General features: G+C 70.9%; 63 protein-coding genes and 1 tRNA gene. 32 read left to right on the top strand and 32 right to left on the bottom strand.

What is annotated here, in order from left to right:
* Positions 1–67: 67 nt before the first annotated feature.
* Entirely contained in the window at positions 68–1177 is a 1110-nt protein-coding gene (locus tag KUA19_RS10470; protein WP_217395988.1) for a globin domain-containing protein, read from the bottom strand.
* Between the two features lie 157 nt (positions 1178–1334).
* On the opposite strand from KUA19_RS10470, the gene KUA19_RS10465 reads away from it, so the two are divergent.
* Positions 1335–1946 (top strand): pyridoxamine 5'-phosphate oxidase family protein, encoded by a 612-nt coding sequence (locus KUA19_RS10465; RefSeq protein ID WP_217395987.1) that lies wholly within the window; start codon positions 1335–1337, stop codon positions 1944–1946.
* Positions 1947–1985: 39 nt separating this feature from the next.
* Here the strand turns inward: KUA19_RS10465 and KUA19_RS10460 are convergent, their stop codons facing one another.
* From KUA19_RS10460 to KUA19_RS10450, 3 genes are all read right to left on the bottom strand, one after another.
* Positions 1986–2483, bottom strand: coding sequence for an EXPERA domain-containing protein (locus KUA19_RS10460; RefSeq protein ID WP_217395986.1), 498 nt, complete (start codon positions 2481–2483; stop codon positions 1986–1988).
* Positions 2484–2577: 94 nt separating this feature from the next.
* Positions 2578–2650: transfer RNA gene (locus KUA19_RS10455), tRNA-Asp, on the bottom strand.
* The gene (locus KUA19_RS10450; protein ID WP_217396327.1) at positions 2609–3439 is read right to left on the bottom strand and encodes an RICIN domain-containing protein; all 831 of its coding nucleotides are present in this window, start codon (positions 3437–3439) and stop codon (positions 2609–2611) included. The genes KUA19_RS10455 and KUA19_RS10450 overlap by 42 nt, the downstream gene beginning before the upstream one ends.
* Before the next feature lie 551 nt (positions 3440–3990).
* Here KUA19_RS10450 and KUA19_RS10445 point away from each other — a divergent pair.
* Positions 3991–5145 (top strand): DUF2254 family protein, encoded by a 1155-nt coding sequence (locus KUA19_RS10445; RefSeq protein ID WP_217395985.1) that lies wholly within the window; start codon positions 3991–3993, stop codon positions 5143–5145.
* A gap of 339 nt (positions 5146–5484) precedes the next feature.
* Here KUA19_RS10445 and KUA19_RS10440 read toward each other — a convergent pair whose 3' ends face one another.
* Complete coding sequence (locus KUA19_RS10440; protein ID WP_217395984.1) at positions 5485–5775, bottom strand: hypothetical protein; 291 nt, start codon at positions 5773–5775, stop codon at positions 5485–5487.
* Positions 5776–5965: 190 nt separating this feature from the next.
* On the opposite strand from KUA19_RS10440, the gene KUA19_RS10435 reads away from it, so the two are divergent.
* Positions 5966–8332, top strand: coding sequence for an arylsulfatase (locus tag KUA19_RS10435; protein WP_308167411.1), 2367 nt, complete (start codon positions 5966–5968; stop codon positions 8330–8332).
* Between the two features lie 69 nt (positions 8333–8401).
* Here the strand turns inward: KUA19_RS10435 and KUA19_RS10430 are convergent, their stop codons facing one another.
* On the bottom strand, positions 8402–8776 hold the full coding sequence (locus KUA19_RS10430) for a DUF6069 family protein (protein ID WP_217395983.1): 375 nt from the start codon (positions 8774–8776) through the stop codon (positions 8402–8404).
* A gap of 156 nt (positions 8777–8932) precedes the next feature.
* Here KUA19_RS10430 and KUA19_RS10425 point away from each other — a divergent pair, with 156 nt between their 5' ends.
* Together KUA19_RS10425 and KUA19_RS10420 are read left to right on the top strand one after the other, a co-directional pair.
* Complete coding sequence (locus KUA19_RS10425; RefSeq protein ID WP_308167410.1) at positions 8933–10519, top strand: GDSL-type esterase/lipase family protein; 1587 nt, start codon at positions 8933–8935, stop codon at positions 10517–10519.
* Positions 10520–10797: 278 nt separating this feature from the next.
* Complete coding sequence (locus KUA19_RS10420) at positions 10798–11970, top strand: cytochrome P450 (RefSeq protein WP_217395981.1); 1173 nt, start codon at positions 10798–10800, stop codon at positions 11968–11970.
* 30 nt (positions 11971–12000) lie between these two features.
* Here KUA19_RS10420 and KUA19_RS10415 read toward each other — a convergent pair whose 3' ends face one another.
* A complete protein-coding gene (locus KUA19_RS10415) occupies positions 12001–12462 on the bottom strand; it encodes a hypothetical protein (RefSeq protein WP_217395980.1) in 462 nt (153 codons plus the stop codon).
* Between the two features lie 64 nt (positions 12463–12526).
* Here KUA19_RS10415 and KUA19_RS10410 point away from each other — a divergent pair, with 64 nt between their 5' ends.
* The 4 genes from KUA19_RS10410 (at position 12527) to KUA19_RS10395 (ending at position 17767) form a co-directional block, all read left to right on the top strand.
* Positions 12527–13486 (top strand): helix-turn-helix transcriptional regulator, encoded by a 960-nt coding sequence (locus KUA19_RS10410; RefSeq protein WP_217395979.1) that lies wholly within the window; start codon positions 12527–12529, stop codon positions 13484–13486.
* Positions 13483–14370, top strand: a complete 888-nt coding sequence (locus KUA19_RS10405; protein WP_217395978.1) for a phosphotransferase family protein — start codon at positions 13483–13485, stop codon at positions 14368–14370. Before KUA19_RS10410 ends, KUA19_RS10405 begins: the two co-directional genes overlap by 4 nt.
* 110 nt (positions 14371–14480) lie before the next feature.
* A complete protein-coding gene (locus KUA19_RS10400) occupies positions 14481–16025 on the top strand; it encodes a M4 family metallopeptidase (protein ID WP_308167409.1) in 1545 nt (514 codons plus the stop codon).
* Positions 16026–16297: 272 nt separating this feature from the next.
* Entirely contained in the window at positions 16298–17767 is a 1470-nt protein-coding gene (locus KUA19_RS10395; RefSeq protein ID WP_254549177.1) for a glycoside hydrolase family 6 protein, read from the top strand.
* A 115-nt stretch (positions 17768–17882) separates the two neighbouring features.
* On the opposite strand, the gene KUA19_RS10390 is transcribed toward KUA19_RS10395, so the two are convergent.
* Complete coding sequence (locus KUA19_RS10390) at positions 17883–18359, bottom strand: VOC family protein (protein WP_254549176.1); 477 nt, start codon at positions 18357–18359, stop codon at positions 17883–17885.
* Positions 18360–18691: 332 nt separating this feature from the next.
* On the opposite strand from KUA19_RS10390, the gene KUA19_RS10385 reads away from it, so the two are divergent.
* Positions 18692–19468: a class I SAM-dependent methyltransferase gene (locus KUA19_RS10385; protein WP_217395977.1), complete on the top strand. Its 777-nt coding sequence runs from the start codon at positions 18692–18694 to the stop codon at positions 19466–19468.
* 115 nt (positions 19469–19583) lie between these two features.
* On the opposite strand, the gene KUA19_RS10380 is transcribed toward KUA19_RS10385, so the two are convergent.
* Positions 19584–20345 (bottom strand): CYTH domain-containing protein, encoded by a 762-nt coding sequence (locus KUA19_RS10380; protein WP_217395976.1) that lies wholly within the window; start codon positions 20343–20345, stop codon positions 19584–19586.
* Positions 20346–20566: 221 nt separating this feature from the next.
* On the opposite strand from KUA19_RS10380, the gene KUA19_RS10375 reads away from it, so the two are divergent.
* The gene (locus KUA19_RS10375) at positions 20567–20938 is read left to right on the top strand and encodes a hypothetical protein (RefSeq protein ID WP_217395975.1); all 372 of its coding nucleotides are present in this window, start codon (positions 20567–20569) and stop codon (positions 20936–20938) included.
* 91 nt (positions 20939–21029) lie between these two features.
* Here the strand turns inward: KUA19_RS10375 and KUA19_RS10370 are convergent, their stop codons facing one another.
* From KUA19_RS10370 to KUA19_RS10310, 13 genes are all read right to left on the bottom strand, one after another.
* Positions 21030–22031, bottom strand: coding sequence for a HEAT repeat domain-containing protein (locus KUA19_RS10370; protein WP_217395974.1), 1002 nt, complete (start codon positions 22029–22031; stop codon positions 21030–21032).
* 5 nt (positions 22032–22036) lie between these two features.
* Complete coding sequence (locus KUA19_RS10365; RefSeq protein ID WP_217395973.1) at positions 22037–22711, bottom strand: HEAT repeat domain-containing protein; 675 nt, start codon at positions 22709–22711, stop codon at positions 22037–22039.
* Between the two features lie 134 nt (positions 22712–22845).
* Positions 22846–24348: a 4-alpha-glucanotransferase gene (malQ, locus tag KUA19_RS10360; RefSeq protein ID WP_217395972.1), complete on the bottom strand. Its 1503-nt coding sequence runs from the start codon at positions 24346–24348 to the stop codon at positions 22846–22848.
* Positions 24345–25712: a glycogen synthase gene (locus KUA19_RS10355; protein ID WP_217395971.1), complete on the bottom strand. Its 1368-nt coding sequence runs from the start codon at positions 25710–25712 to the stop codon at positions 24345–24347. Before KUA19_RS10355 ends, malQ begins: the two co-directional genes overlap by 4 nt.
* 25 nt (positions 25713–25737) lie before the next feature.
* Positions 25738–26988 carry a winged helix-turn-helix domain-containing protein gene (locus KUA19_RS10350; RefSeq protein ID WP_217395970.1) on the bottom strand — a complete coding sequence of 417 codons (1251 nt, stop codon included), beginning with the start codon at positions 26986–26988 and terminating at the stop codon, positions 25738–25740.
* Positions 26985–27761 (bottom strand): thioesterase II family protein, encoded by a 777-nt coding sequence (locus tag KUA19_RS10345; RefSeq protein ID WP_217395969.1) that lies wholly within the window; start codon positions 27759–27761, stop codon positions 26985–26987. The genes KUA19_RS10350 and KUA19_RS10345 overlap by 4 nt, the downstream gene beginning before the upstream one ends.
* Complete coding sequence (locus KUA19_RS10340; RefSeq protein ID WP_217395968.1) at positions 27758–29050, bottom strand: cytochrome P450; 1293 nt, start codon at positions 29048–29050, stop codon at positions 27758–27760. Before KUA19_RS10340 ends, KUA19_RS10345 begins: the two co-directional genes overlap by 4 nt.
* A complete protein-coding gene (locus KUA19_RS10335; RefSeq protein ID WP_217395967.1) occupies positions 29047–29832 on the bottom strand; it encodes a thioesterase II family protein in 786 nt (261 codons plus the stop codon). The genes KUA19_RS10340 and KUA19_RS10335 overlap by 4 nt, the downstream gene beginning before the upstream one ends.
* A gap of 24 nt (positions 29833–29856) precedes the next feature.
* Entirely contained in the window at positions 29857–31107 is a 1251-nt protein-coding gene (locus tag KUA19_RS10330) for a cytochrome P450 (RefSeq protein WP_217395966.1), read from the bottom strand.
* Positions 31108–31139: 32 nt separating this feature from the next.
* Positions 31140–33413 (bottom strand): non-ribosomal peptide synthetase, encoded by a 2274-nt coding sequence (locus KUA19_RS10325; protein WP_217395965.1) that lies wholly within the window; start codon positions 33411–33413, stop codon positions 31140–31142.
* Positions 33410–34657 (bottom strand): pyridoxal-phosphate-dependent aminotransferase family protein, encoded by a 1248-nt coding sequence (locus tag KUA19_RS10320; protein WP_217395964.1) that lies wholly within the window; start codon positions 34655–34657, stop codon positions 33410–33412. Before KUA19_RS10320 ends, KUA19_RS10325 begins: the two co-directional genes overlap by 4 nt.
* A gap of 17 nt (positions 34658–34674) precedes the next feature.
* Complete coding sequence (gene gntD / locus KUA19_RS10315) at positions 34675–35703, bottom strand: guanitoxin biosynthesis L-enduracididine beta-hydroxylase GntD (protein WP_217395963.1); 1029 nt, start codon at positions 35701–35703, stop codon at positions 34675–34677.
* A gap of 59 nt (positions 35704–35762) precedes the next feature.
* Complete coding sequence (locus KUA19_RS10310; RefSeq protein ID WP_217395962.1) at positions 35763–39188, bottom strand: non-ribosomal peptide synthetase; 3426 nt, start codon at positions 39186–39188, stop codon at positions 35763–35765.
* 488 nt (positions 39189–39676) lie between these two features.
* Here KUA19_RS10310 and KUA19_RS10305 point away from each other — a divergent pair, with 488 nt between their 5' ends.
* The 11 genes from KUA19_RS10305 to KUA19_RS10255 all read left to right on the top strand — a co-directional run bounded on the left by KUA19_RS10305 (position 39677) and on the right by KUA19_RS10255 (position 50197).
* Entirely contained in the window at positions 39677–41536 is a 1860-nt protein-coding gene (locus KUA19_RS10305) for a carbamoyltransferase C-terminal domain-containing protein (protein ID WP_217395961.1), read from the top strand.
* A 34-nt stretch (positions 41537–41570) separates the two neighbouring features.
* Entirely contained in the window at positions 41571–41780 is a 210-nt protein-coding gene (locus KUA19_RS10300; protein WP_217395960.1) for an MbtH family protein, read from the top strand.
* A complete protein-coding gene (locus KUA19_RS42570) occupies positions 41777–42724 on the top strand; it encodes a D-2-hydroxyacid dehydrogenase (protein WP_217395959.1) in 948 nt (315 codons plus the stop codon). The genes KUA19_RS10300 and KUA19_RS42570 overlap by 4 nt, the downstream gene beginning before the upstream one ends.
* A gap of 25 nt (positions 42725–42749) precedes the next feature.
* On the top strand, positions 42750–43718 hold the full coding sequence (locus KUA19_RS10290; protein ID WP_217395958.1) for a TauD/TfdA family dioxygenase: 969 nt from the start codon (positions 42750–42752) through the stop codon (positions 43716–43718).
* Between the two features lie 82 nt (positions 43719–43800).
* On the top strand, positions 43801–44805 hold the full coding sequence (locus KUA19_RS10285) for a hypothetical protein (RefSeq protein ID WP_217395957.1): 1005 nt from the start codon (positions 43801–43803) through the stop codon (positions 44803–44805).
* Between the two features lie 310 nt (positions 44806–45115).
* Positions 45116–46090, top strand: a complete 975-nt coding sequence (locus KUA19_RS10280; RefSeq protein ID WP_217395956.1) for an ABC transporter ATP-binding protein — start codon at positions 45116–45118, stop codon at positions 46088–46090.
* A complete protein-coding gene (locus KUA19_RS10275) occupies positions 46087–46899 on the top strand; it encodes an ABC transporter permease (protein ID WP_217395955.1) in 813 nt (270 codons plus the stop codon). Before KUA19_RS10280 ends, KUA19_RS10275 begins: the two co-directional genes overlap by 4 nt.
* Positions 46896–47693: an ABC transporter permease gene (locus tag KUA19_RS10270; RefSeq protein ID WP_217395954.1), complete on the top strand. Its 798-nt coding sequence runs from the start codon at positions 46896–46898 to the stop codon at positions 47691–47693. The genes KUA19_RS10275 and KUA19_RS10270 overlap by 4 nt, the downstream gene beginning before the upstream one ends.
* A gap of 46 nt (positions 47694–47739) precedes the next feature.
* Positions 47740–48894 (top strand): capreomycidine synthase, encoded by a 1155-nt coding sequence (vioD, locus tag KUA19_RS10265; RefSeq protein ID WP_217395953.1) that lies wholly within the window; start codon positions 47740–47742, stop codon positions 48892–48894.
* A 155-nt stretch (positions 48895–49049) separates the two neighbouring features.
* Entirely contained in the window at positions 49050–49712 is a 663-nt protein-coding gene (locus KUA19_RS10260; protein ID WP_217395952.1) for a LuxR C-terminal-related transcriptional regulator, read from the top strand.
* A gap of 14 nt (positions 49713–49726) precedes the next feature.
* Entirely contained in the window at positions 49727–50197 is a 471-nt protein-coding gene (locus KUA19_RS10255; RefSeq protein ID WP_217395951.1) for a hypothetical protein, read from the top strand.
* Between the two features lie 45 nt (positions 50198–50242).
* On the opposite strand, the gene KUA19_RS10250 is transcribed toward KUA19_RS10255, so the two are convergent.
* Both KUA19_RS10250 and KUA19_RS10245 read right to left on the bottom strand, forming a co-directional pair.
* On the bottom strand, positions 50243–50473 hold the full coding sequence (locus tag KUA19_RS10250; RefSeq protein WP_217395950.1) for a hypothetical protein: 231 nt from the start codon (positions 50471–50473) through the stop codon (positions 50243–50245).
* A gap of 27 nt (positions 50474–50500) precedes the next feature.
* On the bottom strand, positions 50501–50920 hold the full coding sequence (locus tag KUA19_RS10245) for a glycosyltransferase (RefSeq protein WP_217395949.1): 420 nt from the start codon (positions 50918–50920) through the stop codon (positions 50501–50503).
* Positions 50921–51058: 138 nt separating this feature from the next.
* Here KUA19_RS10245 and KUA19_RS10240 point away from each other — a divergent pair, with 138 nt between their 5' ends.
* Together KUA19_RS10240 and KUA19_RS10235 are read left to right on the top strand one after the other, a co-directional pair.
* Entirely contained in the window at positions 51059–53260 is a 2202-nt protein-coding gene (locus tag KUA19_RS10240; protein ID WP_217395948.1) for an MMPL family transporter, read from the top strand.
* Positions 53261–53347: 87 nt separating this feature from the next.
* Complete coding sequence (locus KUA19_RS10235; RefSeq protein ID WP_217395947.1) at positions 53348–54433, top strand: NYN domain-containing protein; 1086 nt, start codon at positions 53348–53350, stop codon at positions 54431–54433.
* A gap of 102 nt (positions 54434–54535) precedes the next feature.
* Here the strand turns inward: KUA19_RS10235 and KUA19_RS10230 are convergent, their stop codons facing one another.
* A complete protein-coding gene (locus KUA19_RS10230; protein WP_217395946.1) occupies positions 54536–54754 on the bottom strand; it encodes a hypothetical protein in 219 nt (72 codons plus the stop codon).
* A 35-nt stretch (positions 54755–54789) separates the two neighbouring features.
* Here KUA19_RS10230 and KUA19_RS10225 point away from each other — a divergent pair, with 35 nt between their 5' ends.
* From KUA19_RS10225 to KUA19_RS10210, 4 genes are all read left to right on the top strand, one after another.
* On the top strand, positions 54790–55539 hold the full coding sequence (locus tag KUA19_RS10225; protein WP_217395945.1) for a TOPRIM nucleotidyl transferase/hydrolase domain-containing protein: 750 nt from the start codon (positions 54790–54792) through the stop codon (positions 55537–55539).
* Positions 55540–55699: 160 nt separating this feature from the next.
* Positions 55700–56896 carry a sensor histidine kinase gene (locus KUA19_RS10220; RefSeq protein WP_217395944.1) on the top strand — a complete coding sequence of 399 codons (1197 nt, stop codon included), beginning with the start codon at positions 55700–55702 and terminating at the stop codon, positions 56894–56896.
* 8 nt (positions 56897–56904) lie between these two features.
* Complete coding sequence (locus tag KUA19_RS10215; RefSeq protein ID WP_217395943.1) at positions 56905–57552, top strand: LuxR C-terminal-related transcriptional regulator; 648 nt, start codon at positions 56905–56907, stop codon at positions 57550–57552.
* 13 nt (positions 57553–57565) lie between these two features.
* Positions 57566–58183, top strand: a complete 618-nt coding sequence (locus tag KUA19_RS10210) for a carbohydrate-binding protein (RefSeq protein ID WP_217395942.1) — start codon at positions 57566–57568, stop codon at positions 58181–58183.
* 69 nt (positions 58184–58252) lie between these two features.
* Here the strand turns inward: KUA19_RS10210 and KUA19_RS10205 are convergent, their stop codons facing one another.
* Positions 58253–59638, bottom strand: a complete 1386-nt coding sequence (locus KUA19_RS10205) for a DUF1996 domain-containing protein (protein ID WP_254549175.1) — start codon at positions 59636–59638, stop codon at positions 58253–58255.
* A gap of 315 nt (positions 59639–59953) precedes the next feature.
* Between KUA19_RS10205 and KUA19_RS10200 the strand changes: the two genes are divergently transcribed.
* From KUA19_RS10200 to KUA19_RS10190, 3 genes are all read left to right on the top strand, one after another.
* The gene (locus tag KUA19_RS10200; protein ID WP_217395941.1) at positions 59954–60175 is read left to right on the top strand and encodes a hypothetical protein; all 222 of its coding nucleotides are present in this window, start codon (positions 59954–59956) and stop codon (positions 60173–60175) included.
* A gap of 204 nt (positions 60176–60379) precedes the next feature.
* Positions 60380–60787, top strand: a complete 408-nt coding sequence (locus tag KUA19_RS10195; protein ID WP_217395940.1) for a (R)-mandelonitrile lyase — start codon at positions 60380–60382, stop codon at positions 60785–60787.
* A 38-nt stretch (positions 60788–60825) separates the two neighbouring features.
* On the top strand, positions 60826–61794 hold the full coding sequence (locus tag KUA19_RS10190; RefSeq protein ID WP_217395939.1) for an aldo/keto reductase: 969 nt from the start codon (positions 60826–60828) through the stop codon (positions 61792–61794).
* 111 nt (positions 61795–61905) lie between these two features.
* Here KUA19_RS10190 and KUA19_RS42565 read toward each other — a convergent pair whose 3' ends face one another.
* The 3 genes from KUA19_RS42565 to KUA19_RS43840 form a co-directional block, all read right to left on the bottom strand.
* Positions 61906–63189, bottom strand: coding sequence for an MFS transporter (locus KUA19_RS42565; protein WP_302498979.1), 1284 nt, complete (start codon positions 63187–63189; stop codon positions 61906–61908).
* Between the two features lie 269 nt (positions 63190–63458).
* Positions 63459–67304: a non-ribosomal peptide synthetase gene (locus KUA19_RS10185; protein WP_217395938.1), complete on the bottom strand. Its 3846-nt coding sequence runs from the start codon at positions 67302–67304 to the stop codon at positions 63459–63461.
* Positions 67301–69076, bottom strand: a complete 1776-nt coding sequence (locus KUA19_RS43840; RefSeq protein ID WP_217395937.1) for a non-ribosomal peptide synthetase — start codon at positions 69074–69076, stop codon at positions 67301–67303. Before KUA19_RS43840 ends, KUA19_RS10185 begins: the two co-directional genes overlap by 4 nt.
* Before the next feature lie 173 nt (positions 69077–69249).
* Here KUA19_RS43840 and KUA19_RS10175 point away from each other — a divergent pair, with 173 nt between their 5' ends.
* A complete protein-coding gene (locus tag KUA19_RS10175; RefSeq protein ID WP_217395936.1) occupies positions 69250–72300 on the top strand; it encodes a BTAD domain-containing putative transcriptional regulator in 3051 nt (1016 codons plus the stop codon).
* 73 nt (positions 72301–72373) lie between these two features.
* Here the strand turns inward: KUA19_RS10175 and KUA19_RS10170 are convergent, their stop codons facing one another.
* The 3 genes from KUA19_RS10170 to KUA19_RS10160 form a co-directional block, all read right to left on the bottom strand.
* On the bottom strand, positions 72374–78721 hold the full coding sequence (locus KUA19_RS10170; RefSeq protein ID WP_217395935.1) for an RHS repeat domain-containing protein: 6348 nt from the start codon (positions 78719–78721) through the stop codon (positions 72374–72376).
* Between the two features lie 21 nt (positions 78722–78742).
* Positions 78743–81901, bottom strand: coding sequence for an FG-GAP repeat domain-containing protein (locus KUA19_RS10165; RefSeq protein ID WP_217395934.1), 3159 nt, complete (start codon positions 81899–81901; stop codon positions 78743–78745).
* Positions 81902–82372: 471 nt separating this feature from the next.
* A complete protein-coding gene (locus KUA19_RS10160; protein WP_217395933.1) occupies positions 82373–82780 on the bottom strand; it encodes a hypothetical protein in 408 nt (135 codons plus the stop codon).
* Positions 82781–83554 lie beyond the last annotated feature (774 nt).

Below are 83554 nucleotides of genomic sequence, written 5' to 3'. Positions count from 1 at the left end.
CCCCCACCCCCCCCCCCCGCCGCGCCCCCCGGGCGGCGCGGGGGCCCCCCCCCCCCCGCCCGGCTCGTCAGTCGCGTCCGAACGCGTCGTGCCTGATGCGGGATGACGGCACCTGGAGCCGGGTGAGGGCATGTCGCGTCGCGGAGACCATGGCCGGTGAGCCGGAGATGTAGAAGTCGTGGTTCTGCCACGGCCCGTGTCGGTCGAGAGCGTCGCTGAGCAGCCCGGTCTCACCCGGGTACGCGGGATCATGGCTGACGGTCGGGATGAGCGTCAGCCACGGGTGGTGTTCGGCGAGTCGGGCCAGGGCCGGTAGGTCGTAGAGGTCGTCGCGGGTGCGGGCACCGTAGAACAGCTGGACCCAGCGGGTGCGGTTGGTGGTGGCGAGGTCGTCGATGATGGCCTTGAGCGGGGCGAGACCGGTGCCACCGGCGACCAGGACGATGTCGCGGTCGGAGCCGCGGTCCAGGGTCATCGAGCCCATCGGTGCCGCCAGGCGGATCATGTCACCCGGCCGCAGTCGCCGGACCAGCGCACCGGACACCCACCCCGCGCCCAGCGCCTTGACATGGAACTCCATGGTCTGGTCGTCGCGTGGGGCGTTGGCCATGGAGTAGGCCCGCCAGGCCTTGGGCCGGTAGCCGCATTCGATGCTGACGTACTGTCCGGCCCGGTACGGCAGAGGTTCGATCGGGCGGCAGGTGAACACCGCCGTGTCCAGGCCGCGACGCTCATGGGTGAGGACTTGTGCGTACCAGTACGCCGGCCCGCGGTCCTCGGCCGCACCGGTGATCATCACGCGGGCGATGACGTCGTAGGCGTCGCGCCAGGCCTGGTCGTACTCCAGACTCCACTGATCGGCGCCGTACGCGCGCAGCGCGTCGATCAGCGAGCGGCCCACCGTCTCGTAGTGCTCGGGTTGGACGGAGAACTTGCGGTGGTCCCGGCCGAGCGAGCCCAGGTATTCGGCGAACCGCTCCGGATCCTCCAGGGTCTGTATGGCGGTGACGATAGCCCCGAGCAGCCGGGAGCGTTGCACGTCCATCGCGACCGGAAACATGTCACGCAGTTTCGGGTCGATGGTGAACATGCGGGCGTAGAAGTAGGCGGCCATCCTGTCCTGCTGCTCGTCGACGAGGCTCCAGCTCTCCTTCAGCAACCTGGCGAGCTCAGCCATGCGGATACCGCCTTCCCCGTACACAGGTCGTGGCCGCATCCGAATCTGTTACACGTTCCCCGGTCCATGTCGCACAAGCTGTGCGATCGGCTCACGCCAACCTCGGTGAACCTCGATGCCTCACCTGGGTTGAAGTGCGTCGAAGCGGGAGGTGTTCATGGGCGAGGGCGTCGGCACCGCACGTGGCTCGGTCGGCGAACACCGCCTCCAGGATCGGTACGGCACGACCGAGCGGGCCGAACGGTTCTACGACCAGCAGGTGCTCGACCACCTCAACGAGCGCATGCGGGAGTTCGTCGGACGTCAGGAGATGATGTTCGTGGCCACCGCCGATGCCGACGGCGCGTGCGATTCGACGTTCCGGGCGGGGCCGCCCGGGTTCGTGCACGTGGCCGGGCCGAGGCAGGTGCTGTGGCCGGAGTATCGCGGCAACGGGGTGATGGCCAGCCTGGGCAACATCGGTGAGAACGGCAATGTCGGGCTGCTGTTCGTCGACTTCGTCCGGGACGTGATCGGCCTGCACGTCAACGGCCGCGCCGGGATCGTCGAGGACGCATTGGCCCGGTCGGAGTACCCGGGCCTGCCCCTGGACACGGTGCCGGGCAGGCGCGCCGAACGTTGGGTCGTGGTCGACGTCGAAGAGGCCTACATCCACTGCTCCAAGCACATTCCCCGGTTGCGCAAGGTGCCCGGCGGGCGCGCCTGGGGCACCGACGACACCCGCCGCAAGGGCGGCGACTTCTTCGGCGCGGCGGCGGCGGCCGCGTGACCCTGGCCTCGGCACCGGTCACACGGCCCACAGCATGTTTCAGAACCGGCGGGTGAACGGCTCCGGCTTGCGCATACGCGCCAGGAGAAGCACCGGGAGCAGCACGTACGGCAGATTGAAGGCGAGGAACTTGGCCGGGTTGGGGGTCTGCCACTGCGGCTCGCCGAAGAACTCGACGCCGAACACGATGATCCCGGTGATCGTGGAGATCATGGTCGCGTAGATCACCGCCGGGAGCTGGATCCAGTTCCGGCCGCGGATCAGCGCGTACACCAGCACGAGGTAGAACGGCATGTAGACCAGCGCGGACAGGCCGGTCACGATCCGCATCCACACCGGCGGGCTCATGAACAGCGGATCGGTGTCATGGGCGTACCAGAAGTTCGAGTTCAGGATGAAGTTGTCCGACGGGGCGCTGAAGTCGAAACCGAGCGTCGGCATGAGGTCGGCGATGAGGGAGGTGATGGTGAACGCGCTGAACACGACCGCGAAGAAGATGTCGATCCGACGTGCGCGCAGAGGCAGGTTGGCTGGCATGAGGGTGCGGTCCTCACTCGATGCGGGTTGATCGAATGCCGTGCAATGTACTGCCCGACGCCTCGCCCCGACACCCCTGCCGGTCTGTGGGGAGCGGGACCGGCCGGATTCGCACCGGCGTGATCCTAATTGATCGTTAGGCGCGACGACTTCTGCGCTACGGCCCCGCTCACGCGCAGTCTACGAGGGGAAGGCCCACGGCTGCGGACTGGACGCCCCGCCGTCGGCTTCTCACCTGCGGCGCTGCGCCGGAATCCGGCCGAGGGCGTCCTTGGCGGCGGCTTCTTCACCACCGACGGATCGTGGGTGCCCACGTCTCCGGCCACCGGGCCGGGAGCGGAGTACTGCGCGGGTGGGGTGCCGGCGCTGCTTGTCGGTGACGGCGTGGTGCCGCCGACGCGTACCAGGCGGAACTGCTGGTTGGTGGCGTTGGTGTCGTCGTACTGGGAGATCCGCGCGCCCTCGGCGGTGGACCATTCCCACAGGTCGAGGGCCTTGCCGCTGTTGCGGTTGATCAGCTGGAGGTAGGTGGCGTCGATGTCCTGGATCGAGAACTGCTGGTTGGGGCCGTAGAGATCGGCCCATTGCACGATGTTGGCGCCGTTGGCGGTCGAGCGCTCGTACACGTCGAGGACCTTGCCGCTGTGGCGGGCCCGCAGGCGGTAGTAGCCGCCGCCGGAGTCGACGAACTGGAACTGCTGGTTGGTCGCTGCAGTGTTCGGGGTGCGCTGCACCAGTGCTCCACCGTCGGCCGTCGAAGCGTTGTCGATCTCCAGAGCCTTGCCGCTGTGTCTGTTGACGAGCTGGTAGTACGCCGACGTGTCGATCGTCGCCGCGTCCGCGGTGGCCACCACCGCGAGGGCGGCCGCGCCAGCCACGGCCAAGACGGCTGCGATCGTCAGCACCGTCCGAACTCCACGCCTTGGCGGAGTACCGGACGCGAGCACATCGCTCATGGAAGACCCGCCTCTGACTTGCGGCGGCAGCGCCGCCGAGCGAACGGAGCGGGCCGCTCCTTCTGGGCTCGTGGCCGTTGAGGACTCGACGAGGGCAAGTCGACGACATGTCTCGTCGCCGTTCGACCGCCGTGATTGTTAGCGCTAACATCGATAACTGTCAAGTAATCGACTCGGACACGCCAACCCCCGCGCGAGGTTGCCTCGGCGGAGGTTTGCACTGCTCGGCGCTGGTGAGGATGGGTCGGCGAAGGGAGCCCGACGAAGTCGTTGTCCGAGGAAGCGGCCGCCGCGCCGATCCAGCGGTAGCTGCCGCGCACGCACGGCTCCAACGCGCCGAGGATTGCCTGGTCGGCGTCGGTGAAGTCGGCCTGCCGCCGAACGGCACGTGCTCGCACATCCGCTACTGCTGCTCGGCGGTGACCTCTGATGTGGCGTCACCCGTCACAGCGTCCCCGTGCATGATCCGCATGACGGCCCCGAAATGGAGGTAAGCCCTGTATCGCATCATTACCCGGTCAAAACGGTTTTGGTCGTCGTAGGCTCGCGTCGTGAAGCTCGCCCCGCCCGAACGGCGGCTTCCCGCAGGTGTGACCGCGACGGCGTTCATCGTCGCCGGCGCTGCCGCCGGCCTGTGCGTGGCCAGGTTCACGGGCGGCCGGACGTTCCCCACCCCGCGGGTCGTCGACGCCCTCATCGCCATCGCGCTCGGCGTCGGGGCGACCACCACCGTCGTCTTCTCGCTGCTGCTGCTCGTCGTGCAGTGGGCCGGCAACGCGCTGACCCCCCGGCTGCCGCTGTTCCGCCACGACCCCGCGGTCTGGCGCACCTTCGCCTACCTGATGGCCGTGTTCGTCTTCTGCCTCACCGCCATGCTCAACGTCGGCAACCGGGGCACCACCTCCGCCGCCGTGCCCGCGTTCGCCCTGCTGCTGGCCATCGGCGCGGCCCTCGCGCTACGCAATCTGCAGATCAAGGCGTTCAACTCCATGCAACTCGCCCCGGTTCTGCACACGGTCACGGAGAACGGCCGCAAGGCGCTCGAGACACTGCGCCCCGACCCCCACGCCGCAACCGCAGCCGGCCCCGACGGCCAGGGTGTGGACGTGCGGTGGCCGCATCCGCCCGCCGCCTTCCACGCCGTCGACGCCGACCGCATGATTCGTATGGCCACCGCCGCCGACGCCGTGATCGAGATGCGCACCGCCGTGGGCTCGCGACTGGAGACAGACTCCGTCATCGCGCGGGTGCACGGCGGCCCAATACCCGCCGACGCGGTGGTCGGCGCGCTGACGACCGGACCGGAACGCATCTTCCGCCAGGACCCGCTGTTCGCCCTGCGGCTACTGGCCGACATCAGCCTGCGCGGCCTGTCCGGCCTCAACGCCCCGGCCACCGCTGTGCAGGCCCTCAACCACATCGACGACCTGCTCCGCCTTGCTGCCCAGGTCACCCACGACCAGGGGCAGCTCACCGATGGCACCGGCCGAATCCGCCTCACCGTGCCTCTGCCGAGCTGGGACGACTACCTGCGCACCGCCCTCGACGACGTCATCAACGCCGCAGAACACTCCCCCATGACCCTGCGCCGGCTGCGGGAACTGCTGGACCGGCTCGCCGCCGAGACGACCGGGCCCGACCACGACACCGTCGGTTCTCGCCTGCACCGTGTGCAGACCGCGCTCGCCGCGCTCGAAGACAGATGAACAAGACCAGGGATCCGCCCGGCGGCGGGAGGCGCCTTCCGAAGTCGAACACGGCTGCCCAGCGCTGAACTGCGGCCACCTTGACGGATACGCAGCGATCACATCGATCGGCGCATGAGCGGAGTGGAGCCCGGCATGGCTGGCAACGAGCAGTTCGACGAGGCCGCTGGAGATCACCAAACAGGCCCGACGGCATTACCGGTGCAGTCAGCGAAGCTGGCGGCCGCCGCTGTTGCGGCTCTTGTCATGCGAAGACCCGTGGCGAACCGCCCTGGATCTGTGCGCCGGGCCGGGTGCGCTCAGCTCGCCGCTCCTGCGGATGCCAGTCCTTGCGGCCGGTCAGGCGCGCGGATCGCCGAACACCCGGGCGCGAATGTCGGCTCCGCGGGCCGTGAGCTCGCCGATCTCCCAGAGGAACCCCGCCACTCGGGGATCGCCGCCCGCCTCGGAGCTGGGCCGGTAGGCGCCGTGACGCATTCCTACGGCGAGGTCGTGCAGCCTGACCAGCAGGTCGTTGCTCGCCTGTTGGAGGCTTTCGCCGTTGCCGTAGGTGACGCCTGCGAGAGTCAGCCGGCAGCGGCCGGCCCGGCTGTCCAGGCTCAGTTCAGGGGTCCATGACGTGGGGGCCATGCGGGCATTGTGGCCGATGACCTGCGCATATGCAACGCCGAAGGCGCTCGGTGGCCAAGGAGCGGCTGCGGCATCCCGGACCGACAAATCGTCGACGAGGCGCTCCCCCGTGTATGTGATTCATGATGTTTTGCCCCGGTGTTTCCCGTCATGAGGAGAGACTGAGGGTCCGGCGCTGAGGAGGCATGTGGTGACTGACATCGAGATGGCACGGCGGGCGGTACTGCCCATGACCGAACCGGAGCAGACGGCAACCGTCACCTACGACGCCAAGGACCCCGCGACGGCATTCCCCCCGATCAAGCCGATACGCCCGCCGCAGGGCGCGCCGAACATGCTGATCGTGCTACTCGACGACGTCGGGTTCGGGGCGTCCTCCACCTTCGGTGGACCCGTCGCGACTCCCACATTCGACCGGCTCGCCGAGGCCGGGCTGCGCTACAGCCGCTTCCACACCACCGCGCTGTGCTCGCCGACCCGGCAAGCGCTGCTGACCGGCCGCAACCACCACTCGGTCGGCATGGGCGGCATCACCGAGATCGCCACGTCGGCGCCGGGGTACAGCTCGATTCGGCCGAAGAGCAAGGCACCGGTCGCGGAGGTCCTCAAGCTCAACGGGTACGCCACCGCGCAGTTCGGCAAGTGCCACGAGGTGCCCGTGTGGGAGACCAGCCCGATGGGCCCGTTCGACGCCTGGCCCACCGGCAGCGGGTTCGAGCACTTCTACGGCTTCATCGGCGGAGAGACCAACCAGTACGCCCCGGCGATCTACCGCGACACCGTCCCGGTCGAGCCCGACCGCACCGCGCAGGAGGGCTACCACTTCACCGCGGACATGACCGACCAGGCGGTCAACTGGGTGCGCCAGCAGAAGGCGCTCATGCCCGACAAGCCGTTCTTCATGTACTTCGCGCCCGGCGCGACCCACGCCCCGCACCACGTGCCGCCGCAGTGGTCCGACCGCTACCGGGGCGCGTTCGACCAGGGCTGGGACGCGCTCCGTGAGGCGACCCTGGCCAGGCAGAAGGAACTCGGCGTCGTGCCTGCTGACGCCGAGCTGACCGCCCGCCCGGCGGAGATCCCGGCCTGGGACGACATGCCCGACGACCTGAAGCCGGTGCTGGCCCGCCAGATGGAGGTGTACGCCGGATTCCTGGAGCACACCGACCACCACGTCGGACGGCTGGTCGACGCCCTGGCCGAGATGGGCGCGCTCGAGGACACCCTGATCTACGTCATCATCGGTGACAACGGCGCGTCGGGAGAGGGCACCCTGCAGGGCTGCTTCAACGAGCTCATCGTGCTCAATGGCGAGGCCGGCCTCGAGACGACCGAGTTCATGACCTCGCGCATCGACGACTTCGGCACGCCGCGGGCGTACAACCACTACGCGGTCGGGTGGGCGCACGCGATGGACACCCCGTACCAGTGGACCAAGCAGGTCGCCTCGCACTGGGGCGGCGTTCGCAACGGCACCGTCGTGCACTGGCCGAACGGGATCCAGGCCCGCGGCGAGATCCGCAACCAGTTCCACCACGTCATCGACGTGGCACCGACACTGCTGGAGGCCGCCGGACTGCCGCACCCCACGCTCGTGAACGGAGTCCAGCAGGCGCCGATCGAGGGCGTCAGCATGGCATACACCTTCGACGACCCGCAGGCAGCCGGACGGCACGAGACGCAGTACTTCGAGATGTTCGTCAACCGCGGCATATACCACCAGGGCTGGACCGCCTGCACCCGCCACTCCCTGCCCTGGATCAACACCCCGCCCCCGCCGCTGGACGACGACGTGTGGGAGCTGTACGGCCCCGATGACTGGACCCAGGCCCGCGACATCGCCGCGAACAACCCGGACAAACTCGCCGAACTGCAACGGCTGTTCCTCACCGAGGCAGTCCGCTACCAGGTCCTGCCCCTGGACGACCGCCGCTACGAACGGTTCAACGCCGATCTCGCCGGCCGGCCCCAGCTGATCCGCGGCAGCACCCAGATGCTCTACGCCGGCATGGGACGGCTGTCGGAGAACTCCGTCCTGGTCCTGAAGAACAAGTCCCACGCGATCACCGCGCAGCTCACCATCCCCGACGGCGGCGCCGACGGCGTCATCGTCGCCCAGGGCGGAGCGTTCGGCGGCTGGACGCTGTACCTGCACGAAGGCCGACCCGCATATTGCTACAACCAGTTCGGCCTGCAGCGGTACAAAGTCTACGGCGGCGAGCAGTCCCTACCCCCCGGCGAGCACCAACTGCGGATGGAGTTCGCCTACGACGGGGGCGGCCTGGGCAAGGGCGGCACGGCGACCCTGTACGTCGACGGCCGCCAGGTCGGCCAGGGCCGAGTGGACGCCACCGTGCCGATGGTGTTCTCGGCCGACGAGACCACCGACGTCGGCAACGACAGCGGGACCGCGGTCAGCGACGACTACCAGCCCCACGACAGCACCTTCACCGGCCGCATCGACTGGATCCAGATCGACATCGACCAGGCCGCCGCCGATGCCGACCACCTGCTCGCGCCCGAGGAGCGCTACCGCATCGCCATGGCCCGCGAGTAAGGAGCACGAGGGGTCGACACGTGCGTCGACCCCTCATCGGGGCCGACGCCGGAGAACGTCAGCGCGTCGTCACCAGCGGTCGGTCCCGTGCCGCGGTGCTGTCCACACCCGCGATGACGACCGCCGCGACGACCGAGTGCGGGCCGGCCGGTGAGCCTGCGCCGCCGGGGTCGCGCCGCTCGCGGCAGCGAGCAGCGAGACGACGAACACCGCGACGGAGATGGCGATCCAGGTACGCCGGGGACGCCTGACCCGCCGCTCCAGCAGGGCCAGCGGCCCCCAGCCGGCCAGCGCGGTCAGCGCGGCGGTCACCGCCACGGCGCTGACCCCGATGTCGCGTACAGCATCGCCGCTGCGAACGGACAGGTCGATGTCGGCGAGTTCGCGCAGCAGACACCAGCTTGACTTCGGTGCGATGTGGACGCATGGTGGGAGCGCTTCCATCGAAGCGCGTAAACAACATTCAGCGGAGGCACGCCCATGTCTCGACACCACCACCCGCTACGGACCGCACGCCACGGACGGCACCCCTCAACCACTCTCACCGGCGCAGAGCGCGGCCGGCGCGGCCGCTCCGCGCTGGCCACGCTCTGCGCGCTCGTGATCGCGCTGGTGATCACGATCACCGGCCCGACGATCGCACACGCCGCCGCGCCGGTACGCATCATGCCGCTGGGCGACTCCATCACCGGCGGGCCCGGATGCTGGCGCGCCGTGCTCTGGGACCGCCTGCAACGCAACGGCTTCACCGGCGTCGACTTCGTCGGCACGCTGCCCGGCGGAGGCTGCGGCCTCAACGGCTGGGACGGCGACAACGAAGGACACGGCGGCTTCCAGGCGACCGGCATCGCCAACCAGAACCAGCTGCCGGGCTGGCTGGCCGCCACCCACCCGGACATCGTCCTGATGCACCTGGGCACCAACGACATCTGGAGCAACCTGCCCACCTCGACGATCCTCGCCGCGTACGGCAAGCTCGTCGACCAGATGCGGGCCGACAACCCGAACATGAAGATCCTCGTGGCGCAGATCATCCCCATGACACCCAGCGGGTGCTCCTGGTGCCCCACCGGCGTATCGGCGCTCGACGCCGCCATCCCCGCCTGGGCCGCCGGCAAGTCGACCGCGCAGTCACCCATCACGGTGGTGGACCAGTTCTCCGGCTTCGACACCACGGCCGACACCACCGACGGCGTACACCCCGACGACTCGGGCTTCCAGAAGATGTCCGACCGCTGGTATCCCGCGCTGACCCCGCTGCTCGGCGGCACCCCGCCCGCCGACAGCACCGCGCCGAGCGTCCCGGCCGGACTCCGGGCAACCGTGAGCTGCGCTCTCGTCGTCACCCTGAACTGGTCCGCGTCCACCGACAACGTAGGCGTCACCGGCTACGACGTGTTCCGCTCGACCAACAACTCACCGTTCACCGTCATCGGCACCACCACCGCGACCACGTTCACCGACACGCTGAGCGGCCTGGCCCAGTACGAGATCCGCGCTCGCGACGCGGCGGGCAACACCTCGGCCCTCACCGCGCCCGTCAGCGCGGCCCCGCCACCGTGCCCGCCGCCGGACACCCAGCCACCCACCACCCCAGGCACGCCCACCGCCTCGGCGACGAGTTCCACCGCCACCACGCTGACCTGGACCGCCGCCACGGACAACATCGGCGTCGCCGGATATGACGTCTACCGCGCTCCCGGCGCCTCCGGCGGCACCTTCGCCCAGGTGGGCAGGCCGACCACCGCGACCTTCACCGACACCGGGCTCACTCCGGCGACCACCTACCGCTACCAGGTCCGGGCCCGGGACGCGGCTGCCAACACCTCGGCCTTCTCCCCCACGCTCACCGTCACGACCGCCGGCGGCGGTAGCGGCTGCACGGCCGCACTGACCCTCCAGACAGGATGGGGCGGTGGCTACGTCATGCAGCCCAACACGGTGACCAACCCGGGCACCGCCACCCTCAACGGATGGACGGTCACCTTCACGCTGCCCGCCGGGCACGTGGTCACCGGTTCGTGGAACGCCACCGTGAGCGTCAGCGGCCAGACCGTCACCGTGCGCGGCATAGCGGGCCAGAACGCCGCCATCCCGGCCGGTGGCAGCGCCACCTGGGGCTTCCAGGCGTCGAGACCGAACGGCGACACGACGGTACCCACCACCGCCACCTGCGCCACCCCCTGAACCCACCGTGGGGGGGGGGGGGGGGGGGGGCGCCCCCCCCCCCCCCCCCCCCCCCCCCCCCCCCCCCCCCGGGGGGGGGGGGGCCCCCCCCCCCCCCCCCCCCCACCGCGACGGATACAACGGCCGGACCGTCCCTCCGGTCAGCATGCCGCGAACGGTGATAGAGCGCCGTCGTCGTGGGTATGACGCGTTCGGCATGACCCACCCGAGGGGGAATTCACTGTCGGACATCCGGCAGCGCCGCCCCCGCCCACCCTGGCATCGGCTGTACTCGATTGATGATTGCAGCTGCCGACAGCGCGTTCGCCCGACGATCCGGCTCGCCCGCCACACTCGGGCGCACCCTGGCCGCTCTCGGGCGGCAGCAGCCGGTGGTGTTCGACGAACTGATGAACGCTCCCCTGGTGCTACGCCATCGCGACGTGGCCGCGGCGCTGCGGAACACCGCGACGTTCAGCACCCGGTTCTACGGCATGGGCCCGATGAGCCAGGCGTTGATCGCACTCGGCGGCACCGACCACCAACAGCTGCGGCGCGTACACAATCGGTTCTTCAGCGCCTCGGCCAGCGCCGCCTACGCCGCCGTCGTCGCCCCGATCGCCACCCGGACCTTCGGCGCGCTGGCCGGCAGGTCCGGGGCCGAACTGGTCGAGGAGACCATCGCCCGATACCCGATGGAGGTCTTCCTCGCCCTGCTCGGCGTACCCGACGACCTCGGCGAGCAGGGACTGATCTGGGTACGCGCGATCATAATGTGGCTCGGTTCCCCGATGGAACCGACGCTGGCCGGTCCGGGCATGCAGGCCTACGAACAACTCAGCGACTACACCTCCAGGCTGGTCCAACGGGAACGGCACGGCGAGCGCGACAACCTGCTCGGCGAGATCGTCCGGGCGTTCGAGGCCGAAGGGGCCTACACACCCGAGGCCGTCACGGCCTCGGTGCTGGGCCTGCTGCTCGGAGGCTTCGAGACCACGATCCAGATGATGTCGGCGACGCTGTCTTCCCTGCTGCTACACCCCGACGCGTTGGCGCGGGTGCGGGCCGACCCCGGGCTGGTCGAGGCGGCCATCGACGAGGCGTTCCGGTGGGCGAACCCGACGGCCGGGCTGTACCGCCTGGCGGTGCGCGACACCGAAGTCGCCGGGACCGCCGTGCCGGCCGGGAGCATGGTCTACCTGTGCATCGCCGCCGCGCACTTCGACGAACAGGCCTACCCCGACCCGGAGACATTCCGGCTGGAACGGCGCGGCACCCACCTGGGCTTCGGTGTCGGGCCGCACTACTGCGTCGGCGCTCCCCTGGCCCGGATCGAGGTCGCCGCGGCCGTGACCGCGCTGCTCGACGCCTGCCCGCACCTGCGGCTGAACCCTGAGGAGCGGCTCAGCTTCTACTACGGGGCGCGCGGTTTCGTTCAGCACGGCACGGACGCACTACCCGTCCTGACCTGAGGACCGGCGGCGAATGGCCAGGGCGTCCGGTCAGGACGCCCGGCTGAACTCGGCCGTCCAGTTGACCTCCCAGGTCTGCCCGTCGTCGGTGGAGAACGCCTGCTCCCACCGGGGATGCTCGGTGCGGGTGCGGGACCAGACGTAGCGGACCCGGATCGGCGTGCCCTCCCACACGTCGTCGCACTCGAACGTGCCCGTGTCGTCGGTGAACCGGCCGACCACCGGCACGTCCAGTCGGCCGCCGCTGGTCTTCGACGCCCACCAGATGCGCCAGACCTGCTCCTGCGGGCTGAACAGGCGCAGCGCCACCCCCTCGAGGTCGCGCTCGGGGGCGCGCAGCACGTCGAAGACGCCGCCGCCGTCGAGCATCACCTGGCAGTCCAGGGTCGCGTCGAACTCATACCACTCGTCGCTGCCGACGAGGGCCTTGACCAGTCGCCGCTGGCGGCTGGTCCAGCGACCGGCCAGGAAATCGAAATCAGTGTTCGTCATGCCGGCCACGCTATGGCCAGGGCCCTGACATCTTCTGTCAGTGCCGGGCGGCACAATTTCGGCCATGCGCGCCGACCGTCTACTCAGCCTCGTCCTGCTGCTGCAGAGCCGCGGCAGGCAGACCGCCGGCCAACTCGCCGCCGAGGCGGGCGTGTCGCTGCGCACGATCTACCGGGACGTGCGGGCGCTGGGCGCCGCCGGTATCCCGATCTACGCCGACGCGGCAGGGTACGCCCTGGTCGACGGCTACCGTACGCAGCTGACCGGGCTCACCGCGGCCGAGGCGCGCGGCCTGGTGCTGACCGGGCTGCCCGGCGCCGCCGCCGACCTGGGTCTGGCCGAGGCTGTCGCGGCCGCGCAGTTGAAGCTGTCCGCCGCGCTGCCGCAGGCGCTGCGCGAGCGAGCGGAGCGGATGCGGCAGCGCTTCCACCTCGACGCCCCCGGCTGGTACGAGGACGGCGACAGCTGCGACCATCTCGCCGCCGTCGCCGAAGCGGTATGGCACCAGCAGGTTCTCACGGTCCGCTACGACGGCTGGACCGCGCTGGCCGAGCACCGGCTGGAGCCGTACGGGCTGGTCCTCAAGGCGGGCAAGTGGTATCTGGTCGCGCGCGGTGACCGTGGCGTGCGCACGTTCCGGGTCGGCCAGATCCGGCAGCTGACCGTCACGCCGGAGACGTTCGCCTGGCCCGACGCGTTCGACCTGGTGGCACACTGGCACGCGCACATCGCCGACTTCCGCGCGCGGCTGCGCCGCGGTGAGGCCCTGGTCCGCCTGGCGCCGCAGGCTCTGGAGCGACTGCCGCACCTGATGGGGCAGGCGGTCGCCGACGCGGCGGCAAAGGGCGAGGTGCAGGAGGACGGCTGGATCGTGGCGCTGGTGCCGATCGAGACCGACAGCCATGCCGAGACGCAGTTCCTGCGCCTGGGCGCGCAGGTGGAGATACTGGCCCCGGCTTCGCTGCGCGAACGCGTCACCGCCACGGTGACCGCGCTGTCCGAGCTGTACCCGACCTCGCGATGAGCCGGACGCCGCGCCGTCTCGCCGACGTCCGCGCCGTCGTGGCCGCCCACCTGCCCGGCTACCCGACCGAGGCGGTACGGCTGCTCGGCGAGGGCTTGGACAACGTGGCGTACGAGGTCGGCGGCGAGCTGATCGTGCGTTTCGGCAAGGAGCCCGACCCGGTCCGGCGGGCGGCGCTGGCCGATCGCGAGGCACGCCTGCTCACGGCCGTCGCCGAGGTCAGCCCGCTGCCGGTGCCCATACCGGCGTTCGCCGCGCCCGAACAGGGCTGCCTGGCCTACGTGAAGCTCCCCGGCGTGCCGCTGTCCGGCATGTCCACGCACTGGCGACAAGCCCACGGCACGGCGATCGCCGCCGTACTCGGTGGACTGCTCGACGTGCTGCACGCGTCTCCGCTCGACCGGTGGGCAGGCCTGGTCGACACCGACGACCAGCCACCGGCGCAGTGGCTGCTCGAGGCCGCCGAGACCTACCGGACGGTCGCCGGGTGGATTCCGGCGGCGCACCGCCGGGCTGCCGAGGCGTTCCTGGGCACCGCGCCGCCAAGCGGCGGGCACCGGCTCGTGTTCTCCCACAACGATTTGGGCATCGAGCACGTTCTCGTCGATCCGGTCGGATGCGCGGTGACCGGGGTCATCGACTGGAGCGACGCCGCCATCGTCGACCCGGCGTACGACCTCGGGCTGCTCTGTCGCGACCTCGGACCAGCCGCGCTGCGCGCGGCCCTGGCGCGGCGCCAGGACGACACCGCGGCGCTCGCCGAGCGCGCCGTGTTCCACGCCCGGTGCAGCGTCTTCGAGGACCTGGCGTACGGCATCGAGACGGCACGGGACACCTATGTCGCCAACAGCCTCGCCGCGATGGAGTGGCTGTTCCCCGCGTGAGCGGCGGCGCGGTTGCGCCATATCGTCCAACAAACCTTCCTCAAAGTTACATTCTTCGATATAAACATTGGTCAGTGGCTATACCCCCAGCCACGCCGAGGGAGGAAGACGTGAAAATCCGCAAACGGCATCTGGCCGCGACCAGCCTGGCCGCGACCTTCGTGCTGGTGTCCGCGGCCACCAGCCCGGCCAGCAGCGCCCCCATCCAGTCGTCCGGGACGTCACTGAGCCCGCTGCAGGCGGCCACCGCCAGCGCGGACGCCCTGGTGACCAGCCGACCAGACACGATCATGGGCAGCGTCGGCGAGACGTACGCCCAGCGCGGCGCGGTCGCCGCGAACGGCCTCACCTACGTCCCCTACGAGCGGACCTACCAGGGCCTGCCCGTCGTCGGCGGCGACTTCGTCGTCGTCACCGACTCGGCCGGCAAGGTCGTGTTCACGTCGGTCGCCCAGCAGAACCGGATCGGCGCGGTCGCCACCACGCCCGCGATCACCGCCGCCGCGGCCGAGAAGGTGGCCCGCAAGGAGCTGACCAAGGTCACCTCGGTCGAGAGCACCCGCCTGGTCGTGTCCGCGCTGACCGGCACCGCGAAGCTGGCGTGGCAGACCACGGTCGTGGGCACCGGGGCCGAGGGCGCCAGCCGCCTGACCGTCACCGTCGACGCCCGGACCGGGGCGGTGCTCGACAAGTTGGAGCACGTCACCAGCGGCACGGGCAACGGCAACTGGGAGGGCACGGTCACCGTCGCGACCAAGCTCAGCGGCAGCACGTACTCCCTGTCCAGCCCGAGCACCACCAACATGCCCTGCCAGAACGCGACCGGCAACGTGACGTTCACCGGACCGGACGACGTGTGGGGCAACGGTGTGGGCAGCAACCGGGAGACCGGCTGCGTCGACGCCCTGTACGGCGCGGAGAAGGAAGCCTCGATGCTCAGCGCGTGGCTGGGCCGCAACGGCATGAACGGCTCGGGCGGCGCCTGGCCGATCCGGGTCGGCCTGAACCAGCTCAACGCCTACTACGACGGTACGCAGGTCCAGATCGGCAAGAACAGCGCCGGCTCCTGGATCGGTGCCACCGACGTCATCGCCCACGAGATGGGCCACGGCGTCGACGACACCACCCCCGGCGGCATCTCGCGCAGTGGCACCCAGGAGTTCGTGGCCGACGTCTTCGGCGCGTCCACGGAGTTCTACGCGGCCAACCCCAACGACCCGTCCGACTTCCTGGTCGGCGAGGAGATCAACCTGTCCGGCAGCGGGCCCATCCGCAACATGTACAACCCGTCGCTGAAGGGGCACCCGAACTGCTACTCCAGCAGCATCCCCGGCACTGAGGTCCACGCCGCGGCCGGTCCGGGCAACCACTGGTTCTACCTGGTCGCCATCGGCAGCAACGCCTCCGGCCAGCCGGTGAGCCCGACCTGCAACAGCACCACCGTCACCGGCATCGGCGTACAGAAGGCCATGAAGATCTTCTACGGCGCGATGCTGATGAAGACCACCTCGAGCAGCTACCTCAAGTACCGGCTCTGGACGCTGACGGCGGCCAAGAGCCAGTACCCCGGCAGCTGCGTCGAGTTCAACGCGGTCAAGGCCGCGTGGAACGCGGTCAGCGTTCCGGTCCAGTCCGGCGAGCCGAGCTGCCCGTAACCATGGCGACACCGGCGCGGGCGGACGGCCGTATCGCCGTCCGCCCGCACCGCGCTCAAGATGCCTCTCCCGGCCACCGCTGTCCGGCGGGTTGACCGCGGCCGCGTTGACGAGCTGTGGGCGCGGACGCGATGATGGCCCGGGAGTCTGGTGGGCGCAGCGCGGGTGAAGGGCAGATTCGACCCGCGGTGCCGCCGTGAATGCGCGCGTCCGTAGTGGACAAGTCTGGGCAGCATCATGCTGATCAATCACAGACGTCTCCAGGAGATGCGTTGAAACCCGATCTCACGCCATCACCGCGACGCCGCACCCGGATGATCGCCGCCGCGGTCTCCGCAGTGTCCGTCGTAGCCACCGCCACCCTCGCCGGCCTGCTACTGGGCAGCGGCGAAGCGGCGGCCGGCACGCTGACCGGCAGCTTCTACCGCGACCCGACCTCGGCCGTGAACCAGTGGCTGGCCGCCAACCCCAACGACTCGCGGGCTTCGCTGATCAGCCAGCGCATCGGCAGCCAGCCGCAGGCGCGGTGGTTCTCGTCGTACAACCAGAGCACGATCCAGTCGCAGGTCACCTCGTACGTCAACGCCGCCAACGCGGTCAACCAGATCCCGGTGCTGGTCGCCTACATGATCCCCAACCGCGACTGCGGCGGGGCCAGCGCCGGTGGCGCGCCCAGCTACAGCGCGTACCGGACGTGGGTCGACGCCTTCGCCGCCGGGCTGGGCACCCGCACCGCCGTGGTCATCCTCGAGCCAGACTCCCTGGCACTGCAGACCTGCCTGTCGGCCACGGAGAAGGCCGACCGCAACTCGGCGCTCAGCTACGCCGTCGGCAAACTCAAGCAGGTCAACCCGAGCGTCAAGGTGTACCTCGACGCCGGACACTCCGCCTGGAACAGCGCCGCCGACACCGCCTCTCGACTGCAGGCCGCGGGCGTGGCCAACGCCGCCGGGTTCTTCTCCAACGTCTCCAACTTCCGCTGGACCGCCGACGAGGTCACCTTCGGCCGCAACGTGGTCAACGCCCTGGGCAACTCCAACCTGCACCAGGTCATCGACGTCAGCCGCAACGGCAAGGGCCCGCTGGGCAGCGAATGGTGCGACCCGGCCGGCCGGGGCACCGGCGTCGCGCCGACCACGGCCACCAACGAGGCGACCGTCGACGCGTTCCTGTGGGTCAAGCCGCCCGGCGAGGCCGACGGCTGCGCCTCGTCAGCCGGCACGTTCGTACCGGACCTGGCGTACTCCCTGGCCCAGAACGGCGTGGTGACCAGCCCGCCGCCGAGCCCGTCGGTGCCGCCGTCGTCCCCGCCGACCTCGCCGTCCCCGTCCCCCTCGCGGTCGGCCTCCCCGTCCCCGTCGACGTCCCCGTCGGCTTCACCCTCACCATCTCCGTCGGCTTCGCCCTCGCCGTCGGCGAGCATCCCGGCCGGGGCCTGCACGGTGGCGTACCGGGTGGACAGCCAGTGGAGCAACGGCTTCACCGCCACGGTCACCCTGACCAACCGCGGTACGGCCATCACCGCCTGGACCGTCACCTGGACCTACGCGGGCAACCAGCAGATCACCAACGCCTGGAACACCGTGCTGACCCAGAGCGGCACCGCGGTCACCGCCAAGAACGCCGGGCACAACGGCTCGCTGGCCACCAACGCCAGCACGTCCTTCGGCTTCCAGGCCACCTTCAGCGGCACCAACACCAACCCGACCGTGTTCAAGCTCAACGGCGCCACCTGCGGCTGAGCCCCTACCGCCACCGCGGCCGGGCGTCGACCTGACGCCCGGCCGCGTCGCGTTCGGTCACCGGGCCGACGCCGCGCCCGGACCGGGATCTGACTTCGGATCGGCGAGGCCCTGGTCAGCGGCCCGGCGCCCGCTGGGTCACCTCTTGCAGCACCCAGGTGTTGCCGTCCGGGTCGGCGAACGTGGCGAAGTTGGCATAGCTGCGCCCGTCCGGGCTGGGGCCGTCGACCCGCTCCTGCGCGCCGCTGTCGTACACGTTGTGGTAGACGCCGCTCACCTCGACTCCTCGGCTGAGCAGGTCTTCGCGTGCTTTCTCCAGGTCGGTGACCACGAGGTAGGTGCCCTGGGCCGAGCCGGGCGACGCCGAGGTGAGTCCCCGGCCGAAGTGGACCGAGCAGGCCGAACCCGGTGGTGTCAGCTGCACGATCCGGAACGTCGGGCCAGCCTCGTACTCGGCGTCCAGCCGCCAGCCCAGCCCTCGGTAGAAGGCGAGCGCGCGGTCGACGTCGGCGACCGGCAGGACCACCACCTCCAGCTTCATGTCGATCGTCGGCTGCGTGACGTCCGCTGCCTGGCCCGTCTCGGTGCTCATGCCTACCTCCTCGATGTTCCGTCACCCGCACGTCAACGCGTCCCTCGTCGGGGAAGGACCAGACTGCTCCGAGGTGGCGCGATGCCTCGCCTTGGCGACGAGACCCATGGAAAGTCTCGCCCGATGTGCACTGGTCGGGCACGAAATGCCACGTATGCGATCGATTGTACGTCCGGAAGATGCTGCGGTATCGGCGACAACCAGCGTGCAGGGCGGTCTTGAACCACTCCAGATCTGGCGTAGCGAGGTTTTCCGACATCACGGGCGAGAGAATCCATTACGTGTCTTCACGCAACGTTCTGGGCGCAGCACCGACGGGACCGGGAGCTTAGATGGCTGACTGGGACGGTGCCGGTTACGCGCACATCAGTGGGCTGCAGCGGGCGATGGCGACGGCAACCCTCGAGTCCGTCGTGGTCAGGGGCGACGAACGCGTCCTCGACGTGGGCTGCGGCGACGGATACGTGACCCGGCGGATCGCGGCCCGGGTGCCGGACGGATCCGTCCTCGGCGTGGACGCGTCACCGCGGATGATCGAGGTGGCCCGCACCGCCGACGACCGGCTGATGAACGTGTCGTTCCAGCTCGGGGACGTCACCACGATGACCTTCGGGCCGGACTTCGACCTCGTGGTCTCGTTCAACGCGCTGCACTGGGTGACCGACCAGAAGACCGCCTATCGCAACATCGCGGCGGCGCTGAAACCCGACGGGCGGGCGCTGGTGCAGTTCGTCTGCCACGGTCCCCGCACCAGCGTCGAGCGCGTCGTGATGGAGGTGACGCGCGATCCCCGCTGGGCGCAGGCGTTCACCGGTTTCGCGCAGCCGTACATACACATCGAGCCCGACGATCTGGCCGCGATCGCGGGTGGCGCCGGTTTGAAGGTCACCGAGCAGTCGGTCGCCGACCGCGAATGGGACTTCAGCTCCCCCGAGCAGTTCGCGCAGTGGTGCACCGTCGGATTCTCGGACTGGACGTCGCGGCTACCGGCCGAGGAGGTTCCCGCGTTCGTGGAGACCGTCGTCGCCAGGTACCAGACGATCGTGGGCCGACCAGGTGTCTTCCGGTTCCTGCAGCTGCGGGCCGAACTGCGACGCAGCCCGGAATAGGGTCACGTCTGGTGCCGGACACCGCCCTCGGGGTCGCGCTCGCGGCGTCGCCACAGCGCGGCGACCTGTACCGCCCCGGCGAGAACGGCCGAACTGCCGGACACCGCAGCTCGCGTCAGCCGCGCGCGGGCACCGGCGTCGAATGCCGTAGCACCGTCTGCGACTTGGTGTGTCGCGCCTGTCGCGGGACCACCTGATGACGTATCAGGAAGGACGGCCACCGCGCCACGGCCGCCGCCGCGCGGACTGCGGCGACCTTGCTGGACAGTTCCAGTACCGGCTCGCCGGGGAACTCCCACAGCTGTGCGGTGAGCGGATGCCGCCAGCCACGGGCGGTGCCCGTCACCCAGCGCACGAGCACCGGCCCGAACAGCGCGAGTCCGTCCAGCGTCACGCCGGGCGGTGCGTAGGTCTGGAACAGTCGCCGCTGCCGGGGTGAGAACAGTGTGCTCGGCGGGGTCCTGCCCGCCAACACCTCTGCCACCATCGTGGTGTCCGGCTTGGTCTTCAGCGATGCCGTACACACGAACCCGTCGCCGATCATGTCGAGCTCGACGGTGAAGCCCTTGTGGCGGCGCAACCCTGGGTCCAGCGCGGCAGGGTCTGACGGGCGCAAACGCATTGTCACGTCGGCGCGAGCGTCGCCCGACCGGCGAACCCGGACGATCACCCCGGCCGCCTCCAACTCCAGGCATGGGGTGTCCAGGTAGTAGACCTGCCTGGACAGTCCGGCGCCGAGGTCGAAGCCCAGCGAGGCCGTCGCGCGGCGGCCCTCCGCCTCGGTCAGGACCGCTTTCAACTCGACGGTGTCGCAGGCGGCGGGAAACGCCAGGACGGCGGGCACGGCAGTCGGCGGCTGCCCGAAGTCAGGGGTCACGTGTGATCGCAACGAGCACCTGCCACCGGCGGTTACCGGCCTCGCGGGTGCCTGGAGGCACATCGCCCAACCATCCTAGGAGCCTGCTCCGGTCGCGGTCAGCTCCTGCACCGGCGGGCTGGGCGACCGCCGCCGGAACAGAAGGCCGCACGAACGCGTGTGTCGGCGCGCCATCAGGGGATTCCCAGCTCACACACAGTCATGCTGGCTAACGTGGGCGCATGGACGAGAACCGTGCCCGGCGAGTGGTGGACGTGCTGCGTGACCGCGGTGTGCCCGCCCACCTTTCCCTGGCCGGCGGACACCGCCGACCTGGGATCCGGATCGCGCTGCCGGACGGACGCGAGGCCCTGTGGGACACCGACGGCACCGCCGGGCTGGAGGCGCAGGTGCTGCGCGACGGCATGCTCGTCGGCTTCGTCCCGCACATTCCCGGGTCGGAGGACTTCACCGAGGAGCAGGTCGTCGACGTCATCGCACGTACCGACTACGACCAGCCGATCGCCCGGCAGCGGAGCCAGGCTCCCCCGCCCGCTGCCCCGCTGCCCATGGAGGGCGGGTTCTTCCGGCGCCTGCGCGACGGCTTCCGCTGATCCGCCGAAGCGAACCGTTTCGGCGGTAAGCGGAGCCGGGGCCGAGAGCGCGCCGTCGATGCCCCCGGTCGGGCAAAGACGGGCCGGTCGTTCAGAGCTCCGCTGGCCGGGTGCGGAGCACGAAGGTCGCGGTGAGGGAGACGCGTTTGTCCGGATCGTCGACCAGGGCCGCGAGTTCGGCCCGAGCGAGCGGCCCGGGGACATCGGCCAGCGCCACGGTCAGGCGTTGGCGGGCCGAGTCGGCGGCGAGCACGAGTTCGGCGGAGATGGCGCGCGCGACGTCATCGGCCTGGCCGTAGCGGGTGGCGAGCACGGCGAGCACCTCGGCGGCTTCGACGTCGTCAGGACCGTTCGAAACGAGGGCGACGAGCGCGGGGATGGCGTCGGCGGTTCCGCGCCGACCGCGCGCGAGGGTGGCGCGGGCGCTCACCAGCGGATCGGGGTGCCGATGCGCCTCGGCGAGGACCTCGCCCGCGCGCGGTGAGTCGATCTTCGCCAGCGCCGCCAACGCGCGATGCCGCCGCTCAGGGTCGGGTGAGTCCAGGGCCTCGGCGAGTATCGGAATCGCACCGTCACCGGCTCGGGCCAGGGCCCACTGGAGCGCACCGGCGACGTTCGGGTCGGCCTCGTTCAGGGCCGCCTGGGCCAGGACCGCGGCGTCCCCGTCGCCCTGCTCGGTGAGCGACAGCACCAGGCGCTGACGCGCCGACGGGCTGTTCGCGTCGAGCCCGCGCATGAGGCTGATCGTGCGCAGCACATCGGACCACGCGTTCGGATCGCTCGCCCGCACCTGCCCGAGTCGGTGGAGCAGCTCCTGCTCGCGGGCGAGGCGGTCGCGCGTGCGGGCGAGGAGCTGTGCGACCATCGACGCCGGGCTGAAGGAGAGGTCTGCGAGCACGTCAGCGATCTCCTGCAGGCTCAGGCCGAGCGTGCGGAGCCCTTCCACGTGGAAGAGGCGACGTACGTCGTCCGGCGAGTACTGCCGGTAGCCGCCGTGGGTGCGCCCGGTCGGCGACACCAGTCCGATCCTGTCGTAGTGGCGCAGCATCCGGGTGCTGATCCCGGACTGCTCGGCGACTTCCCCGATCAGCATCCCGTTCATCCTTCCACGACGACGGGTGCGCCGAGCAGCGCGAGGGTTCGCTGCGCTTGCGCGATCGCGGCGTCGAATCCCTCCTCGGGGTCGCGCATGATCCGCTCGGTGGCCATAGCGTGCGCGCGTACCCCTGGGTCGCGAGCGGCCTTCGCTCGTTCGACGACGGGCAGGGCCGCCTCGCCCAGGGTCGCGAAGGCACGGCTGAGGCTCAGTCGCACGTCGCGGTCGCCCCGGTTGAACTGGGTCGACAACTCTTCCGCGAGCCTGGCCTCGCTGCCCGGCGGAACGAGCCCGGCGGCGGTGCGCCATGCGACGCGGGCGACCTCGTCGTCGGAGTCCCGCAGCAGCTCCGAGGTGATCGCCGACCACACGCGCCGAGCGCCGATCTTGGAGAGCGTGTGCAGGGCCTGGCTGCGGGCCTGCGGCGTCGCCGACTTCAGCTCGATCAGCAGCCGATCGACGGTCGGCGCAGCCTCGTGCCGGGTCAGGGCCCAGGTCAGCATGTCGCGCACAAAGAAGTCGGGCTCGACCGCGCACCGCTCGACCAGCGGCTCGACGTGCTCGGCGTGCGGGCGCGTTCCTGCGGTCAGTGCCGCCTGCAGCCGTACCGAGGCGGCCGGAGCCGCCAGCGCCGCCCGCAGTCGCGAACCCGTCCCGCCGCTGTCCTCCTGCACCATGCAGATCACCTCCGACCTCGATTACAGACGTTGTCACTGTGACAAGGTCAAGCCGCCCGGCCCCCGGAAATGGGGCAAGAACCCCCATGACCCGGTCCGCGAGCGCCTGGCCGGAGGTCGATCGGGGTGCGGCGTCAGGCGGTGAACTCCGGTGCGTACCGCTGAGCGGCCGTCCGGTCGCGGCCGTAGAGCTCGGTGAGGCGGCGCAGCCGGAACTCGACACCCGGGGTCAGCGACCTCGGGTCCAGGCGCCACTGCCAGTTGCCCTCGGTCCGGCCCGGCGTGTTCATCCGGGCATCGCTGCCCAGCTGCAGAACGTCCTGCACGGGCAGTACGGCGAGGTAGGCCACCGAGGCGAAGACGGCCCGCGCGGCCGACCAGCAGATCCCGTCGGGGACGCCGCCGAGGTAGCGCTCCGCGCGCTCGCGGTGGTCGACGGTGGCGGTGTCCCACCAGCCCGCGGTGGTGTCGTTGTCGTGGGTGCCGGTGTAGGCGACGCAGTCGACCGGGTAGCGGTGCGGCAGGTACTGGTTCTCGTCCCCGGAGAACGCGAACTGCAGCAGGCGCATGCCCGGGATGCCCGCGTCGATGCGCATCCGCTGCACCTCGGCCGACATCGGCCCGACGTCCTCGGCGATCATGTCGAGGTCGGGCAGCTCCTTGCGGACCGCGGTGAACAGGTCGGTGCCGGGGCCGTCCTCCCAGCGGCCGCGGGCGGCGTCGCGGGACACGGGCACCGCCCAGTAGCGGTGGAAGCCGTGGAAGTGGTCGAGGCGCACGCTGTCGCACAGGTCCTGCATCCGGCGGAACCGGTCGACCCACCAGCGGTAGTCCTCGGCCGCCAGCGCGTCCCAGCGGTAGAGGGCGTTGCCCCACACCTGGGACTCGCGGCTGTACGCGTCCGGCGGGAAACCCGCCAGCGCGGTCGGCCGTCCGGCGGCATCCACCTGGAACAGGTCGGGCCGGGCCCACACGTCGACGCTCTTGGGGCTGACGTACATGGCGAGGTCGCCGAGGATCTCGATGCCGAGTTCGCGCGCCCGGTCGCGCACCTGCGCGTAGTGGGTGGCGAACAGGTACTGCTCGAACCGGAAGAAGTCGAGTTCGCGGGCGAGCTCGTGGGTCGAGCGGGCCAGTGCGTCGGGAACGCGCACGGCCAGCGCCGCGGGCCACTCGGTCCAGGCTTTACCGTGTCGGCGTCGCAGCGCCATGAAGTGGGCGTAGTCGTCGAGCCACCAACTCTGCTCGGTTGCGAACCGATCACTTTCGGCGGTCGGGGTGAAGTTCGCGAACGCTCGTGTCAGCAGCCGGTCCTTGACCGCCGCCGCGGCCGCGTAGTCGACCGGGCCGTCGGACAGGTCCGGGATGTCGGCCAGGTCGGCTCGGCTGAGCAGTCCCGCGTCGAGCAGCCGGTCCACACTGATGAGCAGCGGGTTTCCCGCCAGGGCGGCGTACGACTGGTAGGGGCAGCCGACCCTGTTGACCGGGTTGAGCGGCAGCATCTGCCAGACCGACTGCTCGGCCCCGGCCAGGAATTCCAGCCAGTCGACGGCGGCCGGGCCGAACTCGCCGATGCCGTAGCGGCCCGGCAGGCTGGTGGGGTGCAGCAGCAGGCCGCTGCGCCGGATCAGGCTCATCGCACCCGCTCCTTCTCACGGTCGGTTTCCACGGGCCGGTACAGCCGCTCGTACCGTTCGGCGGCCTCGTCCCAGGTGAACCGGGCCCGCATCGCCCGGTCCCGCAGGCGGGCCCAGCTCTGGCCGCACCGGTACCGCTCGATGCCGTCCCAGAGGGTGCCGAGCAGCCGTTCCCGGGCGCCGGTGAACGACAGGCCCAGGCCGGTGTCGGCGATCGTCTGCGCCATGCCGCCGACCCGCCGGACCACGGGCACCGACCCGTACCGCAGCGCGATCAGCGGGGCCAGGCCGCAGGGTTCGAACTCCGAGGGCGCCAGGAACAGGTCCGAGCCCGCGTACGCCCGCCGCGCGACCGGCTCGGCGCTGTCGGGATGGAACGCCACGTTCGGGTAGAAGCGCGCCGCCCGCGTGAAGGCCCGCTCGAACCGCTCGCCGGTGCCGACCACCACGAACTGCGCGTCGAGGGTGGCCAGCTCGTCGATGCTGTCCAGGAGCAGCTCCACGCCCTTCTGCTTGACCAGGCGACCGACGAACGCGATGAGCGGCAGGTCCGGCGTGACGGGCAGTCCACTGGCGCGCTGCAGCTCGGCCTTGCATACCGCCTTGCCCGCCATGTCGCCCACGTCGTAGCGGGTGGGCAGGTGCGGGTCGGTGCCGGGATGGAAGTGGTCGTAGTCCACGCCATTGAGCACGCCGGTGTAGTCCTCGCCGCGGCTGCGCAGCAGGCCGTCCAGTCCGCAGCCGTGCAGCGGGGACAGGGTCTCGTCGCGGTAGCGGTCGCTGACGGTGGTGACCGCGTCGGCGTGCGTGATGCCCTGGGCGAGCAGGTTCCCGGCGCCGTACCCGGTCAGCCCGAGCCGGTCGGCCACGCTGTGCGGGAACAGGCCCTGGTAGGCCAGGTTGTGGATGGTGAGCACGGTGCGGCATGGCGCGTCGAGTCTGCGCAGGTGGGCGGGGAGGTGTCCGACGTGCCAGTCGTTGCAGTGCACGGCGTCGGGTCGCCAACCGGGGCTGACCGCGAGCTGGGCCAGGGCCCGGGAGAACAGGACGAAGGAGGCGAGGTTCTTCTCGACGTACCCCTCGGGCCGCTCCCAGGTGGTCTGCTCGGCGGTGCCGACGGTGAAGTACCGTACGCCGTCGTGGTCGCCCTGGTCGGCGACCTCGAACCGGGCCTTGGTGGTGCCGGCGGCGACTTCCAGCCGGGCCACCGCGCGCCCGGCGGGCAGGCCGGTGTACCGGGGCAGGAACAGGTCCACCCGGTGGCCGCGGCGGGCCAGGCTCTTGGGCAGTGCCTGGGCCACGTCGCCCAGGCCGCCGACCTTGACGAACGGGAACACTTCCGAGGTCGCGAAGTGGATCCGCATCGGGCTCGCGCTCCTGCCTGGACGTTCAGCCGTCCCCATCGAGGGCTGGCACGAGGTGTTCCCGCCAGCCGGCCGGTAGGCGGTCGTGGTGCTCGATGCGCCGGGCGCCGACGAAGGCCGCGAGGCCGGTGATCGCCTGGGCGACCCGCTCGGCGGCGGCCCGCGTGGCCGGGGCATCCGGTTCGGCGTAGACGCCTTCGAGTTCGAGCACGCCGCGCCGCCGGTCGAGGCGGGGCGCGACGCGGCCGATCAGCCGGTCGCCGTCCAGGATCGGCAGGACGTAGTAGCCGTACTCGCGTTTGGCGGCCGGGACGTACATCTCGGTGCGGAACGCGAAGTCCCACAACCGGGCCGTGCGGTCCCGGTCGCAGATCAGGTTGTCGAACGGGGACAGCAGCGTCGTGCGGCCGCTCCAGTCGCCGTCCACGATCCGGTCGAGCAGCGGCATCCGGTCGGTGTGCACGTACCACCGCTCGTCGGCGGCGGCCCCTTCCAGCGCGACCGGTACGAAGCGTCCCGCCGCGACCAGGCCGGCGACGATGTCGCGCAGCCCGGGGTAGCGAGATCGGATGAAGTGAAGTTCGATGTCCCGCCGGCGGCCGACTCCCAGCGCGCGCAGGGCGTGCTCCGCCGCGCGGGACACGATCTCCGCGTCGGGCAGCGGGGTCCGGTCCAACCGGTCGGGCAGGCAGCGATCCGCGAGGTCCCACAGTCGCTTCTTGCCGGTACGACCGGCCACCAGGACGAGGCCCTGGTTCCACAGGATGTCGAGCATGCGTTCCACGGTGCGACCCGCCGACCAGCCCCCGCCCTCCCAAGCGACGGCGGCCTGAGCGTCGAAGCCGTCCGTGGGCTGCGGCCCCGCGTCGGCCAGCCGCCGGAGGACGGCGTCGCGCAGATCGGTGTTGGCCCGCAGCCAGTCGTCGATCCGCGCCATGGACACCGACTGTGCGGCGTCGGGGTACCGGCGCATCATGCCGTGGTGCAGCTGGTAGTCCTCGCTCAGCACGATCGAGGCAGCGTGCGCCCAGTAGTCGAACAGCCAGCGTTCCTTCCAGCGCAGGTTCGCCAGCTCCTGCTCGTCGTACGCGCCCAGCCTGCTCCAGAGGACGAGCCGGTGGCTGGGCGCCACCACGTCGATCGGGTCGAGCTGCAGGCAGCGCAGCGTCCGCAGGACCTCCCGCAACCCCTGGCCGAGCGACGGCACCGGGCCGTCCAGGTGCTGGCAGCTGATGGCCAGGCGGCGCGCGTCCTGCAGGCGCAGCGGGACGCTCATCGCGCCGCCTCCCATCGGCCCGTCAGTTCGTCCAGGTCGCTGCCGAGGGCGGCCGTCAGCTCGGGCAGCACGTCGTCGATGAAGAAGTGCCCGCCCGGGTAGACGGTCTGCCGGAACGAGCCGGTCGTCTCCCGCTGCCACGCGGCCATCAGCGGCGGGCAGGCGGTGGTGGGGTCGGCCGCGCCGGAGAACGCGTGGATCGGGATGGACAGCTTCGGTCGGGGCGCGTACGGCAGGGTGGCGATCGTCCTCAGGTCCGCGCGCAGCGCGGGCAGCACCAGGTCCAGCAGGTCGGGATTGTCCAGCACCTCCGATGAGGTGCCGCCCAGGGACCGCATGTAGGCGACCAGGTCGTCGTCGGTCTCGTCCACGCCGGGGATGTAGCCCAGTTCGCTCGGCCCGGCGCTGGCGCCGACGAACAGGGCCTGCGGCTGCGGCAGCCCCGCGTCGCGCAGCGCGTGGGTGAGGTTGAACGACACCTGGGCGCCGAAGCTGTAGCCGAACAGCGCATACGGGGTGTCCAGCTGCGGGCGCAGCGCGCCGATTAGCCCGTCGACGAGGGCGTCCATGCGTTCGAGCGCGGGTTCCCGGAACCGCCCTTCCCGGCCGGGAAGCACGAACGCCTCCACCCCGACGTAGGACGGCAGCAGCGCCGGCCAGTCGCGGAACATCGACGCGGTGCCGCCGGCGAAGTGGAGGCAGTAGAGCCGCAGCCGCGCCGTCCCACCGCGGTGGTAGCGGCGCAGCCAGCGATCCGCCGCGGTCCGGGTCACGACCTCCACTGTCGCCCTCCTCTGGTTCGCGCTCGGGGCGCCGGGGTGAACACCACCGGAAGCGAGGTGACCCCATAGGCGAAGCTGACGTCGGGGAACCACGTGACGGCGTCGGCATCGGCCAGCTCGAAGTCCGGCATCCGCGCCAGCACCGCTGCCACCATCGCACTGAACATGGCCCGTACCGCGCCGGCCCCGACACAGTAATGGGATCCGCCGCCGAAGGAGAGATGCGCGCCGGCGTCGCGGTCGACGTCCAGGCGCGCGGCGTCGGGGAAGACCGAGTCGTCCCGGTTCGCCGCGGCCCAGGAGACGAACACCCGCTCCCCTGCGCGCAGGTCACCGTCGCCGAGCCGGACATCCTCGGCGACGGTGCGCACCGTGGACGGGATCGGCGACACCCAGCGCAGGAACTCGTCGGCGGCCCGGTGGACGAGCCCGGGGTCGGCGGTGAGCCGCCGCCTGAGTTCCCGGTCGCGGGCCAGGTGCCACAGCGAGGTCGATACCAGGCAGGACGTCGGGTGGATGCCGATCAGCAGGGTGTACATCATGGACACGATCGCCTCGTCCGGGACCGGCTCGCCGTCCACAACGGTGTCGAGCAGCACGGAGATGAGCCCGGAACCGCCGCCGTCGCGGCACTCCTCCATCCCGTCGACGATCATCAGGCACAGCTCCTGGGCCGCCTTGCGCGCGGTGTCGGGGTCGTGCGGCGCGTTGAGCAGCGCCCGTTCCAGCGCGGCGTCGACCTCCGCCCACTGGTGCTCGGGCAGGCCGATGTCGCGCAGGGTCAACCTGCTGGCCATGCGTTCGGTGAGGGCGTGGACAAGATCGCAGTAACCCAGCTCGATGACCTCGTCCAGGCACTCGTCGGCCAGCCGCCGGAACTCCTCCGCCCGCTCGGCGACCCGGTTCGGGGAGTAGAAGGCGGCCAGGAGTTTGCGGTATCGCAGTGACTCCGGCACGTTGAGCTCCAGTGGGACCAACCGGCCGGTCTGACCGATGGCCGGGATGCTGATGCCCTGGAAGCCGCCGTCAGGTCGCCGGTAGCCGGTGTGGAACTTGCGGTCGCGGGTGATCCGGCTGACGTCGGCATGCCCGGTCACCACCCAGAAGCCGTCCCAGGCCGTGCTCCACGACACCGGGCGGTCCTCGCGCAGCCGGGTGAGGGCGGCGAAGGGGTCCTGCGCGTGCCCGGGGTCGTGGCTGTCGAAGTCCACCCGAGGCGCCGACGCGGCGGTGTACGGGCAGCCGGTCGGCGTGGCGGCGGCGGGCGGGCTCACCGTCATGGTGCCGACACCGCGGCGACGGCCTGACCGTCGGCCGTCGCGGGCGTGGCCAGTCCGGCCGCGAACACGTCCAGCAGCGCGGGTGGCGCCTCGGTGAAGGTGTAGTGCTCGCCGTCGAGCAGTTCGTAGGTGGTGTCGCCGCATACCGGCCAGCCGGTCATGGTCGTGTGCAGCACCTCGACGTCGCGGGTCCAGCCGATGGCGGTGAGCGGGCCAGGCAGCCGCGCCGGTTCGGCGACGTGGTAGAGCTTGTTGGCGTCGATGTCGGCCACCAACACCCCGAGCTGCAGTTCGAGCAGGCTCTGCACCGGCGTGCCGCCAAGCTTGGTGGTGAGCACGCGCAGCTCGTCGAGCAGTTCGGCGTCGGTCATGCCCAGGAACCGCCCGCACGGGCCGTCATGTGGCGCGACCTGCGACGAGACGAACACGCGGGCCGGGTTCGGGTAGCCGCGCTCGGCGATGCGCACGGCGGTCTCGTACGCCCCCAGCGCCGAGCCGCAGTGCCCGAACAGCCCGTACGGGCGGTCCAGATACGGCAGCAGCGCGTCGGCCAGGTCGTCGCCCATCGCCTGGTACGTGGCGTGCGCGGTCTCCCGTAGCCGGTTCTCGCGGCCCGGCAGCTGCACCGGGCAGATCTCGATGTCCCCGACGAACTGCGGCCACTGGCGGTACATGCTGGCACCGCAGCCGGAGTAGGGGATGCAGAAGAGCCGGACCTGCGCGTCCGGGCTCGGATCGCGCAGCAGCCACTTGGTGCTGCTGCGCTTGCCGGTGCTCGACATCGTGTCGCTCCTGGGTGAGAAGGGCTAGTAGGCGACGGGACCGGCCACGGGCCGGACCTTGGCGACGATGGGCAGGTGCTTGTATCCGGCCACGAAGTTCGAGCGCAGCCGCTGCGGCTCACCGGCCAGGTCGAAGTCGCTGAACCTGCTGAGCAGCTCGCCGAAGAGCAGCCGCAGCGTCACCTTGGCCACGGTGTGCCCCACGCAGTAGTGGGGTCCGATGCCGAACGCGATGTGCCGGTTGGGTTTGCGGCGGATGTCGAAGGTGAACGGGTCGGCGAAGACGTCCTCGTCGCGGTTGGCCGAGCCCAGCCAGACGACGACGGCGTCACCGGACTTGATGTTCTTGTCCCGCATCGTCACGTCGCGTACGGCGTAGCGCATGAAGTGGTTGGCCGGTGAGGCCCAGCGCAGCGCCTCCTCGGTGCCGCCGATCGTCAGTTCGGGATGGGCGGCCCAGTCCTCGAACACGCCGGTCGCGGTCTGCGTGGACATCGCCGCGCTGGCCACGTGCGGCGTGGTCACGTTGGCACCGAGCAGGAGGCTGTAGCAGTTCGACATGATCTCGCCCAGCGACATGCGCCGACCGTCCAGGTCGATCTCCATGAGGAAGCTGATCAGGTCGTCTCCGGGTGCCTTGCGGCGCTGGTGGACGATGTCCTGGAAGTAGGCGAACAGCTCCCGGTGGGCGGTCTCCAGGGTGGCCTGCGGGCCGGCGGGCAGCGTGTATTCGGGGTCGTCGGGCGCGATCGCCGAGGTCGTCAGCGTGGTCAGGCGGGACCAGTCGGTCGGCGGCAGACCCATGAGCGTTCCGGTGACGGCCATGGGCATGGCCACCATCGCCTCGGCGAAGTCGAAGACCCCGCCGTCGTACAGCGGCTCGATCAGCCCGACGACCTTCTCGCGGATGCTCTCCCGGTGCCGCTCCACCGCCTTGATCGACAGCGCCCGCTGCAGCGGCTCCCGCATGCGGGTGTGCCTGGGCGGATCGGTCACGGCCATCTGCTTGCCCCCGGCCGGATCGTCGGTGCCGAGGATGTTCAACAGCGTGCCGCGCTCGGAGGTGAAGATGCTGTGGTCGCGCAGGACCAGGTCGGCGTCGTGATAGGTGGTGACCGACCAGAAGCCGGGGCCGTGCGCGGTGTCCTGCCAGCTGACCGGCTCGTGCCGCCGCAACCGGCGGAAGATGTCGTGCGGGTCGCCGTCGCTGTAGAGCATCGGGTCCGTCAGATCCGGCAACGCCCCCGACACGGGGCAGCCCGTCGCCATCTTCATGGCGCCTTCTCCTTCCGTCGCGCTGAGATGGTCTAGTCCCGCAGGTGCTGGGCGAGTTCGGCGATGGTCGGCTGCAGGTAGAGCACGCGCGCGGGGACGTCCACGCCGAACCCTTCCTTGAGAGTTCCCAGCAGCTCGGCCGCGAGCAGGGAATGCCCGCCCATGTCGAAGAAGTCGTCGTCGGCGCCGATCGGTTCGACCCCGAGGACCTCGCCCCACAGCGCCGCCAGGCGGCGCTCGACCGTGTCGCGGGGTTCGACGAAGTCGTTGCCGACGTTGCGCGGCATGCGTGAGGCGACGGGCAGGGCCCGGCGGTCGACTTTGCCGTTGGCGGTGAGCGGTAGCTCGTCGAGGACGACGATCGCCCACGGCACGGCGTACGGGGGCAGCGTCTGCCGTAGCCGCTCGCGCAGCCGTACGCCCAGGCCCTCGTCGTCGGTGCCGGTCTGCTCGGCGACGACGACGTAGGCGAGCAGCCGCTTGCCCCCCGCGTCGTCCGATTGGGCGACCACGGCGGCGGCGAGGACCTCGGGCAGGCGGGTCAGTTCGGCTTCGACATGGTTCGGCTCCACCCGGAAGCCCTGGATCTTCAGCTGGTTGTCGACCCGGCCGAGGAACTCCAGCACGCCGTCGGCCGACCACCGCGCCAGGTCGCCGGTGCGGTACATCCGGGCGCCGGGCCGGCCGGAGAACGTGTCGGGGAGGAACCTGTCGGCCGTCGCCTGCGCGGAGTTCACGTAGCCGCGGGCCAGGCCGTCGCCTGCGGCGTAGAGCTCGCCCCAGCAGCCGGTCGGGACCGGCCGCAGCGCCGTGTCGAGGACGGCGACCCGGGTGCCGGTGATCGGGTGCCCGATGGGCACCGGACCGGACGCCGGGGCCGCGGTCGTGGTCCAGCACGTGGTGAACGTGGTGTTCTCCGTCGGCCCGTACCCGTTGGTGAAGACCAGGCGCGGGTGGGCCTGCAGCAGCCGTTCCAGGTGTCCGGGCGAGATGACGTCGCCCCCGGCCACCAGGTGCCGGATGCCGCCGAACGCGTCCAGCCGCGTGGCCGCCAGCTGGTGGAACAGTCCTGCGGTGAGCCACAGGACGCTGACGGCCTCCTGCTTGAGCACGTCGGCCAGCCGGTCCAGTTCGAGCACACCGTCCGGGGCGACCGCCAGGCGGCAGCCGTTGACCAGCGGCGCCCAGATCTCCAGCGTGGAGGCGTCGAACGCGATCGGCGCCAACAGCAGGAAGACGTCGGCGGCGGCGATGTCGATCCAGTTCGGGTCGCGGACCAGCCGGGAGATCGCCCGGTGCGGCACCCCCACCCCACGCGGCTCGCCGGTGGTGCCCGAGGTGAAGCTGACGTACGCCAGGGTGTCCGGGTTCTGCCCGACGGGCGCCGGAGCGGCGGTGGACTGCCCCTGCCCGGCGGCGTCGAGGTCGAGCGCTGGGACACCTTCGGGTACCAGGTCCAGCAGCGCGTTCTCGGCGACCGCCAGCCGCGCGCCGGCGGTGTGGATCAGCCGGGCGTGGCGGACCGGCGTGTCCTGCGGGTCGAGCACCAGGTAGGCCGCGCCCGCCTTGAGGATGCCCAGCAGGGTGACGACGATGGACGGCGAGCGTCCCTGCAGTACCGCGACCACGTCGCCCTCGCCCACGCCGCGATCCCGCAGGCGGGCGGCCAGGGTATCGGCCTGCTGGTCCAGCTGGGCGTAGGTCAGGGTCTCGGCGCCCCGGCTGACCGCCACCGCCTCGGGGTTCCGGGACGCCTGCTCGGCGACGAGCTCGTGGACGCACCGCGCGGGCGGTGGTGCGCCGTCGCCGAAGCCGAGCGCCCGCAGCCGGTCCTCGTCCTCGGCGAGCCGCAGCTGTGCGACGGGCTGGTGCCGTGCCCCGGCACTGTGGGCCGCCGCCACCGCGAACGCGCCGTCGACGGCTGCCGCCACGCGCGGGTCGGTCGCGCCGGTGCCGGTGACCCGGTAGGGCCACCCGCCGGTCGCCACGTCGGGCGCGAGGACGAATCCGCCTGGCGCCGCGTCGTACCCACACTCGCTGAGCCCGTCCGGCCCCAGCCCGAGCAGCTGCGCGGCCACCGTGTCGGCCAGCTCGCCGAAGGTGGCAAGGTCGTCGAAGTCGGCGGTGACGGTCCAGGTGTCGCCGTCGGCGGACCGGCAGTCGGCGGCGATCCGGGCCTGCGCGGTGAACCGGTGTAGCACGGCAAGGAACGCGGCGACCAGGACCGGTTCGATCCCGACGGTCTCGCGGTGCTTGCGGGGGCCGGGCACGACCTGGGTGGTCGTGGTGAGGTGCAGCGCGGTCATCGATGTCCCCTCACGAGTTCGTACGCGTCGGCGCGGTCGGCGCGGTCGCGCGGGCTGAGACGTAGCTGGTCCGTGCGCACCGGGGCGCGGCGGTCGTCGTCGCGGGGTGCCGCCGCCACGGCCAGTGCCGCCGCCACGCCGCCGCCGACGTCGACGGCGCAGCCGAGGTCACGCAGTGCGAGCCCGAATGCGCTCAGGATGGCGACCGCGTCGAGGATGTCCACGTAGCCGCAGTGCCCGATCCGGACGACCCGGGCCGCCAGCGGGCCGCCGCTGTCGACGATCTGTACGCCGTACTCGTCGAGCAGGTGGTCGACCAGTGCCCGCGCGTCGAGGCCGGGAGGCAGGGTGACCGCGGTGACCGCGGCGTTGCGGTCATCGTCGGCCGACAGCAGGTCCAGGCCCATGCCCAGCACCCCGGCCCGGACCATCCGGCCGAGCCGCACGTGGCGGGCGAACACGTGCTCGATGCCCTCGTCGTGCAGGCGGCGCAGCGCGACGTCGAGCTGGTTGATCAGCGACACCGCGGGGGTCCAGGGCGTACGGGCGATGTCGGCGCGCAGCGCGTCGCGGGTCCGGTCCCAGTCGAAGTAGTACCGGGGCAGCGTGGCGCGCTCGTGCAGGAGCCAGGCGCGGGGGCTGATGCTGGCGAAGGCCAGGCCTGGCGGTGTCATCAGGGCCTTCTGGCAGCCCGCGACGACGACGTCCAGGCCCCAGTCGTCGGTACGCAGCTCGCAGGCCCCGACACCGGAGGCCGTGTCGACCACGCTCACGATCGTGCGCGTGGCCTCGCCGAAGCCGCGCATGTCGTTGACCGTGGCGGTGGAGGTCTCGCAGTGCACCGCGATGGCCGCCACCAGGTCCGGCGTCGCCGCGACGGCCTCGGCGACCCGGCGCATGTCCACCGGCCTGCCCCACTGCTCGGCGACCTCGACCACGTCGAGCCCGAACGTCGTGGCCAGCTCGACCCAGCGCTGCCCGAACGCCCCGTTGTTGACCACGAGGACCCGGTCGCCGGGTGAGCACAGATTCTGCACCGCGCCCTCGAACGCGCCGGTCATGCTGGAGGCGAACAGCAGCAGGTCGTTGTCGGTCAGCAGGGTGCGCTTCAGGTTGTCGACCACCCTGGTGAAGATGGCGGCGTAGCTGTGGGTCCGCTCGTCCTCCATCGGAATGGTCGCGGCGGCCACGACCTCGGGCGGCAGTGGTGTCGGCCCGGGGACCGCGAGCCTGTACTTCATCATGGCGCTTCCTCCTCGGCTCAGAAGATGACCCGGGCGGCCGGCCCGGTCCGCGCGTCCCTGGACTTGCGCAGGTCGCGTGCGATGTTGATCCGCCGAAGCCATCGATCGGCGCCGTCGAAACGGGCGGCGTAGGGCTTGCGCCCGTGTACCGCCTTGTAGTTGTCGATGAAGATCACGTCACCCGGGGTGAGGACGACGCTGCCGATCTTGTCGTCGATCTGCTTGACCAGCGCGTCGAACGCGTCCGCGGCGGCCGCGTCGAGCAGTTCCTGGTCCATGAAGTACGGGTCCAGCCGCCCGTACGGGCGGCGCGGGTCGCCGAACAGCACCGCGTTGCGCTCCGGCGTGGCGTTCAGCCGCTCGATCCGGGCCAGGCTGCGCTCGATCAGGTCGGCGGGCGCGTCCAGCTCGGTGTCACTGCGGTTCTTCGGCAGGTGCGACTCGTCGGGGCGGATCGTGAAACGGGGCTCGCCCAGGACCGCCGCCCGTTCGGGATCCAGGTCCAGGTCGTCGAACTGGGCGAGCGTCGTCTCGGCGCCGTCCGGGTTGCGCAGGCACATCAGCCCGACGTAGTCGGCCCGGTACGGGTGGAACGCGTCCTCGGTGTGCCACCACAGCGGCGCCGACGTCGAGGAGTTGATCTGTTCGTGCTCATGTCCCTTGATCGGGATCACGTCGTGGACGAGCCGTCCCTCCTGCTGGGTCGCCCAGGCGATCGGGTCGCCGAGCAGCGAGCCGCACAGCAGCAGGTAGAGGTCTTCGCGCAGGGTGGAACGGGGGCCTTCGGCCGCGCCGTTCCACGCCGCGGGCGTCGGCCCGATGCGGTCGTCGCCCACCCGGAAGCCGGTGAACAGACAGCCGCCCGACGGCTCGTGCAGCCGGAACCGGTTGGCCTGCCGCCGGACTTCGCGGGGCATCTCCTGCCCCACGACGGTGAGATCGTCGAGCAGGCCGGCGGCCTCGACCGAGGCACACGAGCCCATGACCTCGTCCAGCAGACCGTCCACCTGCCGACGGTCGTCGTCTGACAACTCGATGACAAACACTGTGCTGACTCCTCCAACGCTGCACGCCAGGACCGGCGGGGGGATCTGTGGCCGGGCGGTCAGACCCCCGCCGTGCGACCTTCGTCGATCAATTTCGTGATCTCGGTGATGCTCGACGTCTCGAAGAAGTCCACGAACGAGATCTCGACGCCGAACTGCTCCTGGATGCGGGTGACCACCTGCACCGCGAGCATCGAATATCCGCCGAGCTCGAAGAAGTCGTCGTCGACACCGATGTCGTCGACTTCGAAGGCCTCGCGCCAGATGGCCAGCAGCTGCTCCGGCACCGACGGCCCGTCGGCCGGGGCGGTGGCAGAGTGCCCGGACAGGGTCGCGTCGGGGTCGCGGAGGAGTTCGGTCAGCGTCTCGGAGTACTGGTTCACCATCGCTCGGGCGGTTCCTTCGTCGAAAAGGCTGGTGCGGTAGGCCAGCGACAGCGCGTAGTGGTCACCGCGGTCCACCACGATCCAGTTGAGATCGAGCTTCGCCATGCCGTTGGACAGGGCGGTGGACAGGTCGTCGAACCCGTCGACCGTCAGGCCCGGTGCCTGCCGTCGCAGCAGGGTGTCGTCGGACATCGCGAACCACACCTGGAAGTACGGGCTGCGGCCGGCGTGCCGCTGGGGCCGCAGCTCCTCCACGAGCTTGTCGAACGGAAGCTCCTGGTGGTCGATGGCGTCGAGGCAGGTGGCGCGTACCCGGGCCAGGGCCTGGCGGTAGGTCAGGTCCCCGGCGACCGTGACCCGCAGCGCGATGGAGTTGATGAAGCACCCGATCAGCGCATCGAGGCCGGGTTGCGTCCGGTTGGCCAGTGGCGATCCGACGCACAGGTCGTCGCACCCGGTGCTGCCGCGCAACTGGCCGTACAGGGCGGTGAGCAGGACCATGTACGGGGTCACGCTCTCCGCGCGGGCCAGTGCGATCACCTGGTCGCGCAGTTCCGACGGCAGCGGCACGACGATCTTGGCACCGGCGTAGTCCTGGCTCGCGGGAGCGGGCCGGTCCACGGGCAGCGGAAGCGGTGGTGGCGGGTCGGCGAGCCGGCGGCGCCAGTAGTCGACCAGCCGGTCCTGGGTGGCGCCGCCGAGGTGCGAGCGCTGCCAGAGCGCGAACTCGCCGTAGTTGAGCGGCAGGGCGGGCAGCGCCGGATCGGCGCCGGTGCGGTACGCCTCGTACAGCGCGACCAGCTCGTCGAGGAAGACCTCTTTGGAGATGCCGTCGAAGACGATGTGGTGCATGACGAACACGGCCAGGTGGTCGTCGGCGGCGAGCTGGTACAGCCATGCCTTCGCCAGCGGCGGTTTGGCCGGGTCCAGCGGGGCGAGGATCAGCTCGTCGCGTTCGGCGTAGGCGACCTCGAGTCGTCGGCCGGGTTCGACCGCGGACAGGTCGCGGTGTTCGACCTGGAGGTCGAACTGGTCGTCGACGACCTGGACGGGCTGCCCGCCGACCATCGCGAAGCGGGTGCGCAGGGTCTCGTGCCGGTCGGCGATCGCCGACAGCGCCCGCCGGAGCGCGGACAGGTCCAGCACGCCGCGCAGGTGGCACTGCCACGCCTCGTTGTAGAGCGGGATGCGCGGCATGAACTTGCTCAGCATCCACAGGCTCTGCTGCGACACGGCGATCGGGCCGGCACCGGCCTGGCCGGTCTTCTCGCGCAGCTGCTGCTCGACCTGCCGGCGCCGTTCCCGCCAGGCGGCCCAGTCGGGCACACCATCGGTGCCGTCGGCGGCCCGCTCGCCTCGCAGTTCGTCGATCCGCGTGGCGAAGGCCGCGACGGTGGGCTCCTGCAGCAGATCGGTGGGCAGCAGCCCGACCTCGAACCGGCGCCGGGCCATCGAGACGATGCGCACCGCCTGCAGCGAGTTGCCGCCCAGCGCGAAGAAGTCGTCGCGGCTGCCGACCCGGTCCAGTTTCAGGACGTCGCGCCAGAGCGAGGCGAGCTCTGCCTCGGTGCCGGGTCGCGGGACGACGAAGGGGGTGTCCGGCCGAGCGCGCGAGGCCGTCACCGGTGGCAGTGCCCGGCGGTCGACCTTCCCGTTGGGGGTCAGCGGGATCTGGTCGAGGGTCAGGAAGACCGTGGGGATGGAGTGGGCGGGCAGGATCGATGCCAGATGTTCGCGCAGTTGGGCGTCCGTGACGGCGTCGGCGGCGGTCAGGTAGGCCACGAGGTGCCGGTCCTCGGGTTCGTCGTCGGCCGAGATGGTGACCAGCGCCTGACGGACCTTCGGGTGCCGCTGCAGCGCGACCTCGACTTCGGCCGGCTCGATCCGTACCCCGCGCAGCTTGATCTGGTTGTCGCTGCGGCCGACGAACTCGACTGTCCCGTCGGGCAGGGCGCGGGCCAGGTCACCGGTGCGGTAAAGGCGCCCGCCGACAGCTCCGAACGGGTCCGGCACGAACGCCGCCGCGGTCTTGGCCGGCGCGCCGTGGTAGCCGCGGGCCAGGGCGATGCCGCCGATGTAGAGCTCGCCGACGTCGCCGGGGCGTACCGGCGCCATGTCCTGGTCCAGCAGGTGCAACTGCGTGTTTACGATCGCCCGGCCGATGGGCAGCAGACCGTCGGCGTGGGGCGACTCCTTGGCCGTGTGGTGGTAGCTGGCGGTGGCCGTGGATTCGGTGGGCCCGTACACGTTGATCAGCGGGATCTCGGTCTTGCGCCATTCCAGCACGTGCTTGGCCTTGGCGCGGTCGCCGCCGATCACGACGAACCGGACCGAGTCCGGCACGGCGCTGCCGGTGGCGGCCAGCTCGTCCACGAGCTGGTGCCAGTACGCGGTGGTGATCTCGAAGCCGTTGATCTGCTGGGTCTTGAGCACGTCGAGGAAGTGCTCGACCGTCGGCAGGGCCTGCCGGTAGCCCGCCAGGACCACCGTCGCGCCGCACAGCAGCGGCGGGAAGATCTCCTCCAGCGCGGCGGAGAAGCTGATCGAGGCCAGTTGCAGGAAGCGGTCGCCCGGTTCGAGCCCGAACTCGCCGGCGGCGGCCTCGGCCAGGTTGATCAGCCCACGGTGTGTGATCAGCACGCCCTTGGGTGACCCGGTCGAGCCCGAGGTGTAGTAGACGGCCGCCACGCCGTCCAGCGGCACGTCGACGCTCGGCCGCTCGGCCGGGGCGCCCGCCAGGGTCTGCCAGGACGGATCCAGCGAGACCAGCCGCGCACCGACGGCGGGGACCTTGTCCACCAGGTCGTGCTGGGCGACGACGACCGCCGCGCCCGAGTCGGTGAGCAGATGCGCCAGCCGTTGCGGCGGGTAGCCGGCATCCAGCGGCACGAAGGCCGCGCCGGCCTTCAGCACCCCGAGGATCGCCACGGCCAGCGACAACGATGGTTCGGCCAGGACCGCGACGTGCGACTGCGGGCCCACGCCCGACTCGGCCAGCCGATGGGCCAGCCGGTTGGCGAGGACATCCAGCTCGGCGTATGTCAGCCGACCCTCTCCGGACATCACGGCGACGGCGTCCGGATCGGCCGAAGCCAGCATTTCGAAGGCCCCGTGCACACTCCCCGCGACGATTGGAGAAGAGCTTTCCCATAGACTGCGCCGAGTAATCCGCATGCTGCTGTTCCATCTCCCGTTTGACCAGCAAGACTGAACAAGTGGACGCCATTCGTCCATCGAGGAGGCTACCGCCGAGCACCTGAGCGGCCAATTGTCTAAATCGAGCAGAAGCAATTCAACAAACCATTGCCAGAGCCTCAACGTTTCGCTTAGTCACCCTGCCTGAGCTGCTGTCGACCTACTCCCGTCGCGCCGCCTATGCTGCGCTCTCGACGACCGGAGTCGTCCTTGCCGAAAGCACGGACAGCCAGGTTCAGACAGGAGACGACAACGTGGAAAGCAGCCGTGACACCGAATACTTTCTTTCGTGCTACCTGATTCCACCGGGTGAACTCTCGGTCCTGTCCGCCAGGCACGACCATTGCGTGGCACTGTGGCGGCGCACTCGCGGACGAGTCGAACTGGCGCGCATGTGGGAGGTCGAGCGGGTCAGCGGCCAGAAGCACCACGCCTGGCCGCTGTACACCCACGACCGAGCGGGGGCCTTCCTCGACGCGCTGCTGGCCGAGGAGGGGCTCAGCCTGGCGGACATGAGCGCGGTATGGGGGACGCCCGGCCTGCCGCGCGCGCAGGCCATCACCGTTCCGGCCGGGGCGGAGCAGTTCCCCGTGCACAGCCTGTCGCACCTGTTCAGCGGGCTGCTCATGGACACCGCGCTGTTCAAGAACGAGACCATCCTCGGCATGGCCGTGGACGGGGCGCCGGACACCGTGCTGGACTCCCGCAGCCCGCGGTACTGGTACGCCGGCTGCCTGTCCCGCCGTGGCGAGCTGGCGTTCGCGCCCGTGGCCTCGCCCGGCCCGATCTACACCGCCGCGTCGACGAGGTTCGGGCTGGAGCCCGGTTCGCTCATGGCCCTGGCGTCGGCCAGCCGCACCGCGTTCGCGTTCGACATCGAGGCGGCGGTGGCCTCCCTGCGGTTGCGGGGCGGCCGCGAGACACCGTGGAAGACGGCGTTCGAGCTGGTGGAGTCGCTGCTCAAGGAGGCCGAGGAGCAGCTGGACGAGCACCGTATGGACAGCGCGTTCAGCCGCGAGGAGAACATCCGCAGCGCGGTGATGAAGCACGTCCAGCGCGCGTGCGACCTCATCGCGATCGACAACGTCGAGCTGCTGTGCGCACTGGGTGAGGTACGCACCGAGGACGCCTACCTGTCGATGGGCGGCGGGTTCGCGCTGAACTGCCCCACGAACACGCTGCTGCTGGACCGGTTCAAGTTCCGGGGTCTGCTGACGCCGCCGTGCGCCAACGACTCCGGGCAGGCGCTGGGACTCGGCCTGCTGGGCCTGCACGGCGCGGGTGCCTTCGACGGGGCGGACCTGCTGATCGACTCTCCGTACCAGGGCATGCCGCTGCGCGACGTGGACGCGGCACTGGCCGAGTTCGCGCCGTGGGTGGCCGACGTCAGCGAGTTCGCCGCGGACCGGTTCGTCGCCGACGTCACCGACAACGTCCTGGCCTGGGTGGACGGTCCCGCCGAGATCGGGCCGCGGGCGCTGGGCGCCCGGAGCCTGCTCGGCGATCCGCGCACCTCGAAGGTGAAGGACATGCTCAACCACTACAAGCAGCGCCAGTGGTGGCGCCCGGTCGCACCGATCGTGCTGGCCGAGCACTCCGGCGCGTGGTTCGAGCAGGACCGCCCGTCGCCGTTCATGCTCGAGGCGGTCCGGGTGCGCGAGGAGGCGGCCGACCGGGTTCCGGCGATCGTCCACCTCGACGGGACCGCCCGCCACCAGACGGTCACCGCGGCAGCCAATCCCCTGCTGTACCGGGCGATCGACGCCTTCCGCGAGAAGACCGGCGTGCCGATCCTGTGCAACACGTCGCTGAACGACAAGGGCGAGCCGAACGTCAACACCGCCGCCGAGGCGCTGACGTTCTGCGTCAACAAGGGCATCAGGCTGATCTACCTGGGCGGGCGCCGGGTCCAGCTGCGCGGCGAGCCGACGCCCGGGGCGCGGCCGCCGGGCGGGCCCCGCCAGCGCGCCGTGGGCTTCTTCGCCGGTCAGGAGGCCGACCGCGACGCGATGTGGCAGCAGTGGCTGGACCGCGGCTACACCGAAGCCGCGATCTTCCTGCTGTCGTGGTCGCCGGACATCCGCCGCGGCAGCGGCTCGTCACCCGACATGGTCAACAAGCTGGCCGACTACTACCTGACCAGCGACGAGAACTTCGCGGCGCTCGCCGCCTCCTTCAGGCGCGACGGCGGGCCGGGTTCCTGCTTCATCAAGGACGCCGACCAGCTGCCGAAGCCGGTGATCGTCGAGTGAATCCGAACGCAGCCCCGACCTCGAGGAGTTCCGCATGAACGAGCCCAACGAATCGAAGCGGTACCTGGTCGTCCTGAACGACGAGGAGCAGTACTCCGTCTGGCCGGCCGGGCAGCCCGTACCCGCGGGCTGGGTCGGCGACGGGTTCGAGGGCAGCCGTGGCGACTGCCTCGACCACATCGGACAGGTGTGGACGGACCTGCGGCCACGCAGCGTCCGCCGGCACGCGCAGGGTGCCCGGTGACGGCCGATCGGCCCACCCGCGTACGGCTGTTCCACGGCGGATCACGGGCCGTCGCCAAGCAGGTCGCCACGGCGTGGCCGGACGGCGAGCTCCACGACTTCGGCGACGGACCGGACTTCGACGTGGCGCTGGTGTGGGAGGCCGATGAGGGGGAGCTGGCTCGGTTCGTCGCCGCGCAGCAGAACCTCAGGTGGCTGCACACGAAGGCCAGCGGGGTGCCGCCGCAGGTGCTGGCTGCGCTGGGCGGCCGTGGCGTCGTGGTCACCAACGGCGTCGGCACCCACGGCCCGGCTGTCGCCGAGCATGTCGCCGCGCTGCTGCTGGCCCATTACAAGCGGCTGCCGACACTGCTCGACGCGCAGCGCGACCGGCTGTGGCGGCCGGTGGCGGCCGATGAGATCCGCCACAAGACCATCGGCGTGCTCGGCCTCGGTGATCTGGGCCGGTCTACCGCCCGGCTGCTGACGGCCCTGGGTGCCGTCGTGCTCGGCCTGCGCCGTGGCCCCGGGGCGGTGGCCGAGGTGGCCCGCACGTACCGGACGGCTCAGTTACCCGAGTTTCTCGGGCAGCTGGACGCCCTGGTGATCGCGGCTCCGCTGACCGAGCAGACCCGCGGTCTCATCGGTGCCCGGGAGCTGGCACTGCTGCCCGGTGGCGCCTTCCTGGTCAACGTCGGCAGAGGTCCGGTCGTCGACCAGGACGCGCTGGCCGCCGCGCTGCGCTGCGGCCACCTCGCCGGAGCGGCCCTGGACGTCTTCGACGACGAGCCGCTGGCGGCCGACTCACCACTGTGGGCCCTGCCCAACACGATCATCACGCCGCACTGCGCCGACAGCACCGTGCAGACCGACGAGCGCTGCCTGGCGTTGCTGCTGGCGCAGATCGAACGCTATCGCCGCGCCCGTCCCTTGGACAACACCGTCGACCTCTCGCGAGGTTATTGAACCTCGGCAACGGAAAGGCTGTTCGATGACGCTTCTGGACATCGAGACCGAGCGGGACGAGCTGGCCCGGGAGCTCGTCCACGCGGCCAGTGTCCTGGCCGCCGACGGGGTCACCGCGGACTCCGTGCTGGCGCGGGCCGCCGCGGCGCTGCCCGCGCAGACCCGGGCGCGGCTGACCCGGCTGACCCACCCACCCCGGCCCGGGGCAGGCTACCGGGTCGTCAAGGGTCTGTTCGCCGCCTTCGGCGAGCAGGGACCGACCGCGACGCACTGGAAGGACGTGGACCGCGAACGCACGGCCCGGTTCGACATCGGCCTCACCATCGTGGCGGCGCTGCACGGCGAGGTCTTCGGCTGGGAGAACCAGCAGGACGGCCACATCGTCCACAACATCCTGCCCGCACCCGGGTATGAGACGGTGCAGGTGGGCGGCAGCAGCATCGCGCCGCTGACCTGGCACACCGAGGACGCGTTCCATCCGGACCGCGCCGATTTCCTGCTGCTGGCCTGCGTGCGCAATCCCGACGGCGTGGGCAGCCGCATCGCCACGGCGGGCGCGGTCGAGCTGAGCGACGAGCACGTCGCCGAGCTGTCGGAGCCGAAGCTGGTCATCTTTCCCGACGCCAGTTATGAGGACGACGTGGCCGACTGTCGCACCTCGCAGGGGATGGCGACGTTGTGGCACCGCGACGGCAGGCTCTGTCTGCGCTACGACCCCACGTACACCCGAATGCTGGGGCAGGACGACGGCTTCCAGCAGGCCTATGACCGTCTGGGGCGGCAGCTGGACGAGACCAGTTTCGTCGTCGAGCTGGAGCAGGGCGATCTGTTGATCATCGACAACGATGTCGCGGTCCATGGCCGTGGCTCGTTCCGGGCCCGCTACGACGGAACCGACCGCTGGCTCAAGCGCGTGCTGGTCCGCGCGCCGCGTGCGCGGCCGGAGTCGGAGCGCCGCGAGCACGGCTTCGGCCAGGCGCAGGTCAGAGCCTAGGTGGCAGCCCTGCGTCGCGCCGCGGGCCACCGCGGCGCAACGACCCCATTCCATACGGCGCACATCCCGGCAAAGGAGTGACGTGACCGCGAAGGAGCTCCCCCTCGCCGATCCGATCGCTTTCGGATACCACTTCTACGCTTTCCCGCTGGCGGTCATGGGCACCGACGACCGCTCGCGGGACTGGATTCTGAGCAACTACATCCATCTCGCCTACGACGAGAGCCCCGGCTCGCCGGTGCCCTTCTGCTTCTGCCTGTACGACTATGCGATCAGTCCGTGGCTCGAGGTGGTCCGGGCCAACCGGGACTGGATCAACGGCACGGGGGTCGACCCGGTGCGGTTCTGCCGGGACGCGATCGACGCGGGCTACTACGTCTACCTCAACCTCGACGACTACTACGTGCCGAGTCGGCCCGGCTACGGGGTCCGCAACGGCTCGCACGACATCCTCCTGTGCGGCCTGGACGACGCGGCGCGGACCTTCTCGACGTTCGGCTTCACCAAGGAGGACGTCATCCGCAGGTCCACCATCGGCTTCGAACAGCTCAGGCTCGCCTATCGCAGCCTGGACGTCGTCCCGAACTGGTGCCCACAGGTTTACCTGTATCGCGTGCGGCAGGACGCGAGCTACGACTTCAACTTCAGGCTCGTACGCCGGTCGTTCGAGGACTACCTCAACGGCGCGAACGTGTCCATCCCGTTCGAGATGTTCCAGCCGGCCTGGACCCGCCGCTACGGCATCGACTCCTACGCGCCGCTGCAGGAGTACCTGGCCGACTACGTCGCCGGGAAAGCCGAGTACAGCATCCACTTCCTGCACGTGCTGTGGGAGCACAAGCGGCTGATGCGGCAGCGGCTCGACCGGATGGCGGAGCTGCTCGGCGACGACCTCGCCGAGCTGGCGACGGAGGGCAGATCCCTGGAGAAGCAGGCGTTCCAGCTGCGCAACAGGATGCTCTTCCGCGAGATGAGCGGAAAGGCCTCCGAATTCGGCCCCGCCCAGGTGGAGCAGCTCAGCCGGATGCGGGACGTGGAGCAGCGGGTGCTGGAACAGGCGGTGGAACTGCTGCGGGACCGGCGGTGACAGCCCGGCGGTCCGCTCCGGGCGGGGCCGCCCTCCTTCGGCGGCGGACCGGCAGGCATCAACCGACCCGCCGACAGCCGCGAATGTTGCGAGGTGGTGAATTCCGAGACTGATCGACGGCAAGGCTCCTTCGCGGGCCGCTGACCTGGGAATACCGGATGCCGAGCGCGGTGCGGCGCGCTCGGCCCGCTTGCCGTCCCCAAACCCTTTGCGGCCAAACCTTTTAATATCTCACGATGGTTTCCAGACCTTGCAGCCAGGGTCGCCTACTGTTACGTTGCTCGCCGTGATTACAGCGACAGATTTGAGTATGGAATTTCGTAAATACGTGCGCCGACCAGGCCTGCGAGGGGCACTCAGCAGCCTCTTCAGCCGCGAATACGAGACCGTGCGGGCCGTGGACGGCGTCTCGTTCGAGGTGCCCGCCGGGGCGAAGACGGCCTACATCGGCGCGAACGGCGCCGGCAAGTCCACCACCATCAAGCTGCTCACCGGCATCATGACCCCCACCGGCGGGCGGTGCCTGGTGAACGGGGTGGAGCCCTACCGCGACCGCCGCACCGCCGCCCAGGCGATGGGCGTCGTGTTCGGGCAGCGCACCCAGCTGTGGTGGGACCTGTCGGTGACCGACTCGTTTCGCATCCTGCAGCGGATCTACGACATCCCGGACGCCGTCTACCAGCGCAACCTGGGCATCTACCGCGAGCTGCTGGACATCGACGAACTCGGCGGCACCCCGGTCCGGATGCTCAGCCTGGGCCAGCGCATGCGCGCCGAGGTCGCCGCCTCGCTGCTGCACGACCCGAAGGTCGTGTTCTGGGACGAGCCCACCATCGGACTCGACCTGATGGTCAAGGACGCGGTGCGGGCGTTGATCAACCGAGCCAACACCGAGCTCGGCACCACGGTCGTGCTCACCAGCCACGACCTCGGCGACATCACCTCCATCTGCGACCAGGTCCTCGTGGTGGACAAGGGGCGCGTCATCCACCAGGGCACCATCGCCGGGTTGGTGGCCACCGCCTCGCAACGCAGCGTGCTGTTCAGCCACAGCGGCCCGGAGACGCTCGACGAGACCGTCCGCGAAGTCGACGCGATGCTGCCCAAGGCGACCGCCTCGGTCACCGACGACCACCGCGTACGCATCGACTACCCCGCCGACCAGCTCACCTCCCGCGAGGTGCTGGCGAGCCTGCTCGAGCGGTTCGAGCTCACCGACTGCTACGCCCCCGAACCGGAGCTGAAGACGGTCATCCAGGAGATCTACACCGGGGGGCGCGCATGAGCGGGGCCAGCCTTCGCCGGTACCTGCCGTTCGCCACCAGCACCCTGCAAGCCCGCCTGCAGTACCGGTCCGACCTGTTCGTCTCGCTGCTGATCAAAGTGGTGAGCACGGCCGTGGTCGTCTTTCTGTGGCGCGCGGTCATCACCCAGAGCCCGGGTCAGAGCCTCGGCGGTTACGACGCGGCCGCCATCACCACCTACCTGGTGGCGGCGCAGCTGCTCACGCTGCTGCACACCAGCGGAGCGGGCGAGGGCACCGCACAGGAGATCGTCGAGGGCAACATCGCGGTGTCGCTGGTACGACCGGTCAGCTACCCGATCACCCGTGCTTTCATGGCGCTGCCGGTGGTGCTGGCCGAGTTCCTGCTCGTCGGCATCCCACTGGTCGTGCTCTTCTCGCTGGTGTTCTCGCCCTACGCCCCCTCCCCCACCGGGGTCGCCCTGTTCACGCTGGCCGCCATCCCCTCGGTGGTCATCGCCTTCACGGTGCAGCTGCTGGTCGGCGTCTCCGCGCTGATCACCACCAACACCTGGGGCGTCAACATGGTCGTCAACAGCCTGGTCGTCTTCCTCTCCGGGGCGCTGGTGCCGCTGGACCTGCTGCCGCGGCCGGTAGCCGCGGTCGCCTCCGCCCTGCCGTTCCAGAGCATGGTCGACGGGCCGGTCCGGTTGCTGCTCGAACGCTTCGACGGCATCGGCGAGGCCGGGCTGATCCTGCTCCGCCAGGCCGGGTGGGCGGCACTCATGGTCGTCTTGAGCGCCCTCGTGTGGCGCGCAGCGCTACGCCGAATCGAGGTACTGGGCGGATGAGCATCCTTCGGACACTACGGCTGACCTGGTTCATGTGCGGCGTGTCGCTGCACCGCCTGGCGGAGTACCGCGGCGACTTCATCCTGGGGGCATTCGGCTTCCTGGTGATGTTCGGCGTGCAGGCGGCGCTGGTGGGAGCCCTGTTCGCGCTGGTCCCGACCGTCGGCGGCTGGGACTTCGCCCATGTGCTGTTCCTGCTCGGCTTCACGATGCTGCCGCGCGGCCTGGACAAGATGTTCACCGACAACATCTGGCTGATCAGCGCGTTCGAGATCCGGGGCGGCGAGTTCTACCGCTACCTGATCCGCCCGGTGAACCCTCTGCTGATGGTCCTGTCCGAGCGTCTGGTGTGGCCGGACGCCCTCGGCGAGCTGGTCCTCGGACTCGCGCTGGTGTCGTACGCGGCCGGCCAGGTCGGTTTCGCGGTGCCGACCGGCGAGGCGATCGCCGTCGGGCTGCTCCTGGTGGTCTGCGGTGCCCTGATCCACTTCGCGATCAAGCTGCTGCTCGCGTCGCTGGCATTCTGGACCACACAGAGCTTCTCGGCGATGAGATCGGTCAACGAGCTGTCGATGTTCGCCGGTTACCCGCTGGACCTCTACCACCCGGCGCTGCGGTCCCTGCTCACCTGGATGGTGCCCTTCGCGTTCACGTCCTACTACCCGGTCACCTACTTGCTGTTCGGCGAGCGGGACCTGGTCCTGTTGACGCCGGTCGTCGCGGTCGTGACGGTGCTGGCGGCCCTGACGGTGTGGCGGCTCGGGCTGCGCCGTTACCAGGCGACGGGAAGCTGACGGCCATGGACACCAACGTTGCGACACGGCATCCGGCGGGTCCGCGATGAGGCTGGGCAGGGCGGCGCTGGAGGACTGGATGCGCGAGTTCTACTTCGCGACCACGATCGACCTCGGCAGCAGTGGTGTGGAGTGCTGGTCGGTCGGGGAGCTGCGGCGGCTGCTCGGCATCACGCACGAGGACCTGGACCGGCTGACCTTCGACGACAGCGAGACCTACGGCAGCCCTGGTCTGCGCCGGGCGCTGGCCGGGCGGTTCACCGGTGGTGACGTCGACCGCGTGTTCGCCACCCACGGTTCGACCGAGGCCATCTTCCTCGCGATGAGCACACTGCTCGACCCCGGCGACGAGGTCGTGGTGGTCAGCCCCGGCTACCACTCGCTCAGCTCCATCGCGCTGTCCATCGGCTGCCGCGTGGTGCCGTGGCGGCTGCGCGAGGACGACGGCTTCACGCCCGACCTCGACGAGTTGCGCGAGCTGGTCACCACCCGCACCAGGATGGTCTCGGTCAACTTTCCGAACAACCCGACCGGCGCGAGCCTGACCCAGCCGCAGTTCGAGCAGTTGCTCGACATCGTCGCCGAAAGCGGCGCCTACCTCGTCTGGGACGGGGCGTTCACGGAACTGACCTACGACACGCGGCCGCTGCCCGAGCCGTCGCTGCGATATGAGCGATGCCTCTCCATCGGGACGATGTCCAAGGCCTACGGTATGCCGGGAACCCGGGTGGGCTGGTGCCTGGGCGCCCCGGACCTGCTGGCACGGTTCCTCCCGCAACGCGACGCGCTGACCATCTGCCTGTCCCCGCTGACCCAGTTCTTCGCCGAACGGGCGATCGACCACGCCGACCTGCTCGTGACGATGCGCCGCGAGCAGGCCCGGACGAACCTGGGCGTGCTCGCGACGTGGATGGCCGAGCACGAGGAACTGGTGAGCTGGACCCCACCGACGGGAGGCTGCACCGCCTTCCCGCGCTTCGAGCGCTCCCCCGACGCCGACGAGCTGTGCACGCGTCTGGGCCGGGAGAGCTCCGTCCTGCTGGTTCCGGGCTCCTGCTTCGGGCACCCGAGGCACGCGCGGCTCGGCTTCGGCGGCCCGGCGGACGCGTTCCGGACCGGATTGGATCGGTTGAGCCGAACCCTCACCACCGGCGGCGCGACTCGGGGCAGCCGACCGGAGACCGACTGCGGCGTGCCGTGACCGGCCACCGCTCGACCCACTGGTACCTGTAGAAGGAATGGAGTCGTGACTCGCGAATGGCTGTTCCACTTTCACCATCGGCTCCTTCCACCGGCGGAGGCGACACTGTCCTCGATGCCGAGGCGGAGACCTGTGTCCACGGGGCTCTCGTCCGGGTGGCCATCCTGGAGCGTGACCCCCTGCTCTGGGCCGGGCTTCGATCGGTCCTGCGGTCGCATGCGCGCATCGCCGTCGTCGGCGATTTCCAGGCCGTACGGGAAGGCCTGTCGGCGGTTCCGACGCTGCAACCCGATCTGCTGCTGGTCAGCGACGTGTGGCTGCAGGACGACCTTCCGCTGAACCTGCCCGAGAAGGGCAGCTCCTGGCGCGAGCTGCCGGTGGTGGCGGTCATGGACGCCGACGACCGGCCGACGCTGCGGCGCGCGGTGACCAAGTCGGTCCGCGGCTTCGTCGACCGCAACACCAGCCACGAGGACCTCGGCAACGCGGTCCTCGACGCCGCCGGTGGTCGCACGTTCCTCTCGTCATCGATCGCGGCATCGCTGGTGGGGTGGATGGCGGCGAAGATCACCCGCGAGCCGTCCTGCTTCGCCCACATCGAGACCGCCCTGACCGTACGCGAGTTGGAGGTCTTCGAGGCGATGGGCGACGGGATCACCAACACCACGATCGCCCGGCGGCTGGGCATCCAGGAGGCGACGGTGCGCAGTCACGTGTACCACATCCTCACCAAACTGAACCTGCGCACCCGCACCGAAGCCGCCCTGGCCGCCTACAAGTACGCGAACCTGGATTCCCCTGCCCGGGGATCGGGTTGAGGCGGCCGATCGACATGAGAATCGGATACAGCTTCTGGGGGTACCTGGAGAGCGGCCGCCGCCGCCTCGTGGACGGTCTCATCGGACGCGGGCACGAGCTCGTGTTCCTGCAGATCGACCGCGACCTCACCGACGGGACGCGGCGTCTGCCATACCGCTGGGATGTCGGCCGGCCCCGGCTGGACGGTCTCATCATCGAGTGGTGCGTCCCGGTCAGCGGACGCAACACCACCTGGTGCGGCGCCGCGGGCCACACCTGCGAGCTGCACCGCCAGACCGAACTGGTCGAGCACTACACATACCGACTGGGCCTGCCCACGGTTGTCTGGGACGTCGACGTCGCCCTGCTTCCCACGTTCCTGGACAGCATGGGGCTCAGCCGTCAGCTCGACACCGTCGAAGCGCTGCTGCGAGCACCGTCGTCGACATCCACCTCGCCGAACTCGCGGGCACCGGTAGGTGGCGAGGCGGCCGGTGCTCGATGACGCCGCACGAACGCCGGACCCATCCGGCGAAGCCTGGAAATCCGGCTACTCGGTCACCAGGTTGGTGAGGCGCCCGGCGAAGAGCTGTGCTTCGATGTCGGTGATCTCATCGCCCAGCTCGCTGACCAGCTTCTGTTGACTGCACAGGGCTACGTCGCCCTCCTTGAGGTCCGCCTTGGGAAGCACGACGACCTCGTCGCCCACCACGGCGAGCACCGGATCGACATCTCGCGATCGCGCGAGGACACGAACGTCGTTCGCCGTCACCGTGACCATGTGCTCACATTACCGAACAGTACGTCGTCAACGTGCGGTGAATGCCGCCACCGAGGCGTCGGGTCCGTCGTCTCGCCGCGTCCGGTCGACGATCAGTTGTTCCAAGAGCGTGGCCGCCGCACCAGCGCCGCCGGCTGCGGCCATCTTTGCGCCCAGTTCCCTGGCCCGTCGAGCGTGTTCGGGCCGGGCCAGCTGCCGCACCGCGCGACGGACCCGGCCCGCGCCGGGTCGGCCCGTGTGCAGGTTCTTTCCGACGCCGGACCAGGCGACTCGGCGGGCGACCTCCGGCTTGTCGAGCGAAGCGCCCGCGACGACCAGCGGCACCCCGGCCCGCACCGCGGCCACCGCGGTCATCGCACCCACGTGACCGGCGAACGGCAATGACGCCACGACTATCCGAGCCATGGCGACACAGTCGTGGTGCCCGGCCGAGGTCGAGACGGGCACCGGTTCGATCTTCGTACCGGCACGGACGCCCCGAGCGCCGCCACCGGGACCAGCCCTGGCACCTTGCGGTCGGGCGGTCGGCGGTATTTCATGGCGGGGCGACCGTCCAGATTGGCACGGCAGCCTCGGGAGGACGCGATGCTCGCACGGCTCGGTCGTACTGTCGCCCGGTTTCGGTACGCCGTGCTCGCCGTCTGGGCCGTTGTCGCCCTCTGCGGCGCGGTCCTCGGCGGCACCGTCTACGACCGGACCCAGCCGCTGGACGGACTGCGACCGGACACGGAGTCGACCCGGGCCCAGGCCCGCATCGACGAACTGACCCCCACCGGCGAGCAACTGGTGGCGGTGGTCTCCGGCCGCAACTTCTTCGCCAGCGACCTGGTCAGCCAGGCCAGCCGCATCATGTACGAGGTCCGGGCGATCCCCGGCGTCGTCAAGGTCACCGACGCGTACACGGCGGGCTCAGGCCAGATCTCGTCGGACAACCAGAGTTCGCTGGTCGTCGTCGAGCTGTCGCCCTACCTGGACGACGACGCGGCCCTGGCCGTCGCCGACCGGGTGGCCGCCGCGCTGCACCGCATCGACGCGCCGCAGGTGCTGGTCGGCGGCAGGCTGCTCGCCGAACGCGACTTCGGCGACCAGGCGATCGCCGACGCCGCGTTCGGGGAGTCGGTCGCGCTGGTCGCGCTGTGCGGCGTACTCGTGCTGATCCTCGGCGGCCTGGGCGCGAGCAGCCTGCCGCTGGGCACGGCGCTGGCCACGGTCGCGGGCACGCTGCTGGCCTTGACCGGCCTGGCCGAAGCGGTCCCGATCAGCGAATACACGGTCAACGTCGTCACCCTGCTCGGTCTGGGCCTGGCCGTGGACTACAGCCTGCTGATCCTGGCCCGGTTCCGCGAGGAGCGGGCCGCCGACCCCCGCGCGCCGCTGCCGGAACTGCTGGCCCGGACGGTGTCCGCGGCCGGGCGGGCGGTGCTCGTCGCGGGGCTCGCGGTCGGCGTCGCCCTGTCGGGGCTGTTCGTGTTCGCCGAGCCGCTGCTCGCGGCGATGGCGCTGGGCGGCGCGCTGGTGGTCGCGCTGGCCACCGCGGCCGGGCTGACCCTGGTCCCGGCGCTGATCGCGGTGGCGCACCGGCGTATCCCGACGCCCGGGACGCGGACCTGGGTGTGGCGGCGGCCCGCCCGGCGCGGCCTCGGGCTGCTGGCGCGGTCGGCCGCGTTCGCGCAGCGCCGACCTGCCGTGGTCGCCCTCGCGGTGACCGGGGCGTTGCTGGCGCTGAGCGTGCCGCTGCTGCACGTGCACCTCGCCGGCTCCGACGCCCGGTCGCTGCCCGCAGCCAGCGAGGCCCGGCGGGCGTATGAGGCGGTCCAGCGCGACTTCGCCGCGAAGTACCCGCAGCCGGTGCCCGTGGTGATCGAGGCGGGCCCCGACGAGCCCGCGGTCCGAGGGTTGCTCGACCGGATGCGCGCCCTGCCCGGGGTGACCGACGTGGACCTGCGCGAGGGCGTACCCGGGCAGGCCACCATCGCGGAGGTGGAGACCCCCGGTCCGCCCGCGGGCGAGCAGGTCCAGCGGCTGGTCCGCGAGCTGCGGGCGCTGGACACCGCACTGCCGGTGCTGGTGGCGGGGCCGGCGGCGGAACTCGTCGACGCCAAGGACGCCATGGCCGCGCGGCTGCCCGTCGCGCTGGCGGTGGTCGTCACGGCCACCGCGCTGCTGCTGTTCCTGCTCACCGGCTCGGTGGTGGCGTCGGTGAAGGCGCTGCTGATGAACCTGCTCACCATGCTGGCCACGCTGGGGGTGCTGGTCGCGGTGTTCCAGTGGGGTTGGGGCGCGGCGCTGCTCGGGTTCGAACCCTGGGGGGCGCTGGACCTGACCACGCCGCTGCTGCTGTTCGTGTTCGTCTTCGGCCTGTCCATGGACTACGAGGTGTTCCTGCTGGCCCGGATCAGGGAGGAATGGTCTCGGCGTACCGGCGACGACCGCGCCGCGAACGACCGGGCGGTGCTGGCCGGGATCATCGCCACGGGACCGGTGGTCACCGCGGCGGCGGTGTCGATCGGCGTCGTCTTCCTCGGCTTCGCGCTCGGGCAGCTGGTCGCGGTCAAGGAGATCGGCGTCGGCATGGCCGTGGCCGTGCTGCTCGACGTCGTCGTGGTACGCGGCCTGCTGCTGCCCGCGGTGATGTCCCTGCTCGGCCGGGCGAACTGGTGGCCCTACGGTGGCCGTCCGGCCGCCCCGGCCGCGGCCCGCCCGAGCGGCGTGGCCGCGGGGTCGCCCTCCGCTGCCCGCTCGGTGAAGGTGGGCAGCTCGTCCGGAGCCGACCGACCCCGAGCCTGAGGACGCTCCTCGTTCGCCGGTGGACGGCGACCCGCGCACGGGCGAGGTCGCGAGCCCGCGCACGGGCGTAGGCGTACGCTGGTCGGCGTGGATCAAGAGGATCGCATAGCCCTGTTCCTGGACTACGAGAATCTGGCGATCGGTGCCCGTGATCACCTCGGCGGGATGACGTTCGACCTGCGGCCCATCGCCGACGCGCTCGCCGAACGCGGACGGGTCGTGGTGCGTCGCGCCTACGCCGACTGGTCGTACTTCGACGAGGACCGTCGACTGCTGACGAGGTCGCATGTCGAGCTGATCGACATCCCGCAGCGGATGGGGACCTCGCGCAAGAACGCCGCCGACATCAAGATGGCGGTCGACGCCCTGCAACTGGCCTTCGAGCGCGACTACATCTCCACGTTCGTGTTCGGCACCGGCGACAGCGACTTCACCCCGCTGGTCCACAAGCTGCGCGAGCTGAACAAGCGGGTCATCGGCGTCGGGGTCGAACAGTCGACCTCGGCGCTGCTCCCACCGGCCTGCGACGAGTTCCTCTACTACGACCGGCTCGAAGGCGTCGAGATCAGACCGGCCCGCGCCCGAGGCGGCCGGACGACCGCGCCTGCCAAGCCCCCGGAGACCGTGCCGCAGCCGGTCGAGCAGGAACTCGAACCCGCGGCGGCACCGGAGGAGACCGCCCGCGACGTCGACACCCTCGCGGTGCTGGTCGCCCAGACCGTCGCCGGCCTGCAGGGCAGCTCCGGCGGGGCGGTGACCGCGTCGACGCTCAAGCGCACGCTGCTGCGCAAGGACCCGACGTTCAACGAGGCCGACTACGGGTTCCGCACCTTCGGGGAGCTGCTGCGATACCTCGCCGAACGGGACGTCGTCGAGCTCGGCGAAGGGCCCGCCAAGGGCGATCCGGAAGTGTCGCTGCCCGAGCACGGCGGCCCCGAGGCGGAGTTCGGGCTGCTGCGCTCGGTCGTCACCGACCTGAGCCGCAACGCGGGCCCGGTGGCACTGTCCGGCCTGAAGAACCAGCTGCGCCGGGCCCAGCCGGAGTTCAGCGAGAAGAAACTCGGCTACCGGAGCTTCCTGCAGTTCTGCAAAGCGGCGGCGACCGCCGGAATCGTCGACCTGCGATGGGACCCGGAGACCGACGACTACCTGCTCACCACGACACGGGCCTGAGCCCCCGGCAGGCCGCCGAACGCACCGCGGCTCCACCGCGAACGAGGTCGCGGCGCCGCGCGGCCGAGCGCCTGCCGGGGTCGCGGTCGACCGGTCAGGTCGTCACATCATGTGCCACACGCCGTACGAGCACTCCATGTAGCGGCCGTCGAGCACCCCCGACCAACCGTGCGGATACCACGTGCCGTTCCACTCGCACATCGTCCCGGGCTTCTGCGCCTGTGCCGGGACGGCGGCCGCGGTCATGCCCGCCGCCGTGGCGACACCGATGATGAGCAGTAACCGTAAGGTGCGCATGCTGACCTCCTCGAAAGGCTTCATCGGTCAAGCATATGCTTACATGTATCTATGCGTAAGTGATCGTCGGCGGGCCGAGACCCCCGCCTGGCGCGCCGTTAATCGCTGGCCGAGAACTGGCCGAATCACCGAGGATCACCAGCATGGATGCCGATACCGGCCGCGGCCAGCCCACCGGCGGGGCGCCCCTCAGCGACATCGGCGGCCCCGACGCCACGGTCCGGGCGACAGCCCGCGCGCTGGCGAAGGTCGACAGCGCGGTGGCCCTGGTGCTCGTCGAGGGCATCCTCGACGAGATCGCGCTGCGCGCGGTCGCCACGGCACGCGGGCGTGATCTCGATGCCGAGCGGATCGTCATCGTGCCGATCGGAGGAGCCCACGCGATCGGCCGCTTCCTGACGAGCCTGGGACCCCTGGCCACCCGGGTGCGGCTCGCGGGCCTGTGCGACCTTCGGGAGGCCGAGTTGTTCCGGCGGGCCGTCGCGGCTCATGTCGGCTCGGATCTCACCGGCACCGACATGGAGCGGCTGGGCTTCCACGTCTGCGACAGAGATCTCGAGGACGAACTCATCCGCGCCCTGGGACCCGAAGAGGTGCAAGCACTCTTCGACGCCGAGGGTGACCTCGGGCTGTTCCGGCAGTTCCAAAGTCAGCCCGCCTGGCGCGGTCGGCAGATCGAGGCGCAGATCTACCGGTTCCTCCGCAGCAGCGGCAGCCGGAATCTGCGCTACACCCGCCTGCTCGCGGAGGCCGCGGTTCGTCAAGGCAGGCCGCCCCGACCTCTCGACGCGCTGCTCACCGCCGTCTGACCGCCGCCTGACCACCCCAGGGTCACCCCCGGCGGACCTGCCGGCGACCCGCCGCGGAGCGGTCGGCAGCTATCTTGACAACTGCCGATCAATTGGCCGATCCTCAGAGAGAGCGCTCCCCGAAAGATCGTCAGGTATCACCCATGCCTGGGGCAAACGCATGACCACGACAGCCGGCCACCTTGACCGCACCGTCGCGCGGGCCGCCGTCGCGCGGGCGGTGCTGCTCGGCCGGGCGGCGGCGACTCTCACCATCACCGGCGGGGTCCTGCGCCTGAGCGCGCGGCCCGCATCGCTGCTCGCCGTGCTCCTGCTCGTCTTTCTCGCGACCACCGTCGCCCTCGTCTGCCTGTCCCGCAATCCCCACCTGGTCAGCCACCCCCTCCCGGTCCTCGCGGCGGACGCCACGATCGTGGTGGCCGTCCTCGGGCTCGGGGGCGGTGAGGTCGCCTTCTTCTGCTGCGCTGTCGGCGCGAGCGCGCTGGCGGGCGTGCTCGTAGGTTTCCGGGCGCTGCTACCCGCCGCGTGCTACGCCGGGCTCGGCTACCTGGTGGCCGCCCGCCTGCTCGGCTCGGTGCCGGGAGCGCCGAGCCTGGCCGGTTTCGTCCTCGCCTTCCCGATCGCCAACGTGCTCACCGCCGTCGGCGCCGCCGTGGCGACAGCCGCCCTGGCGGGGTATGTCGAGTCGTCGGTCAGGCTGGTCGCGGCGGCGCAGCGTACGGCGGCGGCGTCGGAGCGGGCCCGGCTCGCCCGCGAGCTGCACGACTCGGTCACCAAGACGCTGCGCGGGGTCTCGTTCGCGGCGCTGGCACTACCGGCTTCGCTGCGCCGGCAGCCGGGCCTGGCCGAGCAGTTGGCCGCGACGGTGTCGGCGGGCGCCACCGCCGCCGTACGCCAGGCGCAGCAGGTCCTTGAGGGTCTGCGCCTGGACGATCCGGATCACGAGTTCGCCGCGACGGTGCAACGGATCTGCCGTCAGTGGAGCGAGCGCGAGGGGATCGCGGTTCGGGTGTCGGTCAGGCCCGCCGACCTGCCCTTGGATCAGCGCTACGAGCTGGGCCAGATCCTGCGCGAGTCGCTGGTGAACATCGCGCGCCACGCCGGGGCGACGTCCGTGACCGTGGAACTGGCGCCCGTCGCCGGGGGTGTGCGGCTGCACGTCACCGACGACGGGTGCGGGTTTCGGGTACCGGCCGGGCTGAGCGGCTGTTTCGGCCTGATCGGGATGGCGGAACGGGCCGCCGCCGTCCGCGGCACCCTACGGGTGGTCTCCGCGCCGGGCCGGGGGACGATCGTCGAGACGGTCGTCGCGGACAGCTCCCCGAAGGCGGCCGCCTATGCCGCGACGCCGTCATGATCTCGGTCATGGTGGTGGACGACAATCCCATCGTCCGGGCGGCGCTCAGCGGCTACCTGGAACTCTGCGCGGACCTGTGCGTGTCGGCACAGGCGGCCGACGGGCGGGAGGCTGTCGCGCTGGCTCGCCGGGACCGACCCACGGTCACCCTGCTCGACTACCGCATGCCGGTGGCGGACGGGCTCTCGGTGCTCGGCGAGCTGATCCCCCATACGCGGGTGCTGGTGCTCACGAGCGACGCCAGCCCGGACCTCATCACGGGCATGCTGCGCGGCGGCGCGTGCGGCTATCTCGTCCACGGCGCGTTCGACCCGCCGGAGCTGTACCGGGCGGTGGTGGCCGTGGCGGCGGGGCACGGCTGGCTCTCGCCGGTCGCGGCGGCCGTCGCGGCCGCGACCGTGCGCGAGCACGCCGAACACGAGCGCGCCCGCCGCGACCTCGCCGAGCGGCAGCGGCTCACCAGGTCCCGGTTCGGCCTGACCCGGCGGGAGCAGGAAGTGTTGGCGCAGCTCGCCCAAGGATTGTCCAATGCAGCCATCGCGCACCGGCTGATGCTGACCGAGAAGACGGTCAAGAACCACCTGCAGCACATCTTCGCCAAGCTGGGTGTGACCCGCCGCACCGAGGCGGTCGCCGTGTGGACCGGGCAGAGGTAGCGGCGTGCCCGTCGTGTCCTCACGCATACTGGGCTGGGCGGCCCTTGTCCTGGCGGTCGGTGCCACGATCGTCGTCGTGCCGCCGCTGCTCATGCCGGGCCCACAGCACGGCGGGGTGCCTATGCGGCAACAACCCGCCGGGTCGCCACCCGCGCAGCCTTCGACCACGCCCGCACCGGACCCGCAATCGCCGTCGCCGTCGCGGATTTCACGGCCGCCGACGACGAAACCGGCCGCGTCGCCCACCATTCGGTTCCGGCCGATCACCGTGCACGCCGCCGACCCGGTCAACATCCGCGTGGGCGCCCGCGTGATCGAGTGCCCCACCTGTGTGGACGGCAGCCGGGTCGGCTACATCGGCGGCCCGAACACCCTCGCCGTGCGGATCGCGGGAGTGCCGCGGGCGGGCGAGCGGACGCTGACCGTCGTCTACGAGACCGAGCAGCCGCGCACCCTCAAGCTCGCCGTCGACGACGGGCCGGTTCGGGAACTGACACTGGCCGGGGCCCGCAGCTGGCTGATCCCGGTACACGTGTCGGTGCGGCTGTGGCTGCCGGCGGGCACCTGCTGGATCAGGTTCTTCAACGACACCGGCTCGGCCCCCGACATCAACACGATCACGATCAGTTGACGCGGGGCCGATGGTCCGCTCCCCCGCGTCCGGGCGGGCACCGCACAGGGCGCCCGCCCGGACGTGTGCTCAGAACTGTCCGGCGCTGTTGCACTTGGCCGACTGCACGATGCAGTTCTTCACCCGGTGTCCCTGCGCGTCGTTGTCCCAGGCGTTGAAGAAGTCGCCGTGCATGGACGAGGCCATCCCCGATGCCAGGGTGAACCCGTCCGCGCTGCCCACGGTGGGGTACGCGAGGACGAACGAGACCGACGGGATCGCGACCGGGAACGCGCTCGGGCAGGTGCCGTTCGGCGTGAAGGCCACATGCGACTTGTGGTCGGGGCTGTCGAGGTGCGTGCCGTCCCAGCAGTCCGGGAAGACGAGCTGGAACATCAGCGTCCCGCCCGGAGAACAGATCGGCCAGTTGCCGTCGGCGCTGCGGCCGATCGCGCCGCCGGTGGTCCCGCCCACGCAGTAGAACTGGTTCACCGATCCCGCCGGGGTGGGCGCCTGCAATCGCGCGTCGCCCGCGATCATCTCGAAGCCCAGCGGGAAGGGCACCGTCTGGCTGGGGTCGGCCAGCCGCGAGCCGTAGTACACCACGACCCCCTTCGGCTCCACCGCCGTGCCGCGCTCGTACAGGGTCGGCACCCAGTATGCCGACAGGTCGGCGGGGGTCGGCGCGCACGTCGTGTTGACGTTGGCCCGCAGACTGTCCACGGTGGAGTTGGCGTTGGCGCCGCGGTTGCCGAAGAAGGAGTGCATGTGCGAGGCGCCGGGCAGCCTGGGGAAGACGATGGGGTCGTCCTTGAGGGAGTGGCTGTACGTGCACGTCGCGTTGAACTCCGGCACCCGTACCGCGTTGGGCGGCGCGGGGGCCATCGCCATCGCCCGAAACGCGGCCAGCTGCGCGTTCCACTTCACCGGATCGACGTTCACCCAGCCGCTGGCCGGACCACCGGCGTTGAAGGAGAGCCAGTTGAGGTTGACGAAGTCCGCGCCGCTGCCGGGGTTGGCCAGCACGGCATACACCGACTGGGCACCGGCCGGGTGGCTGGTGACGCTCACCGTCTGGGTCACCCACGTCTGCCAGCCGCCGGTGGCCGTGATGGTGAACTGCGCCAGGACGGGCCCGGTCAGCGACCCGGTGCGCAGCTCGACCGTCCCCGGGCCGCCGGTGGCGGACGCGACGCGGACGGAGATGTTCATCGTGCCGGAGGCGCCCAGGTCCACGCCGTCGTAGCGCAGCCAGTCCCCGCGCGACAGGTAACCGACGTCGGAGCCGCCCCCGGTGTCGACGGTCGCCTCGACGACGCCGCCGGACTGGGCCGAGTACGCTTCGGCCTGCACCACCAGCTCGGCGGCGCTCGCCGACGGGGTCAGGGCGACGACGACCGCGGCCAGCACCATTCCCGCGCAACCGGCGCCGAGCGAGACCATCCGCACCGGCCGCCTGATCCAGTCTCTTGTCATGCGCGACCCTCCTACATTCCGCGAAAAGAGCGAGATCTTTTCAACGTAGTTACAGTCGTGAATCGAAACATGAGGCGAAGTCCTCAGCGGACGCCGGTTCCAGGGCCCACTTTCTGGGCACTCGAGGTCATGGCCCGCACTGCGGACCATGCCCCTCGGTGTCCGTACGCGACCATGCCCGCGCCACGCCACCACTGCGGCCGTGGGACCGCGGGCCAGGGGCAGGGCCCCGAAGATCCGCGCGCCGCGAAGGTGAAAGGATCGTGCCGTACGTCCGGCGACGCGCCGGACTCACCGACCCCCGAAGGAGTAGCCATGCCGGTTTCCGCCGATCTCGCCAAGCTGCTGGACAAGGACTACCACGACAAGAGCCTGGAGGAGATCGCCAACGCGCCGGTCGCCGCGCTCGCCGGTGTGAGCGAGCGTGCGGCCGAGCACCTCAAGGATGCGCTGGGCATCAAGACGATCGGCGAGCTGGGCCGCAGCCCGTACTTCCGCGCCGCGCGGGCCATCGCCGACCTGGCCGACGCCAAGTAACCGAGACCGGGGCCGGCCGTCATGGCGGCCGGCCCCGGCCCGGCGTCGATCGACCTCGTCTTCGAGCAGCGGATCGACCGGGTCGTGTCCTCGGCCTCGAGCCTCCGTTGGACCAGTCAGCCGGGGCTACCGCGCGACGGACGACCGCCGCGCGACCAAGACACCACTGCGACCCCGGTAAAACGCTCGACCGAGGAGCACCCCATGGAACTCAAGCCCGTCGGCCAAACGGTGAAGACCCCGGCGCAGAACTTCGTCGGCGATGTCTACCTGACTCCGATCCACAGCGGCACGGGCCCGTCCCGCATGACTGTCGCGCTGGTCCGCTTCACCCCGGGTGCCCGCACCAACTGGCACTCCCACGCCGTCGGGCAGACCCTGCACGTCACCGAGGGTGTCGGCCTCGTCGGCACGCGCGACGGGACAGTGCTGCGCATCCGGGCCGGCGACACCATCGTCTGCCCGCCCGACGAGGAACACTGGCACGGCGCTGGCGCCGACACCTTCATGAGCCACCTCGCCATGCTCGAAGCCCGACCCGACGGCAGCGACCCCACCACCTGGCTCGAACCGGTACCCCAAGACCGGTACGAATCCGCCAACCGGCTGTAGCCGGGCACACGACGACGTCCGCGAGAAGGGTGCTGGGTGTGGAATACGTACGGCTGGGCCGCACCGGTCTGAAAGTGAGTCGGATCGGGCTCGGCTGTATGAGCTACGGCAGCGCAGCCGCCGGGATGCACCAGTGGACCCTCGATGAGCAGGCCGCAGCGCCGTTCTTCCGGCAGGCGGTCGAACTGGGCGTCACCTTCTGGGACACCGCGAACGTCTACCAGGGCGGCACCTCCGAGGAGATCGTCGGCCGCGCGATCGCCAGATTCTCCCGCCGCGAGGACATCGTGCTGGCCACCAAGGTGAGCGGGAAGATGCATGACGGACCCGGCGGCAGCGGCCTGTCCCGCAAGGCCATCCTCGAACAGGTCGACGCGTCGCTGCGGCGGCTGGGCACCGACTACATCGACGTCTACTACATCCACCGGTTCGACGAGCAGACACCCGTCGAGGAGACCATGGCCACCCTGGACGGCCTGATCCGTTCGGGCAAGGTGCGGTATCTCGGCGCGTCGTCGATGTGGGCGTGGCAGTTCGCGAAGCTGCAGCAGTCAGCCGTGGTCAACGGCTGGACGGCGTTCTCGGCCATGCAGGACCAGTACAACGTCCTCAAACGCGAGGAGGAGCGGGACATGATCCCGATGTGCTGGGACCAGGGCGTCGGGCTGACGCCGTACTCGCCGCTGGCCAAGGGTAGGGCGGCCCGGCCGTGGGGAGAGCAGACCACCCGGTCGTCGGCCGACGGCGTCGCCAGAACGTTCGACCGTGACGTCGACAAGCCGGTGGTCGACGCCGTCCAGGCCGTCGCCGCCGCCCGCGGCGTCCCGATGGCACAGGTGGCGCTGGCGTGGCTGCTGTCCAAGCCGGTGGTCTCCTGCCCCATCGTGGGCGCGACCCAGCCGCACCACCTGCTGCACGCCGTCGCGGCCGTGGAGCTGTCACTCACCGCGGATGAGACGGCCGAGCTGGAAGGTCGCTACACGCCGCAGGACAACTACTGGTGGTGAAGCCGAGCCCGCGCGGCTCAGGACGGCGCCGAGCCGAGGCGGACCACACCCGGCGGCGCCGATCCGGACTCGGATACGTGCCCGCTGGCCGGCGTCAGACCATCGCGCCGCTCAACGGAGATCGTCGGCCTCTCGCTGCAGCCTGTCCCGGTCCCAGGTGACGACCGCGCCCGGGACGGCATCGGGCAGGATGTCCTCGAGGTAGCGCAGTCTGCGCCAGCGCAGGCCGGCGGCGGCGAGGACGATGTGGAGCCCGCCGAGGATGATCAGCGCCGACGCCAGGCTCCGGCCGGGTCCCGTGCCGAACCAGCCGTCGCCGGTCGGCGCGAGGACCGAGTCGGCGAGCCATCCGGCGCAGACATAGCCGAGCGGTTCGGTGAGGTTGGCGGTCATCCGGTTGGTGGCGAGGATCCGTCCCTGCAGCTCCATCCCCACCTTGATCTGGATCATGGTCTGCCAGTGGCCGTTGATGAGGGCGATGGAGGCCATGACCAGGGCCATGCCCACGATGGGATAGGCGGCTTGCGGGCGCAGCCCGGCGATGACGAGCCCCGCGCCGGTGAGCGCGACGAAGCCGATCATGCCGGTGGCGCGGCGGGCCAGTCCGCCCCACAGGGCCATGGCCACGCCACCGGCGACCCCGCCCAGCGCGCCGATCATGGTGGTGACGCTCAGGGTGCCGGCGCCGCCGGTGCCCAGCACCATCGGCGGCAGCAACGCCAACGCGATCCCGAGCACGAGGTTGTAGCCGAGGAAGAACACGACCATGGCGACGAAGCTGGGTCGGCGGGCGATGTAGCGCAGACCGCCCGCAATCTCCTTCCAGACGGTCTCCTCCCGGTGCCGGAAGAGCAGGTCGGGGAAGCGTACGGCGAGCAGGGTGGCTAGCGCGACCGCGACTGTCGCCAGATCGGTGATCATCACGCCGCGCAGGCCGATGGCGACGATCAACGCGCCGCCCGCCAGCGGGCCCGCGGCCTGGCTGACGGCCATGACCGTCTGCAGGATCCCGTTGACCCGGCCGAGGTACTGCTTGGGTACGAGTTGGGCGACGGCGGCGAGGTAGGCCGGTTGCTGAAACGACGACGCGATCGAGCCGAGCGCGGCGGCGACGTAGATGTGCCACAGCCGCAGCGAGCCGGTGGCGTAGGCGGCCAGGCACAGCCCGGTGCCCGCGGCGTTGACGACCTCACCGCCGATCATCAGCAGCCGCCGGTCCCAGCGGTCCGCGGCGGCTCCGGCCAGAGGCAGCACCAGCAGGCCGGGCAGCAGCGCGGTGATGAGGATGACGGAGAACTGGGTGACGCTGCCGGTCTGCAGGTAGACCCAGACGCCCATGGCGAACGCCATCGCCCGGCTGCCGGTCAGCGACACCAGTTGACCGAGGGTGACCAGTGCGAAGTCGCCCAGCCGGGCGCCTGGTCGGCGTGCGCCACCGGCGGGCGCGGCAGGCGCCGGGGCAGGCGGCGGCGCGGGCGGGGCGGCGGCCAGGCGCTGCTCGGTCCAGCGGACCAGGATGGCGGCAAGCTGGTCGGCCTGGTGCCTGAGGAAGAAGTGGCCCGCGTCGGGGATGACGGCCAGATCGGTGGTGGCGCACAGGGTGTTCCACTCGCGGTGGCGTTCCTGGTGGAACTCGGTGATCCGGTCGCGTTCGCCGACGACGCTCAGCGCGGGCAGCGTGCGCGGCTGGGCGCCGGTGTGGCACAGGCGGGTGTAGAGGTCTTCGGATTCGCGGGCGTCGTGGCGTACCGCGCGCAGCGTGAACGCCTGCTCGGCCGGGTCGAGGACCTCGGTGAGGCCGCCGATGCCGCGCAGCATGTCGTGGTAGTTCCGGTCGGAGCGCCAACGGTCGCTGGGCACGAGCCTGGCCCACAGGTCGAAGACCCGGCCGGGCAGCCGTGGCGCGGGAACGCCCCACCGAGCACGACACCGGTGACGGGCGCGCCCTCGGCTGCCAGCCTGCGGGCGATGTCGTAGGCCAGTGCGGCGCCGACGCAGTGCCCGTACACGGTGATCGGTCCGGTGATGGTGCGGCGGATCTCGTCGGTGCAGCGGGCGGCGATCGTGTCGAATGGTTCGAGGGGCCGGGCCGGGTCGGCGGGGTCGTGGCCGGGAAGTTCGACCGCGTACAGCGGGAACTGCGCCGGCAGTGCCCTGGCCAGTTCGGCGTAGGCCGCGGCGGTGGCGCCGCCGAACGGGACCGCGACCACGGCGGCGGTCGCGGTGGCGGTGCCCGCCGTGGCCCCGGGTAGCCGGTGCAGGTAGCCGCCGGTGTCGGCGCGGCCGAGGAAGTCGGCCAGGCGGCGGATGGTGGGGTGCTGGAACAGGGACACCACGCGCATCCCGTCGCCGACGCGGCGGGCCACGCGCATGGCGCTGAAGGAGTCGCCGCCGCAGGCGAAGAAGTCGTCGTCGATGCCGACGCGGTCCAGGCCGAGCACGTCGCACCAGATCCGGGCCAGGTCGGCGTCGCGGGCGTGCCGGGGCGGGGTGGCGGGCTGGTCGCCCGTGGGTTGGCGCTCGGGCGCGGGCAGGGCGCGCCAGTCGAGTTTGCCGTTGGGTGTCAGCGGCAGCCGGTCGAGGGCGACGAACGCGGCGGGCACCAGGTAGGCGGGCATCGCCGCGCGGGCGAAGTCAGGCAGCGGCGGCTGCGGCGCGACGCCGGGCACGGTCACGTAGTAGGCGGCGAGGGTGGTGTACCCGTGGTCGGTGCGAGCGGCGACGGCGACGTCGGCGATGCCGGGGTGGCGGCGCAGGACGGCCTCGATGTGGGCGGGTTCGACCCGGTAGCCGCGGATCTTCACCTGCCGGTCGAGGCGGCCGAGGAACTCCACCGATCCGTCGGCCCGGATCCGGGCACGGTCGCCGGAGCGGTAGGCGCGGGCGCGCGGGTCGGCGCGGAACGGGTCGCGGATGAAGCGTGCCTGGTCGGGGCTGCCGGGGTGGAGGTAGCCGCGGGCGACGCTGCCGCCGGTGATCAGCAGTTCGCCCGCGGCGCCGCGCGGCAGGGGCCGCAGTTGGGCGTCGACCACGTGCACACCCACGTGGTCGAGCGGGAAGCCCAGCGGCACGGTCACCCCGCGCGGGACGGGCGGGGGGTCGGGGACGCGGTAGGCGAGCACCGACACGGTGGTCTCCGTCGGACCGTACTGGTTCCAGACCACGCAGCCGGGCCGGGCGGCCTGCGCGGCGGCGGCCAGGTCCCAGGTGCAGGCCTCGCCGGCCAGGACCAGGTGGCGCGCTGGTACGACGTCCGGCAGGAGTCCGGCGTCGGCGACGGCCTGCAGGTGGCTGGGCACCAGTTTCATGACGTCGATGTGGTGGGTCCGGAAGTAGTCCGCGAAGCGGGGTGGGTCGGCGGCCCATTCGTAGGGCAGCAGGTGCAGCGTGCCGCCGGTGGCCAGCGCACCGTAGACGTTGGTCAGGCCCAGGTCCGCGGCGAGCGTCGACACCAGCGCGAAGTTCAGCCCGTCGGGCAGTGCCATCCGGTCGATGATCGAGGTCAGGTAGGCGGCGAAGTGGCGGTGTTCCACCACCACACCCTTGGGTGCGCCGGTCGACCCGGACGTGAACAGCACGTACATGGCCTCGTCGGCACCGGCGGCGGTCGTGGCCGAGCCCGGCGGGAGCCGCTCGACGGCGGCGATCTCGACGTGCGGGGCCGCCTGTGCCAGTGCGGCGGTGTCCACGTGGGCGTGGGTCAGCACCAGCCCCGCGTCCGCCGCGTGTAGCACCGCGGCCAGATGCGGCGGCGGCATGACCGGATCGAGCGGTAGGTAGGTCCGCCCCGCCTTCAGTGCGGCCAGCATCGCCACGACGTAGTCCACGGACCGTTCGAACAGCAGCCCGACGGGCTGCGACCGGGCTCCTTGCCCGGCCAGGTACGCGGCCAGTGCCGCCGCGCGACGGTTCAGGTCGCCGTAGGTGATGTGCTCGTCGGGGGTCTGCACGGCGACGCGGTCGGGGTCGGCGTGCGCGTGACTCTCGAAGCGTCGCAGCACCGGCACGGGATCGGCCGCCGGGGTGGTGCGATGGTCGCGCGGGTCGGTGTCGTGGGGCGGCACCGGGGGCAGCGCCGCCATGGGCGCGTCCAGGTCGTCGAGGAGGGTGGCCAGCACGGCGACGGTGTGTTCGCCGATGCGTCGCGCGGTCGCGCCGTCGAGCAGGTCGGTGGCGTGGTTGAGGGTCAGCCGCAGCCGGTCGCCGTGGTCGACCACGGTGCAGGTGAGGTCGAACTTCGCGCGGGCGCGGCTGACGTCGACGGGGGCCACCTGTAGGCCGGGGACCTGGGTGGGTGCCTCGGTCGCCGGGTAGTGGTTGAACATGACCTGCACCAGCTGCCCGGCGCTGAGGTCGCGCTGCGGGTTGAGTTCGGCGACCAGGTGTTCGAAGGGCAGGCTCTGGTGTTCCAGGTCGTGCAGTGTGCTGCTCCACAGGCGACGCACCAGGTCGCGGCAGGTCTGCAGCGCGCTCAGGTCCAGCCGCAGCACGACGGTGTTGATGAAGCAGCCGATGAGTTGCTCGATGTCGACGCGTTCGCGGCCGGAGACCGGGACGGCGACGGCGAGATCCTCGGTGGCGCAGTGCCGGTGCAGGACGAAGCCGAACGCGGTCAGCAGGAGCGCGAACGGGGTCACCGCCGCGTCGCGGGCCACGGCGTGCAGCCGCCGCCGCGTCTGCTGATCGAGGTCGAAGTGGATCTCGGCACCGCGGTCGCGGCGCACCGCCGGGCGGGGCTGTTCCAGGGGCAGCTCCAGCACCGGGGCCAGGCCCGCCAGCCGCTCGCGCCAGTAGGACAGGTGCCCGGCGAGGTCGCCGTCGACCAGGCCCGCCGACTGCCAGGCCGCGAAGTCGGCGTACTGCACGCCGGGTGGGGCCTGCCCGGCGGAGTCGCCGCTGACGGCGCGGGCGTAGGCGGCGAAGAACTCTGCCACCAGCAGTCGGCACGACCAGGCGTCGGAGGCGATGTGGTGCACGACGAGCAGCAGCACGTGCTCGTCGTCGGCCTCGCGGACCAGCAGCACCCGCAGCGGGAACTCGGCGTCGAGGTCGAACGGCCGGTCCGCGGCGGCGGCCAACACCGCATCCGTACCCCCCGGCGGGGCGGGCGGCGACGCGTCGACCACCTCCACCCGCAGCCGCTGGGCGGCGTCGGCCGGGTGCGCCGCCAGCAGTCGCGGCTGCCCGTCATCGTCGCCGCAGGTGGTGCGCAGCACCTCGTGCCGGGCCAGCACCGCCGTCACGGCCGCCTGCAGCGCCCCGAGGTCGAGCCTGCCGCGCAGCCGGACCGCCTCCACATTGTTGTAGGCGGCACTGTCAGGTTGCAGTTTCTGCAGGAAGTACAGGCGCCGCTGGGCCGACGACATCGGCAACCGACCCGACGAGCGGTCCAGCACTGGGATCGGCTCGGGGCGCGGGCGGACGGGGTTGTCCCGCAGCCGGCTGCTGAGCTGGGCGCGTTGTTGCGGGCTCAGCTGCGCCAGGCGCTGTGCGAGCGACGCCTCGGTCATGCGTCGTCCAGGGAGTCCAATAATGCCCGCAGTTCCTCTGGATCGGTCGCCAGCAGCTGTTCGGCCAGGATCGCCGCGGCGAGACCGGTCACCGTCGCCGCCGCGAACACGGCCCGCTGCGACAGCTGGACGCCGTGGTCGTCGGCGATCCGCGAGACCAGCCGGGTCGCGGTGATCGAGTCCCCGCCGAGGGCGAACAGGTCGTCGCCGGCCGACACCCGTGGTGTGCCGAGCAGTTCAGTGAACTGCTCGGCCAGCCAGCGCTCGAGTTCGCCCGTCGGAGCGACGAACACCGCCGCCGGGGCGTGCCGCGCGGCGAGTTCGGTCAGCCGGGCCCGGTCGACCTTGCCGGTCCGGGTCGTCGGCAGCTCGTCCAGTTCGACGAAACGGCTGGGGATCATCACCGGGGGCAGCAGATCCAGCAGGCCCGACCGCAGTCGGCCGACGTCGAGCGGCTGGCCCATGGCGGGCACGACGTACGCGGTCAGCCGGGGTTCGGTGCCACCGACCGCGGCGACGAAGGCGTCGGCGACGGCGGGCTGGGCCCGGATGGCGCGGGTGACCTCCACCGGATGGACCCGCACCCCGTTGATCTTGACCTCGTCGTCGGCGCGACCTATCACGACCAGTTCGCCTCGCTCGTCGACCCGTCCAAGGTCACCGGTGCGGTATGCCGTCTCCCCGGCGCCCAGGTCGGCGAAGCGTGCCGCGTTCTCCGTCGGCAGCCCCAGGTAGCCATGGCTGCACGAGCGGCTGACCAGCACGATCTCACCCGCGGCCGGAGGCTGGCGCAGCGCCGCCCGCACGAGTTCGGCCGACAGGGTCGCCTCGGGCGCGATCAGGCAGTACCGCGTGCCGGGGACCGGCCGCCCGGCCGGGACAGGTTCGGTGAACCGCTCCCCCACCGCGATCTGCCGGTAGACGGTGCCCTGGCCGCTCTCGGTCGAACCGTAGGAGTTCACCTGCACCGACGTGCCCGAGAAGGTGTCCAGCCAGCCCGTCTGCACGTCCGGGGTCAGCGGCTCGCCGAGGAAGAACACCGCCCGCACCTTCGGGCAGCGGCGGCGGCCGTCGCGCAGCCAGCCGCGCGCGACCGACGGCACGACGGTGACCACCCCGATGTCCGTGCGGGCGAGCCAGTCCACGGTCGCCGCGGGCGACACCAGGTCGTCCGGCTCCGGTATGACCAGGGTCGCGCCCGCCGTCAGCGGTGGGAAGAGGTCGCGCAGGCTCGCCTCGAAGCTGACACCGGCGATGAACGCGAACCGGTCGCCCGGCCCGAACCCGAACTCGCGGCAGAACCAGTCGGCGAAGGTGCGCACGCCGAGCGCCGAGCCCAGGACCGGTTTGGGCACCCCGGTGGAGCCGGAGGTGAAGTACACGAACGCCCCGTCCTCGGCGATCGCCTCGTGCGGATCGCCTGTCCGTGTCTCGGGCGGGCCGGACGACCGCAGCAGCAACCGCGGCCGGGCCAGCTCGACGAAGACGTCCCGCCGGGCCGGTGGGACGTCGGGGTCCAGCGGCACGACCACCCCGCCGGCGGCCAGCACGGACAGGTAGTCGACCACGAACTCCGGGGACTTCGCCCGTTCGAGGGCTACCAGGGCACCGGCCGCACCGTGGTCCCGCAGCACCCGTGCTCGTTCGTCGATCAGGGCGTCGAGCTCGCGATAGGTGATCGATCGCGCGCCCTGCTCGAGCGCGGTCGCCTGTGGCGAGGTCGCCGCACGAGCCCGGATCGACTCGACGAGGTGCTGTTTGTGCGTTGCCACCGAACCTCACAGGGGTCGCGACGGGTCAGCCCACCGCAACCAAGATATCGATGGAAATGATATTCATCAAGTCCGAACAATGAGCGGTCGAGTCGGCGCGACAGCCCAAGTCAAGCGCCGTATATTACCGGCGGCAGATCGATCATCATGCTGTCGACAGGGGGAGGTACGACGTGTCGGGCGAACCGAATACGGCAGGCGATCCGGGCAGCCTGCTGCGCCGCCACCGCCACCGGGTGGGGCTGGACCAGTCCGCGCTCGCCGAGCGGGCCGGGGTCAGCCTGCGAACGCTGCGCGACATCGAGCACGGGCGCGTCAGCAGGCCGCGTGACACCTCGCTGCGCCGCATCCTCAGCGCGCTGCCCATCACCGACCTCGACCGCGCCGCGCTGCACGACGCGTTCGCCGGGCACCTGACCGGCGCGGCCGCCCGCGACCGTCCCGTGCTGCGCCTGGGCGTACTGGGGCCACTGACGCTGAGCGGTCCGGACGGCCCGGTCGCGGTCGAGCAGGCCACGCCTCGGGTGCTGCTGTCGCTGCTCGCACTGCATCCCGGTCAGCCCGTGCCGGTGTCGGCGGCGATCGACGTCCTCTGGGGCGACGATCCACCGAAGACCTGCCACAACCTGGTTCAGGTCTACGTAGGACGGCTGCGTCGGCTGCTGCAGACCGGAGACCATCATCCGTCCGGCGCCACCGCGATCCGGTTCAGCACGGCGGGCTACCTGCTCGACCCGGCAGTGGTGCACGTCGACGCGGCGGAGTTCGCCCGCCACTTCGACCAGGCCGTCGCGGCGCAGGCCGCCGGTGACCCCGAGACCGCGGCCGCCCGCTACCTCGACGCGCTGGCCTGCTGGCGAGGGCCGCTGTTCGGCGGCGACGACCCGCGGCTGTGCCACCACCCCAGCGCGGTGCGTCTCAGCCGCCGCCGGGTCGAGGCGGCGATGGCGCACGCCGACCTGGCCCTGGCCGCCGGGCGGCCCGTCGACACGCTCGGCCACCTGCGCGAGCTGGCCCTGCTCGAACCGCTGCACGAGGGCCTGCACGCCCGGCTCATCTGCGCGCTGGCCGCCGCCGGTGAGCAGGCTGCCGCGCTGTGCGCCTTCACCGACCTGCGGGAACGGCTTCTCGAGCAGCTCGGCGTCTCGCCCGGCCCGCAACTGACCACCGCCTACCAGTACGTGCTGAGCGCCCCGGCGCCGGACCTCGACCCGGCGGTGCCGCAGCCCCGCCCCGCGCTCGCGGCCGGCGTGCCCGCGCAGCTGCCCGCCGGAGTGCCCGCGTTCAGTGGCCGCGCCGACGCGCTCCGCCGACTCGATCGCGCGCTCGGCCCGGCGGGCGCGGGCGTGCCGATGGTGGTGGTCACCGGACCCGGCGGCGTCGGCAAGACCGCGCTGGCCGTGCACTGGGCCCGCCGCGCCTGTCCGGCCTTTCCCGACGGTCAGCTCTACGTCGACCTGCACGGCTTCGACCGCAGCGAGGACGTGGTCGACCCGGCCGACGCGATCCGCGGTTTCCTCGACGCGCTCGGCGTCGAGCCGTACCACGTCCCGCGCGACCCGCAGGCGCAGGCCGCGCTGTATCGCAGCCTGACCGCCGACCGCCGCCTGCTGGTGGTGCTCGACAACGCCCGCGACGCCGACCAGGTCCGCCCACTGTTGGCGGCCGGACCGGGCGTCTGCACGATCGTCACGAGCAGGGACCGGCTGACGGGCCTGGTGGCCGAGTTCGGCGCCCAGCCGGTGGTCCTGGACCTGCCTGACGAGGCGGAGGCCGTCGAGCTGCTGGTCGGCCGGATCGGCGCGCCGGCGGTCGACGCCGAGTCAGCCGCGGCGATCGTGGCGGCGTGCGGACGGCTGCCGCTGGCCCTGGCACTGGTTGCCGCCCGCGCGCTGCAGACCGGGTTCCCGCTGGCCAGGCTGGCCGCCGAGCTGCGTCGGCCCGGGACGTCGACCCTCGACGGGGTCCGGACGGTGTTCTCCTGGTCGTACCGGCCGCTGAGCCCGGCGGCGGCCCGGATGTTCCGGCTGCTGGGGATCGCGGCCGGGACCGACATCGCGCCGCCTGCGGCGGCCGCCCTCGCCGGGGTCGCGCTGCCCGACGCCCGCCGGGCGCTGCGCGAACTGACCGACGCGAGCCTGCTCGTCGAGCAGGTGAGCGGCCGCTGCCAGCTGCACGACCTGCTCCGGGTGTACGCGGGCGAGCTGGCCGCCGTCACCGACAGCGATAGCGAGCAGCGGACCGCGCTGCGCCGGTTGCTGGATCACTACACGCACATGGCGTACCGGGCGGAGCGGACATTGAACCCGTCCCGGGCTCCGATCATGATGCCGGTGGACCCGGCCGCCCCGCCGGGACGACTTGATGTCGCGGCGGCCCGGCGCTGGCTGGACGCCGAGCGGTCGGTGCTGCTGGCGGCGCTGCGTCAGGCGCGCCACGAGGGCATGGATCGCCACGCCTGGCAGCTCGGCTGGGCGCTGGACACCTTCCTGAGCGAGCAGCGTCGCTGGCAGGACGAGGGCGCGGCGTGGGCGGTGGCGTTGGGCGCGGCGACGGCGCTGACCGACCGTCCGGCGGCGGCGCAGGCGCACCTGTTCCTGGCCGTGGTCGCGGGTCGGCTCGACCGGTTCGGCGAGGCGCACGCCCACCTGAGCCGGGCGGTCGACCTGAGCCGGCAGGTCGGTGACCGACCGGGAGAGGCGGAGAACCTGTTCGTGCTGTCGTACGTGTGCTGGCTGCAGGGTGACCAGGAGCGGGCGCTGCGCCACGTACGGCAGTCGATGGAGTTGTGGGCCGAGCTGGATCAGCCGAACTGGGAGGGCCGGGCGAGCAACTCGGTGGGCCTGTTCCTGGCCGCGCAGGGCGAGCACGAGCAGGCGCTGGTCTACTTCGGGCGGGCGCTGTCCCTGCACCAGCAGGAGGGCGACCTGGCGAGTGAGGCGGTCGTGCGGGACAACCTCGGCCTGGCCTGGCACGAGCTCGGCGACTACCCGCAGGCGGCCACGCATTTCCACGGTGGCCTGCGACTGGCCCGTGCGATGGCGGACGGGGCGATGGAAGCCCAGCTCACCGGCCACCTCGGTGACATGTACGAGGCGATGGGCGATGACGCGGCGGCGCGGGAGCACTGGCGGACGGCCTACGAGATCTTCGCCGACATCAGGCATCCGCAGGCAGCCGACCTGGGCCGCAAGATCGGCGCGGTTCCTGCCGCGCGGGCGTGATCGTGTGCTGACGTCAGGCCGACGCCGGTGCCCCGCTACGGGCACCGGCGTCCCCCGTTCAGGTGCCGTTCAGCTACTCACCGCCCTCCGCTTCCAGCTCGTCCTTCGGCGGCATGATGTTGTCCCACACGTACTCCGACGACGGGTGTGTCACGTAGTGCAGGCCCCAGTCGCCCAGCCTCTCCGCGTCCTTGCCGTGCCTGCCGAGGTAGTACGCCGAGGCGTAGCCGCCCATCCGGTGCGTGCCGTAGACGAGCATGCCCTCGCCGAAGTGCCGGTAGGCGTCGTAGTACTGGCCCTGCCCGACGTAGTAGGCCGAGATGGTGAGGTTGCCGGCGAGCGACGCGACGGCGCAGGGTGCGAACGGGCACCAGGCCAGCTTGTCGGTCACCCAGCTGACGGCCTTCACGATCTTGCATCTTTCGTCGGTCCTGCCGCAGTCGAACTCCGGGATCTCCCGTTCCATATGGATCTCGTGGCCGTTTGTCGGTCCCAGGTACTGGGGCCACGGCTTGCCGCCTGGGCCCGACCCGCCTGGGCCGCAGCCGCGGTCCATCGTCGGCTGGCCGCCGCCGCAGGCGGTGACCTGGTTGACCGGCGCGCAGGACTGGGTGCCGTGCAGGTCGTAGGCGTACCCGTTGGCCCCGACGAAGCAGACCGAGTTCGGGTCAAGCCCGCGGGTGCACGCGGTCGCCGGACCGAGCGCTTGGGTGAACGTCCCGCACCCCGGTGGCCCGGCCACGCCGAGTGGCGGGTAGACGCACTGGTAGACCTCCGCGATCACGATCCCCTTCACCTTGAAGATCTTGACGTGCCGGGTGATCTTGATGAGCAGGACCTTCGGCGGGCCGGGGACCTTCTTCGTCTCCTGCTCGTCCCACTCCTTCTCCGGCTTCGGCGGCGTCTTGATGCCGCAGTTGTTCGCGCCCTCACACGGGTCGCCCACGTGCAGGCCCTCTGGATCGTCCAGCGTCACCGGATTGTTGTCGGCGTAGGAGTAGGCCGCCATCTGCTGCAGATCGCCCGTGTCCAGCTTCGGGTCGACCGAGATGAACGTCCCCGTCACCGGGTCGTACTCCCGGGCACCCAGGTGCGTCAGGCCCGTGCTGTCGCTGACCTTGCCGAGGAAGCCCCGGCTCGTCGGCCACACCACGGCAGCGCCGCGGACGTTGCCCCACGGGTCCGTCCGGCGCCTGGTCAGCGACAGGTCGGTGGCCCGCAGCGACAGGTGCGACGTGCCCTGACCGTCGCCGGCCTGCCACTGGACGCCCGTGGTCGTGCGGACGCCGATCAGCTGACCGGCGTGGCTGTAGAACCGGGTGCCGGTCACCAGGCCCCCGGCCAGTTTCAGCTCGGTCGACCCCAGGTACAGCGTGGTCGTGCCGTCGGCGGCCTTCGCCAGCTGCCTGACCCCGCTCGCGTCGTACACGTAGGAGGTCGTGCCGCCGGTGTCGGTGACGGTGGTCAGCTGGCCCTGCGGCGACCAGGTCAGCGTCTGACTCGGCTTGCCCGCGATGGACCTGGTCGTCATGTTGCCGACCTGGTCGTAGGCGAACGAGTCCACCGTGGTCGACAGGCCGCTGTTGGTGATGGTCGTCGCGGCGTGCGGACGCACCGCCGACGGACCGGCCGCCGGATAGGCGCTGGTACGGGTCAGGTCGCCCGCCGTGGTGTGGCGCACCTCGGTCTTGCGGGCGCCCGCCGCGTCGTAGGTGTAGCTGGACCAGTAGGGTGCCGGACCGCCCAGCCCCGCCGTCGTCGGGTTCGCCGCACAGGATCCCGTGCCGGGAGTCCACGCTTCGGTGAGGTGGCGTGCCCCGTCGTAGCGGAAGCACTGCGTGTCGTCCGTCCCGGTCCCGTACGACGACAGCGTGTCCGCCACCGACGTCACGTTCCCGGCCTTGTCGTAGGCGTAGTGCACGTCGGCCGCGACCGTGCCGGGGATGTCTGCGAGCACCTGGTGCCCGGCCAGCCGACCCGTGCCCGGCTCGTAGTTCCAGTACTGCAGCACGTTCTTCCCGTTGCCGATCGTGGCGTTGATCGACGACAGCTCGCCCGTCTGCAGGTACTGGGTGTCGGTGGCGTAGGTGTCCAGGCCCGACTGCGTGGTGGGCAGCCCTATGCTGTTGTACCCGAACGTCAGCGTCTCCGGGGCCAGCCCGCCCGTCGTCGACGAGCCCGACTTGGCGGGCAGCGTCGCCGTGGCGATCGTGCCGTCCACGTTGTAGGTGCTGGAGCTCAGGTAGTCACCGGCGAGCAGGGTCCCGGCCGAGGCCGGAATCGACACCTTCGCCCCGGTCGGCCGGTACCGCTGGTCGAAGCTGGTCGTCGCCGTCGTGTAGGCGTCGCCGTTGACGTAGCGGGTGGACGAGGTCAGCGGACCCTTGAGGATGGTGTCGTAGACCCATTCGGCCTGCTTGTTCGCGGGCGTCACCGACCCGACGTACTCCGCCGTCTTGCGGCTGAGCTTGTCGTAGGTGTAGATCAGCTTCACCCCGCGGGCGTCGGTGGCCGAGGTCTGCCGCCCCAGCTCGTCGTAGGTGAAGGTGCTCGTGCCCTTGTCCGGGTCCGTCTCACTGATCTTGCGGTGCATCTGGTCCCAGACGTACGTCCACTTGTTGCCCGCCGCGTCGGTCAACGACGTCAGCTCACCGCTGCTGCTGTAGGTGCGGAAGCTGGCGTCGTAGGAGCCGGTCGCGGTGTTCGCCCGGTAGCTGCGCAGCTGCGTCGTACGCCCCTGCGCGTCCACCCAGGTCGAGGTGGCCGAGCCCCCCGCCGGGGCGCTCGTCTCGGCGTGGTCGCCGCCATAGGTGGTGACCGCCCGGGAGTGCTCCACCGCGCTGAGCTGGAACGCCTCGATCGAGACCCGGTTTAGCCCGTCATAGGTCGTCACGGTCTGCGCCGGGACGGCCGCGTCTCCGGTCGGCACGAACAGCGTGGTGCCGGGTCCGGCGGAGTTGAAGTACCCCGGGCGGGTCTTCACCGCGTTGCCACGGCTGTCGTAGAGGGTCTCGACGATGGTCCGGCCCCCGCCGACCGCCGGGGTCTGCTTCTGCCGGGGCCGGGCCTTGCCGTCGAGCAGTTCGTACGTCGACAGGTAGGCGGTACCGGCCGTGTTGAGCCGGCTGGTCGTGATGGACGAGATCCCGCCGGTGTTGCGGATGGTGTACGTGTACTTGACGTCGGGCGTGTCGACGCCCTTGGTCCGGCCCGGCAGCCACACGGCGGTGACCCGGCCGAGCCCGTCGTAGGTGGCGTCCGTGCGGCGGCCGTTCATGTCGATCGTCGCCGTCGGACTCCCCCACGCGGGGTCGATCTCGCTGGTGCTCTCCCAGCCCATCGGGTTGGTGATGACCGTCTTGGTCACCGGGGCGCCCGACGCCGGCGTGTAGGCCGTGAGGGTGACGTTGTTCAACGCGTCGGTGACCGAGGTGATCCGGCCGTTGGCGTCGAACGCCTGGCGGGCCGTCGTCTGGTACGTCGCGGTGCCGCCGCTCCAGCTCGACATCTGCTCGGTCCGCGTCACCTCGCCCTTGCCGATGGTGGTGCCGTAGCCGGACGCACCGTCGTAGACGAAGCGGGCGTCGGCGACGACGTCGGTGGCGCGGTTCGGCGTCGCCGAGCAGCGCACCCCCACCGTCTCGGCCCGCACCGGCGCGATGACGAACGTCCCCGCCGCGTTCGCCCCGAAGGTGTACCGGGTGCAGCGGTCGTCAGCCGTCGTCGAGGTGTCACCCTCGTCGTCGGTCTGCACGACCCGGGCCGTGCGGTCGCCGCTGAAGGTGTTCGTGGCACGGGTGACCTGCCATCCGGTGCCGTGGTCGAGCCACGATCGGGCGGTGACGACCGCGGTGCCGGTGGCGTAGGCGTTCTGCGTGATGCCGTTGACCGTCTGCGAGGCCGTCGGGCCGTAGACGTAGGGGTCCTCCTTGGACGTCGCGTAGACCGTAGCGGAGTTGCCGAGGAAACTGACCGTCTCCCGGGTGATGCCCGCGAGCCAGGGCTCGTCGGGCCAGGAAACGCCGTCGCTGTCGACGACCGCCGCCGAGCGGGTGCCGGACGGCAGCACGTCGCCGTTCATCCCCCGGAAGTAGCGCGCCTCGCTCTTGGACTGCGTCTGCGACGCCGCACCAAGCACGGTACGGACCAGCTCGTAGCCCCGCCAGCCGTTGTAGGTGCGCCGGTTGGTGAGCGTGAGCGGGTTGTCGTCGCGGTGCCAGGCACCGCCGCCGACGTAGGTGTAGTAGGAGACCTCGTCCGGCGCGGTGCCGGTCAGGTCGGTCTCGGCCACCGAGTTGACGACGTACTTGTGGAAGTACTCCAGCTTCGGGCCGCTGGCACCGGTCGGCGTCCAGTACTGCGGGTAGCACCGCAGCGTGTTGGTCTCCGGGCTGGTCGGCATGACCGAGTCCTTCACGCACTCGGGCGTGGAGTAGGTCACGGTCGTGACGCCGCCGATCTCGTTGACGATGGAACCGAGCCGGTACCGGATGATCGAGTTCGTGGTGCCGGTGGTGTCCACCCGGTTGGACTTCTGCACCGAGGTCAGGGTCACGTTGGGCATACAGGTGTTGTCGTCGGTGCCGCAGTGGCCGATCGTGGACAGCCACAGCACCGGCTGATTACCGTCTCCGGGCGCCTTGAACTCGTGGTTGAAGGTCCACCGCTCGACCCGCCGCCAGGACTTCGTCCCGTTGGCGACCTGTGTGGTGATCGCCGTCAGCATCTTCGAGGTGAAGAAGGACGGCCCGTTGCGGCCCGCGCAGCCGCTGCCGGAGCACAACAGGTCCAGCGGCACGTCCGGCCAGTTCGACTGGTTCGCCGTCGCCGTCGTGCAGGTGGCGCCCTGCGTGACGCAGCGGTCGGCCACCTCGGTCAGCACCCGCGCGGGCGCGGTGCCCGAGAACGCCGTGTCCACGCCGTTGTCCAGGCGCGTCCCGTAGTCGATCTCCCGCAGGTAGCCGCCGCGGACGTAGCTCACCACGGTGCTGGTCGAACCGTTGCGGGCGTACTGGTTCAGCTCGCGGGTGTAGTAGAACGACATCGTGTTGCCGTGGGTGTCGATCACGTAGTCGAGGTTCCAGCGGTAGGCCTGCTGGCAGCTCGACGCCGCGAAGGTGGAACCGTGGCACGGCTCGCCGGTGTTGTTGCCGAAGACAGGCTCGTAGAAGACCGAGTTGGTCTCCGCCCCTGCGGGCGCTCCGGGCAGCTTGTGCTTGCCGAAGAAGTACTGCATGCCGTCGGTCGTGGTGACCTTCCAGTACTCGTTGTCGTCGTCGCCGTTGCCCAATGACGCGTCGGTGAGCCGCTCGACGATGGAACCGTCCTCGCCGTCCGGCCGCCACTGCCCCGACGCGGCGTCGTAGATCAGCGTGTTGGTGTGGCCGTTGAGCGAGATGGTCGCGTTGTCGGTGACCCAGCACAGGTCGCTGCTGCCCGCCTGCCCGTCGTCGGAGCAGGTGCGGTAGGAGCGCTCGATCGAGCCGGGCTGCCAGCCGAAGCCCTCCCCCACCCAGCTGGGCTGGGCGTTGGTCGCGGCGGTCATGCCGTCGACCCCCTGCGACGAGTAGGACAGCGCCAGTGGCGGCTTCGGGCCGCCCAGCGACGGCGGCGAGCGCATCGGGTAAGTCCAGCCGAACCCGCCCGAGCTGCCGCCCGCCGACCAGGAGCCGGAGGCGGCCAGATCGGTCGCGGCGAAGGTGCCCCCGTCCGAGGACGGGCCCCCGGCCAGCGCGAGCGTGGTCCCGGTGGCCGCCACCGAGACGTCCGCGCTGACCAGGCCCGCGGCGCGGTCGTTGACGCTGGGCACGACCGTGGCGCGGCAGCCTGCCGCGTCGGGGGTGGTGGCGGCGCAGTCGGGTACGCTCACCAGCCGCAAACGGCCCGCCCAGTCACCGCCGTACGCGTTGCGGAACCCGGCGTAGCTCACCGCCACCGACAACGGCGCCCCGGTCGTGCCCCCGTCGGTCCGGTTGAGCCGCACCATCACGTCGTATCCGGAGCGCCGCGCGACGTCGTGGTCCTCGACTCGCACCCCGACCTTCGCCGGGGAGGTGAGGGCACCGGCCGACTTGGTACCGGACGCGGCGAGCCTGGGCCGTGCGGCGACCGGCAGGCCCGACGCGAAGGACCACTGCCGCGCGCCGCCGCCGGCCGACGCGGCTGCGGCGGTCGACGGCAGGGTGATCTCCGCGAATCCCGCCTTGGGCCAGGCGCTTTGCGGCGGCGCGGCCTTCAGCGCGGGGTTCGGGTCCGACGGCGGCGCCTTCACGACACCGTCCGAGCCGGGCACGGAGGCAAGGAGTGCTGGTCGGGATGGTCGGGTGGGAGCCGCTGTCGCGGGACCCGGCACCGTGACACCCAGCGTGCCGGCGAGCACGAAGCTCGCGGCCATCAGCAGGGATCGTCGTAAGGATCTCATGGGTTGTCTCTCCTCTCGGGCCTAGACGATCGGGGTGAACCGGGACCAGTTGAGGCCGCCGGTGAGGGTGTTGGAGTCCCAGCGCAGGACGTCGGTGGCGAAGGTCGACCCGTTGCCGTAGAAGACCCGCAGTTGGGTGCGGTTGGTCGCGGCATCGGTGTTGACGAAGCTGCCGAAGTCGGCTCGGCCGTCACCGTTCGCGTCGCCCACGAACGACTTGAGCTGGTTGGCGTCGCCCTGCGTGGCGGGTACACCGGTCTCGCCGATGGGGCCCAGGCCGGGACCGGCGAAGCTGAAGAGCTTGTAGAAATTGTTGCCGTAGTAGTAGAGGGCGCTGATGTCGTCCTTGCCGTCGCCGGTGAGGTCGCCGCCGAACCAGGCGGTCATGTTGGGCGAGCACCAGTCGGGCGGCTCGGTGTGGAAGACCAGCGTGGGCCAGTTCATCGCGGTGCCGGTCGAGGTGTACCTGAAGACGCTCGTCACGCAGTTGCCGTAGTCGTAGATCACGGCGACCCCGGCCTTGCCGTTGCCGTCGAAGTTGCCCGATACGGCGCGCATCCGGTTCCAGTCGAAGTTGCCGACGCCGGAGTCCCACCAGATCTGGGGCAGGCCGAAGCCGGTGCCGTCGGCCTTGGCGGGGAAGACGAACAGGCGGGTGAGCTGGTTGGGGTACTTGTAGAAGAGCCCGATGTCATCCTTGCCGTCACCGGTGTAGTCGCCGGTGAAGACCTTGTTGCCGACGTTGGCGAAGCACCAGTTCCCGGCGCCGGAGTCCCACAGCGGGCCGGAGGAGGCCGAGAATCCGTTGCGGGTGCCCGTCCACCAGTAGAGCGTCATCCGGCAGTTGCCCTCGTCGCGGAACGCCGCCAGGTCGGTGACGCCGTCGCCGGTGAAGTCGCCGTTGACCCGCGTCGAACCCGCGGGCAGCGCACCGGCGTCGTGCACGATCGGGGTGACCGGCTGGTAGTAGCCGGAGCCGTCCGCCTTGGACACGAACGTCATGAACTGCGACTGGCCGTTGCCGAGGTCGTAGTAGCCGGTGATGTCGGCCTTGCCGTCGCCGGTGACGTCGCCCTTCACATGCGTGACCGTGGCCGGCGCGTTGGCCCGGAACTGCCGGGTGCCGCCCCCGTCGGGCGCGCTGACCGGCAGCGGTGACCGGTTGCCCGCCGCGTCGACCGCGACGACGGTCAGGAAGTTCTTGTTGAGCCCGGACACCACCGGCACGATCGGCAGTTGCGCGGTGCCGTCGGCCGCCGCCTGGATGTAGGTCGTCGGCGCCTGCTCGGCGGCGCCGATGCCGTAGTAGTAGGCGACGATGTCGGTGTCGCCCGGCGCGGGCGTCGCCGTCACCGTGCCCGGCCGCCCGATCGTCGCCGTCGTCGGCGGGTTCGCCGGGAAGACGGGCAGGTCGGTCGAGGTCAGCGTCGGCTGTCCGGGTACGCCGTTGTCGACGGCGAACTGGCACCACGCCGAGGTGCCGCCACTGTCGGTGCCGTCGAAAGCGTGCACCCGCCAGCGGATGCTGTGCCCGGCGGGCAGGGAAGCCGCCGGGACGGTGACGTCGAAGGTGTGCGGCGGGTTGAACCCGGGGGTGTCGGCCATGATGTGGGACAGGCCGGTGGTCACGTCCTGCCATTCGTACCTGGCCACCAGGACGTCGGCACTGTCGTTGTCGGTCAGCGTGGCCCGCAGGTGCACCCCGTTGGTGGTGCCGATGTGGGGCTGCTGGGCCACGTCACCGGTGTGGCATGCCACCGTCTGCGAGGTGCCGACCGTGGTCAGCGCGCTCGGCGCCGGGGTGACCGGGTAGGAGTTGTAGTTGATGACGAGCCAGGTACTGCCCGGGTCGAACTTCTTCCACCGGTCGGTGGCGGTCTCGTTGAGACCGTTCGGTCCCTTGGCCGACAGGCCCAGCGTCACGGCCGACACCCCGGCGTTGGCCCACTCCTGGACCTTGGTCTGCAGCACGTTGTTGAAGTGCATCGGCAGGTCCGGCTGCGGGTCGTTGGCGCAGCCCGTGCCGCCGCTCGGCTTGTGCGCCATGCCCCACTGCTCGTCCAGCCACTGGTTCAGAGCGGGGCTCCAGCCGACCCTCGTGCCGTTCACCCCGGCGGTGATGGCGCTGGTCCAGTAGAGGCTCACGGGGGTGCCGCCGCACGAGTAAGAGTGCGTCAGCAGCGTGTCGAAGCTGGTGGCGATGATGCGCGCCCCGGCGGTGCCGGCCATCGGGAACTCGAAGAAGGAGCGGTAGGTGCCGCTGCCGTCCGGGTTCTGGCCGACGCGGGCGATGCCGTCGTTGCGGTCGCTGTTGGAACTGTCGGCGTACGCCCACCGGTTGCGACCCGCGATCTGCGGGTCGACATAGACCGGGAACGTCAGCGCCGGATCGTCGAGTGCCGCCGCGTCCGGCTCCAGCACCAGCTGGTTGCCCGCGACCGTGGTGCGCACCGCGGCGTTGCGGGCGGTGTCGCCGGGTCCGGCCGCGGACGAGCCGGTGCCGGTGGAGTCCCACATCGTGGCTCCGCCCGCCGACAGCAGCACCTCGCCGGCGCGCGAAACGACCTCGGCGGAACCGTCGCCGCGTTTTTGCAGCGTAGGGCCACCGACAGTCAGCGCGACCCGGGTCAGCTGCCGCAGCGCGGCGGCGTCGCGGGCGACCAGGACATAGGTGAAGCCGGTACGCAGCGCACGTACCCGCAGGTCGACGCCCGGCCGGACAGCGGCGTAGACGGCCGCGTCGCCGTCGATCGTCGGGGTCGGCAGGGGCGCCGGCCAGGACAGGGTCAGGTCGCCGCCCTTCGTGCGCAGGCTCACCAGCGGCGCGGTGCCGCCGCCGGAGAGGGCCAGCGGCTGCGCCACCATGGCCGGTACGAGCGCGCCGTCGGCGCGTCGGCGCAGCCGGGTGTCGATCGCCGCCCAGGTACCGTCGGACTGCTTGACCCGCTGCGGCACAGCGGAGATCCGCATCGTGTAGGTGCCGTCGGGGTTGGCGTAGGTCTCCGCCTGCTCGGTGCGCTTGCCGGTGACCTCCACCCGTACGTGGCAGGCGCGGGCGCTGGCGACGGCGGTTCGCTCGTCGGCGGCGACCGCCGATACGCCCGCGCACGACGCCGTGGGTGCCGCGGACACCGGCAGCGGGTTGGCAGCCGTCGTCGTCGCCACCAGGGCGGGCAACATCAGGCTGAGGAGAGTTCGATGCTTGGTGAATCGTCGGAACACGGTCCCTCTTCCCCGTTGGGTGACAGAACACCGTGGACAGTAGGGAGGAGCACCGGATCATTCGCTGTACGTCGATCGAGCATCGTCATCGCAGCTCAGGCGCCACCGAAGGATGCCCACCGGCAGTTGCGGCGGCAGATTCCGGAAAGGACGTTCACGTGCGGCCGGAGGGTGGTCGGGCCAGCCGCCCGGAACCTCTCACGGGGTGACACGGCTTCCGCCACGGCCGGTCCTGACGGGCCGCCTGCCGTTTACGCCGACGGCACCGCTACGCGACGATCCTGATCGACGTCGAGAGCCGCAGGCGGGTTGACGTGCTGCCTGACCACCTCGGACTTGGAGCGCCGGACGAGTCGACCTGTACGCCGGATTTTGTTGGCGGTGTCCACCCACTCGTCCTTGTGCGCTCGGAGCACGGCAGCGCCGGATCTATGTGCGGTAGGTCAAGTCGGGCTTGACGGCGTATCGACGATTGACATCGCCGAACACGTAGCAGAACGCGGCCTTGTACGTGCGCCTGAAGTGGTCGACGCAGCCCTTTCCGACGTTGAGCAGTTGGGCAGGCGTGCCGGCCGCGACGACCGCGACGTTTGCCTGGCCTCCCTTTACATTCTTCGTCACCGACAACTCGCGCACGTTGTCCGGCCCGAACTGCAGTGCGGCTGGTGCGGCGGGCGACGCCGCCGCGGTCTGTGACGGCGCAGCCGCGGTGGCTTCGATGGACGGTCGCACCGATGGGCGCGCCGTGGGGCCGTCCGTGCTCGCTGCGGTAACCCCTCCGGCCGGATCGCCGCATCCAGACAGCGCCAGGACAGCAGCGGCCAACAACGATGTCATCCGAGGAAGGTTCACAAGAGCATCATGGTGGACGCCTAGTCGGCTCCGGAGCCGCTGAACGCATACTCCTGTCACCTTGCCGACAGCGCCCCACCGCCCGACGGGACGACCGGGAGCGCGAGGCAAGACCGGCAGTGGACTCTGAGCGGCACTGTCGCCAGTGTGGCATCTCGCGCCCGCCACAGAGGAGGAACACGCCTCCATGGGGGCGTGGTGGACCTGGTCATCGCCAGCGGCAAACGGCTCGGCCGGTCGCCCACCGTCGCCGGTGGACCGGATATGGCAGCAGCCGAAACGCATTCACGCGTTCAGGCGATAGTCGCGCCTGGCTCGGCAGACTCAGTTGCGTCGGCGTCGTCGGACCCGTCGCCGTGGTCCGTATGCTCCAGCATGCCGTCGAGGTCGGCCAGTTCCGGGTCCCGACGTCGCTTCTCGTAACGCTAGGGCGACCGGCGTTTGGCTGCTGCAGGTATCGCCAGTGGTTGTTCTATGAGCTCACACTGACTGGGCGGCCATCTTCACTGTCCGCTGTGGCACCGTGTCGGTTGCGATAGTGAACGGGTAGCGCAGTCGATGCATCGCCACCTCATCGCAATCGGATGCACGAGGCGCGGGCCTCTGTTCTTCCGTGGTGGGCGGAGCGAGGAACGGTGCTATGCGACCGAAGGCCGCAGCGGGGGTGGGGCTCCAGAGCGGAGCGCCCGCGACTGGCTGCCGGTCGTGGCTGAAGCCGCCGGGGGCGGTCGGCGGGTGGGTGGTGCGCGGGCGCGGTGA

Source organism: Catellatospora tritici (genome assembly GCF_019083965.1).
Taxonomy (GTDB): Bacteria; Actinomycetota; Actinomycetes; order Mycobacteriales; family Micromonosporaceae; genus Catellatospora; species Catellatospora tritici.
Note: the sequence above shows the minus strand (reverse complement) of the source record. Positions and strands in the feature narration are given on the sequence as shown.

Excerpts from the sequence above, each read along its gene's own strand:
- KUA19_RS10355 (WP_217395971.1), bottom strand. The coding sequence starts at position 25,712 with ATGCGGATCCACTTCGCGACCTCGGAAGTGTTCCCGTTCGTCAAGGTC.
- KUA19_RS10440 (WP_217395984.1), bottom strand. The coding sequence starts at position 5,775 with ATGGCCCCCACGTCATGGACCCCTGAACTGAGCCTGGACAGCCGGGCC.
- vioD (WP_217395953.1), top strand. The coding sequence starts at position 47,740 with ATGAGGCTGGGCAGGGCGGCGCTGGAGGACTGGATGCGCGAGTTCTAC.
- KUA19_RS10220 (WP_217395944.1), top strand. The coding sequence starts at position 55,700 with ATGACCACGACAGCCGGCCACCTTGACCGCACCGTCGCGCGGGCCGCC.
- KUA19_RS10330 (WP_217395966.1), bottom strand. The coding sequence starts at position 31,107 with ATGAAGATGGCGACGGGCTGCCCCGTGTCGGGGGCGTTGCCGGATCTG.
- KUA19_RS10270 (WP_217395954.1), top strand. The coding sequence starts at position 46,896 with ATGAGCATCCTTCGGACACTACGGCTGACCTGGTTCATGTGCGGCGTG.
- KUA19_RS10165 (WP_217395934.1), bottom strand. The coding sequence starts at position 81,901 with ATGTTGCCCGCCCTGGTGGCGACGACGACGGCTGCCAACCCGCTGCCG.
- KUA19_RS10390 (WP_254549176.1), bottom strand. The coding sequence starts at position 18,359 with ATGAGCACCGAGACGGGCCAGGCAGCGGACGTCACGCAGCCGACGATC.
- KUA19_RS10325 (WP_217395965.1), bottom strand. The coding sequence starts at position 33,413 with ATGACCGCGCTGCACCTCACCACGACCACCCAGGTCGTGCCCGGCCCC.
- KUA19_RS10230 (WP_217395946.1), bottom strand. The coding sequence starts at position 54,754 with ATGAAGCCTTTCGAGGAGGTCAGCATGCGCACCTTACGGTTACTGCTC.
- KUA19_RS10335 (WP_217395967.1), bottom strand. The coding sequence starts at position 29,832 with ATGTCGAGCACCGGCAAGCGCAGCAGCACCAAGTGGCTGCTGCGCGAT.
- KUA19_RS10160 (WP_217395933.1), bottom strand. The coding sequence starts at position 82,780 with ATGACATCGTTGTTGGCCGCTGCTGTCCTGGCGCTGTCTGGATGCGGC.
- KUA19_RS10280 (WP_217395956.1), top strand. The coding sequence starts at position 45,116 with ATGGAATTTCGTAAATACGTGCGCCGACCAGGCCTGCGAGGGGCACTC.
- KUA19_RS10305 (WP_217395961.1), top strand. The coding sequence starts at position 39,677 with ATGTGGGAGGTCGAGCGGGTCAGCGGCCAGAAGCACCACGCCTGGCCG.
- KUA19_RS10405 (WP_217395978.1), top strand. The coding sequence starts at position 13,483 with ATGAGCCGGACGCCGCGCCGTCTCGCCGACGTCCGCGCCGTCGTGGCC.
- KUA19_RS10290 (WP_217395958.1), top strand. The coding sequence starts at position 42,750 with ATGACGCTTCTGGACATCGAGACCGAGCGGGACGAGCTGGCCCGGGAG.
- KUA19_RS10185 (WP_217395938.1), bottom strand. The coding sequence starts at position 67,304 with ATGACCGAGGCGTCGCTCGCACAGCGCCTGGCGCAGCTGAGCCCGCAA.
- KUA19_RS10250 (WP_217395950.1), bottom strand. The coding sequence starts at position 50,473 with ATGGTCACGGTGACGGCGAACGACGTTCGTGTCCTCGCGCGATCGCGA.
- KUA19_RS10350 (WP_217395970.1), bottom strand. The coding sequence starts at position 26,988 with ATGAGCGTCCCGCTGCGCCTGCAGGACGCGCGCCGCCTGGCCATCAGC.
- KUA19_RS10385 (WP_217395977.1), top strand. The coding sequence starts at position 18,692 with ATGGCTGACTGGGACGGTGCCGGTTACGCGCACATCAGTGGGCTGCAG.
- KUA19_RS10205 (WP_254549175.1), bottom strand. The coding sequence starts at position 59,638 with ATGACAAGAGACTGGATCAGGCGGCCGGTGCGGATGGTCTCGCTCGGC.
- KUA19_RS10255 (WP_217395951.1), top strand. The coding sequence starts at position 49,727 with ATGAGAATCGGATACAGCTTCTGGGGGTACCTGGAGAGCGGCCGCCGC.
- KUA19_RS10430 (WP_217395983.1), bottom strand. The coding sequence starts at position 8,776 with ATGGAAGCGCTCCCACCATGCGTCCACATCGCACCGAAGTCAAGCTGG.
- KUA19_RS10340 (WP_217395968.1), bottom strand. The coding sequence starts at position 29,050 with ATGACGGTGAGCCCGCCCGCCGCCGCCACGCCGACCGGCTGCCCGTAC.
- KUA19_RS10375 (WP_217395975.1), top strand. The coding sequence starts at position 20,567 with ATGGACGAGAACCGTGCCCGGCGAGTGGTGGACGTGCTGCGTGACCGC.
- KUA19_RS10200 (WP_217395941.1), top strand. The coding sequence starts at position 59,954 with ATGCCGGTTTCCGCCGATCTCGCCAAGCTGCTGGACAAGGACTACCAC.
- KUA19_RS10450 (WP_217396327.1), bottom strand. The coding sequence starts at position 3,439 with ATGAGCGATGTGCTCGCGTCCGGTACTCCGCCAAGGCGTGGAGTTCGG.
- KUA19_RS10420 (WP_217395981.1), top strand. The coding sequence starts at position 10,798 with ATGATTGCAGCTGCCGACAGCGCGTTCGCCCGACGATCCGGCTCGCCC.
- KUA19_RS10240 (WP_217395948.1), top strand. The coding sequence starts at position 51,059 with ATGCTCGCACGGCTCGGTCGTACTGTCGCCCGGTTTCGGTACGCCGTG.
- KUA19_RS10365 (WP_217395973.1), bottom strand. The coding sequence starts at position 22,711 with ATGGTGCAGGAGGACAGCGGCGGGACGGGTTCGCGACTGCGGGCGGCG.
- KUA19_RS10215 (WP_217395943.1), top strand. The coding sequence starts at position 56,905 with ATGGTGGTGGACGACAATCCCATCGTCCGGGCGGCGCTCAGCGGCTAC.
- KUA19_RS10195 (WP_217395940.1), top strand. The coding sequence starts at position 60,380 with ATGGAACTCAAGCCCGTCGGCCAAACGGTGAAGACCCCGGCGCAGAAC.
- KUA19_RS10460 (WP_217395986.1), bottom strand. The coding sequence starts at position 2,483 with ATGCCAGCCAACCTGCCTCTGCGCGCACGTCGGATCGACATCTTCTTC.
- KUA19_RS10275 (WP_217395955.1), top strand. The coding sequence starts at position 46,087 with ATGAGCGGGGCCAGCCTTCGCCGGTACCTGCCGTTCGCCACCAGCACC.
- KUA19_RS10170 (WP_217395935.1), bottom strand. The coding sequence starts at position 78,721 with ATGAGATCCTTACGACGATCCCTGCTGATGGCCGCGAGCTTCGTGCTC.
- KUA19_RS10320 (WP_217395964.1), bottom strand. The coding sequence starts at position 34,657 with ATGATGAAGTACAGGCTCGCGGTCCCCGGGCCGACACCACTGCCGCCC.
- KUA19_RS10300 (WP_217395960.1), top strand. The coding sequence starts at position 41,571 with ATGAACGAGCCCAACGAATCGAAGCGGTACCTGGTCGTCCTGAACGAC.
- KUA19_RS10415 (WP_217395980.1), bottom strand. The coding sequence starts at position 12,462 with ATGACGAACACTGATTTCGATTTCCTGGCCGGTCGCTGGACCAGCCGC.
- malQ (WP_217395972.1), bottom strand. The coding sequence starts at position 24,348 with ATGAGCCTGATCCGGCGCAGCGGCCTGCTGCTGCACCCCACCAGCCTG.
- KUA19_RS10370 (WP_217395974.1), bottom strand. The coding sequence starts at position 22,031 with ATGCTGATCGGGGAAGTCGCCGAGCAGTCCGGGATCAGCACCCGGATG.
- KUA19_RS10470 (WP_217395988.1), bottom strand. The coding sequence starts at position 1,177 with ATGGCTGAGCTCGCCAGGTTGCTGAAGGAGAGCTGGAGCCTCGTCGAC.
- KUA19_RS10310 (WP_217395962.1), bottom strand. The coding sequence starts at position 39,188 with ATGCTGGCTTCGGCCGATCCGGACGCCGTCGCCGTGATGTCCGGAGAG.
- KUA19_RS10465 (WP_217395987.1), top strand. The coding sequence starts at position 1,335 with ATGGGCGAGGGCGTCGGCACCGCACGTGGCTCGGTCGGCGAACACCGC.
- KUA19_RS10410 (WP_217395979.1), top strand. The coding sequence starts at position 12,527 with ATGCGCGCCGACCGTCTACTCAGCCTCGTCCTGCTGCTGCAGAGCCGC.